This is a genomic window from Myxococcus sp. AM009, assembly GCF_013372605.1.
In the GTDB taxonomy this organism is placed as follows: domain Bacteria; phylum Myxococcota; class Myxococcia; order Myxococcales; family Myxococcaceae; genus Myxococcus; species Myxococcus vastator.
Genome location: NZ_JABXEP010000008.1, coordinates 1 through 99,677 on the forward strand (window position 1 = coordinate 1; position 99,677 = coordinate 99,677).

General features: G+C 70.8%; 89 protein-coding genes and 4 pseudogenes. 45 read left to right on the forward strand and 48 right to left on the reverse strand.

What is annotated here, in order from left to right; translation table 11 throughout:
* The coding region (locus HV824_RS03530; protein ID WP_255207733.1) for an MASE1 domain-containing protein at positions 1-315 on the reverse strand (315 nt) is incomplete at its 3' end.
* A 182-nt stretch (positions 316-497) separates the two neighbouring features.
* On the opposite strand from HV824_RS03530, the gene HV824_RS03535 reads away from it, so the two are divergent.
* Positions 498-773 carry a hypothetical protein gene (locus HV824_RS03535; RefSeq protein ID WP_176415822.1) on the forward strand — a complete coding sequence of 92 codons (276 nt, stop codon included), beginning with the start codon at positions 498-500 and terminating at the stop codon, positions 771-773.
* A 12-nt stretch (positions 774-785) separates the two neighbouring features.
* On the opposite strand, the gene HV824_RS03540 is transcribed toward HV824_RS03535, so the two are convergent.
* From HV824_RS03540 to HV824_RS03570, 7 genes are all read right to left on the reverse strand, one after another.
* Entirely contained in the window at positions 786-1,901 is a 1,116-nt protein-coding gene (locus tag HV824_RS03540; RefSeq protein ID WP_176422656.1) for a HupE/UreJ family protein, read from the reverse strand.
* On the reverse strand, positions 1,898-3,073 hold the full coding sequence (locus HV824_RS03545) for a tetratricopeptide repeat protein (RefSeq protein ID WP_368738014.1): 1,176 nt from the start codon (positions 3,071-3,073) through the stop codon (positions 1,898-1,900). Before HV824_RS03545 ends, HV824_RS03540 begins: the two co-directional genes overlap by 4 nt.
* A gap of 177 nt (positions 3,074-3,250) precedes the next feature.
* A complete protein-coding gene (locus HV824_RS03550; RefSeq protein WP_176415825.1) occupies positions 3,251-3,838 on the reverse strand; it encodes a putative glycolipid-binding domain-containing protein in 588 nt (195 codons plus the stop codon).
* 15 nt (positions 3,839-3,853) lie between these two features.
* Positions 3,854-4,513, reverse strand: a complete 660-nt coding sequence (locus HV824_RS03555; protein WP_176422658.1) for an HAD family hydrolase — start codon at positions 4,511-4,513, stop codon at positions 3,854-3,856.
* Between the two features lie 87 nt (positions 4,514-4,600).
* Complete coding sequence (locus HV824_RS03560) at positions 4,601-5,185, reverse strand: biopolymer transporter ExbD (protein WP_163783763.1); 585 nt, start codon at positions 5,183-5,185, stop codon at positions 4,601-4,603.
* Between the two features lie 25 nt (positions 5,186-5,210).
* Positions 5,211-5,699: a biopolymer transporter ExbD gene (locus tag HV824_RS03565; protein ID WP_140795752.1), complete on the reverse strand. Its 489-nt coding sequence runs from the start codon at positions 5,697-5,699 to the stop codon at positions 5,211-5,213.
* Positions 5,700-5,821: 122 nt separating this feature from the next.
* Positions 5,822-6,559, reverse strand: coding sequence for a MotA/TolQ/ExbB proton channel family protein (locus tag HV824_RS03570; protein WP_140795753.1), 738 nt, complete (start codon positions 6,557-6,559; stop codon positions 5,822-5,824).
* Positions 6,560-6,888: 329 nt separating this feature from the next.
* Between HV824_RS03570 and HV824_RS03575 the strand changes: the two genes are divergently transcribed.
* Positions 6,889-7,776 carry a general secretion pathway protein GspE gene (locus HV824_RS03575; RefSeq protein ID WP_176415827.1) on the forward strand — a complete coding sequence of 296 codons (888 nt, stop codon included), beginning with the start codon at positions 6,889-6,891 and terminating at the stop codon, positions 7,774-7,776.
* 208 nt (positions 7,777-7,984) lie between these two features.
* Positions 7,985-8,941, forward strand: a pseudogene (locus HV824_RS03580) (bifunctional methionine sulfoxide reductase B/A protein); the annotation flags it as partial.
* Positions 8,942-8,949: 8 nt separating this feature from the next.
* On the opposite strand, the gene HV824_RS03585 reads toward HV824_RS03580, so the two are convergent.
* The 3 genes and pseudogenes from HV824_RS03585 to HV824_RS03595 form a co-directional block, all read right to left on the reverse strand.
* Positions 8,950-10,866 carry an ATP-binding protein gene (locus HV824_RS03585; RefSeq protein ID WP_217917064.1) on the reverse strand — a complete coding sequence of 639 codons (1,917 nt, stop codon included), beginning with the start codon at positions 10,864-10,866 and terminating at the stop codon, positions 8,950-8,952.
* A pseudogene (locus HV824_RS03590) lies at positions 10,856-12,874 on the reverse strand (PAS domain S-box protein). The gene HV824_RS03585 and the pseudogene HV824_RS03590 overlap by 11 nt, the downstream one beginning before the upstream one ends.
* Positions 12,875-12,892: 18 nt before the next feature.
* Positions 12,893-14,657 (reverse strand): annotated as a pseudogene (locus tag HV824_RS03595) (nitrous oxide reductase family maturation protein NosD).
* A 302-nt stretch (positions 14,658-14,959) separates the two neighbouring features.
* Between HV824_RS03595 and queD the strand changes: the two are divergent.
* From queD to HV824_RS03625, 6 genes are all read left to right on the forward strand, one after another.
* On the forward strand, positions 14,960-15,322 hold the full coding sequence (gene queD, locus HV824_RS03600) for a 6-carboxytetrahydropterin synthase QueD (RefSeq protein ID WP_176415830.1): 363 nt from the start codon (positions 14,960-14,962) through the stop codon (positions 15,320-15,322).
* Between the two features lie 42 nt (positions 15,323-15,364).
* Positions 15,365-16,114: a bifunctional NADP-dependent 3-hydroxy acid dehydrogenase/3-hydroxypropionate dehydrogenase YdfG gene (gene ydfG / locus HV824_RS03605; RefSeq protein WP_176422659.1), complete on the forward strand. Its 750-nt coding sequence runs from the start codon at positions 15,365-15,367 to the stop codon at positions 16,112-16,114.
* A 138-nt stretch (positions 16,115-16,252) separates the two neighbouring features.
* On the forward strand, positions 16,253-16,816 hold the full coding sequence (locus tag HV824_RS03610; protein ID WP_255207745.1) for a Uma2 family endonuclease: 564 nt from the start codon (positions 16,253-16,255) through the stop codon (positions 16,814-16,816).
* Between the two features lie 51 nt (positions 16,817-16,867).
* A complete protein-coding gene (locus HV824_RS03615) occupies positions 16,868-17,305 on the forward strand; it encodes a hypothetical protein (RefSeq protein ID WP_176422661.1) in 438 nt (145 codons plus the stop codon).
* 1 nt (position 17,306) lies between these two features.
* Positions 17,307-18,431 carry an alpha/beta fold hydrolase gene (locus HV824_RS03620; RefSeq protein ID WP_176415834.1) on the forward strand — a complete coding sequence of 375 codons (1,125 nt, stop codon included), beginning with the start codon at positions 17,307-17,309 and terminating at the stop codon, positions 18,429-18,431.
* On the forward strand, positions 18,428-19,336 hold the full coding sequence (locus HV824_RS03625; RefSeq protein WP_176415835.1) for an alpha/beta fold hydrolase: 909 nt from the start codon (positions 18,428-18,430) through the stop codon (positions 19,334-19,336). The genes HV824_RS03620 and HV824_RS03625 overlap by 4 nt, the downstream gene beginning before the upstream one ends.
* Before the next feature lie 17 nt (positions 19,337-19,353).
* On the opposite strand, the gene HV824_RS03630 is transcribed toward HV824_RS03625, so the two are convergent.
* The 5 genes from HV824_RS03630 to HV824_RS03650 form a co-directional block, all read right to left on the reverse strand.
* Positions 19,354-20,103, reverse strand: a complete 750-nt coding sequence (locus tag HV824_RS03630; protein ID WP_176415836.1) for a queuosine precursor transporter — start codon at positions 20,101-20,103, stop codon at positions 19,354-19,356.
* Between the two features lie 40 nt (positions 20,104-20,143).
* Positions 20,144-20,923, reverse strand: a complete 780-nt coding sequence (locus HV824_RS03635; RefSeq protein ID WP_176422662.1) for an SDR family oxidoreductase — start codon at positions 20,921-20,923, stop codon at positions 20,144-20,146.
* Complete coding sequence (locus tag HV824_RS03640; protein ID WP_176422663.1) at positions 20,920-21,759, reverse strand: dihydroneopterin aldolase; 840 nt, start codon at positions 21,757-21,759, stop codon at positions 20,920-20,922. Before HV824_RS03640 ends, HV824_RS03635 begins: the two co-directional genes overlap by 4 nt.
* Entirely contained in the window at positions 21,756-22,481 is a 726-nt protein-coding gene (locus HV824_RS03645; RefSeq protein WP_176422664.1) for an SDR family oxidoreductase, read from the reverse strand. The genes HV824_RS03640 and HV824_RS03645 overlap by 4 nt, the downstream gene beginning before the upstream one ends.
* A gap of 121 nt (positions 22,482-22,602) precedes the next feature.
* A complete protein-coding gene (locus HV824_RS03650; RefSeq protein WP_255207736.1) occupies positions 22,603-23,034 on the reverse strand; it encodes a hypothetical protein in 432 nt (143 codons plus the stop codon).
* Positions 23,035-23,160: 126 nt separating this feature from the next.
* Here HV824_RS03650 and HV824_RS03655 point away from each other — a divergent pair, with 126 nt between their 5' ends.
* A complete protein-coding gene (locus HV824_RS03655; protein WP_176422665.1) occupies positions 23,161-23,877 on the forward strand; it encodes a class I SAM-dependent methyltransferase in 717 nt (238 codons plus the stop codon).
* A gap of 50 nt (positions 23,878-23,927) precedes the next feature.
* Complete coding sequence (locus HV824_RS03660; RefSeq protein ID WP_176415842.1) at positions 23,928-24,602, forward strand: dienelactone hydrolase family protein; 675 nt, start codon at positions 23,928-23,930, stop codon at positions 24,600-24,602.
* 26 nt (positions 24,603-24,628) lie between these two features.
* Here the strand turns inward: HV824_RS03660 and HV824_RS36855 are convergent, their stop codons facing one another.
* On the reverse strand, positions 24,629-25,144 hold the full coding sequence (locus HV824_RS36855) for a hypothetical protein (RefSeq protein ID WP_217917065.1): 516 nt from the start codon (positions 25,142-25,144) through the stop codon (positions 24,629-24,631).
* Positions 25,145-25,413: 269 nt separating this feature from the next.
* On the opposite strand from HV824_RS36855, the gene HV824_RS03670 reads away from it, so the two are divergent.
* Positions 25,414-25,938, forward strand: coding sequence for a hypothetical protein (locus tag HV824_RS03670; RefSeq protein ID WP_176415844.1), 525 nt, complete (start codon positions 25,414-25,416; stop codon positions 25,936-25,938).
* On the opposite strand, the gene HV824_RS03675 is transcribed toward HV824_RS03670, so the two are convergent.
* Together HV824_RS03675 and HV824_RS03680 are read right to left on the reverse strand one after the other, a co-directional pair.
* Complete coding sequence (locus HV824_RS03675) at positions 25,880-28,666, reverse strand: DUF4105 domain-containing protein (RefSeq protein WP_176422667.1); 2,787 nt, start codon at positions 28,664-28,666, stop codon at positions 25,880-25,882. The genes HV824_RS03670 and HV824_RS03675 overlap by 59 nt on opposite strands.
* On the reverse strand, positions 28,666-29,673 hold the full coding sequence (locus tag HV824_RS03680; protein WP_255207737.1) for a hypothetical protein: 1,008 nt from the start codon (positions 29,671-29,673) through the stop codon (positions 28,666-28,668). The genes HV824_RS03675 and HV824_RS03680 overlap by 1 nt, the downstream gene beginning before the upstream one ends.
* Positions 29,674-29,899: 226 nt before the next feature.
* Between HV824_RS03680 and HV824_RS03685 the strand changes: the two genes are divergently transcribed.
* The 3 genes from HV824_RS03685 (at position 29,900) to HV824_RS03695 (ending at position 32,870) form a co-directional block, all read left to right on the forward strand.
* Entirely contained in the window at positions 29,900-30,247 is a 348-nt protein-coding gene (locus tag HV824_RS03685) for a hypothetical protein (protein ID WP_176409076.1), read from the forward strand.
* Positions 30,248-30,693: 446 nt separating this feature from the next.
* Positions 30,694-31,704 (forward strand): helix-turn-helix transcriptional regulator, encoded by a 1,011-nt coding sequence (locus HV824_RS03690; protein WP_255207738.1) that lies wholly within the window; start codon positions 30,694-30,696, stop codon positions 31,702-31,704.
* On the forward strand, positions 31,701-32,870 hold the full coding sequence (locus HV824_RS03695) for a metallophosphoesterase (protein ID WP_176422669.1): 1,170 nt from the start codon (positions 31,701-31,703) through the stop codon (positions 32,868-32,870). The genes HV824_RS03690 and HV824_RS03695 overlap by 4 nt, the downstream gene beginning before the upstream one ends.
* Here the strand turns inward: HV824_RS03695 and HV824_RS03700 are convergent.
* Positions 32,842-34,197 carry a thioredoxin family protein gene (locus HV824_RS03700; protein WP_176422670.1) on the reverse strand — a complete coding sequence of 452 codons (1,356 nt, stop codon included), beginning with the start codon at positions 34,195-34,197 and terminating at the stop codon, positions 32,842-32,844. The genes HV824_RS03695 and HV824_RS03700 overlap by 29 nt on opposite strands.
* A 107-nt stretch (positions 34,198-34,304) precedes the next feature.
* Here HV824_RS03700 and HV824_RS03705 point away from each other — a divergent pair, with 107 nt between their 5' ends.
* The 4 genes from HV824_RS03705 to traB all read left to right on the forward strand — a co-directional run bounded on the left by HV824_RS03705 (position 34,305) and on the right by traB (position 41,139).
* Positions 34,305-36,047, forward strand: coding sequence for a GTPase domain-containing protein (locus HV824_RS03705; RefSeq protein WP_176422671.1), 1,743 nt, complete (start codon positions 34,305-34,307; stop codon positions 36,045-36,047).
* A 120-nt stretch (positions 36,048-36,167) separates the two neighbouring features.
* Complete coding sequence (locus HV824_RS03710; protein ID WP_255207739.1) at positions 36,168-37,238, forward strand: hypothetical protein; 1,071 nt, start codon at positions 36,168-36,170, stop codon at positions 37,236-37,238.
* Positions 37,239-37,405: 167 nt separating this feature from the next.
* Complete coding sequence (gene traA / locus HV824_RS03715; protein ID WP_368738015.1) at positions 37,406-39,508, forward strand: outer membrane exchange protein TraA; 2,103 nt, start codon at positions 37,406-37,408, stop codon at positions 39,506-39,508.
* Positions 39,505-41,139 carry an outer membrane exchange protein TraB gene (traB, locus tag HV824_RS03720; RefSeq protein ID WP_176415859.1) on the forward strand — a complete coding sequence of 545 codons (1,635 nt, stop codon included), beginning with the start codon at positions 39,505-39,507 and terminating at the stop codon, positions 41,137-41,139. Before traA ends, traB begins: the two co-directional genes overlap by 4 nt.
* Before the next feature lie 32 nt (positions 41,140-41,171).
* Here the strand turns inward: traB and HV824_RS03725 are convergent, their stop codons facing one another.
* The gene (locus tag HV824_RS03725) at positions 41,172-42,005 is read right to left on the reverse strand and encodes an Ig-like domain-containing protein (RefSeq protein WP_176415860.1); all 834 of its coding nucleotides are present in this window, start codon (positions 42,003-42,005) and stop codon (positions 41,172-41,174) included.
* A 112-nt stretch (positions 42,006-42,117) separates the two neighbouring features.
* A complete protein-coding gene (locus tag HV824_RS03730) occupies positions 42,118-44,028 on the reverse strand; it encodes a lipase maturation factor family protein (protein ID WP_217917071.1) in 1,911 nt (636 codons plus the stop codon).
* Positions 44,029-44,166: 138 nt separating this feature from the next.
* Here HV824_RS03730 and HV824_RS03735 point away from each other — a divergent pair, with 138 nt between their 5' ends.
* On the forward strand, positions 44,167-44,820 hold the full coding sequence (locus HV824_RS03735; RefSeq protein WP_176415862.1) for an MBL fold metallo-hydrolase: 654 nt from the start codon (positions 44,167-44,169) through the stop codon (positions 44,818-44,820).
* A gap of 16 nt (positions 44,821-44,836) precedes the next feature.
* Here HV824_RS03735 and HV824_RS03740 read toward each other — a convergent pair whose 3' ends face one another.
* A complete protein-coding gene (locus HV824_RS03740) occupies positions 44,837-45,643 on the reverse strand; it encodes a hypothetical protein (protein WP_176415863.1) in 807 nt (268 codons plus the stop codon).
* Positions 45,630-46,526 (reverse strand): dimethylarginine dimethylaminohydrolase family protein, encoded by an 897-nt coding sequence (locus HV824_RS03745; RefSeq protein WP_176415864.1) that lies wholly within the window; start codon positions 46,524-46,526, stop codon positions 45,630-45,632. The genes HV824_RS03740 and HV824_RS03745 overlap by 14 nt, the downstream gene beginning before the upstream one ends.
* Before the next feature lie 182 nt (positions 46,527-46,708).
* Between HV824_RS03745 and HV824_RS03750 the strand changes: the two genes are divergently transcribed.
* On the forward strand, positions 46,709-48,406 hold the full coding sequence (locus HV824_RS03750; RefSeq protein ID WP_176415865.1) for a GTPase: 1,698 nt from the start codon (positions 46,709-46,711) through the stop codon (positions 48,404-48,406).
* 180 nt (positions 48,407-48,586) lie between these two features.
* Here HV824_RS03750 and HV824_RS38035 read toward each other — a convergent pair.
* Positions 48,587-49,189 (reverse strand): annotated as a pseudogene (locus HV824_RS38035) (M23 family metallopeptidase); the annotation flags it as partial.
* Between the two features lie 190 nt (positions 49,190-49,379).
* Here HV824_RS38035 and HV824_RS03760 point away from each other — a divergent pair.
* From HV824_RS03760 to HV824_RS03780, 5 genes are all read left to right on the forward strand, one after another.
* Entirely contained in the window at positions 49,380-50,045 is a 666-nt protein-coding gene (locus HV824_RS03760; RefSeq protein ID WP_176415866.1) for a TetR/AcrR family transcriptional regulator, read from the forward strand.
* Between the two features lie 25 nt (positions 50,046-50,070).
* Entirely contained in the window at positions 50,071-50,976 is a 906-nt protein-coding gene (locus HV824_RS03765; RefSeq protein ID WP_176422674.1) for a sterol desaturase family protein, read from the forward strand.
* A gap of 129 nt (positions 50,977-51,105) precedes the next feature.
* The gene (locus tag HV824_RS03770) at positions 51,106-52,695 is read left to right on the forward strand and encodes a glucose-6-phosphate isomerase (RefSeq protein WP_176422675.1); all 1,590 of its coding nucleotides are present in this window, start codon (positions 51,106-51,108) and stop codon (positions 52,693-52,695) included.
* A gap of 91 nt (positions 52,696-52,786) precedes the next feature.
* Entirely contained in the window at positions 52,787-53,557 is a 771-nt protein-coding gene (locus HV824_RS03775) for an SDR family NAD(P)-dependent oxidoreductase (protein ID WP_176422676.1), read from the forward strand.
* A 57-nt stretch (positions 53,558-53,614) separates the two neighbouring features.
* Positions 53,615-54,127: a hypothetical protein gene (locus HV824_RS03780; RefSeq protein ID WP_176415870.1), complete on the forward strand. Its 513-nt coding sequence runs from the start codon at positions 53,615-53,617 to the stop codon at positions 54,125-54,127.
* A 39-nt stretch (positions 54,128-54,166) separates the two neighbouring features.
* Here HV824_RS03780 and HV824_RS03785 read toward each other — a convergent pair whose 3' ends face one another.
* The 14 genes from HV824_RS03785 to atpG all read right to left on the reverse strand — a co-directional run bounded on the left by HV824_RS03785 (position 54,167) and on the right by atpG (position 65,818).
* Complete coding sequence (locus HV824_RS03785) at positions 54,167-55,195, reverse strand: cytochrome d ubiquinol oxidase subunit II (RefSeq protein ID WP_176415871.1); 1,029 nt, start codon at positions 55,193-55,195, stop codon at positions 54,167-54,169.
* Positions 55,185-56,528 (reverse strand): cytochrome ubiquinol oxidase subunit I, encoded by a 1,344-nt coding sequence (locus HV824_RS03790; RefSeq protein WP_176422677.1) that lies wholly within the window; start codon positions 56,526-56,528, stop codon positions 55,185-55,187. The genes HV824_RS03785 and HV824_RS03790 overlap by 11 nt, the downstream gene beginning before the upstream one ends.
* Positions 56,529-56,558: 30 nt before the next feature.
* A complete protein-coding gene (locus HV824_RS03795; protein ID WP_176415873.1) occupies positions 56,559-57,077 on the reverse strand; it encodes a hypothetical protein in 519 nt (172 codons plus the stop codon).
* Positions 57,074-57,478, reverse strand: a complete 405-nt coding sequence (locus tag HV824_RS03800; protein WP_176415874.1) for a phage holin family protein — start codon at positions 57,476-57,478, stop codon at positions 57,074-57,076. Before HV824_RS03800 ends, HV824_RS03795 begins: the two co-directional genes overlap by 4 nt.
* A 131-nt stretch (positions 57,479-57,609) precedes the next feature.
* The gene (locus HV824_RS03805) at positions 57,610-58,638 is read right to left on the reverse strand and encodes an ADP-ribosylglycohydrolase family protein (protein WP_163779172.1); all 1,029 of its coding nucleotides are present in this window, start codon (positions 58,636-58,638) and stop codon (positions 57,610-57,612) included.
* 369 nt (positions 58,639-59,007) lie between these two features.
* Positions 59,008-59,268 (reverse strand): hypothetical protein, encoded by a 261-nt coding sequence (locus HV824_RS03810; protein ID WP_176415875.1) that lies wholly within the window; start codon positions 59,266-59,268, stop codon positions 59,008-59,010.
* The gene (locus HV824_RS03815; protein WP_176415876.1) at positions 59,265-59,711 is read right to left on the reverse strand and encodes an Rrf2 family transcriptional regulator; all 447 of its coding nucleotides are present in this window, start codon (positions 59,709-59,711) and stop codon (positions 59,265-59,267) included. Before HV824_RS03815 ends, HV824_RS03810 begins: the two co-directional genes overlap by 4 nt.
* Position 59,712: 1 nt before the next feature.
* The gene (locus HV824_RS03820) at positions 59,713-60,711 is read right to left on the reverse strand and encodes a 2Fe-2S iron-sulfur cluster-binding protein (RefSeq protein WP_176422678.1); all 999 of its coding nucleotides are present in this window, start codon (positions 60,709-60,711) and stop codon (positions 59,713-59,715) included.
* Between the two features lie 15 nt (positions 60,712-60,726).
* Entirely contained in the window at positions 60,727-61,107 is a 381-nt protein-coding gene (locus HV824_RS03825; protein WP_176415878.1) for a group 1 truncated hemoglobin, read from the reverse strand.
* A gap of 269 nt (positions 61,108-61,376) precedes the next feature.
* The gene (locus HV824_RS03830) at positions 61,377-61,787 is read right to left on the reverse strand and encodes a F0F1 ATP synthase subunit epsilon (RefSeq protein ID WP_176415879.1); all 411 of its coding nucleotides are present in this window, start codon (positions 61,785-61,787) and stop codon (positions 61,377-61,379) included.
* Between the two features lie 21 nt (positions 61,788-61,808).
* On the reverse strand, positions 61,809-62,378 hold the full coding sequence (locus HV824_RS03835; RefSeq protein ID WP_176415880.1) for a hypothetical protein: 570 nt from the start codon (positions 62,376-62,378) through the stop codon (positions 61,809-61,811).
* Positions 62,379-62,414: 36 nt separating this feature from the next.
* Entirely contained in the window at positions 62,415-63,854 is a 1,440-nt protein-coding gene (atpD, locus tag HV824_RS03840) for a F0F1 ATP synthase subunit beta (protein ID WP_176415881.1), read from the reverse strand.
* A 168-nt stretch (positions 63,855-64,022) separates the two neighbouring features.
* Positions 64,023-64,820 (reverse strand): prohibitin family protein, encoded by a 798-nt coding sequence (locus HV824_RS03845; protein ID WP_163779198.1) that lies wholly within the window; start codon positions 64,818-64,820, stop codon positions 64,023-64,025.
* Positions 64,821-64,933: 113 nt separating this feature from the next.
* On the reverse strand, positions 64,934-65,818 hold the full coding sequence (gene atpG / locus HV824_RS03850; protein WP_176415883.1) for an ATP synthase F1 subunit gamma: 885 nt from the start codon (positions 65,816-65,818) through the stop codon (positions 64,934-64,936).
* Between the two features lie 215 nt (positions 65,819-66,033).
* Between atpG and HV824_RS03855 the strand changes: the two genes are divergently transcribed.
* The 3 genes from HV824_RS03855 (at position 66,034) to HV824_RS03865 (ending at position 67,572) form a co-directional block, all read left to right on the forward strand.
* A complete protein-coding gene (locus HV824_RS03855; RefSeq protein ID WP_176415884.1) occupies positions 66,034-66,462 on the forward strand; it encodes a response regulator in 429 nt (142 codons plus the stop codon).
* A 48-nt stretch (positions 66,463-66,510) separates the two neighbouring features.
* Positions 66,511-67,188 carry a vancomycin high temperature exclusion protein gene (locus HV824_RS03860; protein ID WP_176415885.1) on the forward strand — a complete coding sequence of 226 codons (678 nt, stop codon included), beginning with the start codon at positions 66,511-66,513 and terminating at the stop codon, positions 67,186-67,188.
* Between the two features lie 111 nt (positions 67,189-67,299).
* A complete protein-coding gene (locus HV824_RS03865; protein ID WP_176415886.1) occupies positions 67,300-67,572 on the forward strand; it encodes a hypothetical protein in 273 nt (90 codons plus the stop codon).
* A gap of 62 nt (positions 67,573-67,634) precedes the next feature.
* Here the strand turns inward: HV824_RS03865 and HV824_RS03870 are convergent, their stop codons facing one another.
* Positions 67,635-69,128, reverse strand: a complete 1,494-nt coding sequence (locus HV824_RS03870; protein ID WP_176422679.1) for an SMI1/KNR4 family protein — start codon at positions 69,126-69,128, stop codon at positions 67,635-67,637.
* A 637-nt stretch (positions 69,129-69,765) separates the two neighbouring features.
* Here HV824_RS03870 and HV824_RS03875 point away from each other — a divergent pair.
* Both HV824_RS03875 and HV824_RS03880 read left to right on the forward strand, forming a co-directional pair.
* Positions 69,766-71,280: a CotH kinase family protein gene (locus HV824_RS03875; RefSeq protein WP_368738016.1), complete on the forward strand. Its 1,515-nt coding sequence runs from the start codon at positions 69,766-69,768 to the stop codon at positions 71,278-71,280.
* A 41-nt stretch (positions 71,281-71,321) separates the two neighbouring features.
* Positions 71,322-71,666, forward strand: a complete 345-nt coding sequence (locus tag HV824_RS03880) for a co-chaperone YbbN (protein ID WP_176415889.1) — start codon at positions 71,322-71,324, stop codon at positions 71,664-71,666.
* A gap of 10 nt (positions 71,667-71,676) precedes the next feature.
* Here HV824_RS03880 and HV824_RS03885 read toward each other — a convergent pair whose 3' ends face one another.
* The 3 genes from HV824_RS03885 to HV824_RS03895 all read right to left on the reverse strand — a co-directional run bounded on the left by HV824_RS03885 (position 71,677) and on the right by HV824_RS03895 (position 76,617).
* Positions 71,677-73,686 (reverse strand): ankyrin repeat domain-containing protein, encoded by a 2,010-nt coding sequence (locus HV824_RS03885; protein WP_176415890.1) that lies wholly within the window; start codon positions 73,684-73,686, stop codon positions 71,677-71,679.
* A gap of 96 nt (positions 73,687-73,782) precedes the next feature.
* Complete coding sequence (locus HV824_RS03890) at positions 73,783-75,606, reverse strand: ABC transporter ATP-binding protein (RefSeq protein ID WP_176422687.1); 1,824 nt, start codon at positions 75,604-75,606, stop codon at positions 73,783-73,785.
* A 72-nt stretch (positions 75,607-75,678) separates the two neighbouring features.
* Complete coding sequence (locus HV824_RS03895) at positions 75,679-76,617, reverse strand: universal stress protein (protein WP_176415891.1); 939 nt, start codon at positions 76,615-76,617, stop codon at positions 75,679-75,681.
* Between the two features lie 349 nt (positions 76,618-76,966).
* On the opposite strand from HV824_RS03895, the gene HV824_RS03900 reads away from it, so the two are divergent.
* Positions 76,967-77,131: a hypothetical protein gene (locus HV824_RS03900; RefSeq protein ID WP_161604945.1), complete on the forward strand. Its 165-nt coding sequence runs from the start codon at positions 76,967-76,969 to the stop codon at positions 77,129-77,131.
* A gap of 70 nt (positions 77,132-77,201) precedes the next feature.
* Here HV824_RS03900 and HV824_RS03905 read toward each other — a convergent pair whose 3' ends face one another.
* Together HV824_RS03905 and HV824_RS03910 are read right to left on the reverse strand one after the other, a co-directional pair.
* Positions 77,202-81,116 (reverse strand): hypothetical protein, encoded by a 3,915-nt coding sequence (locus tag HV824_RS03905; RefSeq protein ID WP_368738017.1) that lies wholly within the window; start codon positions 81,114-81,116, stop codon positions 77,202-77,204.
* Positions 81,117-81,396: 280 nt separating this feature from the next.
* Positions 81,397-81,588, reverse strand: coding sequence for a CsbD family protein (locus tag HV824_RS03910; protein WP_176415893.1), 192 nt, complete (start codon positions 81,586-81,588; stop codon positions 81,397-81,399).
* A 217-nt stretch (positions 81,589-81,805) separates the two neighbouring features.
* Here HV824_RS03910 and HV824_RS03915 point away from each other — a divergent pair, with 217 nt between their 5' ends.
* Complete coding sequence (locus tag HV824_RS03915) at positions 81,806-83,581, forward strand: methyl-accepting chemotaxis protein (protein WP_176415894.1); 1,776 nt, start codon at positions 81,806-81,808, stop codon at positions 83,579-83,581.
* Positions 83,582-83,616: 35 nt separating this feature from the next.
* On the opposite strand, the gene HV824_RS03920 is transcribed toward HV824_RS03915, so the two are convergent.
* Together HV824_RS03920 and HV824_RS03925 are read right to left on the reverse strand one after the other, a co-directional pair.
* A complete protein-coding gene (locus tag HV824_RS03920) occupies positions 83,617-84,471 on the reverse strand; it encodes a hypothetical protein (RefSeq protein ID WP_176415895.1) in 855 nt (284 codons plus the stop codon).
* A 98-nt stretch (positions 84,472-84,569) separates the two neighbouring features.
* Complete coding sequence (locus HV824_RS03925) at positions 84,570-86,162, reverse strand: NAD(P)/FAD-dependent oxidoreductase (protein ID WP_176415896.1); 1,593 nt, start codon at positions 86,160-86,162, stop codon at positions 84,570-84,572.
* Between the two features lie 153 nt (positions 86,163-86,315).
* On the opposite strand from HV824_RS03925, the gene HV824_RS03930 reads away from it, so the two are divergent.
* The 3 genes from HV824_RS03930 to HV824_RS03940 all read left to right on the forward strand — a co-directional run bounded on the left by HV824_RS03930 (position 86,316) and on the right by HV824_RS03940 (position 90,144).
* Positions 86,316-88,091 carry a CHASE domain-containing protein gene (locus HV824_RS03930; RefSeq protein ID WP_368738018.1) on the forward strand — a complete coding sequence of 592 codons (1,776 nt, stop codon included), beginning with the start codon at positions 86,316-86,318 and terminating at the stop codon, positions 88,089-88,091.
* Between the two features lie 142 nt (positions 88,092-88,233).
* Entirely contained in the window at positions 88,234-89,442 is a 1,209-nt protein-coding gene (locus tag HV824_RS03935; RefSeq protein WP_176422683.1) for an MxcI protein, read from the forward strand.
* Between the two features lie 78 nt (positions 89,443-89,520).
* On the forward strand, positions 89,521-90,144 hold the full coding sequence (locus tag HV824_RS03940; protein WP_176415899.1) for an MXAN_6652 family MXYO-CTERM-anchored protein: 624 nt from the start codon (positions 89,521-89,523) through the stop codon (positions 90,142-90,144).
* Positions 90,145-90,285: 141 nt separating this feature from the next.
* Here HV824_RS03940 and HV824_RS03945 read toward each other — a convergent pair whose 3' ends face one another.
* Positions 90,286-90,654, reverse strand: a complete 369-nt coding sequence (locus tag HV824_RS03945) for a helix-turn-helix domain-containing protein (RefSeq protein WP_176409041.1) — start codon at positions 90,652-90,654, stop codon at positions 90,286-90,288.
* Positions 90,655-91,201: 547 nt separating this feature from the next.
* On the opposite strand from HV824_RS03945, the gene HV824_RS03950 reads away from it, so the two are divergent.
* The 9 genes from HV824_RS03950 to HV824_RS03985 all read left to right on the forward strand — a co-directional run.
* The gene (locus HV824_RS03950) at positions 91,202-91,585 is read left to right on the forward strand and encodes a hypothetical protein (protein WP_255207741.1); all 384 of its coding nucleotides are present in this window, start codon (positions 91,202-91,204) and stop codon (positions 91,583-91,585) included.
* Positions 91,582-91,824, forward strand: coding sequence for a nucleotidyl transferase AbiEii/AbiGii toxin family protein (locus HV824_RS37155; protein ID WP_255207742.1), 243 nt, complete (start codon positions 91,582-91,584; stop codon positions 91,822-91,824). The genes HV824_RS03950 and HV824_RS37155 overlap by 4 nt, the downstream gene beginning before the upstream one ends.
* A 236-nt stretch (positions 91,825-92,060) precedes the next feature.
* Positions 92,061-92,549 carry a hypothetical protein gene (locus HV824_RS37160; RefSeq protein WP_368670843.1) on the forward strand — a complete coding sequence of 163 codons (489 nt, stop codon included), beginning with the start codon at positions 92,061-92,063 and terminating at the stop codon, positions 92,547-92,549.
* Between the two features lie 213 nt (positions 92,550-92,762).
* The gene (locus HV824_RS03960) at positions 92,763-93,242 is read left to right on the forward strand and encodes a chemotaxis protein CheW (protein WP_176415901.1); all 480 of its coding nucleotides are present in this window, start codon (positions 92,763-92,765) and stop codon (positions 93,240-93,242) included.
* Positions 93,239-94,801, forward strand: coding sequence for a CheR family methyltransferase (locus tag HV824_RS03965; RefSeq protein WP_176422684.1), 1,563 nt, complete (start codon positions 93,239-93,241; stop codon positions 94,799-94,801). Before HV824_RS03960 ends, HV824_RS03965 begins: the two co-directional genes overlap by 4 nt.
* Positions 94,801-95,412, forward strand: a complete 612-nt coding sequence (locus HV824_RS03970) for a chemotaxis protein CheW (protein ID WP_176415903.1) — start codon at positions 94,801-94,803, stop codon at positions 95,410-95,412. Before HV824_RS03965 ends, HV824_RS03970 begins: the two co-directional genes overlap by 1 nt.
* Positions 95,409-97,052, forward strand: a complete 1,644-nt coding sequence (locus HV824_RS03975) for a methyl-accepting chemotaxis protein (protein ID WP_176415904.1) — start codon at positions 95,409-95,411, stop codon at positions 97,050-97,052. The genes HV824_RS03970 and HV824_RS03975 overlap by 4 nt, the downstream gene beginning before the upstream one ends.
* Positions 97,052-99,232 carry a response regulator gene (locus HV824_RS03980; protein WP_176415905.1) on the forward strand — a complete coding sequence of 727 codons (2,181 nt, stop codon included), beginning with the start codon at positions 97,052-97,054 and terminating at the stop codon, positions 99,230-99,232. Before HV824_RS03975 ends, HV824_RS03980 begins: the two co-directional genes overlap by 1 nt.
* On the forward strand, positions 99,229-99,677 hold a 449-nt coding region (locus HV824_RS03985; protein WP_176422685.1), incomplete at its 3' end, for a response regulator. The genes HV824_RS03980 and HV824_RS03985, both read left to right, overlap by 4 nt.

Below are 99,677 nucleotides of genomic sequence, written 5' to 3' on the forward strand. Positions count from 1 at the left end.
CAGCGCGACGACGTCGCGGATCCGCTCCAGCCCCTTGTCGAACCCCACCCGCCGCAGCAGGCCCACGCCGAGCACCGCCGCCAGCGTGTTGCCCACGCCCACGCCGAGCGACGCCACGACAGGCACCTCCACCAGGACGGACATGACCGACGCGCCCACGAAGACACCGGGCCAGCGTGACACCCCCAGCACCACCAGCGCCGCCAGGGACACTCCCGCCGGAGGCCAGGCCGGGCTGATGTTGCCCACGGTGGCCACCTTCTGACCCAGGCCTCCCGCGAGGAGATACACGACGACCAGGCCCAGCATCTCCATCAGATGCCGGCCTTGAACTCCACGTGCACTGGCTCGGAGCAGCCCGAAGATGACCCTTCCCCCCGACACCCGCGCGCCGACCCGGCAGGTATCCATGAGGGCCATGCTAGCCGGGGCACCGTCGCCATTGCACCTTCCCCCCGGCTGACTGGAAGGCAACCGTCCAGGAGCCGATAGGCGAAATGCAATGGCTCCGGAACTCGCCCGTAGGGGAAGACACGGAGGTCACCCGAACCATGTCGCGTCCCGCAATCGCAGCCCTGCTGTCTTTTCTCATCCCTGGCGTGGGGCAGATCTACAACGGGGACCTGCTCCGGGGCCTGTTCTGGCTCATCATCACCCCAGGCTTCTGGATTGGCACCGGTGGGTGCCTGGGCTGGGTGTGCCACATCATCGCCGCTGTCACCGCCCACAACCGGGCGGAGGACAAGGACAAGTACAGGGTCACGGTCGTGTGACGCGCCCGCGTGTCAGGTAACCGACACGCCCAGGGCGCGCTCCGCCAACCCAAGGCACGCCAGCAGCGCGACGGCCACCGAGCCGCCCACCACGACGGCGCGGCGGTAGAGCGGCGCCTCGCGCAGGAGGAAGGCCAGGGGCAGCAGCGCGGCCACGAAGGCCACCTGTCCCAGCTCCACGCCCAGGTTGAAGCCCAGCAGCGCGGACGCGAGGCGCCCCGCGGACAGCCCCATTCCCGCCAGCACCGACGCGAAGCCGAAGCCGTGCAGCAGCCCCAGCATGAAGGCCACCATCCAGCGAGTCCCCCGCCCCAGCGGGCGGACGTTGTCGAGCGCCGCCACCAGGATGCCCAGCGTGATGGCGGCCGACACGAAGCGCGGCGGCAGCGACGCCCAGCCCAGCGTGGCGGCCACCAACGTCAGCGCGTGCGCCACGGTGAAGGCGGACACCACCTTCACCACGTCCCACAGCGCCGTGCCGAAGTCCGCGATGGCCACCCAGCGCCCGTCCGCGTCCCGGCGCAGCGCGGAGGGCAGCAGCAGCGCGAAGAGGAAGAGCAGGTGGTCCGCCCGAGTCACGACGTGCAGCGCCCCCTCCACCGTCATGCGCGCCGCGGTGCGCCAGGGAGACTCGTCCCGCAGGCGCACCCGCGCGAAGTGCTGGGACGCGGAGAAGATGAGCGGCTCACGCGCGCCCACGAGCACGATGCCCCGGTGCAGCGGGTCGCGGTCGAACAGCAGCGTGTAGTCCACGTCCAGCCGCGCGATGGGGCCAGCGCAGCGCGCGTCGAAGTCCAGCACCGCGTAGGCCCCGTCCGAGTGCCGCCGGATGCGCAGCCCGTCCCGGGAGACGAGCGCGCAGGGTCCACCTTGCACCCCGAGCACCAGCCGGCCGAGCACATAGCGCTGGATGTCCGCCTCGCGCGCCAGCACCTCCCCCCAGGTGATGGCGCCGTCTCCGCCCGCGTCCAACCCGAGCACGTCGTCCAGGTCCTGGAGCGACACGTCCCACCGGCCGGAGATGCCGCGGCCGTCCGCCTCACGCAGGTGCAAGTAGCTGTCGCTCGGCTTGTGCGCCTGGGCGGCCAGGGAGACCCACAAGAGCGCCAGCGCGGCGACGCGGCTCATGGCAGCAGACTCCGCACGCGCTCGGCCAGGTAGACGAGCCCCGGGTCCTCGCAGCCCGAAGCCTGAAGGAAGTCCAGCGCGGGCCGGGCCGCCTCCGGCCTGCCCGCGGCCAGCGCGGCTTCGAGCAACAACCGCACATCCCACGGCTCACGCCGTGACGCCCACGCGGCCTGCGCCAGTTGGAGCGCCTTCTCCGGCGCCTTCTCCACCTGGAGCGCGAAGCGGGCCTCCTCGCGCGCGAGGAGGTTGTCCCCCCGCAGGCGGCTCGCCTGGAAGCGGCGGGACAAGGCCTGGGTGACTTCGGGCGCGCGAGAAGAGCCGAGCGCGTTCTCCGCCAGCACGTGGCGCAGGAGCAACCGGTCATCCTGCGTGTGGTCCATCACCACGGCGACCGCCTCACGCGCACGGCCCGCGTCCAGCAACAGGTCCGCGAAGGCCGCGCGCGCGGCGGAGTCCTTCGGCTCCAGCGAGAGCACCCGGAGGAAGTAGCGCTCCGCCAGGCCGGAGTCCCCCGCCAGCGCGGCGGCCTCCGCCAGCATGGCCAGTGCGCGCGTCCGCGTCTCCTGACTGCGCCCGCTGTGCCTCAACGCCTCCGACAGGAGCGCGTGCGCCTTGCGCGAATGCCCCGCGAGGCTTCGCACCCGGGCCTCGCACACCGCGATCGTCAACGGAGACGTCAGCGCGGTGAGCCGCTCGCAGCTGCGGGCCGCCTCGGCATGCGCGCCTTGAATCCCCAGCACCTCCGCGCGCAGCAGCCACGCGTCGACATTGCCGGGGTCCTCCTTCACCACCGCGTCCAGGTCCTCCAAGGCCGCCCGAAGGTCGCGCCGCGCATGGTGGAGGGTGGCGCGCACCCACCGCACGCCGGGCGGCGGCGTGGCCAGGTCCCACCACGGACGCAGCGCCGCCTGCGCGCGGCCCAGGTAGCGCGGGTCGCCCAGCACGCGGCTCATCTCGATTTCCAACCGCGCCAATCGCAGCGCCATGTCCAGTTGTCCGGCGTGCCCGGCCAGGGCCTCGCGGAGCGCGGCGCGCTCGCGGGCGCGCGCATCCACCCCCACGGCCGGCACGCGCGCCAGCACCTCCTCGGTGTCCCGGGGAATGAAGGGCTCGCGTTCCCCCGAGGAAGGCGAGCGCCCACAGCCAAGCACCCACGCCGTGGCCAGGACCACGGCGCGTCTCGCGGCGGAAGGGCGGCGGCACATTGGAGCTCGCATGGGCTCCGCACTGTACGCAGCGGCTTCTCGAATGGCGGCCGTCCGGGGACATGGGTCGCCGGCGCAACACACCGCCCGGGGTCGCCGCCCTCCACTCAACAGCGAAGCGGGACTGGAGTGCGCCCTCGGGCGTCAGTCCTCCGCGACGGCGATGCGCTCCCAGCCAGGGGGATAGTTCGTCACCAACCCGTGCGCGTCGACGTCCACCTCGGCGACGAAGCTGCCGCCGTTGCTCTCGTACCGGTAGCGCGTCTGGGTGAGCCGCGTGTAGCGCTGGGGCAGCACCTCCAGCGCGAGGCTGGGGATGCGAAGCCACGCGGCGCGCACGTCCGCCGCCTGCCCCACGTCCAGCCCAATCCGGCGGATGGGCAAGGTGTTGGTCGAGGGCGTGCACGCCACGTCGATGTCCGAGCAGCCTCGGAGGTGGACCACCTCCTCGTCGCCCTTCCACCAGCACCGCTCCGCGTCCACGCGGAGCTGGAGCCGTGCCTCGCCCTCCCCGCTCCTGCGCAGGACGTGGACCGCCTGGGTCTCCCACGCCGCGTTGGTGGTGATGGTGTACTCCACGAAGTGCGGCAGCCCGTTGTCCACGAGCACCACCGAGCCCGCCAGCTCCCACCCCTCCGGGCGCGCGCGCAGCTCGAAGTACTCACTTCCGGGCGACAGCAACCGCCGCCAGACGAGCGCGCGGGGCCGGCGGTGCGAGGCATCAGCGTTCATGGGTCCTCCTCCTGTTCAAGGCCTGGCATCCCGCAGCGCCGCCAGCAGCTCCGCCGCGGTGGCGGCCACCGCGCGCGCGCCGTGGGCCCGCAGCTCGTGCACCTCGCGGAAGCCCCAGGCCACGCCCACGCCGTACATCCCCGCCGCGCGCGCCGTGTCCATGTCGATGGACGTGTCCCCCACGAAGCCGCAGGCCGCGGGCGGTACGCCCAGCTCCGAGGCCAGCGCCAGCGCCGCCGCCGGGTCCGGCTTGCGCGGCAGCTCCGGCCGCTCACCGTACACGGCCGCGAAGGGCACCCGCGGCAGCAGGCGTGTGACCAGTCGCTTCACGAAGTCGTCTGACTTGTTGCTGAGCACCGCCAGCTTCGTGCCCTGCGCGGCCAGCGCCGTCAGCAGCTCCGGGATGCCCGGGTAGTGCGCGGTGCGGTCGAAGAGGTGGTCGTCGTAGTAGGCCTTGTAGGTGGCCAGCACCGGCTCGATGAGCGCGTCCTGCCCCGAAGGCACCGCCCGGCGAATCAACTCCCGGACGCCGCTGCCCACGAAGCGCAGGTAGGCGGACTCCGGGTGGGTGGGCAGGCCGTGGTGGGCCAGCGCGTGGTTCGTCGCGTCGGCGATGTCCCCCAGCGAGTCCACCAGGGTTCCATCCAGGTCGAAGATGACGGCACGAAGCAGCATGAAGACGAGTCCTTCTTCAAAAAACGAAAACGCCCTGGCCACGAGGACCAGGGCGCCTGTTGGGCCAGCGGCCCGATTATCTCGAAGCTACGGGGTGGCCTTGGCGCTGGCTTCCTTCTCCGCGTCGCCACCACCGGCCGTAATCACCGCGAAGTTGATGTTGTTGTAGCCCGCCGTGGCGCAGCTGAACATCACCCGCTTGATGATGGAGTACTCCACGTCCTTGTGGGCCTGGATGTTGATGTCGCCCTTGAAGGTGTTGGCCGTGTCCTGCGCCATGGAGTGGAGGTCCTCGTACTGCTTCTTCATGTCGCGGAGCTTCTCTTCCAGGGACGGGATGTTGAGGTACTCGTCCTTGGTGAAGTCCTCCACGCGGCCAATGATGGTGCCGGAGACGCTGATCTGGTCACCGGAGACCATCACCACCGGGTGCATCTCCACTTCCTGGACGTTGACCGCCTCGGGAAGCTCGATGTCCTTGGTCATCATCAGCACCTCGCCCGTCGCGGAGAAGTTCGCGATGAGGAAGAGCACGATGATGATGAACATGTCGACCAGCGGGGTGATGAGGAGGTCGGAGTAACCGCTCTTCTTCGCGGCCACGCCGTGCCCGAACACCTTGGAGTGCTGGAGCCGCTTGCCGTATCGCTTGCCTGGAACCTGGATGGCCATGAGGTGTCGTGAGCTCCGTGAGCGGCTAGCCCATCGCCGCGGACACCGACACCTGGGGCAGCCCAGAGCCGATGCACTCGTCGATGATACGGACCAGGTCCTCGTAGCGGACCTTGTCTTCAGGCTGCAGGGTGATGGCGGACTGGTCCGGCAGCTGCGCCTTCAGTTCCTTGAAGCGCGCCACCAGCTTGGACAGGTCCGTCTTGCCCTTCGCATCCTTGGTGAGGGGGATCGGCTCGAAGGCGCTCTGGTCCGCGGTCAGCCGCAGCTCCGTGGGCGTGATGAGCAGGTTGAGCTGGACCGTCTTGGTCTGCTCTTCCTGCTGCTGCTCCTCCTCCGTGGAGGGGCCACCCGCCTGCGAAACCTGGAGCCGGCCAATCTGGGTCCAGACCGCCGTCATGATGAGGAAGCTGATGGTCACCGCCATCAGGTCGATGAAAGCCGTGAGGTTGATAGAGGTGTCGAGCGACTTCTTGCCGCCTTTACCTCCACCTGTGTCCATTCCGCCGGCCATGGCGTTCTTCTCCTTCGGCCGCGCTCAGTGAGCGCCGGTGAGACTGCTGGGAGCGCGCCGCGCGTCCCCACACCCGTGGGGACAGGACAGCGCGCCCGGACTCCGGGTTCCCGAAGGACTTCCTACTCCTCGTCGCGGGCCGACGTGGGGACGTTCAGGTTCTTGAACTTGTCCTTGTTGGCCACGATGAGGTTGAGGACGGAGACGCTGGTCTCGTTGATGTCGTTGATGAGGCTCTGCGTGCGGCCCGTCAGCACGGAGAAGGAGATGAGCGCCGGGATGGCCGTGAGCAGCCCGAAGCCGGTGCAGTTCATGGCTTCGGAGATACCGTTGGCCAGAATCGTCGCCTTGTCGGCCGGGTTCACGTTGGCCACGGCCTCGAAGCAGGCGATGAGACCGGACACCGTCCCGAGCAGACCGGCGAGCATCGCCGCGTTGCCGAGCATGGCGAGGTAGCCGGTGCGGGCTTCAATCTTCGGCGTCTCGCGGAGGCTGGCCTCGTCGAGCGCGGCCTGGACCTCGTCGTTGCCCTTCGGAACGTTCATCAGACCGGCCTTGATGACGTTCGTCAGCGGCGTGGACTTCTGGCCGGCCACGTAGTTGATGGCCTTGTCCAGGTCACCCGCGTAGATGTGCTTCTTCAGGCCACGCAGGAAGGCCTCCTTGTTGATGGAGGCCTTGCCGAAAAGGATGATGCTTCGCTCGACCATGATGGCGAGTGCCACGATGAGGCAGGCGGCAATGGGGTACATACCCCACTGGCCGGCCTCCCAGCGCATGGCGACTTCTTCGAAGAAGCCCCGCTGAGGGCCGCCGACATTCGCCAGCACGGTCAGGTTCGTCACAGACGCCAGGTTCATCGAGTGTTGCCTCCACAGGCAGCTTTGGCCCGCTTTAGTAGCGGACCTTCCAGACCTGACGTCCCCCCGAGCGGACGGTCCACCCGGTTGGGCGGCAGGAATGGATGTTGAAAACGGTGTACCGACTTTAGGAATGGGCGTCTGGGGTGTCAAGGCAGGCCCAGCGGCGTTAAGTGCTGAAATCTCACAGGAATTTTGCGCCCAGCCCCCTCTTGCCAGCTCGTACTCCAAGCAGCATTGCGGGCATTTTGGGGGGTATTCCCAAGTGCCTCCGGATGTGACACCGCGCTTGCTTCCTGGGTTTCGTCGCGCGTGTTAAGGCCGGAGTCATGGCGAGGAAGCGCATTGGCGAGCTCCTGTTGGAGCAGCGGGCGATCAGCGTCGCCCAGCTCGAAGCGGGGCTCGCGGCTCACCGGAAATCAGGACAGCGGCTGGGGGCCACCCTCATCGCGCAGGGTGCGATCACGGAGGCCACGCTCGCGGACGCGCTGAGCCAGGCCCTGGGGCTGCCGCGAGTGGACCTCGCGGCCACCACGCCAGAGTGGGCGGCGGTGCACATGCTGCGCGCGCGCTTCTGTGAACAGCATGACCTGTTCCCCATCGCGCTGGAGAGCGTGGGCGGGCGCAAGCAGCTCGTGGTGGCGATGAGTGATCCGCTCAACGTGACGGCGGTGGAGGAGATTGAGTTCACCACCGGGCTCAAGGTCAGCCCGCGCGTGGCGCCGCTGTCCACCGTGCGCGGCGCCATCCTCCGCTACTACCACAAGGTGCCGGTGGCCTCGCCCACCACCAGCCGCCCCGCGCCCGCGAAGCCCGCCGCGAAACCGGCGAAGGCCGCGCCGCCAGTGACACACCCCGCGGCGCCGACGTCCGAAGAGGACGACGAGGAGGTCATCATCGGCGAAGAGCTGCCGCCCGGCGAGGCGACGCAGCGCACGTCCCTGGCGGAGCTGATTCGCGCCCGCGAGGCGCAGAGCAAGCAGAAGCGCGGACAGGGCGGCGCCGCGAAGCCCAAGGCCGTCGTGGAGAACGCGGCAGGCGTGCTGGACGACCTGGACTACCTCTTCGGACAGGCGCGAGAAGACCCGGATCGCGTCGAGGAGCTGGAGCGGAAGTTCTGGGCGCTGATGCGCATCATGGCGCGCAAGGGCCTGCTCACGAACGAGGAGTTCACCCGCGAGCTGGATGACGAGGACAAGGCCCGCAGCGAGTCGTGAGGGTGGAAACCACTTCGGGGCCTCGCGCGTACCCACAAAAAGCCCGGAGACCGCGTCCATGCCCACCCCATCCTCATCCCTGGCCCGCCCGCTCATGCCGCTGGCCCTTGCCACGCTCGCCGTGCTGGCCGCGTGCACCGAGGCCCGCGGGGCCGCGCCCTCCGCGCCAGGCCCCACCATCCAGGACGCCCGCCGCTACGAGAAGCCCTCGGACGCCGAGGTGCGGCGCACCTTGTCCCCGCTCGCCTACGAGGTGACGCAGCAGGGAGCCACGGAGCCCGCCTTCCGCAACCCCCTGTGGAACCATCACGAAGAGGGGCTCTACGTCGACGTGGTGAGCGGCGAGCCCCTCTTCTCCTCGCGCGACAAGTTCGACTCCGGCACCGGCTGGCCCAGCTTCACCAGGCCGGTGGACAGCGCCCGCGTCGTCGAGAAGCGGGACAGCACGCAGGGCATGGAGCGCGTGGAGGTGCGCTCGAAGGCCGCGGGCTCACACCTGGGCCACGTCTTCGGGGACGGGCCCGCGCCCGCGAAGACGCGCTACTGCATCAACTCCGCGGCCCTGCGCTTCGTCGCGGTGAATGACTTGGCGAAGGAGGGCTATGGCGCCTGGCTGCCGCTCTTCGGCCGCCCCGTCCCGGCCGCCACCAAGCGCCAGGAGTCCTCGCCCTTCACGGAGACGGCGCTGCTGGCGGGCGGGTGCTTCTGGGGCATGGAGGACCTGCTGCGCGAGGTTCCCGGCGTCGTCCAGACGGAGGTGGGCTACACGGGCGGCTCCAGCGCCTTTCGCAAGCCCACGTATCGCGACGTGAGCTCGGGCAAGACGGGCCACGCCGAAGCCGTGCGCGTCGTGTTCGACCCCACCCGGCTCACGTACGAGACGCTGCTGGAGCAGTGGTTCTTCCGCATGCACGACCCGACGACGCTCAACCGTCAGGGCAATGACGTGGGCACGCAGTACCGCTCCGCCATCTTCTATCTGTCCGACGCCCAGAAGCGCGTGGCCGAGCAAGTGAAGGCACGGGTGGAGGCCTCCAGGAAGTGGCCCCGGCCCGTCGTCACGCAGCTTGTGCCCGCCAGCGCGTTCACCCCCGCCGAGGATTATCACCAGGACTACCTGGTGAAGAACCCGGGCGGCTACACCTGCCACTACCTGCGGGACTGAGCGCGGCCTCAGGCCTGCTGCAGCGGCAGGCGGACGATGAAGGTCGTGCCTTCGCCCAGGGTGCTCTCCACCGTCAGCCGGCCACCGTGATTCTCCACGATGCCCTGGCAGATGGAGAGGCCCAGGCCGGTGCCCCTCCCTTCCGGCTTGGTGGTGAAGAAGGGCTCGAAGATGCGCTGCAGGTGCTTGGGTTCGATGCCCGTGCCCGTGTCGCGCACCTTCACCACCGCGTCCTGCCCGTCACGGCCCGTGGCCAGGATGACGGAGCCGCCCGGCGGCATCGCGTGGCACGCGTTGGTGATGAGGTTGACGAACACCTGCACCAGGTTGGCGCGCACGGCGGACAGGGGCGGCAGCTCGGTGTACTCGCGCTGGATGCTGACGCGCGCCTGGGCCACCACGTGCTCGCAGAAGCCCACCGCCATGTCCACGACGGCGTTGAGCTGCACCCGCTCCGGCCGGTCCTGCGCCGGGCGCGCGTAGCTGACCAGATCTCGCGTGAAGCGGAGGATGCGGTGGCTGCTCTCCAGGATTTTGCGCAGCTTCTCCTGGTCCGCCGGGTTGGCCCCCGGCGTCATGCGCGAGCGCTGGAGCAGCGCGTCCGCGTACGTGGCCACCGCCGTCATCGGGTTGTTGATTTCGTGCACCACGCTGGCGGCGAGCTGCCCGATGGAGGCCAGCTTCTCCGCGTGGATGATGCGCTTCTCCAGCTCCTTCACCACCGTGATGTCCTGACCGATGGCGATGACGCCCTCCACCTCCCCGTGCTGGGAGAGCTTGGAGGAGGTCGCGAAGGAGACGCGCACCTCCGCGCCGCTGCTCGTCAGCAGCTGCGTCTCGAAGCTGTTCACCGGCTCGCCGCGAATGGCCGCGGCGATGAGCTGGTTGAGCCGCAGGTGCTCGCTCTCCGGGATGAGTGAGAAGAAGTCGCGGCCCAGCACCTCTTCCTTGCCGAAGCCGGTGAGCGCGCTGAGCGCCTGGTTGAAGACGACGACCTGCTTGTCCCGGTTCGCCACCAGGATGAGGGCGTTGGCCTTCTCCAGCAGGTCCTCCAGGTACTTGCGGACGAACGTCAGCTCGTCGATGAGCTTCGCGTTCTTCACCGCCACCGCCACCTGGTTGGCGAGCTGGAGCAGCACGCGCTCGTCGTGCGGCACGTCGGAGACGAAGTCCGCCGGGTACTCCATGTTGATGGCGCCGAAGAGCTGCCCGCTGGCCACCAGCGGCGCGCTCACGCCATGGGTGCTGTCCTGGAACAGCAGCGGGACTTCGCCCAGCACCACCACGCGGTCCACGGGCAGGGACGCGCGGTCCAGGCTCGTCTTGTCCACCGCGCGCGCCATCAGCACCAGCGGCTCGTGCGCGCCTTCCTTCAGTCGCCCCTCCGCGTAGAGCGACGTGAGGCCGCCCGTCCGCGAGTCGGTGATGCGGATGCAGAACGAGCGCCCGGGGAACAGCTCCTTCACGCCGCGCGCCACCGCGGCGACCAGCTCCTCCTCGCCGCCGGCCTCGGCCACGCTGCGGCCCAAATCCAGCAGCACGCCTTCGGTGCGCGCCTGCTCCAGCAGGGCCCGCTCCGCCACCACCAGCCGGTTGCGTGACAGCTCCGGCTCATTGCGCGCGCGGACGGCCACCACGTCGCCCCGGCGGGACAGCGTCAGCACCACGCCGGGCAGGTCGGGCAGCAGCTCCACGTCGCAGCTGGCGCCATCCGCCGGCACGCTGGCGCCGGCTAGGGTGTGCGCCACCCCTTCCACGGACGCGTGCTGTTCGGCGCAGAAGCGGCGGAAGGCGGCGTTGACGGCCACCAGCCGCAGGGCCGGGTCACACAGGGCCGCGGGGGCATCGAGCGCCTCGAACAGGGCCTGGAAGGACTCGGGGGCAGGGCCGCCGGCGATGCGCACGGCGCGGGGCTCAGTCTTCATGGGAGGTGGCCTTGTCCAGGTCGAGAATCTGTTGCGCCCCCATGTAGGACTTCGTCTCGTAGCGGGTAATCTTGCCAATCTTCCGGACGATTTCCGCCATGCGCTCCGCCTCGCGGTAGATGATGTCCACCGGCTTCCAGGCGAAGTCGTCTTCCTTCAGCTTCCGCTTCAGCAGCTCGGCATAGCCCATCACCGAGGTGAGCGGCTGGTTCAGCTCGTGCGCGGCGGTGCCGGCGAGCGCGACGATGACCGCGCTCTTCTCGCTCTCCTCCAGCCGCGTCTCCACGTCGGACAGCTTGCGCTCCAGCTGCATGCGCGCGCGCATGTCCGTGAAGATGCCCACGCTGAACACCTCGCGGCCCCCTTCGTAGACGATGGAGGCCGTCATGTTCACCGGCACCCGCTCACCGGAGCGGTGCATCAGCTCCTCCCGGATGAGGGACAGCCGGCCCTTGCCGCCGTGCTCGGGCGCCCGAATCATGGCCATCACCCGCTTCGCCACGCCCGGCGGATAGAGCTGGTGGACGGAGAAGCCGCCCCCCAGGGCCTCCTGCGCGGTGTAGCCGCACAGCGCCTCCGCGCCCTTGTTGAAGAGGATGATGCGCCCCTTGAGGTCGGCCGCGATGATGCCGTCCACCGACGAGTCGATGAGCCGCTCCAGGAAGTCCTTCGTCTGGAGCAGCTCGTCCTCCAGCCTCCGCGCGTCCGTGACGTCGCGGAAGGAGAGGATGGTGGCCGCCTCCTCGTCGCGCAGCGGCGCGGCGGACATGGACAGCGTCAGGCGGCGGCCCGTGCGCGTGCGCACCTCCACGTCCGTGCCGGAGCGGGCCTCGCCACGCGCGGCGGTGGTCACCAGCTCCATCAGCACGTTTTCATCCACCGGCTGAGTCACCTGGTGCAGGTGGCGGCCCCGCACGTCGGCGGCGTCCACGTCCAGCATGGCCGCGCCGGACGGATTCAGCGACAGCACGCAGGCCTTGTCGTCGAGGATGGCCACGCCTTCGCTGACGTGCGCGAAGAAGAGCTGGTACGGCTTGAACGAGGCCGCCTGCTCCTCCGCGGCCAGGCGGGCCGTCTTCTCCGCCTCCGTCTGCCCGCGCACCGACTGGAGCACGGACGCGTTGCGCAGGGCCACCGCGGTGGCGTGCGCCACGGTAGTGAGGAAGTCGATTTCCCGAGGCGTGAAGGTGCGCCGCCGTCCCGCCGCGCGCAGCAGCAGCACGCCGCGCACCTGCCCGCGGATGGGCAGCGGCAACGCGGCGATGGCGTGGATGCCTCGGGCGGCCACCGCGCGCCGCTCCACGTCCCCCAGCAGCGGGTGGGTGGAGGCCTCCTGCATCACCACCGGCTTGCCCGTTCGCATCACCTCGCGAATCTCAGGGTAGCGCGACAGGTCGATGCGCAGGTCCTTGAGCGCGGGGTCATCACTGGCGGCGACGATGACGCCCTCCTCCGCGCTGCGCCCCAGCATCACCAGCGTGGCGCGCGCGATGTCCAGCTTCTCCGCCAGCCGCCGGGTGACGCCGTGGAGCAGCACCTCCACGTCGGACGTCTCCGCGTAGTCCGCCGTCAGCTCCAACAGGAGCGCCAGGTCCTCCTGGCTGCGCGCCTGCTCCTCGCGCTCCACGTGGCGCTCGGCGGCGCACTGGAGCCGTCAGGCCAGCTCGTGCATGGCCACCGGCGCGGTGAGGACGTCCGCGGGCTTGAGGGACTGCGCCGTGGCGAAGTGGCCTTCGCCCGGCGCCACCAGCACCACCAACGTGAGGTGGGCGGCGAGGGCGGCGTCCAGCAGGGCCTGCCCCGCGGCGAGCCCTCCCGGCGCGGTGAGGTCCACCAGCGCCAGGGAGGCCTCTTCGAGGCCGTCCACCATGCGGAGACCCGCACGCGCGGCGGCCGCGGCGAGCAGGTCCCGCGCGGGTGAGTCCGAGGGCACCAGCGAGATGCCTGATACGAGTTCCAGCGAGGACGGCACGTGGGGAGTGGGGTCCAGGGCAGAAGGGGCCCCCACTCTACACGCCCTGATGGCTCAGGGGCAGTCCGACTCGAAGGCGCCCTGGTCCGGGCCTGGCCCGCACCAGGTCAGCCCTAGCGACAGCCCCGCGTTGAGGGCGGGCGAACCCGACCCCAGGCGGAAGTCCCCGGTGTCGATGTTGACGAAGCCAGGGGCCTTCTCCTGGGAGCGGCCGTCCAGCCCGCTCTGCGAGCGCCACTGCGAGAAGCCCATGTCCACGCCGTTGAGGCGGTAGACGGCCGCGCCCGCGGTGCGGAAGTAGAGGTTGGCGTCCACCACCGCCCCCGAGCGCCCGGGGCCGCCGCGCACCGCCACCCCGCAGCCGGAGAAGACGTTGTTGCGCACATCCAGGCTGGCGCTGGCCCCGGTGTCCCCCTGGCCGAAGGTGAGGCACGGCCCGGGCATGTTCCAGAGGGTGTTGTGGTGCACCTTCACGTTCGAGGACGTGTCCACGCGGATGCCGCTGCCTTCCTCCGCGCCGCCCAGGCCGTCCCGCACCAGGTTGCGGCGGATGACGACGTTGGTGGGCGGCGCGCCCTGGCGCACCCCGCCGATGCTGATGGCGCGGCCGTTGTTGTAGAAGACGTTGTCCTCCAGGGTGACGTCCCTCGCGGACAGGTGCACCACCACGCCCTCGCCGCGCGAGGTGGACGACATCTTGTGGCCCCAGATGATGTTGCCGCGCAGCGTGACGCGGGTGCACGTCTTCACGTCGACGCCGTTCTCCCGGTTCTCGTGCAGCTCGTTGTCCTCCACCAGCAGGTTGTCGAAGGGCGTGCCGGAGATGGTGGCGCCGCCCTCGGGGCCGATGCACTGCACCGCGTCCCCGGAGTTGTGGTGGATGTCGTTGCCACGCACCACCACGTTGCGCGCCGTCGTCTGGACGATGACGCCGTGGCTGTCGTCCCCGTTGCGGTTGAAGTGGGAGATGGTGTTGCCCTCGATGAGGACGTCGCTGGCCTTCTCGCACACGTTGACGCCCGCGCCCGCGGTGCCGTTCTTCAGCGTGGAGCCGCGCAGCACGCCGTGGTGGGCCCCCGCGCCGCGGAACATCACCGCGAAGGAGGCATGGCCCGCAGCGTCGAGGGTGAGCCCCTCGAGGCTCCAGTACGCACCGCGCACGTCCACCATGGAGGAGCCGCTGCCGGACGGCTTCAGCACCGGCTTCGCGCCCGGCGCGGCCCGCAGCGTGAGCAGGTGGGACGCGGAGCCGCCCTTCTCCTCCAGCTTGAGGCGCTCGGAGTAGGTGCCCGTCTTCAGGTAGATGGCCTCGCCCGGCCGCACCAACTCCAGCGCGCGCGTCACCGTGCGCAGCGGCGCCGTCTCCGTGGCGGAGGCGCTGTCACTGCCGTTGGGCGCCACCCAGAGGATGCGCGAGTACTGAGGCGGAGGCTCGGGCTCCGGTTGGGGCTCAGGCTCCGGCTCGGGAGGCGGCGGCTCCGGATTCGGGAAGGGGGGCGGGATGTCGATGATGACGGGCGGAGGCTCCGACGGCCCCGGGTTGTTCGTGTCGTCATCGTCGTGGGAGGGCGGTGTGCCGGGAACGGAGGGGTTGCCCGTGGACGGCGTCTCGCTGGAGCCCGGAGGTGAGCCACCTTCCTGGGTGAGCTCCGCCTTCCCATTGCAGGCCAACACGGACAGCGGAGCAGAGAGCCGTGGACCACGGCGAGCGGTTGCGCATCCTGGCGGACTCCTGGTGTGGGTCGCGGCGCGGGAGGCGCTCGCGAGGACGGCCGCCAATTCCGAGCCCCGCGCTGTTCATTCCCTCCGAGCGCGGCAACCCCTGCCTGCCGGGACGTAGAGGGAGGAGACAGGGAACGTGGTTTCGCGGGGTTGGGACGGATGCTCCGCTTCACCGACAGGTGGGCCTTCGCGGGGTGCTGAAGTGTGATGTGTGCAACGCGCGCGGGAATATTCCCGGAGATTTTTCACGCGGAGCGAAGGGTCGCGCCGGGCGTCCCCCGGGTGCGTGGGCGCGCGGCGGGGCGAGACATGCCGGTGTTTCAGGGAGGCGGGCGTACCTTGACGTCGGGAGGAGCGCGCGGGATATGAGCCGGCTTCCACCCGCTGTCAGGAGACACCTTGGACATCTTCAAGGAATTCACCTTCGAAGCCGCGCACCGGCTTCCCAACGTGCCGCCCGGGCACAAGTGCAGCCGGCTGCACGGCCACAGTTACCGGGTGGAGGTCCACGTGCGTGGCCCGGTGGGCGAGCAGTCCGGGTGGGTGATGGACTTCACGGACATCAAGGAGGCCTTCGAGCCCGTGCGGCTGAAGCTGGACCACTACTACCTCAATGAGGTGGAGGGCCTGGAGAACCCCACCAGTGAGAACCTGTCACGGTGGATCTGGAAGCGCCTGCGTCCGGGCCTGCCCCAGCTCAGCCGGGTAGTGGTCCGCGAGACGTGCACCAGCGGCTGCATCTATCAAGGCGAAGACGACTGACGAGCCGAGCCCTCGCGGGGCTGGCTCCACGAGGGGACTGCCATGAACGTTCTGATTACCGGGGCCACCGCGGGATTCGGCCTGGCCATTGCCCGCCGCTTCATCCAGGACGGCGCGCGAATCATCGCCTCCGGGCGGCGCACCGAGCGGCTGGAGGCCCTGCGCGCGGAGCTGGGCGAGCGGGTGCTCCCCCTGACGCTCGACATCACGGACCGTGAGGCCGTGGAGCGGGCCATCCGCTCGCTGCCAGCGGACTTCGCCGAGGTGGACGTGCTGGTCAACAACGCGGGCCTGGCGCTGGGGTTGGACCTGGCGCAGTCGGCGCGCGTGGAGGACTGGGACACGATGGTGGACACCAACGTGAAGGGCCTCCTGTACTGCACGCACGCGGTGCTGCCCGGCATGGTGGCGCGCAACCGGGGCCACGTCGTCAACATGGGCTCGGTGGCGGCGCAGTGGCCCTACCCGGGCGGCAACGTATACGGCGCCACCAAGGCCTTCGTGCACCAGTTCAGCCTCAACCTCCGCGCGGACCTGCATGGCACCGCCGTGCGCGTGACGGACATCGAGCCAGGGCTGGTGGGCGGCACGGAGTTCTCCAACGTCCGCTTCAAGGGTGACGACACGCGCGCCGCGTCCGTCTACGCCAACACCCAGGCGCTGACGCCCGAGGACATCGCGGACGCGGTGCACTGGGTGGCCACGCGGCCCGCGCATGTGAATATCAACGTCATGTCGCTGATGCCCGTGTCCCAGTCCTTCGGGCCCCTGCCGGTGAAGCGGCAGGGCTGAGCCGGGTGAACCTCCAGGGTCCTCTAGTATCCGGATGATGTCAGAGGTATGGCGCATGCTCGACACATGAGCGAAGCCATCCATGGGCGGGAAGAGGCGCGGCTTGCGAGGTCCCCGGTCTGGCCGCATTCTGGGGACATGGGTAACAAGTCGCCTCCGGAGCGCGTGTACGAGGCGTTGGAGCGCCTCCCTCCGAACGTCGTCGGGGAAATCATCGAAGGTGAGCTGCACGTCAGCCCCCGGCCGCGAACGATGCACGGCAGAGCCGCTTTCCGGCTCGGCAAGAAGCTCGGGCCGTTCGACCAGGAGCCTGACACAGAGGGGCCCGGAGGCTGGGTCTTCCTCCCGGAGCCGGAGCTTCACCTCGGAGGCAACGTGCTCGTGCCAGACCTCGCCGGGTGGCGGCGCGAACGCATGCCGGAACTCCCAGACGTAACGGGTGTGGAACTCGCCCCCGACTGGCTCTGTGACGTCCTGTCCCTCTCCACCGAGGCCCTGGACCGCTCCAGGAAGATGACGCTCTACGCCCGCGAGGGCGTGAACCATCTGTGGCTCGTGGACCCGCGCATCCAGCTCCTCGAAATCTACCGGCGGGAGGGCGAGCGCTGGCAGCGGCTGGGCGCCTACACCGGCGACGCCACTGTCCATGCCGAACCTTTCGAGGCACAAAAGTTGAATCTCGGTTCACTTTGGCAGCGCTGAGCCCTGGCCGCGGCGTCCCCAACGCCGCGTGTTGGGCTAACCTGTCCGCCCATGAGTCATCCGGAACGACCGCCGCCGTCCCAGGGGCTCCTGGCCCGCGGCCTGAAGCTGCTGGGCCACCTCACCCACCCGGACACGCGCACCGGCAAGGTGTTCACCCGCGCCGAGCAGGGCCTCACCCGCGCGGCCGCCAGGCTCACCGAGAGCCCCTCGTACCTGCGCGTGAGCGGCTCCCTCATGCGGCAGGGCTTCAACGCCCGCGTCCGCCGCAATGGCCTGGTGGAAGGCGCGCTGCGCACCCTGCGCCTGCCCACCACCTCCGAGGTGGAGACCCTGCGCGACCAGCTCCGCCGGATGAATGACCAGGTGGAGGCGCTCGGCACCCAGTTGGAGCTGGTGGTGGACCTGCTCCACCGTCAGGAAGGCGCGGAGCCCGAGTCCCCCGCGCCCACGCCCAAGGAGCGCGCGCCCTCCAAGCGCCGCCGCTGACATGACCGCGTCCACGCCCCAGCGTCTTCGCTCCTTCGTCACCGGCCAGGTCGAATTGACTCGCGCCGTCGCGCACGCGCTCAAGTCGCGGCCCTTCAATCCGTATCCGTACCTCAAGCCCTTCATCGAGAGGGCCTCGGGCGTGCGCGAGCCGCCCATCAGCGCCACGCCGCACACCGTCGTGTACACGCGCGGCAGCATGCGGCTGCTGCGCTACGCGGCCCCGCGCCGGCGCCACCGCACGCCCATCCTCATTGTCTATTCGCTCATCAACCGCTGGTACATCCTCGACTTCCTGCCGGGGCGCAGCCTCATCGAGCACCTCACCCGCGAAGGCTACGACGTCTACGCCATCGACTGGGGGGTGCCGGGCCAGGACGAGGAGCGGCTCACCTGGGATGACCTGCTCGGCGGGCTCATCCAGACGGCGGTGCGGTGGACGCTGCGCGTGAGCAAGAGCCGGGATTTGACGCTCTACGGCTACTGCATGGGCGGCACCATGGCCCTGGCGTACACGGCCCTGTACCCCCAGGGCGTTCGCAACCTGGTGGCGCAGGCCACGCCGGTGGACTTCAGCAAGGGCGGCCTCTACACGCTGTGGACGTCCGCCAGCCACTTCGACGTGGACTCGCTGGTGGACGCCTACGGCAACGTGCCCACGCCGGTGCTGGAGAGCGGCTTCCTCATGGCCGCGCCGGTGCAGCGCCTCACCCGCTGGCTGGAGGTGTGCCGCCGCATCGACGACCCGGAGTTCGTCACCACGTTCCTGGCCATGGAGCGCTGGGGCGCGGACCCCGTGCCCTTCCCGGGCGAGGTGTACCGGCAGTACATCAAGGACTGCTACCAGCAGAACCTCTTCGCCCAGGGCCTCATGGAAGTGGGCGGCGAGCGCGTGGACCTGCGCCGCATCCAGTGCGCCATCCTCAACGTCATCGCCGAGCACGACACCATCGCGCCGCCCGCGATGAGCGAGCCGCTGCCCTCCCTGGTCAGCTCGCAGGACTGTGAGACGCGGCGCTACCCCGTGGGCCACATCGGCCTGTCCGCCTCCAGCAAGGGCGCGACGAAGGTGTGGCCCTCCATTTCCGCGTGGATTGGCGCGCGCTCGAAGCCGATGGAGCCATGAACGTCTCGTCCGAAACCGAAGCCGTGGGCGTGCAGGTCCGCGAAGGCACCGTCCACCTGCGGGACGGCCGGCGGCTCGCGTACGTCGAGTCTGGAGACTTGAGCGGCCTCCCCGTCCTCTTCATCCACGGCAACCCGGGCTCGCGCCACATGCGCCACCCGGATGACCGGCTCACCCACGCGCTGGGCGTGCGCCTCATCACTCCGGACCGGCCGGGCTATGGCCTGTCGGACTACCAGCCCGGGCGCACGCTGCTCGACTTCCCCGATGATTTGGAGCAGCTGGCCAACACGCTGAGGATTGGCCGCTTCGCCCTCTTCGGCGTGTCCGCGGGCGGGCCCTACGTCGCCGCGTCCGCCTGGAAGCTGGGCGAGCGCATCACCCGCGCGGCGGTGGTCTCTGGCGCGGCGCCGCTGGCTCGGCCGGGCGCCATGGCGGGGGTGAACCGGGACTATCGCAACGCGTACACCATGGCCGCGTGGCCGGAGTGGCTGCTGCATCCGCTGATGGCCATGCATGACCGGCAGGTGCGCGCCAATCCCGCGCGGGCGCTGGCGGGCCTGCGCGCCCAGGCGTCGGCGGATGACCGCGCGGTGCTCGCGGACCCGCGCATCGCCGCGCAGGTGCAGGGCTGGCGGTACGAGGCCACGCGCAACGGGGTGGCGGGCATGCGGCGCGAGGCCCACATCCTCGCGCAGCCGTGGAACGTCCCCCTGGAGGAGATTCGGACGGAGGTGGACCTCTGGTACTGGGAAGGAGACAGCATCGTCCCGCCGCAGATGGGACGGTACCTGGCGAACCGGCTTCCGCGCGCGGTGCCCCGCTTCTTCCCGGGCGGCGGGCACTTCTCCCTCTTCTCCCACTGGACGGACATCCTCACGCCGCTGGCGCGGCAGGGAAGCTGAGCCGCTGAGCCCCGCGCTCAGGCGGCGCGGGGCTGCTCCTCCGGAGTGACAGGCTGCGCGGGCGGCACAATGGGTTCGCCATTCTCACCCAGGACCACGGGGGCGATGCCCAGCTTGCGCTCGACGAAGGCGTGGCCCAGGTAGATGAAGGGCGTCAGGCCCACCGCGACCAGCAGCTTCACCACGTAGGACGTGTAGATGATGTCGACGATGGTGGAGTTGGGCAGCACGCCCGTCCACGCCACGTACTGCACCACCACCGTGTCGATGAGCTGCGACACCAGCGTGGAGCCCGTCGCCCGCACCCACAAGAGCCGGTTGCGCGTCAGGCGCTTGAGCCCGTTGAAGATGGCGATGTCGCAGAACTGGCCCACCAGGTACGCAATCATCGACGCGACGAGGATGCGCTGCGAGCCGGCGAAGACGTTGTTGAACGAGCCCTCCACCGCGCCCGTGAAGTCCGGCGCACGCGTCAGCGGCGCCCACGGAACCTGCACGGCGATGGCAATCACCACGAACGCGAAGATGGCCATGAAGAAGCCCACCCACGTCACGAAGCGGGCCGCCCTCTTCCCGTAGAACTCGTTGAGGATGTCCGTGAGGAGGAACGTCACCGGGAAGGGCAGCATGCCGATGGACATCACCGCCACCACCGGCCCCACCTTCGCCTCGAACAGCTTCACGCCGATGATGTCGCCCACCACCAGCGAGGTGACGAACACCCCCGCCAACACCACGAAGAGCTGAAGCCGTCTGTCGATGAGCATTCCATCGTCCTTGTGAGCCGAGGCCGCGTCTTACCGCGCCTCACTCCCGCAGCAGTAGCCCCCCATCCAGCACCAATTCGGTACCGGAAATCCACGTCGCGCCCAGCAGGTAGCGCACCGCCTCGGCCACGTCCTCGGGGCGCCCCAGCCGTCCGAGTGGATGCAGCGCCCGCAGCCCCGCGAGCTGGGCCTCCTGCCGCCGCGCGTACTCGGGCTCGGACAGCGGCCCCTCGCCAGGCGCCAGGCGCACCTCGCGCACCATGTCCGTCTCCACCACGCCCGGCAGCACCGCGCTGGCCCGCACGCCTCGCGCCGCGCCCGCCAACGCCAGCACCTTCATCACCTGAAGGAGCCCCGCCTTCGCCGCGCTGTACACCGCACTGGTGACGACGGGCCGCGTGGCCAGCGTGGACGCGATGAACACCTGCGCTCCACCCTCCTCCAACACCTCCAGCGCCTGCTCTCCCAGCCGCAGCGGCGCGATGAGATTCACCTCGAGCTGCGCGCGCAGCGCGTCCTCGCCGATGTGGCCCGGCGGCTGGTGCACCACCTGCCCCGCGCTGTGGACGAAGCCGTCCAGCCCCCCCAGCAGTCCTGCGGCACGGCGCAGCAGCCCCTCGCGGGCTTCCGACGAGGCCAAATCACACGGCAGCGCGAAGGCCTGTCCCGGCCACGCCCGCGTCAGCGACTCCAGCACCTCCGCGCGCCGGCCCGACACCACCACCTGGCCCCCCGCGCGAAGCAGGGCCTCCGCCACCGCGCGGCCAATGCCTGTCCCGCCGCCCGTGACGAGCACCTTGCGCGTGCCCACCTCACTCACGGCTGGTGCTCCGCGGGAGAGCCCGGCGCCGCGGGCTCATCCAGCGGGTAATAGGAGTGGCCGGTGATGGGCAGCAGCCCCTCCGGCGGCGGCTCGGTCTCCACCTCGTCCGACGGGATGAAGCCCGGCCTGTCCACACAGAGCACCGTCTGCTCCGTGGATGATGGATTGTCGTAGCGGTGCAGGAAGCCGCGCGGCCAGTTGAAGGCCATGCCCCGGACCACCGGCTTGAACTGGAGCAGCAGCCCCGAGCCCAGCACCAGCTCGCTCTCCTCCATCTGCTGGTGCACGTGCGTGGGGATGCAGCCTCCCGGCTTCACCCGCAGCCGGTAGACGCCATAGCCCGCGCCCTCGTGGATGATGTCCACGCGGCCAAAGCCCTTCTCCTCCCGGCCGTACACCATCTCCGCGGCCGTGCGGTGAATCTGGAGCGACGGCACCGCCAGCCCCCCCAGCGCCAGCGGCTTCGTCACCCGCACCGTGGCCGCGTGGACCTGCGCGCGCGGGACATCGTCGGTGGGCGGCGCCAGCACGTAGCGGCACACCGTCTCGACGGCGGACTCCAGCAGCTCGAAGCGACAGGCCTCTAGAAGGAAGCGCAGCTCCCCCGCGAGCCGGCCGTAGTTCACCGTGTGCGCCAGCCTGCCGCCCACCGCGGCGGCGCGGGTGTCCAGGAACAGGGCCACGTCCAGCCGCAGCGGCTGGGCCGCGAGGCGCTCCCGGTTGAAGATGCCCACGATGCAGTCCACCGTGAGTCCCCGCATCTCGATGACGTCCAGCGGCCGGCCGTCCGGCGTCGTGACGACGGGAGGGTGGAATGCGTGCTCCGCGCTCATAGCTGTGCGCTCCTGCCGCCATCGACGGCGATGACCTGCCCGGTGATGTACGGCGCCTCGCGGGCGAGGAAGACGACGGTGCGGGCGATGTCCTCGACGGTGCCCTCGCGCCCCATGGGGATGCGGCGCAGCACCGCGTCGCGGGCCTCGGCGTCGAAGTCCTCGGGGAAGGCCACCGTGCCGGGTGACACGGCGTTGACGCGGATGTGCGGGGCCAGCTCCACCGCCAGCGCGCGGGTGAGCATGATGAGGCCCGCCTTGCTCACCGAATAGTGCGCGTAGTGGCTCACCGGCCGCTCCCCACCGACGTCGGTGAGGTGCACCACCAACGGGTCCTTGCCAGCGCGCAGCGCGGGGAGCAGGGCCTGGGTGAGGAAGAAGGGCGCGTCCAGGTTCACCGCCATCATGGCGCGGTACTGGTCACGGGAGATGGCGGCGAAGTCGGTGCGCTCGAAGAGGCCCGCGTTGTGGACCACCACGTCCAGCGCGGGCCACGCATCACGCACTTGCGCGGCCAGGGAGTCCACGGCCTCCGGGCGGCTCAGGTCGGCGGCGTGCAGGGTGACGCGGCGGCCGAGGCCTCGGAGTTCATCCGCCAGTGTTTCCAGCGGCTCAAGGGAGCGGTTCGCATGGAGCGCCAGGTCATAGCCCGCGCACCCAAGCGCCCGAGCCACCGCGCCGCCGATGCGGATACCAGCCCCGGTGATGAATGCGGTCGCCATGCGGCGCATTCACTAACAGGCCCTGCGAGGAAAGGCACTGCGGACCTGCTGCCGCGAAGCGCGCCGGGCTACCCCCGTATCCCGGCGCGCCCGCGGCGCGGTCCCCCGATACTCGAAGCGTCTAGCGGCGGCCGGCGCTGGCCATGTGCACCCGGCCCGGCGCGTAGGCCACCCACACCCACTCCTGGACCGGCTCGTAGCGGGCCGGCACCCAGCGCTGCTCGTAGAAGCCACCGGTGCACCGGGTCACCCGCGAGCGGCGGTTGTTGCGCTCGCGGCACACCTGGGGGACCCACACGCGCTCGTTGCGGCCCTGCACCCAGCGGTTCACCGTCTGCAGTTCGTAGCGGCCCCGAGCGTGCGGCGGCGGCAGCGGCGCCGGCCCCGGGTGGCGGCGGACGTCGACGTGGACACCGAAGTTGCCGCCGCGGCCGTCATGCCGGTGCTGCTGGGAGAACCGCGACTTCTCGTGGTCGTCCTTCGCATGCGCGGCCGTGGAGCCGAGGAACATCATTCCGAAAGCCAGCACCGCGAGACCCGTCTTGAGCGCCATTGTCGTCCTCCTCCGTCGTCCTGCTTGAACCTTCTGACGGGGCACCCGGCGGAACATTCAATGCCCGATACCAGCCGCATTTTCAGAGGGAGGGGCCGGTGTGGGTGCGATACACCCCCAGACACCATGTTCCACCGCAAGGGCCCCACCCTCCGGGAGCTGGCCGCGCAGGCCCTCACGTCCATCGAGCACGGCTACGACCTGCTCGCGCCCAAGTTCGAGTACACGCCCTTTCGAACGCCAGATGCGGTGCTCGAGGCCGCCATGGCCCAGCTGGGCGCGCCCGGCAGCGTCGGCAGCGCGCTGGACGTGTGCTGCGGCACCGGCGCGGCCATGCGCTTCTTGCGCCCGCTCGCGCGGGAGCGCGTGGTGGGCTTCGACCTCAGCCAGGGCATGCTCGACGAGGCCCGCCTGCAGCTCGCGCGGGCGCCGGGCACCGCTGCGTTGGAGTTCATCCAGGGCGACGCGCTGGCGCTTCCCTTCGACGGCGTGTTCGACGTCGTCACCAGCTTCGGCGCCTTCGGGCACATCCTCGAAGAGGACGAGCCCAGGCTCGTGCGTGGCATCGCCCGCGCGCTGCGTCCCGGAGGCCGCTTCCTCTTCGTCACCGCGCACCCGCCGTCGAAGCTCCGCCCGGGCTACTGGATGGCCAAGGGCTTCAACGCCGCCATGCGCGCGCGCAACGCGCTGTGGAAGCCGCCCTTCGTCATGTACTACCTGACGTTCCTGGTGCCCCGGGCCCGCGCGCTGCTCGAAGCGGAGGGCTTCACCGTCGAGGTGCGCGACGGCCTGATGCCAGAGCCCTTCTCCGTGCTGAGCACCGTCATCGCCACCAAACGCTGAATCGGCCGTTAAGCTGCGCCCCCCTTCCACTCTCTCGCGAGGATGAAGCCATGACAGGACAGACGCAGCTCACCGGCAAGCAGGGCCAGTCACTGGCGGGCTATCTGAGTGAAGCCCCGAAGGGCGACGCGCCCGGAGCGGTGGTGCTCATCCACGAGTACTGGGGCCTCAACGGGCACACGCGCGACGTGGCGGACCGGCTGGCGCGCGAAGGGTTCACCGTCTTCGCGGTGGACCTCTACGAAGGCCGCGTGACGAAGGACGCCAACGAGGCGAATGCGATGCTGAAGTCCCTGGACTGGGGCAAGGCCACGGCGGACCTGCGCGCCGCGGTGGAGGCGCTGCGCGCGCGAAAGCCCGGGACCAAGGTGGCCATCATGGGCTTCTGCATGGGCGGCGCGCTGACGTTGCTGGCCGCCGCGAATGAGCCGGGGCTCGACGCCGCCGTGCCCTTCTACGGCATTCCACCGGAGGAGGCAGCGGACGTGTCGCGCATCCGCGCGCCCGTGCTGGGGCACTTCGCGACGAATGACGACTGGTGCTCGCCGGAGCGGGTGGACGCGCTGGAGAAGAAGCTGAAGAGCGGCGGCGTCCCCGTGGAGCTTCACCGCTACGACGCCCAGCACGCCTTCTTCAATGACACGCGTCCGGAGGTCTACTCACCGGACAACGCCGCGAAGGCGTGGCAGCGCACCGTGGACTTCCTCCACGCGAAGCTCGGCTGAGCCTCGCGCGGAAGGAGGGAACGGACTCAGTTGCCGGCTTCAGGCGCCGCGGCGGGAGCCTCCGTCGCCGGCGTCTCCGGCACGGCGGGAGCCTCGGGAGCGACAGGGGCCGCGGGAGCAGCAGGGGCCGCGGGAGCGACAGGGGCCGCGGGAGCAGCAGGGGCCTCCGGCGCCTCGGGCGCGGCGGCATCCACCGCCGGTACCACCTGCAGGCGGTAGCCCTGAACGCCCTTGGGCAGCACCACCTCCACCAGCGGGTTCTCCTTCAGGAGCTCCGGCGTCACGTCGAAGGACACCCGGCCCTCCTCGTCCGTGACGTAGGACTCGCGCGAACGGTAGTCCTCGCCCCAGAGCACCTTGGCGCCCTTCACGGGCTGGTTGGTGTCCGAGTCCAGGACGATGAGGTCCACCGGGGTACCGGCCGTCACCGAGGAGCCCGCGGGCTGGACGACGTCGCGATAGAACGGACGCTGCACGACGCAGGCGGCCAGCAGGGAGGAAGAGGCAAGGGCGAGGGTCAGCAGTTTGCGGCGAAAGCTCATGGGAAATTCCGTACGGGCAGGGATGGGGGTGCAGCCGGGCGCGGCAGCATAGCCGGAGGCCACCGTCCGCCAAGTCCGGCGCGCATCTTCGGCTCCCCCTGGCTCCGGTATCCAGGGACTCCGCGAGTATTCCGGAGGGGGGGGATTCCAGCGCCCGGCAGGTGGCCCGCCCCTCGATGCGGCCAGCGGCCCTTCCGCATCCCCGCTGGCGTCACAACCTCATGACCATCAGGCACACGTTGATTCGCCCCCGAGGAAGGGAGCCAGACATGCCCGAGCGCATCCTGACACAGGACCCGGAGAAGGCCCTCGCCGGTCCCAAGCCGCGCTACGAATACATCTACCGGGAGATACCGGCGGACCTGACCTTCAAGCCAGACACCATCAATCCGGTCCACAACCGGTTCATCGTGAGCACGCTGGTGATGGCGCTCACCAGCCTGGCCCTGTTCTTCCTGCCCCTGTTCAACGGGCTCATGGCCGGCACCTTCGGCGGCTTCCACGCGCGCAGGCTGCCGCGCGCGCTCGGCGCGGCCGCCCTCTCCGCCGTCGCGGTGCCCACCGCCCTCGCCTTCTTGATCTTCATCGGTATGGCGACCCAGAGCCACCTCTTCTATGGCCTGGGCTTCTGGGGGTACACGGCGCTCTACGTCATCGGACTCTTCATCGGCGCGGTGACGGGGGCCATCAGCCACCCGTTCTGGACGCGCTACAGCATCGGCGAGCCCGCCTCCGTCAGCGCACCTCGAACCCGAGCGCCAGACGCCGCTCCGCCGAGCCGGCCAACCACGTAGAAGGCGACAGGGCTTCCCAGTGGGGCGTGGGCGCAATCGCCCCCTCCCACCGGACCTGCGCGCGGGGCGTGAGGAGCACGCCGAAGGGCCCCGCGCGGCCCAACCACACCTCCAATTGAAGCGCCGCGCCCGCCTCATGGGTGAAGTGTGTGTCCCCCACCCGCCAGGTGGGCGCGTAGGCCGCCTCCAGCCGCACCGCGTTGGCGCCCGAGCCGAACAGCCCCATCCGATGCGCCAGGGACAGGCGCGGCCCCGCGGCCGGCGTCAGCCCCTCCCGGTTCCAGTGCACCGCGGCCAGGCCGCCCACGCCCACCGTGGTGAAGCGAGAGAAGCGCGCGTCCTCGTCCAGCACCATCAACGCCTCCGCCTGCACCGATGCGCGATAGCGCAGCAGGCGCGCGTCGCTCGACGCCACGCGGGCCTCGGCACCCCAGCCGAGCGAATCCCAGACGGAGTCACGGAACTGGGGGAGCTCGCGCAGCAGCGTGCGGTAGCCCAACAGCGTCAGGTCCGAGGCCACCACCTTCGGCAGCCCCCACCGCGGGAGGAGGAACAGCTCGCCATCGAGCACCCGCAGCTCACTGCTCGGCTGGAAGCCGTGGAGCCGCGCATCGCCCAGGGCCTCGGCCATGCCCGCCGTGCGCAGCCCCACCAGGGGCCGGGCCGCGGCCCCTTCGGGAAAGTCCACGCCCAGGGCCACCATCATCCGCCCCGCCCCGGACTCCCTCAGCGCGCCTTCCGCCCACGCCGCCTCCGCCGCCACCTTGCGGCGCCGGTCCTCGTGCAGGAAGGCCACCGGGTCCACGGTCGCCAGCACGCCATCATTGAGCGTGCCCTGCACCTCCGTGGCCCGGTGGAAGGTGGCCTCGGTGCGCTCGGCCCACACCAGCGTCCGCAGCTCCTCGGGCGTGGGTGGACGGCGCTCCGCGGAGGCCAGCGCGTCCTTCAGCAGGGTGACGCGGTCCAGCACCGCGAGCCGCCGCTGGAGCGCGTCCTCGGTCTCGAAGACGCGCTGGCGCTCGGCGATACCGGCCCGCGCGGAGCCCGCCACCGGCACCTTCACCGCGAGCAGCCGCTCGCGCTCGATACGCAGCCGCTCGCCGTCGGCCCGGTCCACCGCGGCACGATCCACCCGCACCGCGTGCGCCACGAAGGCATGCAGGTGCGCGCGGACCGTGTCGCGAGACGCCGTCTTCGCCGAGTGCATCAGCGCGGCCACCACGCCGGGCAGGTCGTCATAGGCCCGGGCGCGAACCTGTGGCTCCGGCGACGCCAGCCGGGCATGCACGCCCCCAAGACGCGCGAGTTCATCGGCGCCGACATGCCCGGCCAGCGCGTCCAGGGCCTCCTGCTGCGCCGAGTGCGCGCGCACCGCGCGGTCCCCCGTGGACTCGAACGCATCCGGGATGTGCTCCAGGAGGGAGGACGTCTCGCCCCCTGGTCCCTCCACCTGCACCCGGGCCAGGGTGTCCAGCGTCGCGGTGGGCAGGACCCAGAGCGTGCCGGGAGGACGAAGCTGCCGCCCGCCCTCCAGCGCGCCGTTGAGCAGGAAGACGAGCGCGCTCGCGCAGTTGTCCGTGAAGAAGTAGTAGCCCATGTACCCACGGCGCTCGAGCTCCCACACCCGCTCCAGCATCCGCGCGTCCTCGCCGGGCTTCAGGCGCAGGCGGAAGCGGCGGATGGAGCGCTGCTCCAGCTCCAGCGCCTCGTGGGACAGGTCGCCCATCGTCCCCGTGAGGAAGACGGTGTCGTAGGCCCCCGTCATTCCCTTCACCACGTAGCCCAGGCCCTTGGACTCCATGCCGGTCAGCGCCACCAGCTGAACCACCCGCTCGAAGGTGGGCCCGCGTGGCACCTCGCCCTCGCGCCACACGGGGCGCAGCAGCAGGTGTCCGAAGAGGGACTCCGGCTGGCGGCCGGTGGAGGCCACCAGCAGCACCTCGAAGTGCGACAGGGACTCCAGCTCCGCCCAGGCGTCGAAGGCGGGGCAGTCACCGCGCGGGGGCAGCGTGCCCAGGCCCGACGCCTCCAACTGCTCCGTCAGCGCGCGGGCCTTGGAGAACTCCTGGCAGCGGACGTGGTCATCCACCGGCAGCGCGTCCGCGCGCAGGGACTCCACGGGCACGAGCAGCTCCTCCGCGAACGTCACCCAATCCAACGAGGCGCTGCGCTGGCCCATGGCGCGGCTGAAGGCGCCGGCGTAGCGCAGGCGGACCTCCTCCTTCCACACCAGGGGCCGCTCGAAGGGCTTCAGCCAACCCGACAGCCGGCGCCAGGCCGGGGTGCCGCTCCAGCCCTTCGCGTCATCCCAGCGCTGCATCACCGCGTGCACCACCGCGCGCCGGCGCCACAGCCGCGCTGACTCCGCGTCCGTCAGCCGAGACAGGCGCAGCGTGGCCCGGCGCTCGTCCGACGGGGCGTACTGGTAGAGGTGGAACCGCGCGCGGCCCTCCGTCCAGTCCGGGCGCGCGGGGGAGCCATCGCCCAGGCCCAGCGGCGCGGCCTCCGCGTGCAGCACCAGCTCCAGGGGGCCACCGGGTGGACGCCGCATCGCCGGAGGCAGGGCCGCCAGCCCCGCCTCCACCTCCGTCACCAGGTCCGCGCTGGTCGCGGCGGCGCCCCGCAGCACCACGCCCGCTTGGTTCAGCGCATGGACGCGCGCGGACAGGGCCTCTTCGGCGTGCACCGGCAGCGCGAAGACGAGCGCCAGCAGCCCCAGCCAGCGCATCAGTGCGCCACCGTCGCGGTGCCCTCCAGGGCCGGTGCCGCGAGGAACGCGCGGCGATCTTCCTCCAACCGAGGCTCGGCCCGAGCCAGCTCGCCCACCCGCTCCAGCCACGCGAGCGCGCGGTCCGGAGTGAGGGTGCTCGCCTCGGCCATCTCCAGCAGCTCCTTCCGGTTCGCGCGCAGCACGCGCCCGAAGAGCCCCAGGTGCTCACGGCGGATGCGCGCCGCCGCCGCCAGGTCCTCCACCGTCGGCCCCGCGCCCAGCGCGAGGTCCTCACGGAGCTGGTGCGTGCGCGCCCGCAGGTACACCTGGGCCGCGCGACCCGCCTCTTTCGGAGACACCCCTCGGCGCCGCCGCTCCGCCGCGGCATACGCCTGCCAGATGATGATGCCGAGCCCCACCACCAACGCGGCCACCGTCACCGCGGACGCCACGTCGTTGTTGTTCGACTGGCTGCTGTTGTCGCTGCGGGAGCGCGACGCCTCGCCGTCCGCCTTCTCCGTTCCAGCCGAGCCCTCGCTCGTTCCACCTTCCTCGGAGCTTCGGGAGGCGACCTCCGTGGACTCGTTGTCGCTCGACTCGGAGTGGCTCGCGCCTTCCTCGCTGGAGCCGCTCGACTCGGAGTGACTGGAGCCCTCTTCGCTGGAACCGCTCGACTCCGACTGGCTGGAGCCTTCCTCACCACTGGAGCCACTCGACTCCGACTGGCTGGAGCCCTCCTCACCACTGGAGCCACTCGACTCCGACTGGCTGGAGTCGCCCGAGCCCTCCGACGACGCACCCGAGTCCGACTGGCTCGATTCACCCGAGCCCTCGGACGATGCGCCGGAGTCGGAGCCCTCGGACGAAGCGCCGGAGTTGGAGCCCTCGGACGAAGCGCCGGAGTCGGAGCCCTCCGAAGCGCTCATGCCGCCCCCGGGCCCCAACGCAGCGGGCGCCCTGCAACCGGAGACGGTCATCACCACCGCCATGCACAACGCGCGCTTCACGGACTTCTTCGTCGTCATTGAACGCATTTCCAGGTGTCCATCCGTTCTCCACGTGGGCCGGCCGTCGCACGGTGGTACAACCGACTGGCAGCCTAGCCAGCAGCGTGCCGAGCGGAAGAATGGTGCGATTTCGCGCCTTTGAGCACGACACCATGCGGCATACCGCGAAGCCCACGAACCGAAGGTGCGTTACGCGCTACGCGCCCGGTGAGCACCTTTCCCAGGAACGGCCACGGAGTAAGCCATGACCCTGGGACTCGCGATTCTCGGACTCTTCACGGCGCTGCTATCCATGGCGGCCATCTTCCCCGTCCAGGAGCCGAAGTGGTTCGGCTTTGGCGTCATGGCGGCCGCCTTCTGCGCGCTGGGCGGTGCCTTCAGCGGCCCCCACCTGCGCACCGCCATGCCCTGGGGCGTGGGCTCGGCGCTCTCCATCTGGGCCCTGGTGGGCCTGGGAACGGGCGCCGTCAGCGCCTGGCTGGGCTGGGCGGCGCTGGCCCTGGGCATGGCCTACCTGGGCCTGGGCATGCTTCATTTCCTGCGCAGGGTGGTGCCCGCCGGGCGGCTGCCTCGCATCCTGCATGCCCCATGAGGTCTGGTGGGCCCACAAAGGCAGCCATCCTCGTGGGTTGGCGTGCGGGCGACAGGCGTGAGGGAAAGGAGCGGCGCACCGGGCACCCGAAACCGAGCGCCCGGCGCGCGCTCACAGTCCACCGCGGCGGCCCTCCCCCCCGGGGGCCGACATGAGAGTGTTCCGCCACTGCCCCGTGTCCGGCTATGGGGGAAATCCCCGGGTCAGAAAAACCCAGAACATCTGAAAGCCAGGAAGTTTCTGTCGGGACAATTCTGGACGTTCGAGATGTGCGTGAAGGGTGACCAAGTACTGGGCGCAATCCCTGACGGGCGTATACTTCACACACCGTGATTCGTTTGAATTCCGAGGAGCAAGGCCTGCTGACGGACCTTGAGGCAATGCTCGTGGAGGCCGAGCCCGGGACGGAATCCCTACCCCCGGTGCTAGGTGCTTTACGAGAGGCTTTGCGGGCCGAACGCGCCGTGGCCTATGGCGTGGACGTGGGCCCCGAGCGCTACCACGCGAGCTACTCCTATTGCGCGGGCTTCCCACTCCCTACCGCGACAGTGAATGCGGCCATCGAAAGCCAGGTGTCTGCCTGGGGAGACCCTTGGGGTTGGTTCAATCCCGCCCGGCCCGAGCCCGCGCAGCGCAACCGCGCGCTGCACTTCCGCTCGCTGACGGAGACCGAGGCGGCCCGCCAGCTGCCGCTGCATGACTTGTCGGCCAGCGAGGTGGGGCGCCGGCTGGGCATGAGCGAGGAGTCGCTGGAGAGCACCCGGGAGCGCATCAGCGTCCGCTCCGCGGCGATGTTCCGGCAGCTCGGCGTGGAGAACATGCAATGGCTGCGCACGCTCGTCTGTGATGGGCCGGTGCTCCTGGGCTGGGTGGGCCTGGCCCGCGCCGAGCCCTTCACCGAGCGCGAGCAGCGCCTGCTCCAGGCCCTGACGCCCGCGCTCCAGCGGCGGCTGACCATGGAGACGCGGCTGCGCGAGTCGGGCCTGATGTCCTCGGCGCTCCAGGTCGCCATGGAAGCGCTGGGGCGCGCCGCCTGGGTCGTCAGCTCCAGCGGCCGCGTGGTGCACGCCAACAACGCCGGCCGCGCGCGGCTGGAGCGGCATGACCCGGAGCTGATGGAGTCCCTGCGCCGCGGCGCCCAGGGCATCCCCTGCTCCGGCCCGCTGACCATGACGCCGCTGCTCACCACCGGCCTGCCACCCCACTACCTGGCCATCGACACCGGCACCGCGTCCAGCGCCGCCGCGCGCGTGCAGGCGCTGTCGGCGCGCTGGTCGCTCACCGCGCGCGAGTCCGAGGTGCTGACGCACATCATCCAGGGCGAGACGAACAAGTCCATCGCCGGCCGGCTGGGCTGCGCCGAGCGCACGGTGGAAGTCCACGTCACGCACCTGCTGAGCAAGGCACAGGTGGAGAGCCGCTCGGCGCTCATCGCCCGCTTCTTCCAGAGCTCGTGAGCAAGACGTCATCCATCCAGGCCGCGCTCGCGCGGGCCGCCGAGGCCGCGGCGGAGGCACCACGCTCCGTCCCGGCGGAGGACCAGGTCTGGCGGCGGCGGCTCGTCATGGGGGACCCGCAGGCCGACCTGGACCAGGTCCTGGCCATCCTGGCGCACCACGAGCTGCTGGCCGGCGATGGTTGGCTTCGCTCCGACGTGCAGCTCATCTCGGTGGGCGACCACTTCGACTGGGGCAAGCCCCCTGAGCGCGCGCCCGTCGCCGCCAGTGGGTTGGCGCTGGTGGCGTGGCTGGCCGCCCACCCGGCGAACCAGGCGGTGATGCTGCTGGGCAACCACGACCTGGGACGGGTGGGCGAGCTGGCCGGCTTCTCGGATGCGCGCTTCGCCGAGGCCCAGGCCGAAGCGGACCGCATCTACCAGGGCGGGGAGACGGACGAAGCCGCGGAGCAGGCGTTCCTCGCGCGCTGGCCGCAGGTCCCCTCCGCGGAGCTGGTGGCGCGCGACTTCGGCAACTTCCGCGAGGTGCAGCGCACCTGGGTGGAGCACCTGCTGCGGGTGAAGCGCTTCCGCGTGGCCCACGCCGCGGCCCCCGACCTGCTGGTGCTGCACGCGGGCGTCACGCGGGAGGACCTGGACGTGACGCCCCTGCCTCCCTCCCAGCGAGGGGACGCGAACCAGGTGGCGGCGGCGCTGAACGCGGCCCTGGACGCGGCGGTGGCGGGATGGACTCGAGGCCCGCTCGTCATTCCGGGACTGCACCACCCGGGCAACGCGGCCCAGGGCGAGGGCACGGGCATCTTCTACCAGCGCCCCAGCCTGCTGCCCGAGGACGCGGAGCGGGTGCGCGGCACGCCCCGGCGCCGCTTCGACCCGAGGCGCCTGCCCACGGGCCTGACGCAGGTGGTGGGCCATACGCGCGACAAGCGGAGCCGCGCGATGCTGGGGCTGGCTCCCACCGGTGCCCGCGACGGCGTGCTGCGGCACCTCGTCACGGAGGGAGCGCGCGTGCCCTACGCCCACGGCGCGCCGCCTCCGCCAGCCCCCGGCGCCGCGATGATGGTGTTCACCGACGGCGCCATGCGCGAATGCCAGGCCCCGGACTACGCGCTGTTCGACCTGGACACCCGCGCGGCGGCTACCGCGCCGAGGCCTGAAGGCCGCTGAGCTTCTTCTCCAGCCCGGCCACCATGCGCGGCGACACCTGCGAGGCGGGCAGCGACTTCGCGAAGGTGATGGCCTCCTCCAGCGTCTTCACGGCGGACGCCGTGTCCTCGCGCGCCACGAGGATGTCCGCGCGGCCCGACAGCACCGACAGCCGCCGCGCGCCTTGAACACGCGCCAGGGCACGGTCGCTGGCGGCGAGCGCGTCATCCAGCCGGCCGACGAGCCGGTACAGCGTCGAAAGCCGCGCGGGCGGGTTGTAGTCCTGGGGCAGGTCCTGCTCGCTCTGCTCGAGCGCGGGAATCGCCCGGGCGGGCGTCTCCAGCTTCATGGCCGCGAGCATGCGGTGCGAGTCGAACACCGTGCGCGCCTGGGGATTGGGCGCCTTCGCGGCCTCCGCCTCCAGGAACGCCAGCCACTCCTCCGACAGGGCCTTCACGGCCGCCGTGTCCTTCGCCACCTCGCGCGCCTGCACGCGCACTTCGTACAGGCCGGAGCGGTCATCCGCGGACATCTCGATGGCCGGGGGCCCCAGGGCCTCGGCCACCTTGGCCTCCACGCCGCCGCGCAGCTCCGCCCCCGCCGCGTGGTCCTCTGGCAGCGACAGCACGCAGTACATGCCCAGCAGGGCGCCGTTGGCCCAGGACAGCGAGCGGGGCGTCTTCGGGAGCTCCTCCAGCGCCTTGCGCGCGCACGCCTCGTGCTGCTTCGCGCCGTACATCGCCGTCAGCAGCGACTCCACCGCGCGGCCCCGGCGGGACCAGTCCGCGGGCGCCGCGGCCAGGGCCTCCGCCAGCGTCTCCGCGGCTTCGGCTGAGCGGCCCTCCGCGTAGAGCGCGTCCCCGCGAGCCAGCAGGGCCTGGGCGCCGGTGACGCCGCCCTGGTACGCGCGCTCACCGTCCTCGAAGAGCTTCTCCAACTGCGCCACGGTGGCGCTGCCCGCGAAGCGCAGCAGGGCCTTCTCCTGGCGCGGGTCGATGACGTACAGCGTGGGCCAGAACTCCACCGGATACTTCTCCTGGAACGCCGCGTTCGACGTCAGGTCGGTGTTCACCTCCAGCCACACGAAGCGGCCCGCGTGCCGGGCCAGCGCCGCGTCGGACAGGACGTAGGCCTTCATCGACCGGCACGTGTGACACCAGGGCGCCCAGACGTCGACGAAGAGCGGGAGCCCCTTCGCCTGGGCCTCGGCGAGCGCGCGGGCGTAGTCATCCTCGATGAAGGGCAACGGGCCCTTGGCGTGAGCCGCGCCGGACGCGGGGGCGTTCGTGTTCGCGGCGGTGCAGGCGACGAGCCCCGACAGGAGCAGGCAGGCGGCGAGAAGGCGCATGGAGCCACCCTACCGCGCTCCCCCCGCTCTGTCCCCGGCCGACACCTGGCGGGACAAGTGCCTGGGCACGGGGCGCTCCGCGTGCTGTGGTGCGTGGACTTCTGGTGATGAGAGACCCGTACGCCCTGCGCACCTCCCTCGCGTCCGCCCTGGACGCCCTGCCCGCTCCCGAGCGCTTCCCGGACGCCTCGGACGCCGAGCTCGCGCGCCGTCTGGCCGAGCGCCTGCGCCGCGACCTGCTCCCCCGCCTGGGCTCCGCCGACGCGCCCCTGCTGCTGGTGGCCATCGCCGGCCCCAACAACGTGGGCAAGTCCACGCTCTTCAACGCGCTGGTGGGCGCGGCGCTTTCCCCTGCGAGGCCCGAGGGCGGGCTCACCAAGCAGTGCCTGGCGGCGGCCCACCCGGAGACCTGGACCGGGCCGCTGAAGGACTTCCTGACGCGGCGCTATGACATCGTGCCCGTGGCCGTCGGCGACGCGGCGCCCGTGGACCAGGCGGGGCCTCCGGGCCGGCTGTACCTGACGCTGTCGGACGCGGTGCCGCGCGGGCTGCTCGTCATGGACACGCCGGACTTCGACAGCGTGTACCGCGACAACCGCGAGCGCGCGGAGGCGCTGCTCGTCACCGTGGACGTGCTGGCGTTCGTCGTGAGCCGGCAGACGTACCAGAACGCCGCGCTGGTGGACTTCCTGCGCGCGGCCGTGGGGCACGGGCGGCCCTACCTGCTCGTCTATAACGAGGCCACGCGGGAGGAGGTGGCCCGCGGGCACCTGGACAAGCTCGCCGAGGACGTGGGCCACCCGGCGCTGGCGCGTTACCTGGCGCCGCACCAGCCCGACGTGGAGGCGGGCCTGAAGCCCCTGGCCACGGAGCCGCTGGACGGGAAGCCCGCGCTGGGCGCGCTGCTGGGACAGGCCGAGCACGCGCGCGAGCTGAAGGCCCGGGCGCTGGAGGCCTCGCTCGCGGATGCACGCGCGGAGCTGGAGGCCGTGTCGCGCGCGGCCTCGGAGGCGGCGAGGGAACCCGACCGGCTCCGCAAGCGGCTGCGCCACGAGCTGGACGTGGTGGGGGCGCACGCGGCGCTGAAGGCCGTCCCGGCGGACGTTTTGATTGATGCCTTTCGAGACGAGTTGGACGCGCGCAGCCAGTTCCACAAGTGGGTGCGACTGCCCTTCCGGGGGCTGGCCACGGCGCTCACCTTCGTCACGCGCAAGGTGCGCGAGTCCTTCACCGCGCCCGAGGCTCCGGGCGCGGACACGCCGACCCACGCGGTGGACGAGTCGCTGAAGGACGGGGTGCGGCGGCTGGTGGAGGCCTTCGCTCCGGAAGTGGCCGCGTGGCGCGCGGACGCTCAGACGCGAGCGAAGCTGGAGGAAGCCTTCGGTCCGGTGACGCTGACGAAGCTGGAGGAGCCGCTGGGCTTCGAGCCCCTGCACGCGCACGCGGCGGACCGGGCCACGCTGTATGCGTACTGCCGGGAGCTGGTCTCCGCGGAGCTGCAGGGTGGCATGCGAGAGGAGCTGCTCCAGACACTGACGACGCTGGTGTACTCCGTGCCGTCAGGCGCGGCGGCGGCGGTGACGGTGGCCACGGGCGGCATGGGCCATGACGCGGTGGTGTGGGCGGGCACGCTGCTGTCCACGCCGCTGATGGAGCGCTTCGTGGACCTGCTGGGCGCCCAGGTGCGGGCCCGTGTCACGAAGAAGTGGGCGGAGGCCCACGGCGCCACCCTGTCGAAGGCCCTGGAGGCGCGGTACTTCTCCGACCTCCTGAAGCAGCTCGACGGGCTGGCCAGTGACTGGAACCAGACGGCGACCCGGCTGGATGAGGCCCGGGCAGGCTTGTCCTGACGGGCTGTGCGCCCTGAGTGGACGCGGCGGCGCTGACACCCTGGTGAAGGGACGAGCTTCCGGGCTCGCTGTTACTCCGTCCGTGCGTGCCCGACGGCAATGCGCCATGCTGCGCACCTCATGAACGGCTCGGACCCAGCCGGACTGGGCTCGCCCCCTCTCGTCCTCTCCTTCCGCCACCTGCTGACCGAGGCCGTCAGCGCGTTCCTGGACGAAGCTCGGATGTCGTGCGAGCTGACAGCGGACGCCATTGGCGAGCTCATCGTCACCTTGTCGCGTTATCGCGAGGAGGGCGCTCCGCTGTTTCCCATGGCCTTCGTGGGAGACGACCTGGGGCAGATGCTCGAACACCTGGGCGGACATGACCCGATTGCCATCGGCATCGGGCCGCGTTCGCGGGCCACCATCCAGCGCGCGCTCAAGCAGTGCGCGCCGCTGGGCCAGGGGCGCTGGTGGGCGCTGTACCTGCTGCGCGTCCCGGAGGGCTTCGCCTACGGCGTCTTCCGGACGGACCCCTTCCCTCTCGCGGAGACGCCGCTGGAGCGGCTGCGTCGTGTCGAGGACAGGGGCGCGGGCGTCGTGGGGGTGCTTCAGCTCGCCGACAACATCCTGGAGCTGCGCTCGGGCGGTGGGCTGTGCCGGCATGTGTACCTGTCCGGCGCGAGGGTGGAGTCGGCCTCACCGCCGGAGGTGATGGATGAGCTGGCGGACGTCGTCACGGCCGGCGTCACCACGCACAGTCGCGAGCGTGCGCGCGGGTTCTTCCGCCGGGTGCTCTTCGAGGTGATGCAGGGCTCCCACGGCGCGCTCGTGGCGGTGCTGCCCCGGGAGCGCGCGGGCTCCACGCTGTTCGTGGACGGCATCATCCTGCCTCGTCCGTTGGACATCGTGGCGTTGCTGGAGCGCTACCACGTGGACCCCACCGACAGCTCGGGCACCGCCGTGCGCGCCGCCGCGCAGTTGCTGCGGGGGATGATGGCCACCGATGGCATCACCGTGCTCCGCGCGGATGGCTGCATCGTGGGCTACAACATCTTCGTGCGACATCCGGAGACGCTGGCCAGCCAGCCGTCCGTCGTGGGCGGCGCCCGGCGGCGGACCTTCGAAGTGCTGTGCGCGGCGCTGGGCACGGAGCTCACCGCCGCGTTCATCCGCTCCCAGGATGGGGACGTGAGCTGCAAGCGGGTTTGAGCCGGAGCGACCTGCATTTCGAATTATTCCGGGTAGCAGCGGCGCATTGAATCTCCGCTGTTGAGCGAGCTCAGGAGGACCTGGGACGTCGTAGCGGAAAGCCGCACGTTGCCGGAATTGCGGTTGTGGGAGATATCCCGCATTGTTGCGGGGCTTTGAAATCGCCCGTGTCCCGCATCGCGCGTACCGCGCTCACTGTCCTGGCGGTGTGCCTCGCGGCCTCGACCGCCTGGGGCCAGAAGTTGCCCGATGTCGTCGTCCAAGGGCCCCCCATTGCCCCCGCACTCGCTGGTGATGGGCAGGGCCTGTGCGTGGCGTCCAATGTATGGACGCGTTCGCTGAACGAGTTCCCGCAGACTCGAGGCACCTACCTTGATGCGATCAATGGGTATCTCGAGGAGCCCACCAGCCGGCAGACTCGCGTCACGACCGTGCTACGGACGCAGTTCGACTTGTCGAACAACCTCAACGACGGCCGCACGCTGAGCTACGGCGACTTCGTTGGACAAGAGACCTCGACGGGCTGCTCCACGGGCGGCTGTAGCTTCAACATCATCGCCGACAACGATGCGTTCACTCCCGCCGTATCTCGGTTTCGCGGCTACCTGAATGTCACCGCGGAATTGGCTGGGCAGCCGCTGCACTTCGGTTTCTATGCGGACGATGCCATCAGCATGGTCGTTTATGACCGAAGCCAGTCATACACCGTCATCAACCGGCCGCCACAGCTAGGAGCGCCCACCTGGCGGACGACCAACAGTGTCACGTTCTCCCAACCCGGCATCTACGCCGTGGAGATGCTCTACGCGCAGGTCACGGAGCACGCGGCCCTCGAGATGTCGATGGGAACGGGCGCCTTCACTGACTTCGAGCGCGCCGCGAACCAGCCGCCCGTCGTCAACCTGTTCAGCTCCGGCTTCCAGCTCCTCCGCCCCGCCCAGTTCTTCCAGACGGAGAACGGCCTCCCCTCCTTCGAGGGCCAGCCCGACCGCTGCGAGCAGTGCAACCGCGGCAACGCGAACGCGCCCGGCAACGGAGGCTGCGGCTCCTTCTTCCACTGCAACGCGGCGGCCCTCTGCGCCCCCTGCGACTCCTCGCTCTTCTGCGGCGACTCCTGCTCCCCGTGTGGCGAGTCCACGCCCCACTGCGCCAACATCAACGGGAACACCCAGTGCGTGCAGTGCACCGAGGACGGACAGTGCCCCAACGGCCGCTGCGACCTCGAAACGAACCAGTGCACCGGCTGCAACGAAGACAGCGACTGCGCCACCGGCGCCTGTGACGCCGAGACGTTCACCTGCGTCGAGTGCAACGACGACAGCCAGTGCCCGAGCGGCGAGTTCTGCGCCACCGACCTCCACGAGTGCCGCGAATGCACCCTGGACTCCCACTGCCCTCAAGGCGAGTCCTGCACCAACAACGTGTGCTCGCCCTGCGCCACCGATGATTCGTGCGCCGGCAACTCCTGCAACTGCTGCCCCAACGGCACCCAGTGCACCGCGCTGACGCCCGGTGCCACGCCGACCTGCGTGGAGTGCACCACCAGCAGCCAGTGCGCCGCCGGCCAGCAGTGCGACACCGCCAACGGCCGCTGCGTGGACAGCGTGCCTTCCTGCAACACGGCCGACAGCTGCGGCCCCGGCTGCGTGAAGTGCCCCGGCGAGCGCCCCTACTGCCTCGACGGAGAGGTCTGCGTCCAGTGCCGCAACGACCTGGAGTGCGGCGACGGCCAGTTCTGCCTCAGTGGCGAGTGCGCGTCCTGCACCACGGACCGGCACTGCGGCCCCCGCTGCGGCGCCTGCGGCGGCGACACCCCCTTCTGCCTCTCCAATGGCACCGCGCAGGGCAGCACCTGCGTGGGCTGCACGGATGACGGGGACTGCGGCAGCGGCGTGTGCAACCCCACCACGCGCACGTGTGAGAACTCGGGCGCGTGCGCGGTGACGTGCGAGCCGGGAACGGTCTGTGATGGCACCTCCTGCGTGGAGTGCTTCGCGGATGCCCACTGCCCCTGCGGCGGCACCTGCGACGTCGCGACGAACACCTGCTCCACCGCCTGCTCCGACAGCGGAGACTGCCTCGGCGTGGAGCACTGCTCCGCGAAGACGATGGAGTGCGAGCGAGGCCGCCGCAAGCCGGGCACCGAGCCTCAAGGCGGCGCCTTCTGCTGCGGCACCACCGCCGACGCCACGCCCGCCGGGAGCACCACCTTCCTGCTGCTGCTCGCCGCGGGCCTCATGCTCCTCCGCCCCCGACGCACGACGCGATGAAGCCCTCCCACCTGCTCCTCCTCGTGGCGCTGGGGTTGTCCACCGCCGCCACCGCCCAGCCGGATGCGCGCTTCAACGTGCAGCTCTTCCGTCCGTCCGGCGCGCCCCAGGACCTGGTGGTGGTGCAGCAGTCGCGTCCGCTGTCACACCTGTCCGTCTCCGCCGGTCCGTACCTCAGCTACTCGCTCAACCCCCTGTCGCTGGTTCCCGAAGGCGGCGACCTGAGCAAAATCAACCTGGTCGGCAACCGCCTCCAGTTGGACGTCATGGCCACCGTCGGCCTCTTCGACTGGGCCGAAATCGGCGTGGACATGCCGCTCATCCTGGCCCAGGGCGGCGACAACCTGGAGGTCATCGGCACCGAGGGGAGCGTGGAGAGCTTCGTCTTCGGCGACCTCCGGCTTTCGGGCAAGGTGGCCATCCCCGGCCTGCGCCGGCCCGCCGAGGGCAAGGGCTGGGGCGGCGCGGTGACGCTCAACGTGAGCTTCCCCACCGGCGCCCAGGAAGCGTTCGCCGGAGACGGCGAGCTGACGTGGGCCCCCGGACTGGTGCTGGACTACCGCTTCGAGAACGGCATCCTCCTGGCGCTCAACGGCGGCTTCTGGCAGCGCCCGGACCGCGTCTTCAGCGGCGTCTCCGTGGGCGACATGATGCCCTTCGGCGTCGGCGCGGAGGTCCCCATCCTTCGCGGCAGCGGCGTCACCGCCGTGGGCATGGTGCACGGCGCGGTGGGGTTGCAGAAGCAGCCCGATGAGCCCCGGCAGGTCCCCGCGGAGGCGCTCTTCGGCCTGCGCTGGTACAGCTCCACCGGCCTCACCTTCACGTTCGGCGGCGGCATGGGCTGCGGTTGCTCCATCGCCTCGCCCACGCTGAGCTTCTTCACCTCCATCCTGTGGATTCCGGCGAAGACGCGCGAGTGGGAGGCGCTGGAGCGCTTCAAGGAGCCGCCCGAGCCGCTGCCGCCGCCCGTCGACCCGGATGGCGACGGCGTGATTGGCGAGTCGGACGCGTGCCCCGACGTGGCCGGCCCCGTGGCCAACATGGGCTGCCCGGACACGGACAAGGACGGTGACGGCGTGGTCGACCGGCTCGACCGCTGCCCGGACCAGCCCGCCGGCAGCCGCGGCAAGGACGGGTGCCCGCTGGCCCGCCGCGACGGCAATCGGATTGTCATCCTGGAGCAGCTCAACTTCGCCACCGACCAGGACATCATCCTCTCCGAGTCCTTCCCCATCCTGGAGGAGGTCGCGCGGGTGATGAACGAGAGCCCGGAGATTGACCGGATGCACGTGGAGGGTCACACCGACTCGCGCGCCAGCGATGCGTACAACCTGGACCTGTCGCGCCGCCGCGCGGCCAGCGTCATGCGCTTCCTGGTGGAGAGCGGCGTGGCGGCGGAGCGACTGTGCTCGCAGGGCTTCGGCCGCTCGCGGCCAGTCGCGGACAACGCGACGGAAGAAGGCATGGCGCTCAACCGCCGCGTCGACTTCACCATCCAGCCGCCGAGCGACGGCCCGCGCCCCCCCTGCCCGGAGGACGCGGAAGCCAAGAAGCGCAAGCGCCCCACCAAGAAGGCCACGCCCAAGGCGAAGCTGAAGTCGAAGGCTCCCGCGGCGGCGCCGAAGCCGTGACTCGCGCGGCGTCCATGCGCCCAGGAACGACGCTACGGGACGACGAACTCCGCCGCCGACCGCCGCCGTCCGGCGACCACGGACACCACCGCGCGCCCGGAGCCCACCGCCGTCACGCGGCCTTCGGGTGACACCGACACCACGGAGGCGTCCGACGTGAAGAACTCCAGCGGCACCGTGTCCAGCACGACGCCGCTGCGATTGAAGGCGCGCGCCTGAAGCTGCACGGACTGCCCCCTGCGCTGGAAGGCGTGGTGCGTGAGGTTGAGGCCCAGCCGCGCGAAGTCCGCCGGCACCACCTGCACCGCGATGTGCCGGCTGAGGTGCCCCAAGGTCGCGCTCAACACCGTCTTGCCCGGGCGCACGGCCACCAACTGCCCTTCCTCCACTCGCGCCACCGTCTCATCCGAGACGCGGAAGCTGGGCGTGGCGTCCTGCAACGAGGAGCCCTGCTCGTTCCTCGCCACCACGCGCAGCTTGATGACGCGCCCCACCTCCAGGAAGTCCGAGCCCGGGGCCCGCACGTCCAGCGAGTTGAGGATGGTCAGCTCCAGCGGCAACGCCGCGCGGACCTTGCCCCCCGTCGCGCCGATGGTCGTCCTCCCGGACTTGCGCACCGTCAGCAAGCCCTCCTGGACCTGCGCCACGTCCGGCGCGGAGCTGGTCCACCGCAGCTTCGGGTCGGACATGGGCTGGCCTTCCGCGTCGAAGACCTCGTACGCCAGCTTCACGGTCTGCCCAGGCGTGCGGAGGTACTTCGTCTCCAGCGGCTCCAGCTTCATGGTGGTGGGCGTGGGCCCGCAGGCGCTCAGCAGCCCGATGACGGCGACAAGATGGAGGCAAAAAGAAATACGCGGCGTCTTCACGGCGTCACGACGGCGGAGATGGGTGGGAAGCCCCCATTGTAGCCCCACCCCGTCGTCGGCGTATGAAAAGGGGCCCTCGACCTTCAGGGCCGCACGCCTGCTCCCAGCCGCCTCACGCCCCGGCCTGCCATTGCAGCGCGGGGAGGCGTCCACGAGGCCGAGGCCCTGGCGCCAGCGACAGGGGCGGCACGTAGAGGCCCAGCAGTTCGCGCCGCCACCAGATGCCCGTGCGCCGCCGCTCGGCCACGTCCGTCATCCGGTAGTCGTACAGCACCGCGCGCACCATCCGAGGCGGCCGGTCCGGGAAGGGGTTGCCCGCCAGCAGGCCCAGGACCTCCGGCGAGCCCTCCAGCAGCCGGGCCAGGAACGCGACGAACCAGCCAGGGGGCGAGCCGAGCGCGGCGAACCACATCTGCCAGTCCAGCCTCGGCTGGTGGGGCGCCACCTGCCGGGGAGGCCGGGCCGGGTCCCCCGCCTTGTAGCGGAAGGAATATTCCTTCCACTGCTCGCCGTCGTCGGAGCCCTCCACGAGGATTTCCGGCCGCTGCACCGTCATCATGCTGAACAGGCCGTAGGGGTTCACCGAGCGCAGGGGCCGCGCCTGGGACTCCAGCCACGTCATCACCGCGCCGACACGCTCGGGCCGGTGCCGCTGCCACCCCTCGAACCGGCGCAGCACCTCCGACGCCCCCAGCACCAGCAGCGGCGACACCCCCAGCGCGGACACGCCGGTGCGCCACCAGGGCCGCGGCTGAGCGGCGGGCCCGTCCTTCAACGGCAGCACCCGCCGCAGCGCCGCGTCGTCCAGGAGCCACACGCCCAGCACCCCGGCCTGGACATTGAAGAAGCCGTAGTTCCCCGTGGCGGCGATGGCGGCCTGCAAGCCGCTCAGGCTCCAGAAGGCGAACTGCCGCAAGCGCCGGGGCCCGAAGGCCAGGAAGGGCACCACCGTCTCCAGCCAGAGCACCGCCCCGGTCGAGGCCCGCTGGAGCCGGCGAGGCAGATGATGCGCGTACCACCCCACCCGCGTGGGCAACGGCGCCGTCTCGTAATAGTGCTCGCACGCGGTCAGCTCGCGCCAGGTCCGGTCTCCCGACTTGAGCTTGCTCAGCCCCGAGCCGAAGTAGAGCCGGAACACGAGCAGCCGGAAGAGGAACACCTCCAGCGCGGAGGGCTCGTCACGGCCCAGGCCCGGCCGCGAGCCCCCGGGCGCGGTGAGCGCCGCCAGCAGCCCCATCTCCAGCAGCAGCACGTCCCACTGGAAGGAGAGGAACTCACGCCCCACGGCCACATAGGAGAGGTACAGCGCCCACAGCGACGACGCGCTGAGCCGGGGCGCCACGTTGAAGAGCAACGCCAGGGACAGCGCCTGCCCCGCCCAGCACCCACGCACCAGCGCGGCGTCCGACGCGTCCCACCAGAACAGCGACGGGATGCGCCGCCACCGCGCGAGCGCCGAGTCCTCCTCGCGGCGCTCCGCGGCCAGACGCTCCGCCACGGGCCGGAGGCCTCGCGCCCCATACAGGCCCCGCACCTGCCGCCCCAGCGACGTGAAGGCGATGAGGAACGTCCCTCCCAGCAGCCGCAGGAAGACCCAGCGCACCCACCGGTACTCGTGTGGCACCACCGCGCGCCCGAAGAGCCAGCGGTCCACGCCCGCCGCCTGGCGGCGATGCCGGGCCACCACCGCGTAGACGCCCTGGGCCAGTTGCAACACCCCCGGCAGCAAGCCCAGCCTCGCGGCCACCCGGGTCCCCCGGCGAGGTGACGCGGCGAGCGCGCGGAAGAGGGCCTCCGCGCCCTGGGACACCCGGCCGGAGGGCTCCACCAACTGCAGGGCCCTGCGCATGTCCGCCTTCGGGATGCCCAGCAGCCAGCGGCGCCACCCGCTGCCTGGCCGGTAGCGGACGCGGTCCCCGGTGCGCCACCGCCAGCGCGCGGCCCAGCGCCGGCAGAACGCGCAGTCGCCGTCGAAGAGCACCAGGGGCCGGGCCAGCACACCGCGAGAGATTCGCGCCATCATCATGCGGGAACGATGTGCCGTCCCGCGGACGACGTCCCCGGGTCCTCGGGCGCCCGCCGTGGAAGCAGCGGAGCATCCAGGCCGTGGCCTCCCTCCCCACCCCGGTGTCACCGCCCGCGGGTGCCTAGCTTTGTCCGCATGAGCGAGCCCAAGGGGAAGGCGAAGCGGACAAGCGAGCTGGTGCCCGGCGTCCACCACTGGACCCTCTCCGATGACCGCATCGGCGGCGCGCGCAGTGACGCGTATGCCGTGGTGGACATCGACGGGGCCGTCGTCCTCATCGACCCGCTGCCCATCGACGAGGCGGCGCTGCGCGAGCTGGGGAACATCTCCGCCATTGTCCTGACGGCGGGAAACCACCAGCGCTCCGCGTGGCGGCTGCGCAGGGCCTTCAAGGTGCCCGTCTGGGCGCCCGAGGGCGCACAGACGCTGGAGGAGCAGCCCGACTTCTTCTACGTCGCGGGAGACACGCTGCCCGCGGGGCTCATCTCGTTCCACACGCCCGGGCCCACCGAGGCGATGTACACGCTGTGGATGCAGCAACACCCGCGCGCCGTCGCGTTCCTCTCCGACCTGCTCACGCATGAGGAGGGGGAGACGCCGGAGTTCGTCCCCAGCGAGTATCAGGACGAACCGCTGCGCACCCGGCACAGCGTCCAGCGCATCCTGGACCACCTCCCCGTGGAGACGCTGTGCTTCTCCCACGGGGCGCCCATCCTCCGCGACGGCTCCCGCGCGTTGCGGCTCGCGCTGGAAGAGGACATGGAGTCGCCCGCCGCGCCAGCGCCCTGAGCGGGCCCCACCCGCGTCAGTCGAGCGGGCCTTCGCGCACCAGCACCTGTCCCGCCTCCAGCCCCGGAGGCACCAGGTGCAACACCTCGCCGGCCTCCGCGCGGTCGAGCAGCGCGCTCAGCGCCGGGAGGTCGCTTGCGGGCACACGCAGCGACGGCGTCAGCGAGAGGCGCCGCGCCATCGCGTCGCCCAGCCGCGCCCCGTCCGTCAGCTCCGACTCGTAGACGAAGGAGCGCGCTCCGTACTCATGCCCGCCGGGCACGCGCCCCACGAGGCGCAGCGGGCCCAGCCTGGAATGGACTCGGACGCTGGGGTTGTCCCACTGGGCCACGCCTCGCAGCCGCCGCGCGCGCAGCATCCGCAACGTGAGCAGCTTCACCCACGGCGACGCTCCCGTTCCAGGAAGCACGCTCAGCAGCGACACGCCGATGAACAGCCCCGGCGTCACCGAAGGCGCCGCGTAGTAGGCCGCGCCAATGGCCGGGTCCTCGTCGGCCAGGCCCAGCCGCTCGCGCACGGGGGCCGCCAGCATCCGGGCCGGACAGCGCAGCAGCCCGATGGCGCCCGGTAGCAGATACAAGTCCGACAGCACCCAACGCGGCACGCCGATGCCACTGAAGGCGAGCTGGTTCAGCGTCAGGTACTGCTGCGCCAGGTCCGCGTTCCGCTCGGCGGGCAGGAACGTCACCGGCACGCCCAGGGGCGACAGGTCCAACGCGCCCGCGTGCTCACCCGAGCCCAGCGCCACCAGCGACGCGCCAGGGTGCGCCGCGAGGAAGGCCTCCGCCTGCCGTGGCAGCGTGTCCGCGTCACCCATCGGCATCGATGTCCCCGGCGATGGCCGACAGCCGGAACGCGTCTGGGATGTGCAGCGTCGCCGCGTCCACCTCCGCGCGCGACACGAGGCAGCGCGACGAGCCGCCGCCCTTCTCACACAGCTCGCGCATGGTGTGCGACACCACGCGCAGCCCCAGCGCCTCCAAGCGCTCACGCACCGGGCCCGGCACCACCGACGGCGCCAGCACGTCGCGCCCCACCGGCAGCCCGTTGGTCGCGTAGCGGCGTATCTCCGCCTCCGTCACGAGGAGCAGCCGGTGCTCGCCGAAGCGCTCGCGCAGCAGCGCATGGGACTGGGGCGTCATCACGTCTGGACACACCATCAGCCGGTCCACCGCGGGCAGCGGCAGCACCGCCATGTTGCCGTGGAAGGCGGGCTCGCGGACCTGGATGCGCAGCACCTCTCCGGGGAAGTAGCGCGCCGCGGCCTCCAGGCCGTCCAGCGTCGTGCGGCCACCCCAGAACAGCAGCGTGACACCGTCGAAGGTGGCCACGTCGCCGTGGGCCTCCCAGACGCCCACGCCCGGGTCCACCACCTCCATGCCCAACGACTGGGCCAGGGGCGCCCAGTGCTCGCGCTCCGTCTGCCGGTGCGCGCTCATCATCCGCGGCAGCACGAACAGCGGCGCGGCGCCCTGCCGCGCCACCACCTGTCCACATTCGGCGGCGTACGGCATGCCCGTCAGGAGCTCGGAGGGAGACGGCAACGCGACCACCGTGCCGCCGCGCGCTTCGATGTCCCGGGCCAGCGCCAGCCATTCCCGCCGGGCCTGAAGCGCGTCCACGGGCGGCGCCTCGCGGCTGCGGAAGTTGCTCCGGCCGCGCAGGGCCCACGTGCGTCCCGGCGGCGACATGAGGAAGAGGTCCATGGTGGTACTGCTTCTACTCCTCCCGGCCTCCCCGCTGCCATCCGGTCCCCCGCCTCCCTTGGCGCCCGGCGTCCCCGGGAGGGCACCCCGCGAGGGGCCGCCGCCGGAAACTGCACGCTGGCGCACCCTCCGCGCATCTTCTTCGTAGTCACCCGGGCGAAGCCGGGACAGGCTCTCCCCACGTGGACGAGACGAGCCTGCCTGAACCCGATGCCCTGCGTTCCCTGCTGAAGACGGCCCTGGAGCTGCCCGCGCTCCGGCCGCATGCCGCGCGCCTGGAGCGGCTCGTGGACGACTATGCGCGCGGCGTGGCGCGCAAGGACGCCCCCCTGAGCGTGGCGCTGGTGGGTGCCACCGGCGCGGGCAAGTCCACCCTCCTCAACGCGCTGGCGGGGCAGGCCCTGTCGCGTGAGGGCGTCAACCGGCCCACCAGCACGGCCGCCACCGTGTTCGCGCCAGAAGGCACCCCCACGGACGCGCTGGCGGGCTCCGGCGCGCGCGTCATGACGTATGCCCCCGGCCCCCAGGGCCTGTGGGGCGGACAAATCTTCATCGACACGCCGGACCTCAACAGCGTGGCCACCACGCACCGCGAAGTGGCCCGCGCGGCGCTGGAGCGCGCGGATGTGGCGCTCGTCGTCATGCACCGCGGCAGCGTGGCGGAGGCCTCGCAGGTGGAGTTCCTCACGGAGTTCGCCCGCCGCCGCGCGCTCGTCTTCATCCTCAACTTCGCGGACGAGCTGTCCCCGGAGTCGCGCGACACGCTCAAGGCCCAGGTGCGCCGCGTGGCCTCCGAGCAGTACGGCCTGGCCCAGGAGGACGTGCCCGTCTTCGCCATCAGCGCCCTGTCAGCGAAGGACGGCCGGGACGTGTCCGGCGAGTTCGGCGCCCTGCTCTTCCACCTGCGCGGACTGGCCACGCAGGCGGTGGCCGCGCGCGTGCGCAAGACGAACGCGATGGGCGCGCTGGAAGAGGTGCACACGCGCGTGGAGGCCGCGTTGAAGGAGACGGACGAGACGCTGTCACGCACGCGCGCCGCGCTGGACTCGGGGCTGGAGAAGGCGGCGGAGGGCCTGCGCGCGGACTTCGACGCGCGGCTGCGGCTGGCGCACGGCCACCTGGCGGCGGAGGTGCGGCGTCAGGCGGGAGGCCGCTTCTGGGGGCCCGCGGCCTGGGGCCTGCGGCTGTCCCTCTGGGGCGCCAGCGGCTTGGGCGCCGCGGCGCTGGTGGGGCGGAGCAGCCTGCCCGCGGGGCTGGCGGTGGCCGCGGCCTCCACCGTGGTGGACGTGGTGCGCGGACACACACGCGCCAGGGCCGCGGAGTCCGCGGTGGTGGAGCCCTTCGAGGACGACTTCAGCGCCCAGTCCGCGGCGCGCACCGCGCTGGCGGAGGCGCGCAGCGTGGCACGCGCGAGCGGGCTGGAGCCGGCGCTGCTGGGCGTCCCCGACGTGGACACGCTGTTGGAGGAGGTGCGGGTGGCCCGGGCGGGCGCCTGGCGCTACACCGCCACCACCGGCGTGGCGGAGGCGGTGGCCGGCTGGTGGCGCACCGCGCGCTGGCTGGTGCTGCCGCTCATCAACCTGCCGCTGCTGGCCCTGCTGGGCCATGTGGGCTACCGCGTGGTGCGGGCCTACGTGGAAGGCCCCCTGCTGCCGTTGGACTACTTCGTCAACGCGGGGGCCCTCTTCATGCTGCTCGCCGGAGCGGGCGCGCTGCTGGCCTCAGCGAGTCTCGCTGGGGCCGCTCGCCGTGCGGGGACCACCGGCCGGGCGCGCTTCGTCGAGGCCCTGGCCGCCCTGGGCGGGAGGCTGGGAGAGGCCGTCGAGGATGCGCTGCGCCCCGGGCGGGAGGCCGCGAAGGGCCTGCTGGCGCTCCGGTGACATGGACACCACCGGCTGGCCCGGGGAGTGCGCGCCGCCGTTGCTCGCCATGAGCGACTGCGTGCCGTTGTCCTTGCAGATGGGCGCGGCCACGCGGGTGTCGCGCACCGGGTCCCCGTAGCCAGCGATGCGCGCCGGAACGGACGGGTTGTTCCAACCCTTGCCGCTCTCACGCGCCACCTTGAAGTGCAGGTGCGCGCCGCAGGCCCAGCCCGTGGAGCCGGAGAAGCCGATGAGCTGGCCTTCCTTCACCACGTCACCCGGCTTCACCACCACCGCGCTGAAGTGGAGGTACTGCGTCTCCAGTCCGTCGCCGTGGGAGATGACGACGTAGTTGGCGTAGGGCGCGAACTTCTCGTCACAGCCACCCTTGGTGCTGTCACCGCGAGACAGGCGCACCGTGCCGTCGCGCGCGGCGACGATGGGCGTGCCATCCGGCATGCGGAAATCCCATGCATGCGTGTCGTTGTGCTGGTGGCTTCCCGTGTCATGTCCCTGGCTCACCGTGTGGATGCGACCACAGGCGAATGGAACGCCTACTTCAGGCATTTCACCCACATCCGTGGGGGCAGAGGAAGGAACCGCGGGGGCCGAAGCCAGGAGAGAACCAAGGAGGAGGGCTGAGAGGTTCATATCGGGGCGCGGCGGAAACGGGGGCAAGGGGCGCGGGTATTTCCCTGCGGATTTTCGCCGCGCCTGTCTGCTGGACGACGCGGAGGGCCTCGGCACGCCCACCCTCCTGAAGAGCGTCATACCCGAGTCCCGAGCGAACGCCGCGCGCATGACAGCCAGGCCCCTGCCCGCCCGGCCGCTGGGGAAGCGGGCCTGACGCGCGTCGCGAGCGGCCACTTCCCTTTCGACGGGCCCATGTACGGGGACAGGCGGTGGCACACGCCACTGTGAGGGGCGCTCACCCCCCAGTCACAGAAAGTGACTGGTCACTCATTAAGTTCGGCATTATCCTGCGAGTCGAATGGCCGCGAAGAACCTTCCATCGGACGCGCCGGCCCGGCCTGTCCGCCGCACGCAGCAGGAGCGCCGTGAGACGACGCGGCGCAAGCTGCTGGACGCCACCATCGAGACGCTGGTGGAGCAGGGCTACGCCCGCCTGACGACGGTGGAGGTGTCCAAGCGGGCGGGCCTGTCACAGGGCGCGCTCTTCACCCACTTCGATACGAAGGAGGAGCTGCTCGCCGCGGCGGTGGAGCACCTCTTCCCTCGGCTCATCCAGGACTACCTGGCGGGCGTGGGCGCCCGGCCGTCAGGCAGGGACCGCATCGCGGCGGCGGTGGACATGTTGTGGGCCGCCTTCCAGCGCCCGGAGCTACAGGCCGCCATCGAGCTGTACGTCGCGGCGCGCACGGACGCGGAGCTGCGCGTGGCGCTGGCGGCGGTGGACGGGCCGCACCGGGAGAACCTGCACCGCGTGGCGCGCGAGCTGTTCCCCGAGGCCTCCGCGCACCCGGACTTCGACTCCATCGTGGAGCTGGCGCTGGACGCGGTGCAGGGCGCCGCGGTGGGAGGCAGCGCCCGGCCGGACGACCCGGCGCACCGGCGCATGCTGGATGCGCTCACCCACTTCATGCGCAACGCCTTCCTCCCCTCATTGGCGCGGCCTCGCCGCCGCGCCCGCTCCTGAGCTCGCCGACACCGAGGGTCCCACCATGGACGCACCACACATCCCCGACCTCATCGCCCTGGCCATCCCGGTGTTCGCCCTCACGGTGATTGCCGAGGCCTTCTGGGTGAAGAAGCTGCGGGACGAAGGCCGTCCCATGGTGGGCCACACCTGGAAGGACACCGCCGCCAGCCTCTCCATGGGGCTGGGCAACGTGGCCATCAACGTCCTGTGGAAGGGCGTGGCCTTCGCCGGCTACCTGGCGCTCTACCACCTGACGCCGCTGCGCATGGGCTTCGGCGCGCTGGCGTGGGTGCTCCTCTTCTTCGCGGACGACCTCTGCTACTACGCCTTCCACCGCGTCCATCATGAGAGCCGCTTCTTCTGGGCCTCCCACGTGGTGCACCACTCCAGCCAGCACTACAACCTCTCCACGGCGCTGCGGCAGACGTGGACGCCGCCCACCAGCTTCGTCTTCTGGGCACCGCTGGCGCTGCTCGGGTTCCACCCGGTGATGATTGTCGCGCAGCAGTCCATCAGCCTGCTCTACCAGTACTGGATTCACACCGAGGCCATTGGCCGGCTGCCGCGCCCGCTGGAGTGGGTGCTCAACACGCCGTCGCACCACCGCGTGCACCATGCGTCCAACCCGCGCTACCTGGACAAGAACTACGCGGGCATCCTCATCATCTGGGACCGGCTCTTCGGGACGTTCGAGCCGGAGGGCGAGAAGCCCGTGTACGGCCTGACGAAGAACCTGGAGACGTTCAATCCCGTGCGCATCGCCTTCCACGAGTTCGCGGCGATTACCCGCGACGCGGCGAAGCCCGGCTCCCTGAAGCAGCGCCTGAGCTACGTCTTCCGCAACCCGGCCTGGAAGCCCGACGCCCCGGAGGCGCCCCAGCCGTCCGGAGTCCATCCCCCGCCCGAAGCGGCCCGCCCCTCCGTGTGAGGTGTTGAGCACCCGGCCGTCATTGGCCCCATGGACGCGCATCGACACCGCCGTCCGGCTTCCCACCCGCGCACGGAGGCGCTAAGCCACCGGGCACTTTTCGCGACGCGAGAACTGCCAGGAGGAGCCATGACCGAGCGAGAACTGTGGGAGCGGTACCAGCGTTATCTGTGCGTCGTCCCGGCCTTGGACTTCACGCTCGACGTTTCGCGGATGCGCTTCCCGGCGGACTACCTGGAGCGGATGCGCCCCCGCGTGGAGGAGGCCTTCGACGCGATGGCGGCCCTGGAGAAGGGCGCCGTCTCCAACCCGGATGAGCAGCGCAAGGTGGGCCACTACTGGCTGCGCGCGCCGGAGCTGGCGCCCGAGCCCGCGCTCCAGAAGGAAATCACCGACACGGTGGCCGCCATCCACGCCTTCGCGAAGGACGTGCATGAGGGCCGGGTGAAGCCGCAGAAGGCGCAGCGCTTCACGCAGATGCTGATTGTCGGCATTGGCGGCTCGGCGCTGGGGCCGCAGCTGGTGGCGGACGCGCTGGGCACGGCGAAGGACCCGATGCAGGTGTCCTTCTTCGACAACACGGACCCGGACGGCTTCGACCGCGTGCTGGCGCAGCTGGGCGAGCGGATGGCGGAGACGCTCACCCTGGTCATCAGCAAGTCGGGTGGCACCAAGGAGACGCGCAACGGCATGCTGGAGGCCGAGCGCGGCTACTCGGCGCGGGGCCTGGACTTCAGCAAGCACGCGGTGGCCGTCACCGGCGCCGGCAGCGAGTTGGACCGCCACGCGGAGAAGCAGGGCTGGCTGCGCACCTTCCCCATGTGGGACTGGGTTGGCGGGCGCACGTCGGTGACGTCCGCGGTGGGCCTGCTGCCCGCGCGGCTGCAGGGGCTGGACATCGACGCGCTGCTGAAGGGCGCTCGAGACATGGACGCGGCGACGCGGGAGCGGGACGCGCTGAAGAACCCGGCCGCGCTGCTGGCGCTCATGTGGCACTACGCCGGTGACGGCCGGGGCCACAAGGACATGGTCATCCTGCCGTACAAGGACCGGCTGCTGCTGATGTCGCGCTACCTGCAGCAGCTCGTCATGGAGTCGCTGGGCAAGGAGACGGACCTGGATGGCCAGGTGGTGAACCAGGGCATCGCCGTCTACGGCAACAAGGGCTCCACGGACCAGCACGCCTACGTGCAGCAACTTCGCGAGGGGGTGCTCAACTTCTTCGCCACCTTCATCGAGGTGCTCAAGGACCGCGACGGCGGCTCGCAGGAAGTGGAGCCCGGCGTCACCAGCGGCGACTACCTGCTGGGCTTCCTGCTGGGCACGCGGCGCGCGCTCTACGAGAAGGACCGCGAGTCGCTCACCCTCACCGTTCCGGACGTGAGCGCTCGCACGCTGGGCGCGCTGATTGCGCTGTATGAGCGCGCCGTGGGCTTCTACGCCACGCTGGTGCACATCAACGCGTACCACCAGCCGGGCGTGGAAGCGGGCAAGAAGGCCGCGGGCGTGGTGCTGGCGCTCCAGCGGAAGCTGACGACGCGCCTGCGCGAGGCCCGCGCGGAGGCCCGCACCGCCGAGCAGCTCGCGGCGGACATCGGCATGCCGGACGAGGTGGAGACGGTGTTCAAGGTGCTCCAGCACCTGGCCGCCAACCCGGACCGCGGCGTCACGCGCACCCCGGGGGCCACGCCGGCACAGGCGCGCTTCCAGGCGAAGTAGCGCGCGGCGCCGTCAGTCCCTCCGCACAGGACTCAACGCCCCGGCACCATGACGTCCCCATGAGCGGGCGGGCGAAGTAGAACGCCCGCCCATGGATTTGGAGCTCAGAGGAAAGACGGCCCTCATCACCGGCAGCAGCCGAGGCATTGGCCGGGCCATCGCGTCGGCGCTGGCCCGCGAGGGCGTGCGGGTGTGCCTCAGCGCACGCGGCGCGGAGGCGCTGGAGGCCACGGCGGCGCAGCTTCGCGCCGAGGGCGCGGACGTGGCCACCGTGGTAGCGGACGTGGCCGCCCAGTCCGGCGCCGTGGAAGCGGTGGACGCGGCGGTGCGCGCCTTCGGCCGGCTGGACATCCTGGTCAACAACGTGGGCGGCAGCGGCGGCGCGGGCGCCTTTCATTCGGCCACCGCCGAGCAGTGGACCTCCGTCCTGGACCGGAACCTCCTGTCCGCCGTGTGGTGCAGCCAGCGCGCCGTGGAGGCCATGCGCCAGCAGGGCGGCGGCTGCATCGTCCACATCAACTCCATCTTCGGCCGCGAGTACGCCACCAGCGCGCCCTACACCACCGCCAAGGCCGGCATCACCGCGCTCACCAAGGAGATGGCGGTGGACCTGGCGCAGTACCGCATCCGCGTCAACGGCGTGGCCCCAGGCTCCATCCTCTTCCCCGGGGGAAGCTGGGACAAACGCCAGAAGGCGGACCCGGAGAAGGTGGCGAAGCTGGTGCGTGACGAGCTGCCCTGGGGCCGCTTCGGGGCCCCCGAGGAGGTGGCCGACGTGGTGGCCTTCCTCTGCTCGGAGCGCGCACGCTGGGTCACAGGCGCCACGCTGCCCGTGGATGGAGGCCAGGGCCGTGCCTTCTGAGCGAAAAGCCCCCCGTGCTCCGTGCTATGCAGGGGCCCTCCGAATGAGACTCGAAGCGTGCTGAAGCTCTACAAGAAGGAAGGCAACCGGCTCCGCTACTGGGAGGCCTGGGTGCATGACGGCGCACTCACCGTGCACCAAGGCCTCGTGGGCGAGACGGGCGAGGACCACCAGCTCCCCCTCCCCCCGGATGACGACCCGGACCTGGTCATCGCCGAGGCCGCGGGGCCCCTGGTGGACCAGGGCTATGACGAGCCGGATGCCACGACGATGATGACCCTCATCGTCCAGTACACCGTCGAGGGCAAGGGCACCGGCCACGACGTGGAGAAGCGCGTCGCCGTGGAGGAGCTGCTCACGGACGCGCTCGGCTGGACGGGCAATGGCGAGGTCGAAGGCGGCGAGCTCCAGGAACAGCAGCTCCGAGTCTACTGCCGGGTGATGGACGCCGACGCGGGCGTGCGCACGGCCCTGGAGGCCCTGGACGCCGAGGACCTGCTCGAAGGCGCCACCCTGCTCATCGCCAGGGACGACGAAGAGCCGCGGGCCGTCTGGCCCACGCAAGCCTGACGCACACCTCGCGGGCACCTCCGCGCCGAAGGCGGGCTTCTACGGCTGGTGTAGAAGATTCCGCCTTCCGCGCGTGGGCACGGGCCGGAAGACGCGGAACAGCAGCACCAGCGAGGGCACCACGACGGCCGTGCCCACGCCCAGCGCCACCAACAGCAAGCGCTGCGCGCCGGGGCTCGCCGCAGCGCCGTGCAGCGTGACGTCCGGCACCACCAGGAACGGGTGCTGCGAGGCGGCCCACCCCAGCACGATGAGCCCCGCCTGCACGGCCGCCGCGACACGGGCCCACTGGAAGCGACGCGTCCACAACAGCGCGAAGGACGCCACCGCCGCCACCGCCGTGCCCGCATGCAGCGCCAGGGCGAAGGGCGCGCGCAAGAGCCCCTCCCAGACGCGCGGCGCCCCCTCGCGCGCCAGCAGCAGCACCGCCAGCGCCGCGACGAAGACGGCCACGCCCGCGCCCAGCGCCCGGCGACGGAAGTCCTCGCGCAGCGCGGACTCGGGCGCTTCGTGCGTGAGGTACACCGCCGCCAGGAAGGCGAAGAGGCACAGCGCCAGCACACCCACCGACCACGAGAAGGGCGTGAGCCACGACGCGAAGAAGCCGCTCACCACCACCCGCCCCTCCACGCGGATGGTGCCGCCCACCACGGCCCCCACGCACAGGCCCAGCAGCACCGGCGCGATGACGCTGGCGCCACTGAAGACGAGCCCCCACTGCCGCTGCACCATGTCTCCGCGCGTGTCGTACGTCCGGAACGTGAAGGCCGCGCCCCGGAAGACGATGCCCAGGAGCAGCAACGTCAGCGGCACGTGCAGCGCCACGCTCAGCACCGCGAAGGCGCGTGGGAAGCCGGCGAACAGCAGCACCATGCCCACGATGAGCCAGATGTGATTCACCTCCCACACCGGGCCAATGGCGCGGGCGATGAGCGCGCGCTGCTCCGCCTTGCGCGGCCCCGAGGCCAACAGGTCCCACACACCTCCGCCGAAGTCCGCCCCACCGAAGAGCGCGTAGAGGACGAAGGTCCCGGCCACCGCGAAACCCAGCAACGCGTCAGTGGACATGGGCCTCACCTCCCAGCGGACCGCTGTCCCGCGAGGGCAGCGTGCCCGCCACCTGCCGCACCAGCAGGAGCACCACCGTCACCCCCAGGAACAGGTACACGGCGGTGAAGGTCCAGAAGGGCGCGGCCAGGTGTGGCACCGGCGTCACCGCGTCCGCCGTGCGCATGACGCCGCGAAGAATCCACGGCTGTCGGCCCCACTCCGTGACGAGCCATCCCGCCTCCATGGCCACCACGCCCAGCGGCCCCGACAACAGCCACGCCCACATCAGCCTCCACCCGTGAGGCCACGCCTTCTTCCGCCACCGCCAGCCCAGCGTCACCAGCGCCAGCAGCGCCATGGCGCTCCCGGTGCCCACCATGACCTGGAAGGCCACGTGGACCTTCGCCACCGGCGGCCACTCGTCGCGCGGGAAGGCGTTGAGGCCCTTCACCTCCGCGTCCGGGTCCGCGAAGGCGAGAATCGACAGGCCCTTGGGGATGTCCACCGCGTAGGGCACCTCGCCCGTCTCCATGTTGGGGAGCCCACCCAGCCGCAGCGGCGCGCCGCGCTCCGTTTCGAACTGCCCCTCCATGGCGGCCAGCTTCACCGGCTGCGCCTTCGCCACGTGCTTCGCGGACAGGTCCCCCACCACGGGCTGGAGCAGCGCGGTGACACACGCCAGCGGCAGCGCCACCGACAGGGCCTTGCGGTGGAAGGCCGCGCCCGGGTAGCGCAGCAGCACGAAGGCGTGGATGCCCGCCATGGCGAAGGCGCTCGCCTGGTAGCAGGAGAGCAGCACGTGCGCCGTCTGGTACTGCCAGCCCGGGCTGAACATGGCCACCAGCGGCTGCACGTCCATGGGCCCCGACGCCGACGGCGTGAAGCCCGACGGGTGGTTCATGAACGTGTTCACCAGCGTGACGAAGAAGGCGCTGGCCGCGCCGCTCACCGCCACCATGACGCCGGAGAACAGGTGCATCCCTGGCGACACCCGCTCCCGCCCGTACAGATAGATGCCCAGGAAGATGGCCTCGGTGAAGAAGGCGACGCCCTCCAGGCTGAAGGGCAGCCCAATCACCTCGCCGTACTGCCCCATGAACTCCGGCCACAGCAGGCCCAGCTCGAAGGACAGCACCGTGCCACTCACCGCGCCCACCGCGAAGAGGATGGCCGTCCCCTTCGCCAGCTTCTGACTCAGCTTCTGGTAGTCCGCGTCCCCGGTGCGCCGGCCCTTCCAGTCACTGAGCACCATGAGGACGGGGAGCGCGACCCCCGCCGCCGCGAAGATGATGTGGAACGCGAGCGACATGCCCATTTGAGCCCGCGCATAGAGCAGGTCCGTCATGGGCATCAGAATGGTTTATGTCTGATTTTGTCGCAATTATGAGTTCTTATCAGCCCCCTGAGCAGAAGCGGGGACGCGGCGCGCGGGAACCAACGTCACCACGGCGTTTCGTGCGACAGCGGTGGCGAGCGCACTGGCGAAGATGAGAACGAGCTTTCGCCCCAGCTCCGCGCCCAGCGGACGCTGCTCCGCGCTGGAGGCCACACGGTCCGGATGCTCCCAGGCGCGCGACAGGGCCTTGCGGCGCTTGCGGCGCAGAATCTCGTCGCGGTGCCTCGCGCGGTAGATGGCGTACCCCACCCCCAGGCCCACCACCGTCAGCAGCGCGGCGCCCGCGGTCATCAACTCCGTGCGGTGTTGCCGCGCGTGGTAGCGCACGTCGAGCGCGCGCTCGCGTCGCCGGTCCAACTCCGCCAGCGTGAGCATCAGCTCGTCGCGGATGCGGTCCGCGGTCTCCTCCACCTGCTTGCGGCCCCCCATGCCCCGGGTGATGTGGTGGTCCTCGTGCCGCTCGATTGCCGAGGGCCCGCCTGCGTCGCGGCCGTTGCCATTCATTGCAGCGTCTCCCGCGTGAGCTGGTAGTCCGTCTTCAAGCGCTCCTGGGTGTGCGGCAGCGGCTTCTTGGGCACGCGCTTGCTACCCAGGAAGAGCAGGCCACCGGCGACCGCTAGCAGCACCACGCCCACCACCAGCACGCCCAGCGCCTGGGCCATGGGCAAGGCCAGCCCCAGCGCGACGAAGAGGACGGCCAGCGCGGTGAGCGCCAGCACCGCGCCCGCCCCCAGGAGGATGCCCGCGGTGCGCGCGGCCTTCAGCTCCTCACGCAGCTCCTTCTTGGCGTGCATCACCTCGGCGCGCACCAGCAGGCGCGTCTCCGCCAAGGCGTGCCGGATGAGCTCCGCCGTGGAGAGCGTCTCCAGTTGACTTCGCTCCAGGCGTTCCGATTCGAGATCCACGACGTGCGCCTCCCATGCCTGCCTGGCATCCTTGCGGCCCGCTCCTTCGCACAAGGTGGGCAGGACGCTCCCTCCAGTGAAGCCCCGGGGGAATGCACGCCGACGGCTGCCCGCCTGCCCAGCCCTCGCGCTCAGCGGCGGCGGCGGTGCGACAGGGCGGTGGCCAGCGTCTCGCGGACCTGATGGGCGCGGAAGAGGCGGTCCGCCGTATCCACCAGGTTTTCGGAGTACAGCACCTGCTTGCGCAGCCGGGCGGGGATGGCGCGCGTCCCCAGGTGGGCGCCCAGCAGCGCGCCCGTCAGCGCGGCGGCCACGTCCGCCTCGCCGCCGCAGCGCAGCGTGAGGGCCACCGCCTCCCGGAAGTCGTGTGGCACCTTGAGGATGGCGTACAGCGACGTCAGCAGCACCGGCACCACGTGCGGCGGCAGCCCGTCCACGCCCTTCAGCTCGCTGGGGGGCACGCCCACCTTGCGCAGCTGCGTCAGCGCGCGCGCGGTGTCCCAGGTGAGCAGGCGCGGCAGGTGGCGCACCTCTTCGGCCAGCCCCTTGTCGTGCACGGCCGCCGCCAGCGCCAGCTCCTCGCAGAAGGCCGCGGGCGTCAGCGGCTCCTCTTCCATGCCCAGCGCCGCGGCCTGCGCGAACGCGGCCGCCGCCGCCGCGCACACCGGGTCCTTGTGCGTGATGATGGTGAGCACCCCGGCGTCATGCGGCAGGCGCGCGCGGTGGCCGCTCTCCAGCAGGCCCACCACCAGCGCGCGGCTGAGCACCGAATGGCAGCGCGTGCCCAAAGACGCGCCCGCGCTCATCCACGGCACGCCGCTGGCCAGCCGCTGCAGCGCGTCCGACAGGCTCTTGGGCGGCTGGAGGATGATGCCCTCCTGCCACAGCCACGCCAGGTGCGCCGCCGCGCTGCGGCCCTCCACCTTGCCCTCGCGGATGACGCTCTCCGCCGCCGCGAGCAGCAGCTGCGTGTCGTCACTGAACTGGCCCTTGGCGAACTTGCCGCGCGGACGAGGCGCGAAGTCCTCGGCGAGGCCGGGGAGCCGCGCGAGGCTCGCCGGTGGGATGCCGCGCAGCGGAAAGCCGAGCGCATCACCGATGGCGAGGCCCACGAACGCCGCATGGAACCTGTCCTGGCGCTCGGCGGGAGTCAGCGGCATGGGGTCGTGGAGATTAACCGAGGCTCAGGCCAGGACGGCCAGCGAGAAAGGAGAGAAACCCATGAAACATGCGCGAGCCGGAGCGGGAAGAATCATGCCGGGGCTTGACGAGCGCGCTACAGCCGTCCTCGAAACTCCGCCGCTCGGATTCTTCACCGTCCACGCTCCATCCCTGGCGCCTGGTGGATCGCAGCGCGGGGTGGGGTGACTACCGCAACCAACACACGCGCGGCAAGCCTCGGCGGGTGCACGCATGCGCGCACCTGTACACGTGTCCAACTCTCGAAGCTTCGCGCACGGTGGGAATGGCGCACGAGGGACGCGCAAGTGGCACGAGCACGCGGGTATCAGCACACGCGCGCCGTCACATCACGCGTCGTCACGTCCCAGGTTGACGACGGCCTGCAAGCGCGCCATCACCGCCTGCGCGCCCTGATGCAGGTGCGTGCCGTCCCAGAGCGAGGGCGTGGTGTGTCCGCCGTGCTCGCGCCAGTCCGCCTCCGCCTCGTCGAAGGCCACGTTGCGAAAGCGCACGCGGTCCTCCAGCGCGTAATCCACGATGTAGCGCCGGGCCTGCGCGGAAGGCGCATCCGCGATGCGATGAAACAGCTCCAGCGTGCCGGACATCATGGCGCGGCGGCGGGGAGGAAGTAGTCTTGCAGGTTCGGGCGCGAGCGGCGGAGCAGGTCCGCCAGCGTGTACCGGTCCAGCACCGCGAGGAACGCCTCGCGCGCTTCGTCCAGCACGCCCTTGAGCCCACAAGCGGGGGCGATGGGGCAGGCGTTGCGCTCCCGGTCGAAGCACTCCACCAGGTGGAAGTCCGGCTCCGCGGCGCGCAGCACGCTCCCCACCTGGATGTCCTCTGGCGCGCGCGCCAGCACCACGCCGCCGGAGCGGCCCGCTCGCGCGTCCACCACCCCCTGCCCCGCCAGCGTCTGCACCACGCGCACCAGGTGGTGCTTGGAGATGCCGTACGCATCCGCCATCTCCTGCGTGGAGACGGGCCGCCCGGTGCGCGTGGCCAGGTAGAGCAGCACCCGCAGCGAGTAGTCGGCATGGAGGGTGAGGTGCACGTCAGCGGGCTCCGGCGTCGGAAGTACGCTGGCCCTGGGGAGCGCTCGGCAGGAAGGCATCCGTGTGGAGGTCTTTCAGCGAGAGCCCGGCCAGGAACAGCTTCTTGCGAAGGGATAGCACCAATGGCCCGTCTCCGCAGAGCCATGCGCGCCAGCCCAGCGGCTTGGGGCAGTCGGCGCGGATGAGCGCATCGAGCGCACCCTCGGCGATGTCCCGGGTGCCGCCCTCCAGCACGCCCGGACGGTAGCGGAACCCAGGATGCTGCTCGGCCAGCGCCCGCAGCTCGGAGGTGAGGTAGAGCCCCTCGGGCGTCCGAGCGCCGTGGAAGAGAAAGATGGGCCCCGAGTGGCCCGCCGCCAGCGCGTCGCGGACGATGCCGTACAGCGGCGCCAGCCCCGTGCCCGTGCCCGCCAGCAGCAAGGGCTGCTCGGGCCGGCCGGGCACATAGAAGCAGCTCCCCGCCGGGCCCTGCACCTGGAGCCTGTCTCCCGGCCGTGCGTCACGCGCCAGCCAGCCGCTCATCGCCCCGCCGGGCTGGAGCCGCACATGGAGCTCCAGGGTGTCTTCATGCGGCAGGCTGGCCAGCGAATAGCTGCGTGTCAGCCCGTCCTCGCGCATCAGGGAGAGGTATTGCCCCGCGTGGTACGCCAGCGGGCTGTCCGTCACCAGCCGCACGCGAAGGACGCTGGTGGACAGCCACGACAGCGCCTGGATGCGCGCGGGGAGGCGCAGCGCCTCCGCGCCTGTGACTTCCAGCAGCGTGCCCTCCGGAGGCCGGCAGGCACAGGCGAGGAAGTAGCCCTGTGCCCGGAGCGTGTCCTTCAGCCCCACCTGCGCGGCCTCTGGAACCGTCCCCGCCACGGCCCGCATCAGGCAGGACTGGCAGGCCCCCGCGCGGCACGCATTCGGAATGGACACGCCCTGGCGCAGCAGCGCGTCCAGCACACTCTCTCCTGACTCCAGCGGATACCAGTCGGACTCGTGCTTTACCTTGGCCATGGCGTGCTCCTCCGGTCAGCGGCCCAGGACGTCCGCGCGGGCGCTCTCCGCGATGGCCAGCACCTTCGCCACCAGCGGCGCGGCCACGCCCAGCTCCTCCAGCGTCGCCTTCAGGTGGCCCGCCACCGCGTCGAAGTGCGAGTCGTTCAGCCCCCGCTTCACCAGGGGCGCGTGGCCCGCGCGCATGTCCCTGCCCGAGTAGTGGACCGGCCCGCCCGTCACCATCGTCAGGAACGCCTTCTGCTTGGCGGCCTGGCGCTCCATGTCCACGTCCTCGAAGAAGTGGCTGATGTGCTCGTCCGCCAGCACCTTCCGGTAGAAGACCTCCACCGCCGCCGCCATCGCCGGCTCTCCCCCCAGCTGCTCGTAGACACTCTTCTCCGCCGCAACGCTCATGGTGTCGCTCCTCTCGCCCGGCATGGGCGTTAAGATGCATCCTAAATGCACCTTAAAGCCCGCACCGTCAAATGGAAGCATCACTGTCAGTGGAGCTACTGCGACCGAGGACCGCCGCTGACGGGGGCCTGCTCCGGAGGCGCCACCCCAGCGGGGCACCGTCACGGAAGACAGCAGCGGACACCGGCTCCGCGCGAGGGGAGCCCGGGTGTCACGCCAGAGCCGCCAGGAGCGCGGGGCGCTCCTGGACGGTGAACCGCGGGAGCAGCCTACGCGCGCGCGGTGTTGGCGGCGCCGATACGGGCGGCCTCACGGCGCACCGTGGCCTGCTCCAGCTCGAAGCGCGCGTCCTCGGAGGACATGCCCTTCATGCGCTCCTGCGCCTCGGTCATGCGGCGGCGGGCGCCGTCCACGTCGATGCCCGTGACGGGCTCGGCCGCGTCGGCGAGCACCAGCACCTTGTCGTTGCCCACCTCCACGAAGCCGCCCGCGACGAAGTAGGACTCGCGCCGGCCACCCTCAATCAGCGTCAGCGCGCCCGGCTCCATCAGCGACAGGAACGGGGTGTGCCCCGGGCGCACGCCGAACAGGCCCCGGCCGCCAGGAACAATCGCCTCGTCGGCCTGCACCGACAGGATGCGCTTCTCGGGGGTGACAATCTCCACAGTCAGCTTGGCCATGAGGCTCCTCGCACAACCGAATCAGAACGTGAGCTGGCGGGTGGTTCCACCCACCGGCTCCAACTCCACCACCCCGGCGTCCGTCAGCCGGGGCCCCTTGCCGGGGATGCCGAGCGTGCCCTCCAGCCACTTGAAGTGGTGGGTGAGCTGGCGCACCTCGGAGAGCTGCCGCGTCGTGAGCCACTCGGTCAGCCGCTTCTCCTGAAGCCGCTGGCCATCCCGCCCGTACTGCGCCGCCACCACCACGCGCGCCCAGGCGGGAGGCCCCTTGGGCTTCTTCGCCTTCGACTTCTTCTTCGGCCGCGGCGCCGCCACGGCCTTGCCCTTCTCCACCAGCGGCCACACCACCCAGACGCGCTCGCCGTCGTTGGAGACGAAGTAGAGGTCGTCCACCGTGCCCAGACACTCGTTCAGCGTCCAGACGGGGCCGCTCTCCTGCGTCACCTCCAGCCGGCACTGGTCCTGCGCCGCCTCCACCATGCGGACGCTGTAGAGCCCGTTGGCGCTCACCCGGGCCCGTCCCCTGCGCTCCTCCGCCAGGGCGGAGGAGGACAGGCACATCAGGACCAGGGCGAGCGCTGCACTGCGCATGGTGACCTCAGCGGGAGGAGAAGCGTCCAGCTTAGCTCACACCATCTTCCGGGCGTTCTCGACCACCTCGTCGATGCTGCCCGTCATGTAGAAGGCGCCCTCGGGAATTTCGTCGTGCTTGCCCTCGGCGATCTCCTTGAAGCCCTGGATGGTGTCCTGGAGCTTCACGTAGCGGCCGTCCTTGCCCGTGAAGACCTTGGCCACGAAGAAGGGCTGCGACAGGAACTTCTGGATCTTCCGGGCGCGGGCCACCACCTGCTTGTCGTCCTCGGAGAGCTCGTCCATGCCGAGGATGGCGATGATGTCCTGCAGCTCCTTGTACCGCTGGAGGATGCCCTGGACCTTGCGGGCCACGCCGTAGTGCTCCGCGCCGATGACGGCCGGGTCCAGGATGCGGCTGGTGGAGTCCAGCGGGTCCACGGCGGGGAAGATGGCCAGCTCGGCGATGGAGCGGTTGAGCACCGTCGTCGCGTCGAGGTGGGCGAAGGCCGTCGCGGGCGCCGGGTCCGTGAGGTCGTCGGCGGGGACGTAGATGGCCTGCACGGAGGTGATGGAGCCCTTCGTGGTGGAGGTGATGCGCTCCTGCAGACTGCCCATCTCCGTGGCCAGCGTGGGCTGGTAACCCACGGCGCTGGGGATGCGGCCCAGGAGGGCGGACACTTCCGAGCCGGCCTGGGTGAAGCGGAAGATGTTGTCCACGAAGAGGAGCACGTCGCGGCCCTCCACGTCGCGGAAGTACTCGGCCATGGTCAGCGCGGACAGGGCCACGCGGGCGCGGGCGCCGGGCGGCTCGTTCATCTGGCCGTACACCAGCACGGCCTGGCTGGCCTCCAGGTTGTCCGTCTGGATGACCTTCGTGTCCTGCATCTCGTGGTAGAGGTCGTTGCCCTCGCGGGTGCGCTCACCGACGCCGGCGAACACCGAGAAGCCGCCGCGCTCCACGGCCACGTTGCGGATGAGCTCCTGCAGGAGCACCGTCTTGCCCACGCCGGCGCCGCCGAAGAGGCCAATCTTGCCGCCGCGGGTGTACGGGGCGAGCAGGTCGATGACCTTGATGCCCGTCTCGAACATCTGCACGCGCACGTCCTGCTCCGTGAAGGGCGGAGGCGCGCGGTGGATGGACCAGTACTCCTGCGCCTTCACGGGGCCCATCTCGTCCACCGGGTCGCCGGTGACGTTCAGGATGCGGCCCAGGGTGGCCTTGCCCACCGGCACCTGGATGGGGGCGCCCGTGTTCCTCACGGCCACGCCGCGCGCCAGGCCCTCCGTGGAGTCCATGGCGATGGTGCGGACGGTGTTCTCGCCCAGGTGCTGCGCGACCTCAAGGGTGAGGTTGTCCGCGTCGGCGCTCAGGTTCGCGTTGGTGACCTTGAGGGCCGTGTAGACCTCGGGGAGACCGCCGGGCGGGAACTCGACGTCGACCACGGGGCCGAGGACCTGGATGATTCTGCCTGCCGTCGGAACTTGAGCGCTCATGGAATCGTCTGCCTCGCACGGGGAGCGGACGGGCGCCGCCACCCTTGAAATTTCGGCCCGGCTGTGAGGGCGGGCCCCCTTTACCGGGGCCCCCCCCGGGGGTCAAGCCTCCCGGGCACCTGACTGGTAAGTCCCGCTTAGCGCATGCCACAGGCCGCGCGCCACCCCTTACCGCCCATCCGGCTGGTACACCAGGGGCAGCCCGCTGTTCGGGCTACCGACCAGGACGACCTTGGCGTTCTGGCTCTGGGCAATCCGCTCCGTGGCCTCGATGCCCTTGAAGCGCAGGTACTCCTCGGTGAGCCCCTTGCGGACGATGTCCTGGTACCGGGCGATGCCCTCCGCTTCGATCTGCTTGCGCTCCGCCTCCTGGCGCTCCTTGTCCAGGGTGAAGCGCATCTTCTGGCTGCGCTGCTCCTCCGCCAGCTTGTCGGCGATGGCGTCGCGGATGGCCGAGGGCAGCGTCACGTCCCGCACCAGGATGGCCTCCACCACCACGTGCTTGCCTTCGAGCGAGCGCATCACCTCCTCGAAAATCTCCTGCTCAATCTGCTCGCGCTTCGAGGAGTAGATCTCCTCCGGCGCGTAGCGGCCGAACACCTTGCGCGCCTCCGAGCGGACCACCGGGGCGATCAGGATGTCGGCGTACTTGGGCCCCGTCTGGGTGTGCAGCTCGAAGAGCTTCGCGGGGTCCACCCGGTAGCGCACGCTGGCGTCCACCTTGAGGTCCAGGCCGTTGTTGGACAGGACGCTCAGCCCGTCCTTCATCTCCTGCACGCGCAAGTCGTAGACGATGAGCGACTTGCCCGGCCGCAGGAGGTGGAACCCTTCGCCATACGGCTCACGCTGCGTGCCGCTGCCGAACGAGTCGAAGCCGATGCCTCCATACCCGCTGGAGACGGTTTCAAAGCCACACCCCGTGACGCAGCACACCAGCCCCAGGAACAACCACAGCCGCTGCCTCATGTACCCCCTCCTCGAGCGCGGACTCGCGCGCTCGGCCAGGGCCTTAAACACGAAGGGCCCACCCCGATAGACGGGGCGGGCCCAGGAGACGGGGGCGCGGCGGCGCGAAGGTTCTACTTCAGGGCCTCGGCGCCGGAGACGATCTCCATCAGCTCCTTGGTGATGACCGCCTGACGCGTGCGGTTGTAGGTGAGCGTCAGGCTGCCAATCATGTCGGTCGCGTTGGAGGTGGCGTTCTCCATGGCGCTCATGCGGGCGCCATGCTCACTGGCCACGCTCTCCAGCAGGGCGCGGTAGAGCTTGATGTTGACGGCCTGGGGCACCAGGCGGTCCAGCACGGCCTGGCGGTCCGGCTCGTACTTGAAGTCCACCAGCGCGGTGGAGCCCTCCGTCGGGGCCTGGCCCGGCGTGCCCAGCGTCTGCAGCGGCAGCAACTGAGCGACCTTCACCGTCTGGGCGATGGCGGAGACGAACTCGTTGTAGACGATGTGGACCGCGTCCACCTCGCCGTTGATGTAGCTGGCCACCAGCTCCTCGGCCACATCCGCGGCGGCGCGGTAGTTCAGGCGCTGGTACAGGCCGCCGAAGTCCTTGCGGATGTTCTGGCCGCGGTTGCGGAAGAAGTCGTTGCCCTTCCGACCCACGGTGGAGAGGCGGATGCTCTCCAGGTTCGTGTTCTCGTAGAGGAACCGGTTGGCGCGGCGGATGACGTTGGAGTTGAAGCCGCCGGCGAGGCCACGGTCCGACGTGAGGAGCACCAGCTCCACGCGCTTCACCGGGCGGGCCGTGAGCAGCGGGTGGCTGAGGCTCTCGGCCCCGGCGCGGGCGGACAGGTCCGCGATGATCTGGTCCAGCATCGTCGCGTAGGGACGCGCCGCCAGGATGCCGTCCTGCGCCTTGCGGAGCTTCGCGGCGGAGACCATCTTCATCGCCTTGGTGATTTGACGCGTGTTCTTCACCGAGCGGATGCGCTTGCGAATGTCGCGAAGGGACGCCATGGACCGGGGAGCTCCTGTGGGGCGTTCGACCCGCTTTGTCCAGAAGGAAGGCGGGGCAGGGTAAGACGGGGCCCCCTATATAGGCGGGGCGGGAGCCGGTCAACGGATGCCTGCCGCCGCCGGGCAGACGATCGCCCGCCCCACCGGACACGGCAGGCGGCCGAGCCTCCCTGACAGCCCCTCCCCGCAGTCGTACACGGACTTACCTTGCGGGCATGGTGGCTCAAACGTCATCCGGTCCGCTGCTCATCGTCGAAGACGACGTCGACATCTGTGAGGCCCTGCAGGACTACCTGGAGATGCACGGCCACACGGTGCGGGTGGCGCGCAACGGCCGGGAGGCCCTGGAGCAGCTGGCCCAACCTCCCCGCCCCGCCCTCATGGTGCTGGACATGGCCCTGCCCATCTTGGACGGCCACCGGGTGTTGACGACCCGCAAGGCGAGTGAAGCACTGGCCCAGGTGCCGGTCATCATCCTGTCCGCGGGCATGGCGGCGATGAATCCGCGCGACCGGGCCGTCTACGCGTCCACGTACAACGTGGCGGCATTCCTGAAGAAACCCGTGGAGCCCCGGCAGTTGCTGGAGGCCATCGAGCGGTACGCGCCCAAGCCGGCAGGTGCCCAGGCGGGCATGTCCCCCTGAGACAAGGGCGTCGCTCTGGGCTTTCCGGTGAAGGGCGCCCGGAACACAATGGCCCCTCTACCGGTGTTCGTGGGGTCCATGAAGCCAGGCGGTGCGAGACGGGTGTGGTTGCGTAGAGGCCTCGCGGTCCTGGCCGCGGGTGGGCTGGGGCTGCTCGCCCTCTCCCATCTCGTCCGGGTCAGCTACGAGGACCGCATCGTCCCCCTGGAGCAGGCGCCCCAGGCCCCCGTGGCGCTGGTGTTCGGAGCGGGCCTGGCGCGGGGCGCGGTGCCCTCTCCCGTGCTCGCCCAGCGGCTGGATGCGGCCGTCGCGCTGTGGCAGCAGGGCAAGGTGCGGACGGTGCTCGTCAGCGGGGACCAGACGAAGCCCTTCCACCATGAGACGCGCGCCATGCGGCGCTACCTGGTGGAGCACGGCGTCCCCGAGAGCGCGGTCCAGGGCGACGAAGCGGGGCTGTCCACCTATGACAGCTGCCTGCGGGCCGCCACGGTGTTCGGCGCGAAGCGAGCGGTGCTCGTCACCCAGCGCTTCCACCTGACGCGGGCGCTGTTCATCGCCAACTCGGTGGGCATCGACGCGTGGGGCGTGGCCGCGGACGAAGGACGGTCGACGCCGTGGCGCTACCAGGTGCGTGAGACACTGTCGCGCGTGCTGGCCCTGGCCATGGTGATGCTGGAGGTGGAGCCCGCCTACCCCTCCGGCCGCACCGTGCTCCCGGAGCGCTGAGGCACGGGCAGGCATGGCAGGCGGGCGGGCGGCGAGAATTGCCGCGGCCCCCGCGGGTTCTCATTCTTGAGACGAGGGCAGCCGACTCACCGCGCTTTCCGAGGAGAGGCCATGCGATTCAAGAAGCTGGGGTCAGACGACGTGGGCGAGTCCACCTCTCGGCGTCACATGAACCCGGACACCGGTGAGGATGAAATCAACATCTCCGACCAGGACCTGGCGGCGACCCCACCGCTGGAGGAGGAGCCGGAGTTCCGCGACATCCTCCCGGACGAGATTCATGAGTTCCGCCGGGGTGACGAGGAGGAGGAGCCGCTGGAGCTGACGGCGCAGCCGGGCTACCGCATCCGCCCCATCGACTTCGACAAGCTGCCGCAGGGATAAGACGTGCGGTGAGGCGACGTCGAGGCAAGGCGCTCAAGCGCGCCTTGCCTCCGAGCCCGTGACTACCGGCCGCGAGCGGACTTCTTCGCCGCTTGCTTCCTGGCTGAGCCCTTCTTCGAGGCGGGGGGCTTCTTCGAGGCGGGGGGCTTCTTCGCCCCGGCCCTCTGAGCAGCGGCCTTCTTCACGGAGGACTTCTTGGCCGCGCTCTTGTGAGCAGCCGCCTTCTTGGCCGCGCCCTTCTGAGCAGCCGCCTTCTTGGCTGCGCCCGTCGGGGCACCGACCCGCTTCGCACCGCCCTTTTGAGCGGGGCCCTTCTTCGCCGCGCCCTTCTGGACAGGGGCCTTTGCGGTGACGGCCTTCTTCGCCGCGCCCTTCTGCACAGCGGTCTTCTTCGCGGCCTTCGAGGTAGCGGTCTTCTTCGCTGCGACCTTCTGGGCAGGGACCTTCGAGGTAGCGGACTTCTTCGCCGCGCCCTTCTGCACAGGGGCCTTCGTCGCCGACTTCGAGGTGGCCGGCTTCTTCGTTGCGGCCTGCTGGGCTGCCTTCGCCGTACCGGACTTCTTCGTCGCGACCTTCTTGGGCGCAGCCTCCGGTCCCGCAGCGGCCTCACCCGTTCCAGCAGGGAGGTCCGCCGAGGCCACTCCCGTCGCGGCCTTCTTCGAGGGGCGCGTCTTCGCGGAAGCCGGCTCCCCGGCGGCCTTCTTCACCCCCTGCACCTTGCTCGACGCGCTCTTCGGGAACAGCACGCCAGCTCCACCGATGGCGAGCGGTATCTGCTGGGCCTGCGCGCGCGCCTTTCTCGGGCCGGCTCCGTCCTCGTGCCGGGAAGATGAGCGGACGTCGTCGTACTCGTACGCGAGTTCGCGAACCTCCGTCTCTTCCGCCTCGGCGGCCTCTTCATCGGCCAGCTCCGCCTTCTCGAGCTGCTCCGCCTCGTCGACCGCTTCAGCCTCAGCCGCCGCACCGGGGGGGGCCTCGCCGGCCTCCGCCGCTTCCTCCTCCTCGTCGACCTGGACGCCGGACAGCGCTCCCTGGAGGACGGCATTCATCGCCCGGGCAAAGGTGCGCTCACCGAAGCTCTCCACCTCCGCGGGGGGCACGAGCACGTCGAGCATGTCCTTCAGCGAGCGGTACAGCCGCATCTGCCGCTTCTCGCCCTCCCAGGTGCCATAGAGCCAGTCGTCGCCCTCCAGTGCCTCGACCCAGGCCGGCAACGGACCGCCACCGTCGCCCTGCTCCACCATGGCCGACTTGCGCGAGGCGAAGAGGTGCCGGTGCTGCCCCTTCAAGCCGATGCGCCACAGCCCCGCCGCGGGAAGCCCTTCCAGCTTGAGGCGGGTCTTCTCCATGACGCTCGGGTCTGCCTCCGCGCCGTGCAGCCGGAAGAGGAGCACCTCACCGTTGAGCTCGCCTCCATTGAACGCCTGATACAGGTCGGTGAGCTCGTCGGGGAATGGAACGCCGCACTCCGTTTCGGCCCGGCGAATCTCCTCCGGAGAGACGCCAGCTGACGATGCCTTTACCGACTTGCGAAGTGCCTCCAACCACTCGTGCATGACCCCTCCACGACATCCAGTCGCACAACCTTACGGCGGCTGAGCGCTCCTGCGCAGTGCGGGCTTTGGCTTTTGATGACACCGCGCCAGAGCTGATCCAGTTCGCTCCGGCTGACATGGCGGCCACCACCGCGCGCAGGCATACCTTGAAAACCCGCCCCCACGGTCCAACCCATCCCCTCCTCCGGAAAAACAGGGCGCACGCGCGAAGGTGATGCCCCTGGAGCCTGCTCCAGCCGCCCGCGCTTCGGGACGGTCCAGGCGTTCCGCTGATCCATCCTCCGCCGAGGAGAGCGTCCCATCGCGGCAACAACCCACTCGCCTGGCCGCCCAGGGCCCGGCCAGAGCGCGCAATGGGGTGCGTCGCCCGGCCACGCGAGCGGAATTTCCGACCGTGCTTAGCCTCCGCCAGACCGTGCCGGGAGCACCGCGCTGGCGGCTCCCGAGACGTAGCAGGCTGGGAGGACGACGAATGGGACGCGGAGCGGGATGGTGGGTGGCATGTTGGGTCGGACTGGCCGCCTGTGGTCCAGGCGGTGGGCCACGACGGGAGACTCCGCTCCAGGATGGAGCCCCTTCGACACCTCGGGGCGCATATCCCCAGGTTCAGCAGGACGTCCCCACCTTCGCCCTGGACGTGGCGCCGGAAGACCTCGCGAAGCTGGAGGCGGACCCGTCGTCGGACGACACCGTGCCCTGCGCGGTGACCCTGGGAGGCGTGCGCGCGACGGGGCAGCTTCGCTTCCGAGGCGCCAGCACGCGGGAGCTGCCGCAGAAGAGCTACAAAATCGAACTGGACTCCGGTCAGGCGCTGGAGGACCGCGACCACTTCCATCTGCTCGCGAGCTGGTTCGACGGCGGGAAGCTGACGGAGAAGTTCGCGGTGGACCTGTACACCGCGATGGGGCTGCCCGTGCCCAGCGCGCGCTACGCCCGCGTGAGCGTGAATGGCGAACACCAGGGGCTCTACCTGGACATGGAGCACGTCGGAAAGGACTGGCTGAGGCACCACGGACACGAACGGGGCGCGGCCATCTATCGCTGTGGCCATCGCAACTGTGAGCTGACGCTGGAGCCCGGCCCCCACCAGGGCGACTTCGAGAAGCGCATCCCCAACGACGCACCGGACCGCGAGGCGCTCGACACGCTCCTGGCATGGGTGAACCGGGGTGACGACGCCACCTTCGACGCCATGCTGGAGCGGCATGTGGATGTGGAGGCGTACCTCGGCAACCTGGTGGCGGATGCGCTCATCTCCAACAGCCTCGTCGAAGACTCGGGCAGCTTCTGGATTCACGAGCCCCAGACGGACCGGTGGACGTACGTGCCGTGGGACTTGAACAACGCACGGATGCTCTACTGGCGCACGAAGAACGCCGAGACGCCGCTCCCCGTCGACGCCTCGCCGCAAGCCTTCACGCTGTATGACGCCGCGGTGCAGGACGTGTTCGACCAGCGGGTGCGGACCCGGCCGGAACAGCGGCCCACCTGGAGCGTGCTGGCCACGCGCGTGTGGGACCGTCCCGCGCTCCGAGCACGCGTGCTGGAGAAACTGGAGGCCGCGCTCGCGGGCCCCTTCTCCGAGGAGCAGGCCCTGGCGCACCTCGATGCGCTGTGGAAGGTCGTGGAGCCCGAGCTGCGCGAAGACCCGTCCGTCTCCGGAGCACACGCGCGTCGCGCACGGGAGGTCCTCCGAGACTACGTGCGTGGACGGCGCGCGTGGTTGCTCGAAACCCTGAGCGCCCTGCGCGCACACGGAGCAGGCCCGCTGGTCATCCGCGCGGTCGCCTCGGGGAGCGCGGGCTTCGTGGAGCTCCACAACCGCGGCACCGCCCCACTGCGCTTGGAGGCATACGAGGTCACCTCGGACTTGCGCGCACCGGTGCGCTACCGACTTCCAGCCGGCGTCCTGGAGCCCGCCGCGGCCCTCCGGTTGGAGGCGAGCGGCGACGTGGCCCGAGGACCGCGGCACCTCCCGTTCATCCTGCCTTCGGAGGGGGGCGAGGTGGGGGTGTTCAACGCAACGAGCGGGGCGCGTCCGCTGCTCCACAGCCCCGAGGATGCCGTCTGGTACGGCCCACTGCCCGCTGGCACGGTGTACGAGCGCCGGGGCGGCGGCGCCGGCGAGGACTTCGAGCCGCGAGCCCCGTGAGCGGATTGAACACGACGCTCGAGCCCGTTAGGCAGGAGGCCATGGCACATCCCGTGAGCTACGAGGGGACGGCGGAGAACTTCGACCAGCTGGTCCTGGAACCCAAGGGCGAGCTGGTCGTCGTGGACTTCTGGGGTGACGGCTGCCCGAACTGCGACATCTACGCGGCGGCCGAGCCCGCGCTGCTGGCGGAGCTGGATGGCGCACCCATGCGCGTCGTCAAGGTGAACGCGTACCAGTACGAGGACCTGGCCAGGCGCTTCGGACTCTTCGGCATCCCCACGTTCCTGCTGTTCCGTGAGGGCAAGCTCATCGGGAAGATGAGCCAGTACTACGGCAAGGAGTACTGGCTCGGCGTGGTGCGGGACCACCTGCCCAGGGCCTGAGGGAGCCCGCCTACACCTGCACGGCCCCGTCCTTGCGCAGCACATTGAACAGCTTGTCCCGGTCCAGCTCCGACCTGGCGAAGGCCTTGGCGACAAAGAGCTTCTTGAGCGCCGCGTCCGAGGCGTCGAACTCGCCGTTCTCGTAGTGGTGCTTCGCCTTCACCTTGGCCTGGATGTCGTGGTCGTCCGCGATGACCACGTCCGCCTTCAGCACGCCGCCGACCCGGAGCGAGGCGTCGTTGCCGTGGCCCCACACCACCCGCGCCTCCAGGTCCTTGCCCACGACGACCTCGCCGTCCGTGTCCACACCGGTGGCGCGCAGCGTGCCGCCCACCACGAGCATCCCTTCCATCCCCGCGTTGCGCACCACGCCTTCCACCGTGAGGTCTCCCGTCACGAGCAGCGGCCCATCGACGTGCACGTCGCCCTTCACCACGAGGTCCCCTCGCACGAAGCGCGGCAGCTTGGACAGGCGAGGCGTCTTCTCCTCGGCCGGAAGCACGTCCCGCGCGAGCTGCACCACCGCCATGGCCGTCCACGGGAGCCCGCCCTGGAGCGAGGCCGCGAGCTGGTCCCAGGACGTGGCACCTTGCAGCGCGAGCCCCTGCAGGACCTGGTCGACGCCGTCCACGTCCTTGTCCTCGAAGTACCAGGCCTTGAGCAGCGCCTTGCGCTGACGCTTCAGCGCCTCCAGCAGCGGCTGCACGTCCAACGCGCCGGCCTTGCCCGGGGAAGCCTTGGCCCCCATGAGCTGGGCGAGGGACGCGTTCTGGTGCTCCAGCGCCTCCTGCACGGGCGTCTGGCCGCTGCCATTCTTCAGCGAGACCTCCGCCCCCGCCTTGAGCAGGACCTCGATGACGGGGCCTCGCTCCTTGAAGCGTGCGTGCTGATGCAGCGGCGTCCAGCCCTTGCCCGCGTTGGGGTTCGCTCCCGCCTCGATGAGCGCCTGAGCCACGTCGGCCTGACGCGCTTCGAAGAGCGCCGTCCGCCCTGACGCATCGAGCGCATCCACGGGCACGCCCCCCTTCGCCAGCGGGGCGATGCAGGACACGCCGCCATACTCGGCCGCGACGTGCAGCGGCGTGGACTTCTTCGAATCGACGACATCGGCGGCGACGCCCAGGCGGAGCAGCTCCTTCACCAGCGCCGCGTCATCCACCATCGCGGCCAGGTGGAGCACGCTGTGCTTGCTGGAGTCCTTCACCTCCACGTCCGCCCCCAGCGCGACCAGGGCCAGCACCCGGCCCGTGCGGCTGTTTCCTTCGAAGCCGGGACCGAAGAACGGCTTCGCGTCCAACCCCGCCGCGAGCAGGAGCCCGGCATCCAGGTCCTTGGCCTGCTTTCCCTTGGGGCGCGCCGCGGGCTTCTGCTTCCGCAGCCACGCGTGGAAGCCCTCATCGGAGAATGCGCCCTCCAGGCCCTGGAAGTTGAGCGGGTCGTCGTCCCCCGTCACGCCCTGGGCGCACATGCCGGGGACCTCCTCCACCTTGGCGAGCAGCTCGCGGTAGCCCTGCTCCTTCTTGCCTTGCGTCAGCGCACGCCAGGCTTCAAGTCCACGACGGCCACGTTGATGGTCCGGGAGTGGCCGCATGCTGTCGGCCTCATCCAGCGCGGCCTCCACCTCGTCGAGCTGCGCCACGGTCGGCTTGCGCCGCACCAGGTCCTCCGCCCACTGACTCAGGGCCAGCGAGCGCGCGCGATGCGCGAGCGTCAGCGCGCCGCCGGGCTTCGTGCCTCGCGTCAGCTCGAGGATGCGGTCGCGAAGCCGCCAGTGCTCGGCCTTCAGCTCCCGCTCCCAGCGGTGCGGCTCCAGGCGGCGCGTCGGGTCCAGACACCAGCTCAGGGAGTGGAGTCCCAGCAGATGCCCGGGCTCCGTCGCCACGACTTCGCGCAGCAACGGAATCGCCCGGTCCAGCTGCGGCGGCACCTCGTCCAGCAGCGTGTCCGCCTTCTTCATCAACGCAGCGACATCAACCTTCTTCGGAGCCTGAGCACGCGACATGGCGAGAGAACCTGCCATGGGTCAGTGACATGCGCGCGCGAAATTCACGGGCCGCGGGGACATTCACGGTCCGAGAATTCTCACGCGCCAAGCCGTGGCATGACCGCTGCCTGCTCAGTCCCGATACCCGCGCGCCTGCAGCCGGAACAAGTGCGCGTAGCGGCCGTCCTTCGCCATCAGCTCGTCGTGGCTTCCCAGCTCGTCCACCTGCCCGTTGTGGAGCACGGCAATCTGGTCCGCCATGCGCACCGTGGAGAAGCGGTGCGAAATCACAATCGCGATGCGGTCCGCCGCCAGCGCCTGGAAGCGCTCGAACAGCGCGTGCTCCGCCTCCGCGTCGATGCTGGCCGTGGGCTCGTCCAGAATCAGCACCTCCGCGTCGTCGCGCATGAAGGCCCGCGCCACCGCCAGCTTCTGCCACTGCCCCGCCGACAGCTCCTGTCCCTTCTCGAACCAGCCGCCCAGCATCGTGTCGAACTGCTGCGGCAGCGCCGTAATCACCCCGCTGGCCCCGCCCTCCTCGGCCGCCTTCTCGATGCGGCTCCGGTCCTCCAGCGCCGGCACATGCCCCAGGCCAATGTTCTCCGCCACGTTGAACTGGTAGCGCACGAAGTCCTGGAACACCGCCCCGAAGCGGCTGCGCAGGTCCTCCACGTCCATGTCCTTCAGGTTGACGCCGCCATAGAAGATGTCGCCATCCACCGGCTCGTACAGGCGCAGGAGCAACTTCACCAACGTGCTCTTCCCCGCCCCGTTCTCTCCCACCAGCGCCAGCTTCTGTCCCGGCTTCAGCGTCAGCGACACGTTCCTCAGCGCCCACGCCTCCTTCCCCGGATAGCGGAAGGACACGTCACGCAACTCGATGGCACTGTCCTGTCCTCGCGGCGGCGACAGGGGCGGCAGCACCCGCGTCGCCTCGCCGCCCGTGGGGATGTCCAGGTACGCGAACAGGTTGCTCATGAAGAGCGCGTCCTCGTACATCGAGCCCACGCTGGTCAGGATGCCCTGGAACGCCGCCTGCCCCTGACGGAACACGCTCAGGTACAGCACCATGTCGCCCACGCTGATGCTCCCGCTCGCCGCGCGGCCCGCCACCAACAGGTAGCAGCCATAGAAGGCCCCCAGTGAGAACACGCCCAGCCCCAGGCCCCAGGCCATCCGCCGGAAGGCCAGCGCCCGGTCCTCCGCGAAGAACTTCTGGAAGAGCGTGCGGTAGCGCCCCAGCACCAGCGGCCCCAACCCGAAGAGCTTCACCTCCTTCACGTGGCTGTCCCGCGTGAGAATCCACTCCAGGTAGTTCAGCTTGCGTCCCTCGGGCGCGCGCCACGAATAGAGCCGGAAGCCCGCCATGGCCAGCCGCGCCTCGGCGATGAAGGCCGGCACCGACGCGGCCACCAGCACCACCACGCTCCACGGCGACAGCGCCACCAACAACGCGGCGAAGGTGCCCAGGGTGATGGCGTTGCGGACAATGGAGAACGCCTGCGTCACCAGCGACAGCGGCCGGCTGTTCGCCTCGCGCCGCGCGTTCTGCATCTTGTCGTAGGTGGCCGAGTCCTCGAAGTGCTGCAGCTCCAACGCCAGCGCCTTCTGGAGGATGCGCTCGTTGAGCAGGTTCCCCAGGTTGGCGCGAAGCAGCTCGCGCGTCAGCGTCAGCCCACGCTCCACCACCGCCGAGCCCAACATCAACCCGAACTCCAACCCCACCAGCCCGTACACCCGCGAGCGGGCCTCCACCGAGCCCTGCGCCGCCGCCACCACCGAGTCCACGATGAGCTTGCCCACCCAGGCGATGGCCGCCGGCAGCAGCGCCGCCACCAGCGTCAACGCGCCCAGCACCACCGCGCCGCGCGGGCTGGCCTGCCAGAAGAGCCGGAAGGTCCCCGGCAGCTGCTTGAAGAGACTGCCCGCGTTCTGGAAGCGGGCCTTGAGCGACACCGGGGCGGCAGGGGCTGTTGTAGGACGAGGAGACACGGTCCGCGTTCATAACGCGGAGCGCGCCCGCCTGCTTCAGGATGCGGACGGAAGGTGACGCGACACCAACACGTCGCAGCTCGCGCGCGCCAGCACCTGCTCCGTCAGCGGCGTACGCGCCTCCTGGGCGGACATGGCCAGCGCCAGCAGGTCCGAGCCCCGCTCCAGCGCCTCCGCCAGGATGCCCTCCTCGGCCGGCTCACCGCAGCGCACCCGCACCTCCAGCTCGCGGCCCGCCTCCCGGTAGGGCGCGAGGAAGCGGCCAAGCGCCACTCGCGCCTGATGCTCCCGCTCCTGCCGCAGCAGCAGCCACCGCTCGGCCGGCGCGTGGGCGCGGCGCAGCTCCGCCTCCTGCGCTTCCGTGTCCACCACGTGCAGCACGTCCACCAGCGCGGGCGCCGGGCACAGGCGCAAGGTCAGCTCCAGCGCCCTGCGCGACTCGCGCGAGAAGTCCACCGCCACCAGCGGCCTGCCGTAGGGCCGGCCCGGGTGCGGCACCACCACCAGCACGGAGACGCCCAGCCAGCGCACCATGTGCCGCACCGTCGAATCCTCGGCCAGCGCACGCGCCGGGTACGTCACGTGCGGACGCCCCAGCACCACCAGCTCCGCGCCCGACGTCCGCGCCACCTCGGACGCCACCTCTACCGGGGCTCCCCGCCCCAGCTCCTCGCGCACGTCGATGTCCACGCGGTTGCGCAGCCGCCTGCACACGGCGGTCACCGCCTTGCGCAGGCAGCGCTCCCCCGACAGCGTCCCACCGGGCCCCTGCTGCCCGTCCAGGGCGGGGGCCACGTGCAGCACGCAGAAGACGCTCCCGTGCGCCAGCGGGAGGCGCAGCGCGCGCGCCAGCGCGAACTCGGAGCGCAGCGAGAAATCCGTCCCCACCACCAGGCGCGACACGCCCCGCTGCCCTCGGGCGAGCCCTGGAGGGAGCAGCGGCACTGCTGTCCTCGAAAGCTGTGACGACCTCATCTCCATCCCTCCTTCCCTTCCACCCGAAGACTCACCTTCACACCCTGAAGATTCAGGCGCCGCGCGCCAGGCGCCACCGGGCTCGGCGTGTCGCAAAGTCCGCGACCGGGCAAGCCTCCGGAACAGGTCCACTCCGCCCAGGCGGCTCCCTGAAAAATCTCCAGCAACCCGGGGGCCGTACCCGCCGAGAAGAAGGGAGGGCAGGCGTCCTCCACGAGGCTTGGCCTGCTTGGCACGTCCGAAGCCCGACAGAAGGTCCAAGCGGAGCACGGCCGCTGCTTTGCAGAAGGGTCCGGGCGGGCAGCGCCGGGCGGGGTCGGTGGCGGGCGGAACGCTGAAGAAGGGGGAAGTGCCAATGCGCGGGGTCATCACCGGACGAGAGGTGGTCGCCAACCTGGGGCTCATCTACCGGGAGTTCGGGACGGGCTGCGTGCTGCGCTGCCTGTGGGTCATGCTGAGCGGGAAGACGACGACGTTCCTCGAGGTCGCGTGCCCGCCGGTGGCGAAGCGGTAGCAACGGCACGGGCCGCGGAGGAACGTCCCCCGCGGCCCGCGCCACCTCACGTCAGCTCACCGCGTGCGCGTCACTGCGGGACGCTGAGCCGCAAGCGAAGCAGCGTCGGCTCCACCCAGGCGCTCGCCTCGGGGCCACCTGCTTCGGCTTGAGCATCCAGGGACGCGTCGATGGCGAGCTTGAGCCGGTCGGCGCGCGACGTCACCGCCGGGTGCAGGTCCTGGAGGATGTTGTAGGCCGGGAGCTCGGCGGCGGTGCTGAACAGCGCGTACATGTCCATCACGTCGTTCATCACCGGCGTGACCTCCACGTCCTGCAGGGTGTCGTAACCCGACAGCACGGCGTCCTCGCCGTACAGCAGGCCGCGCAGGTGCTCGTCGTGCTCCAGGGACAGCGGCAGCGCGAGCGCAGCGTAGGCCTGCCACACCAGGCGCGTGCCCGTCATCCGCTTCGCCTGGACCTGCAACGCGTCACCGGCCTGGTTCATCCGCGCCGCGATGGAGGCGTAGAACTGGCGCTGCTGGGACTTCAACACGTCCACCATCCGGGCGCGGACGGCGGCGCGGAGGTCGTTGGCCATGACGTAGTCGTAGGACGCGATGTGCTGCGAGACATGGTCCCACCGCTTCGCCATCCACTCCTGGGGGTTCTGCGCGTTGTTCGGGTTGTAGGTGGGCCGGTCGGCGCCTCGCACCAGGGCGACGAACTCATGGCCTCCGGTGAAGCGGTGCGCGAACACCCGCTCGGACTTCACCGAGCTGGTCGCGGCGTCCCATGCGGTGTAGCGGACGTACACCGTGGACACCAGCCGGTACGTGCGCTCGTACAGTCCGCCCAGGCCCGTGAAGACCTCCGAGTAGAGCTGCCAGCTCCCCTCACCGCACAGGTCGATGGTGGCGTCGTCCACCTCCATGTTGGCCGCGATGAGCAGCGGGCGCAGCACGTCGTGGTTCCAGCGGCCCGGGTCCACGCCCAGGTAATCCGCCGCGTTGTCGCCGTTGTAGTCGCCCCACTGGCCTCCACCGCAGGGGACAATGGGCTTCTCTCCCTGCTTCAGGAAGTGCGTCGCCGGCTCCTGCTCCGGAGGCCCCCACAGGTCGATGCCGTACATGCCCCGGCCGGGGTCCGTCCGCCACTCGCCCTCCGCGTGCTCGATGAGCGTCTTCATCCACGCCCAGTCGGCCGTGTAGCGGGTGTGAACCCCGGCGAACAGCGGCTTGCCGATGTTCTTCAGCGCCGTTTCGAGCGTCGTGCCCTGGGTGACGAGGTCGTTGTGGCGGGTCGCCTCCATCTGCCCGCCGAGCGCGGGCTGCTCCTCGAAGAGCTGCGCGTAGGCCTCCGCGCCCGCCATCCAGTCCTTCGGGCTGGAGATGCGGCTGCTGTCCAGCATGGAGAACCCCGCCCCCAACTGCACGGGGAACTCGCGCAGGTAGTTGATGTTGTAGGAGAGCTTGTGCGTGGACAGCTCGTCCGCGGGGCTGATGTCCGGGTTGGAGCCGCGCCCGTCGATGCCCGCGAGCGCCGTGGAGTCATGCGCGTGCAGCGCGCCCCAGATGGAGAACTCCGTCTCCGCGGGGACGAACTCCTCCTCGTAGCGCATGGGCATGGGGTGGCGTGAGTCCCAGCCCAGGTAGTTCCACGCCGCCCGCTGGAACGCGTCGTTCTTCGCGTCGGCGAAGTACTCGTACATGTTCTGGTCCACGCGGTTCAGCCCCGCGTGCAGCGCGTACAGCGACTCCTGGACCTCCGTCACGTTCTGGTTCACCCGGCCCAGCTCCCAGTCCACCAGGGCGAACCGGGAATGCATGTCACGGTGGATGGCATTGAGCTTCCGGTCCACCCGGTCGAAGCGGCTGAGCATCCGCCCCTGCAGCTCCACGACGAGCTGGTGGAGGTTGCGCAGCTCCTTGAGGATGACCTGCTCGATGGGCGGCTCGGCCGGCTTGCGCAGGATGGAGAAGAGCTGGATGACCGCGCCGACAATCTGGCCGGTGAACACGGCGGCGCTGATGATTTGGAAGCCCTTCACGCCCGCGTCGAGGAAACCGGCGACCTTCTCCGCGACCTTGATGGAGCTCTCCGCGTACTTCGCCACCGACTCCAGGGTGGTGCCCAGCGCCTTGCTGAACCGCACGATGTCCGCGGCGAGCTGCGTCTGGCCGTCAATCTTGAGGATTTCCGACACCAGCCCCAGACCGACCGACACGCCCTCCTTCACGCCGCCGAGCGTCTCCTTCAACGACGTCCCGCGCGTCTTCGCCGCCGCGATGGCCGCCGCGAGCGCCGTCTCCTCCGGCGAGGCCAGCGCGCTCACCGACGCCGCCTCGGGCTCGCCGCCGTTGTCCAGGGACTGCCCCTGCTGGGCGGGCTTCTTCAGCGCGACGGAGGCGCGGTACGCCTGCTCGGCGGTGTTCAAGTCATGGAGCATGTCCGAGTACTGCTTCACGGCGGACAGCCCCACGGTGGACGCGGTCGTGACGAAGCCCCGCGCGTCCTCCGGCGTCACCGACAGACGTCCATCGGACCCCAGGCGCGGCAGGACGAAGGCCGCCAGGGGGCCCAGGGGCTTCGCGGTGAGCATCTGCGAGGCGGTGTGGTGGGTCTGGAAGCCCACGCCCGCGCCAATCCCCCCGCCGTTCACCGCCGCCGCCAACGCGGCGTTGCCCTGGGCCAGGTCATGCAAGCGGGACCAGGTGTCCTCGGTGAAGGCCTCCGCCTCGCCGTAGCGGTCCACGAAGGACTGCGCGTTGGCGAGCCCCCGCTTCAGGTCCAGGCCATTGTGCATGCTGGCCAGCAGCGCGCGCGCATGGGCCCGCAGCGCGCGGCCCGGCGCCGTCGTGGTGGGCAGGTGCGGCTCCGCCCGCGCGAGCATGCGAATCATCGTCCGCACCCGGGGGCCGGAGCCGTCCTTCGCCGGGTCGAAGGGGTAGACGTCCAGCGCGGTGGAGATGGCGTTGAGCCCCGCCGTCAGCTCCGCCTGGGAGAGCGCCGGGTTGTCGCGGGCCAGGAAGTACGCCGCGCCCGCCAGCAGGTGCAGCCGCGGGTGCTCGTTGGCCATGGCCGCCGCCGCATAGACGCGCCGGTTCACCTCCTGCGGGGACAGCGAGAAGATGCTGTGGCACTCCGAGCACAGGATGGGCGCGTCATACACGGGCGCGCCCAGGCTCCCCGAGGCCGCCCACTCCGCCGCTGCCTGCGCCTGCACCTGCGCCTGGGTGGCGGTGGCGGGCGCCTGGCCCTCCACGAAGCCCGCGCCGCACTCCGCGTCCGGCGCCGCGCCATGGCTGACGTCGCGGCAGGTGCCGTAGAGCGGCGGCCCACTGCCAGGGCCGCAGGGCCCCGTCATCGTTCCGCACTGCGCGGCGTCGGTGACCCAGGCGCCATTCACCTGGCACGTCTGCGGATTGAGGCAGGCTACCGTGCAGGGCGCCTCCACCGTGCCGCACTGCGGTCCCGTGCCCGTATTCACCACCGGGTAGTTGTAGAAGGTGATGTAGCAGAACTCCTCGCCCACCCCCGCGGTGGCGCCCTTGCGGGTCCCGCCCCCCGCGCGCGCGGACTCCTCTCCACCACCGGGCTTGCCGCCGATGTACCAGAGCCAGGTGATGCCGCCCCACGTCGACGACGGCGCGTTCGCCGACACGTAGTTCTGGGCGTGCCTTTCGCACGAGGCGTCGGGCCGCGTGCCCAGTGGGACGACCGCCTCGTGCCCGCCCAACGTGAAGCCGAAGTCCGAGTGCTGGCACGTGCCGTACGACGTACACGTCTTCGGGCTGGTGTCCGCGCCACAGGCCGCGGTTGACTGCTGCGCGTAACACTCCAGGCTGTAGGTGAAGCCGCCGGTACACGTCCAGTCACCGGTCGCGATGTCCTCCGGCGTGCAGGTGAGGCCGTCCTCGACGGTGCGCGCGGCGACGGGCCCATCGGACGGCTCGGCCCCCATGGGCATGGGCTCACCGCAGCCCCAGAGCGCCAGCGCGGCCACGACCCCTTGGAGCCAGCGCGGACGCCGGCTCCTGGCGGGCGCGCGTGCCCCGGGCGGACACACGTCTCCCCTCAACGACGAACTTCGCGACACCTGCATGGAGGACTCCCCCTCGTTCGGGCCTGCGACGGCGCGAAAGGGCCGTCCAACACCGGATACGAAGGGAGCGGGGAGTCCTGGTCCTCACGCTGAAATGAAACGAGCCGCGAGGAAGGCTTCCCCCGCGGCCCGAATCATTCAAATGCACCTGCATGCGCCCGGCAGGCGCCGGGAGGGGAGGCTAGGGCTCGTCCCGGCGCGGCTTGTCGGAGTCGACCGCGTCCTTGATGGCGCGCTTGGCGTCCTCAACCTTCCCCTTGATGGCGCCCTTGGCGGAGTCACGCTTGCCCTCGGCCTCCAGCTCACGGTCGCCGCTCGCGGTGCCGGCCACTTCCTTGACCTTGCCCTTGGCTTTGTCGGTCCACTCGCCCATGACGGGTCTCCTTTCACAGCACACAGCGTGTTGGAGCCAGAGTGTGGGCATGCCGAAGAGGTCGCGCAGGCGCCCCAGGGCCGCTCGTCTGGCCAGCAACCAGGGGAGCCCCGCATTTCCATACACGCTGGATGAGGCGGAACAAGACTGGACATTGACGGCGAGCCATTCGCGCCCCACGCTGGGGTCACCGTTACCCAGGAGCACCGCTTCCCCGATGGCCACCTCCTCGCTACCGACCCCTGGCGCCCTGCTACGCCGGCTCTACCTGCTGCGGTCCGTCATCACCACGGTGGCCTTCACGCCCGCGGTCTACGTCGACATGCAGTTGCTCGACCTGTCGGGTGCGCGGGAGTTCAAGATTTTCCTGGGCATCATCACCCCGGTGGTGCTCGGCCTGTGCGCGGTGGTGCAACCCCTGGTGGTGATGCCGTGGCTGATGAAGCGCGCCCTGAGCGCCCAGGGGACGACGCGGGTGGAGCGGCTCATCCGCATCCCCTCCAACATCGCCTTCGTGGAGATGATGGTGTCGTGGACGCTGGGCGGCATCCTCTTCAACGGCGGCGCGGTGCTGCTCTTGGACCGGCCGGCGTCGGTGGTGATGGTGGGCGTGGCGGTGGCGGTGAGCGCGGGCCTCTTCAGCAGCCCGCTGGCGTACATGCTGTTCGAACGGGTGATGATGCCCACGGTGCTGGACGCCTATCAGCGCGCGCCCAGCACGAAGCCCGCGGGTGAGGGCTTCGCCACGCGCCAGTCGTGGCTGCTGCCCGCGATGGTCGTCTCCGCGCTGCTCATCACCTGCCTGGCCAGCATCGTCACGCTGCACCTGCGCCTGGAGCGCGGCATGGGCGCGCTGGCGGCGGACCTGGCGGCGCGGGGCGACACCGCGGCGGCCGAGCGCGTCCAGGCCACGGTGCGGCCGCTGGAGGCGGAGCTGGTGCAGCCGGTGGTGGTGCTCGGCGGGTATGCCGCGCTGGGCTCCATCCTCACCGCGGCCTGGGCGGCCCGCCGGCTGGCCCGGGGGGCACGCGCGGTGGGGGCGTCCCTGGAGGCCCTGGTGGAGGGCCGCGCCACGCCGCCCCAGTGGGTCTCCTCGGATGAAGTGGGCGACCTGGCGGCCTCGACGTGGCAGCTCTACCAGCGGCTCCAGGAGCTGCCGCGCTCGCTGCGCGCCTCCGCGGGGGACCTGGCCGACGCGGGCCAGCGGCTGTCACACGCCAGCTCCCAGCAGAACCAGACGCTGTCGCGGCAGGCCGCGGCGCTGCACCAGGCGCGCGCCACCGCGCAGGAAATCCAGCGGGCGTCTCACGTCACGCACTCGCGCGCCACCAGCATCCTCCAGGTGGCAGAGCGCGCCGCCGCCGTGGGCAAGCTGGGCGAGGAGTCCCTGGCCGGCACGGAGAAGGGGCTCACCGTCATCCGCGACATCGCGGCCGGGCTGCACGAGCAGATGCTGGATTTGGAGCAGCGCGCCCGCGAGGTGGGCCGCGTGTCGGAGGTGGTGAAGTCGCTGGCGGACCAGTCCCACATGCTGGCCATCAACGCGGCGATTGAAGCCACGCGCGCGGGCGAGCACGGCAAGGGCTTTGGCGTGGTGGCGCGGCAGATGCGCGACCTGGCGGACCAGTCCGTCCGGGCCACCAACCAGGTGCGCGGGCTGCTGGAGAGCATGGCCTCCGCCACGCAGCAGGCCACGGCGATGTCGGACCAGGGCGCGGAGGGCGTGGCCGAGGCGCTGGAGCCGCTGCGGCACAGCGGCGAACGGCTGCGCGAGCTGGCGGGCCTGTCCCAGGAGTCCGCGGTGGCGGTGCGGCAGATTACGGAGGCCGTGTCGCAGCAGCACGCGGGCGTGGACCAGCTCTTCGCGGCGGTGCGCGAGCTGGACGAGCTGACGACGGACACGCTGCGGCACCTGGACACCACGCAGCAGGCGGCCTCGGCCGTGAGCCACGCGACGGGGCAGGTGTCGCAGATGGCTGAGCGCTACGTCTGATGCGGCGGCTCGCCCGTGCTCGAGCGCGGGCCGCTTCAGTCGCTCGAAGGGACGTCGTCCTCCGCGCGCGCGGCGAGCAGGGGCGTCAGGCGCCCCTCCGCGCTCAGCACGGGCGTGCGCAGCAGCATGGCGAGCTGGCCCACGAGCACCGCCAGTCGCGTCAGCCGCTCCCGGGGCTCCTCGCCGCCCTCCTCGAAGCTGGCCGCGTCCAGGTAGGCGAGCTGCGCCGAAGCCCGCCCATGCAGCCCCGCCACCCGCTCCTCCAGCGCCGTCAGCCGCGTGCGCAGCGCGCCCAGGAACGCCGCCGTCCGGCCCAGCAGCCCGGAGGCTTCATCGAGCGCCCGCGCGCCCTCCTCCGGAGCGCTCCCCGCGAGGATGCCGCGGGCCGAGAGGGCCGCGTACAACGACGTCCCATCCAGCACCACCGGCGGCGACTCCTCGTCCAGCCAGCCCCGGTCCAACCACGCCAGCACGGGCTCCAGCGCGGCGGGCACCTCGACACCCGCGCCCAACAAGGGCCAACCGCGCCGCGTCGCGCGGGATGGCGCTTCGCGCGGGAGCGCGCGCAGCGCCTCCAGCGCCTCGGCGCCCAGCAGCTCGGCTTCCCGGACGTACCCCCAGCGCTCCAGCCGCTCCAGCAGCGCGCCGAAGGGCACCACCACCTCCGCGTGCACCCGCGCCTGGAGCGCGCCGTAGGTGGCCACGCCGTCGCGGACCTGGAGGCGGTCCGCCCGGAGCGCGGCCACGGCCGCGCGGTGCCCCTCACGCGCCTGGGCCAGCCGGGCATCTTCTGGCGGGGTGACGCCCGTCTCCGTCAGCACCTTCCGCACACCCAGGCCCAGCGCCGTCAGCACCAGGCCACCCACCGCGAATGGGATGAAGAAGGGCATGCCTCTCGACTATGCCAGCTTCGCCCCCGTCCCGCCCGGCGGATGCGGGCGGCCCTTCCCCGCCTGCCGGGTGGGCGCGCCACCGCATGGCGCGGCGCTCACCCCGCGCGAGCTTGAACGGGAGCCTCTGGCTCCAGCGGCGGCACATACGGCCAGCCCGGCAGCGGTCCCTTGCCCGCCTCGCGCGTCAGGTAGTCCGCGGCGATGTTCGCGCTCTCCATGATGGTCAGCAGGCCGCTGCCCGGGTGCGTGCCGCCGCCCACGAAGTACAGCCCTTCGATGTCGCGGTTCTTCACCTTCGGCCGCAGCGGCCCCAGCTGCCGCCACGTATGCGACAGGTTGAACACCGCGCCCCGGAACACGTTGAAGTCGTCCCGCCACGTCTCCGCCGTGAAGTAGCGCTCCTCGCGAAGGTGCTCGCGCACGCCCTTCAGCCCCACCTTCTCCAGCATGGCGGGGATGCGCTCGCGCAGCGCCTGCTCCGTCTTCGCCCAGTCCACCGGACGGCCCGTGTTCGGCGTGGGCACCAGCACGTACAACGTCGAATGGCCCGCGGGCGCGCCGGATGGGTCCGTCACGCCCGGGTTGCACACGTAGAAGGGCGGGTCCTCCAGGTCGACGTGCCGGTCCTCCAGCGCGTCGCGGTCCGTGCGCCGCGCGGACTCCGACAGGTAGATGAGGTGGTGCGGCAGGTCGGCGTACACCGTGTCCAGGCCGTAGTACGCCATGAACGTGCTGCACGAATACTTCGCCCGCTCCAGCGCCGCGTCCGTCAGCCGCGAGCCTTCCCGCGCCTGGGCCGGAATCAATGACTGCGCCGCGTAGGCCAGGTCCGCGTTCACCACCACCGCGTCCGCCTCCAGCACCTCGCCACCCACCAGCTTCACGCCCACCGCGCGGCCCGCGTCCACGCGCACCTGCTCCACCGGCGCGCCCATGCGGAAGGTGGCGCCCAGGTCTTGCGCGCAGCGCATCATGCCGCGCGCCAGCTCGCGGAAGCCGCCCTCCACGTGCCAGACGCCGAAGGCCAGCTCCAGGAAGGGAATCACGCTGAACACCGACGAGCACGTCGCGGGGTGCAGGCCCAGGTACTTGGACGGGTACGCCAGGGCGTACGTCACCCGGTCATCGTGGAAGAAGCCGTCCAGTTGCCGGTACAGCGTCTGCCAGGGCTTGAAGCGCAGCGTGGGCGCCAGCCGCCACGGCGCGTAGTAGCCCAGGTTGTCCGCGGAGGTGCAGATGAACTTCTCGTAGGCGATGCCGTACTTCTCCCGCCCGTCCGTCATCCACTGGCGCAGCGCGGACGCCTGCCGCGGGCCGAACTTCGCCAGCTCCGCCTCCATGCGGTCCAGGTGTCGGGTGGTGTCCAGGTGCGTACCGTCCCAGAAGTGCACCCGCGTGTTGACGTCCAGCGGGAGCAGCTTGACGTAGTCCTCCAGCCGCCGGCCCGCGCGCCGGAATATCTGCTCCAGCACGCCCGGCAGCTGGAGGATGGAGGGCCCGGTGTCCACCGAGTACTCGCCCGACGCGCCCAGCGTCAGCCCCTTCATCCGCCCGCCGGGCACCGCGTCCTTCTCCACCACGGTGACCCGGAAGCCCTGCCCCGCCAGGTTGATGGCGGCCGACAAGCCACCCGGTCCCGCACCCACGACGATGACGTGCCGCACGCTGCCTCCCTCGTTCGCCGACATGACCTACCGGATGCCAAGCCCCCCCGGTACCCGGGTGAACGAAATCCTGCCTTCTCATTCACGTAGCGAACGTCCGAACCGGCCAGGACGTTACAAGAGCACCGTCCGGCACTGGCTCCCGGGCAGATGCCATTCCAGCCTTCTTGCCCCACCGTGCCACCGCGCTCCTCCTCCCATCTGCGCCGCAACACCGCCGCCTACTGCGTGGTCCTGGTGGGACTGCTCATCACCGCCGCGGCGACGGCCTATGTGCAGCAGAGCATCAACGAGCGCCGCCTGCGCCGCTTCGACGACGCGGTCCAACACGGGGTGCTGGGCCTCCAGCAGCGCCTGGAGCTGAACCAGTCCCTGTTCCTGGGGGTGCATGGACTGTTCACCGGCAGCCGCTACGTGGACCAGGAGGAGCTCGGCGCCTACATGGAGAGCCTGGCGTTGAATCGCACCTTCCCGGAGCTGGAGGGCATCGGCTTCGCGCGGTGGCTTCGGCCGGAGGACGTGGCCCGGTATGACGCGGAGGTCCGCGCCATGCGGCCGCCAGGCCCCCCCGTGTGGCCCCCGGGCCCGCGCGCGGCCTACACCGCCATCGTCATGATGGACCCCCTGGACGCGCGCACGCGGCGGGGCCTGGGATTCGACATGCTCACCGAACCCAGCCGCCGGGCCGCGATGCTGCGCGCAATAGACACGGGGCGCGTGGCCGCCACCCAAAAGGTGCGGCTCATCCAAGGCTGGGAGGACGCCGCGGGCCGCGTGGGCTTCGTGCTCTTCATCCCCGTGTACACCCCTCCGCGGGACGCCCGGCCCCCTGGAGCCCCCACCGGGCCTCCGCGCGGCTTCGTCTACCTCCCCATCGCCATGGAGGACCTGACGAGCGAGCTGCGCTTCATCGGCTTCAAGGAGACCATCGACCTGGAGGTGTATGACGGGACGGCGGTCCGCGACGACGCGCTCCTCTACGCGTCCGGCCGCCCGGCGTCACGCGGGGCCCCCGTCTTCCAGCAGGACGTGAGGATACCCGTGGCCGGCCAGACCTGGACGCTGCGGTTCAGCGCGAGCCAGGCCTTCCTCGCCACCGGCACCACCGGGCAGCGTGGCACCGTCATCGGCGCCGGGCTGCTGGTGACGCTGCTGCTGTTCTTCATCACCCGCTCGCAGGTCCGCGCTCGGACCTCGGCCGAGGCCGCCAACACGGAACAACAGCGGCTGACCGGCGAGGCACGCGACGCCGTCCAGGTGCGCGACGACTTCCTCAGCATCGCCGCGCACGAGCTGCGCACGCCCCTCACCAACCTCAAGCTCCAGCTCCAGCTGCTGTACCGCCAGCTTCGCGGCGAGGGCCCCCTGGACGTGGAGAAGCTGGCGCAGCGGGTGCACTCCAGTGAGCGGCAGACCACGCGCCTGGCGACCCTGGTGGACAGCCTGCTCGACGTGTCCCGGCTGGCCCGTGGCCGGATGGAGCTGAACCTGGAGCCCGTGGACCTGGACGAACTGGTGCACGAGGCCGTCCGCCGGTTCGAGACGGAAGCCAGGACAGCGGGGGTCCAGGTGACGGTGGACTCGCCCGTGGCCGTGACGGGCCAGTGGGACCGGATGCGGCTGGAGCAGGTGCTCACCAACCTGCTGTCCAACGCGCTCAAGTACGGCCACGGCGCCCCCGTGGACGTGCGCGTGCGCTCGGACGAAGCGCACGCGACGCTGGAGGTGGAGGACCACGGCATCGGCCTTTCGCCCGAGGACGCGCAGCGCATCTTCGGCCGCTTCGAGCGCGCCGTCTCCAGCCGCCACTACGGCGGACTGGGCCTGGGCCTCTTCATCACCCGCCAGCTCGTGGAGGCCCTGGGAGGCCGCATCAGCGTGGCCAGCACCCCGGGCCAGGGCGCCACCTTCACCGTCGTGCTGCCCTTGAGCGGCCCCAGCCCCGTGGCTTGACGCGCCCATCTGATTCTTGACTTTTCACGAATTCCGCCTAAACAGCTCCTGAAATTGAGAATGCGTATCGTTTTCACCTTGAATCTACAGCTCCGCTCCGGGTGAAACGGCGCCTCGCTCCACTTCCAGGAAGGCCGTCTTCATGAAGCAGCTGTTTGCCCGCTCGGGTTTCCGACTCTCCGCCGCCGCGCTCGCGCTGTCCCTGATGGGCGGCTGTGACGACTCCGGCGACGACGCCACCGGCCCGCTGTACGCCATCACCACGCAGGACCTCAACGCCGACCCGGCGGAGAGCTACGTGGTGGTGACGCGGGAGGCGGAGCAGACCGCGCAGCTGTCGCTGGACGGCGCCATCAAGGTGTCCGGCCGAGCGCTGGGCGTGGGCATCCGCAAGTCGGGCCAGGTCTACGTGGTGTCGGACGACAGCCCCGTCGTGACGCGCTACTCGCTCACCGAGGACGGCCGCCTGGAGCAGTCGGGCACGGTGAGCTTCGCCAGCCTGGGCGTGATGTCGCTGGGCGAGTACCAGGCGAACTTCCAGTTCGTGTCGGCGACGAAGGCGTACTTCTTCGACGGCATCACCGCGCAGGCGGTCATCTGGAACCCCACGGAGATGACCGTCACCGGCAACATCGCGCTGGACGCGCTGGAGGTGCCCGACACCGAGATGGCCTTCTCGGGCTCGGTCGTCTCGGACAACGGGCAGCTCATCATCCCCGTGGGCTGGCGTCCCGTGGCCGGCGTGGGCATCACTCCGCGGACGGGCGTGGTGGCCGTCGACACGGCGACGGACACGGCCACCGTCGTCACGGATGAGCGGTGTGGCTACGCGCACGACGCCGTGCTCGGCCCGGACCGCAAGGTCTACGTCGCGACGGAGGCCTACGGCGCGGCGGTGCACCGGGTGTCGGCCGACGCGGCGCCGGAGCCGTGCCTGCTGCGGTTCGACCCGCAGACGCGCACCTTCGACACCGGCTTCCACCGCTCGCTGTCGGAGCTCGTGGGCGGCGGCACCGCGGGCTCGCTCGTCCCCGGCCCTTCGGGCACGGCGTACCTGCGCGTGCTGGATGAGCGCGTCGCCCCTGTGCAGGAGGGCGCGCACCCCCGCGGCATCGCGAGCGGCGCCGGCTGGCAGTGGTGGGCGCTGAATCTCAACACGCTGACGGCGACGCGGAACACCGAGTTCCCGGCCACCTCGGGCAGCAGCTTCCTCTTCCACACCGAGAACCAGACGCTCTACACCGAGTTCGGCGCGGGCTCCGCGTCCACGACGCTGCACGTGCTGGGCGACAACGGCCGGCCCACGCTGACGACGCAGGGCCTGTCCTTCTCCCTGCTCCAGCTTCGTTAGGCGGAAGTCTCCGGGGCTCCGCGCACGCGGAGCCCCGGCTGTAGCACCACCGGGCTTCACCCATCTTTTGGAGTGTCCATGCGTCTTCCGTTCCGCATCGCGGGCGTCGTCGTCGTGTCATCGCTGTGGTCCATCCCCGCCTCCGCCACCAGCACGGGTGTCACCGGCCAGACGGGCAAGGAGGGTCCCACGTGCAGCACCTGCCACCAGGGCGGGGAGCTCCCCACCGTCGCGCTCGAAGGGCCTGCCACGCTCGCGCCGGGCGCCACCGGCCAGTACACCTTCATCATCCGGGGCGGTCCCGCCAGGACGGGCGGCGTGGGCATCGCCGTGGACAGCACGGCGGCCACGCTCCAGCCCGGTGAGGGCATGAAGAAGCTCGGCGCCGAGCTGACCCACGCACAGCCCCAGCCCTTCGCGAGCAACGAGCTGCGCTTCAACTTCAGCCTCGTCGCCCCCGCGACAGACGTCACCCTCACGCTCTTCGGCGCTGGCAACTCCTCCAACGCGGACCTCCACACCGACGGAGACCGGGCCGCCGCCACGAAGCTGAGCGTGAAGGTGGGCCAGGGCACGCCGGACGTGGAGCCGGATGCGCCGGAAGAAGAGAGCGGAGGCTGCGCCGCCGCGGGCAGCGCGCCGCTGTGGGCCCTGCTGATGGCCGCCTCGCCGCTGGCCCTGCGGCGCCGCCGCCGGGGCTGAGGCGCCGTTCGCGCGGGTGGATGAGGCCCACGCCTCATCCACCGTGGAGGTGAAGGCGCGCCTCTTCACCTGGCGCCAATCACACAGTAAACTTTTCAGGTTTATAGCCTGAATTCGTGGGTCTCCGAGCCCTGACGCCTCCTATCGGGCCAGCGCGCGCGCCATCGTGACGAGCGCCTCCAGCTTCGGCTCGTCCAGCTCACGCGCCAGCGTTACCAGCCGACGCAGCAGCGGCGGCTCCTTCTCCAAATCACGCCGCTCGTCCTTGCCGGGCCGGGCCAGCCCCAGCAGCTCATCCGTGGAGACGCGGAGGACCATGCTCAGACGGCGCAGCATGCCCGCGCTGGGAACCATCTTTCCCCGCTCCACGCGGCTGTAGACCATGGGGTGCATGTCCACCAAGGCCGCCACCTCCACCTGGGTCAACCCCAGGCGCGCACGCGCCTCACGCGCTGCCTTTCCCACCATCGAACCCAGTTGTTCGTCCATACGCGGGAGAACGTAGCGCATCCGGAGTGGATGACTGGGGTGGAAGTCACGGCCTGGCGAAGCAGGAGGGAAGACTCTACCTTTGAAGTTCTGGAGACGATAAACTCTCGCCTTCGTCCATCTGGCCACACCCAGTCCCTCCAGAGACAAGCCCCATGCGACAGGGAAGCGATGACCTTGACAGGAGGGGCTCGCGGCGGAGCGGGACCCCAGGGGTGGGCGCATGAAGGCGCAGGTCCTCCGTAGAGTTCGGTGATTCGACCGAATGAGAGCAGGGTGGCGGGCAGGCGCCCCTTTGACTTCAGCCCTTAGGAGTTCGCCTTGCCGATTCCGCCTAACGCCTGTACTTTTTCTGCGGAGAATCAATACAATGGCTTCCATGGCACTACCACCGCTAGAGGCAGGGCGCGTCTATCGCACACGGGACTTTGAGCCCTGGAGCACGAATCCACCGCGCTTCGCCAAGCAGCTGGTTGAGAAGGGCGTGCTGGTGCCGGTAGCGCACGGACTGTTTGCCTACCCCAAGCGAAGCAAGTTTGGGTTGGTGCCACCTGGGGACGATGCGCTCATGCGAGCGTTCCTGGGGGAGAGTCCCTTCGTCTTTACCGGCCCCGAACACTGGAACGCGCTGGGGCTCGGCACGACAGCCGTGTTCGCGGCGACTCTCGTCTACAACACGAAGCGTTCCGGGCACGTTGAACTGGGTGACCGCCGCTTCGAACTACGCCGCGTGGCATTCCCGCTGACACCATCGCCGGAATGGTTCGTGGTTGATCTCTTCGAGAACGCGGAGCGCGCTGGCACGTCGCGCATGGAACTGGCCAAGGCGCTGACGCGCGCACTCGCGCGCACTGCCTTCGACCGCGAACGCCTGACGGAAATGACGCAGCGGTATGGGACCAAAGCGACGCGAGTGCTGATCTCTTCGGCGCTCCAGGCCTCCTCCACTTGAGCTTCATTCACGACGATTCGGCGTTCGACGATCTGCTGCAGATCGTCGCCGCCCACAACAAGATGTCGCTGGCGCTCGTGGAGAAAGACTATTGGGTCACTCACACGCTCTGGGCGCTTCACGCAACAGGCTTCGACGTCTGGTTCAAGGGAGGAACCTCCCTTTCCAAGGGATTTTCCCTCATCCACCGGTTCTCCGAGGACCTGGACCTCAAAATCGAGCCCGGAAACGTTCGCTAGCCCAAGGTCTCCAACTGGAAGAGTGATGGAACAAAGGCGACGAACGAGCGCCGCACCTACTTCCAGGCCCTTCCGTCGTTCATCAATGTTCCTGGCACAAGGACTGAGTTGGCTCCTGATGACACGGATGCAAGCTGGCGCAGCGGCAACGTGCGTGTCAGTTACCCCGCACGTCACATCGGAACCTCGCTGAGGTTCTGAGGCCCTTTGTATTGCTTGAGGTCGGCAATGCGCGCGTGACGCCCTTCGTTCCGCGCGACATGTCGTCCTTCGTGCATGACCATCTTGCGCGCATAGGACACCTGGACGACTACGACGACAACCGTCCCAAGGGCGTACGTTGCGTGCACCCGCTTGTCACGCTCCTTGAGAAGCTTGATGCGATTCAGAGACGAGTGCCGCGAGTCGACAGCGCACCTGCTTCTTTCGTGCGCCATTACGAGGATGCGGCACGCATCATCGCCGCCGAGCCCGAACTTCCCCCGCTTCCAGACTTCGTCGATGTGAAGGCACTCGCAAAGGAGATGCTCGCCCAGAAGCAGATTGCCCCGCCGCCAGGGCCCGACTCCCCTGCCTTCACGTTACCTCTGGGGGCTCGCACCGAAGCCATTCACAAAGCCTACGAGGCCAGCGGGCAGATGTTCTGGAAACCGAGACAGACGTTGGAGGAAACGGCGTCTGTCATCCGTGCATGGCTGGCGCGCACCCCTCTTTCTACCTCGTAGGCGCCGTCCTCGGCCGCCTCCTGGGGGAGTGAACGACCGTTCTCCCGTCCCCCCGAGAGCCGCCCTCCAGGCCAGGGCACGGCGGGAGCGTGTCCTGTTCCCCCTGAAGCATGGGCCCGCCCCCCTGTCCCCACTGAGGACTGGTGGACACCGTGACCGGGGGCCGACATCAATGTTCGACAGTGGCCACGTCCACGTCTTATGTCCCAGGACATGACCCCCGCACCCACGGAGGTGCTGCTGTTCACCCTGAACGGTCAGCGCTACGGACTACCCGCACCCGACGTGCGAGAGCTCGTACGCGCCGCGCGCCTGACGCCGCTGCCTCGCGCGCCCGCCGTGGTGGAGGGCCTGCTGGACCTTCGGGGTGAGCTGTTGCCGGTGCTGGACCTGCGCCTGCGCTTCCGCCACCCGGCCCGCGCGCTGTCCCCCATGGACCACTTCATCGTGGCCTCCGCGGGCGCCCGCGGCGTCGTGCTGCGCGTGGACCGGGTCGAGGGCCTGCGCGTCCTCACGCCGGAGGAGTGGGACGCTACGCCGCGCCAGCTTCCGGGCGTGGGCTATGTGGCGGGCGCCGTGAAGCTCAAGGACGGGCTCGTCCTGGTCCACGACCTGCGCACCTTCCTGTCCGAGGCCGAGTCCCTGGAGCTGGATGCCGCCCTGGCGGCTCCGCAGGAGTCGGAGCCCGCGTGAATTGGGGCCCCTGGAGCCACCCGGGTTATGCGGAGGTGCTCGCGCTGGTGGAGGAGCGCGCCGGGCTGGTGCCGCCCAGCTGCCCCGCGTCCGCCGAGGAAGGCATCGCTCGCGCCATGGAGCGGGCCGGGCTGAAGGACTTCGACGCCTACCGCGTGCGGCTCACGGAAGAGCCGGCCGCGATGGATGACCTGCTCATCGAGCTCACCGTCGGGGAGACGTACTTCTTCCGCACGCCCGAGCACTTCGAGCACATGCGGAGCGTCGTGCTCCCGGAGCTGCGCGAGCGCCATGGCCCGGACCACACCGCGCGGCTGTGGAGCGCCGCGTGCTCGTCGGGCGAGGAGCCCTATTCCATCGCCGCGCTGCTGCTGGGCGAAGGCTGGGATGCGCGCATGACCGTGTACGCCACGGACGTGTCGCGCGGCGCGCTCGCCCGGGCCCGGAAGGCCCACTACGGCGACTGGTCCCTGCGGGGCGGCTGGGCGGACCGGATGCGCGCCCACCTGCGCGCCGACGGACGCCGGTACATCCTGTCCCCGGAAGTGCAGAAGCGCGTGCGCTTCAGCTACCTCAACCTCGCGCTCGACACCTGGCCGTCCGCGGACAGCGGCATCTGGAAGCTGGACGTCATCTTCTGCCGCAACGTCCTCATCTACTTCAACCGGCCCACCATCGAGGCGGTCGCGCGCCGGCTCCATGACGCGCTGGATGAGGGCGGCTACCTCTACACCGGCCCGTCGGACCCGCCGCTCGGTGGACTGGCGCCGCTGGAGTCCATCCTCACCGAGTGGGGCGTGCTGTACCGCCGGCCCCTGCACGGGGCCACCCTCTCCCTGCCCGTCCCGGCCGCGTGGACCGAGCCGCCGGCGGTCACCGCCCCCGCCGCGACGACCGCGCCCGCCTGGAGCCCGTCTTCCACCGGCGTACCCGGGGCCGCGACGGGCGCCACGCCCCTGGGCACCACCGCGCCGGGCCTGCCGGGCGACTCCGAAGCCTCCTCGGGGACCGCGCTCCCGGGCGCCGGAAAACCGGCGCGCGCCCCCAGCGCGACGGCCCTGCACGCGGCCCGGCAGGCCCTGGCGCGAGGCCACTGGCGCGAGGCGGCCCAGCACCTGGGAGCGCTGGACTCCGACGCGGACACCGCCGAACTGGCGGTTCGCGCGCTGGCGAACCTGGACGCCGCCGCCGCCGTCTACGCCTGCACCGAAGCAGCCGCCCGGCACCCATTGGTGCCAGGACTGCGCTACCTGGAAGCCCTGCTGCTGCTGGGACAGGGACGCGCGGCGGACGCGGAGCGCGCCGTCCGGCAGGCGCTGTATCTGGAGCCCACACTCATCGTGGCGTGGCTCATCCTCGGGCGCGTGCTACGCAGGCACGGCGACACGTCCGGCGCCATGAAGGCCTGGCGCGAAGCGGAGCAACTGTGCGACGCCCTGCCTCCAGGCGCGCCCGTCCCCCACGCGGACGGCGAGAGCGCCAGCAGGCTGGCGGAGGTGGCGCGTGGAGAGCGGTCCCGCATGGAGGCAGCCCTGGCTGCCGGTGAGGAGCTGAGCTGATGCCGGGTTCCGGCAAAATCGACTGGGACGCCACACGCGCGCGGCTGGCGCGGCTGGCCGACCTGGAGAAGGAACAGGGCACCTTGTCCCCCGAGGAGGCCGCGGCGCTGCTGGAGAAGCGCGCCCGGGCGCTCTCGCGCGAGCCCCGTCCCCAGGTCGACCCTGGCACCCTGCGCGAGGTGGTCCGCTTCAAGGCCGCCGGCCAGCGCTACGCCCTGGAGTCGCGCTTCGTGCTGGAGGTGGTGCGCGCGCCGGAGCTGGTCACGTTGCCAGGCGCGCCCCCCGTGCTGCGCGGCCTCACCCTGATGCATGGCGAGGTGCTGCCCGTGGTGGAGCTGGCGCCGCTCTTCGGACGCGCGCCTTCGGACATCGCCGGCCCGCTGCTCGTGGTGGGCGTGGGGCGGGCGGAGCTGGGCGTGCGCACCGAGGAAGTGGAGGAAGTCACCGTGCTGGCGAGCAGCGAGCTGCTGGCGCCGCCCACGTCCCTGGACGACGCGGCCGGACACCTCGTGTCCGCGGCCGACAGGGACGGCACCCTGGTACTGGAGGGAGAGGCGCTCCTGGGTGACAGTCGCCTCATGTTCGATTTGTCCGGAGAAGGAGCAGCATGAGCATCGGGAACCGCATCGCGTTCGGCTTCGGACTGTCGCTACTGATGTTGCTCATCGTGGCGGGAGTGTCCTTCCAGGGCGCCAATCAGCTCACGACGAGCACCGCGGGCCTGCTGACGGCCCATGAGAACTTCCGCGTCATCCGCGAGGTCCGCGCGCTGCTGATGGACGCCGAGTCCGGCCAGCGCGGCTTCATCCTCACGGGGGACGAGGCCTACCTGGGGCCCTACCGGGAGGCGACGGCGGCGCTCCAGGAAGACCTGGCCCGCCTGCGCGACGCCATGGCGGACCACGTCGCCCAGCGGGCGCGCCTGAACCGGCTGGAGCCCATCGTCACCCAGCGGCTCAACCAATTGGAGGAAGGCGTCCGTCTGCGCCGCGCGGAGGGGCTGGATGCCGGAGCGAAGTTCGTCCAGGCCGGCCAGGGCCGGGCGGCCATGCTCCAGGTCAAGCAGGTCATCGCCGAGATGCTGGTGGCGGAGCAGGAGCGCTGGGACGAGCACGCCACCGCGGCCCGGGACATGGCCCAGCGCATCCTCTGGGTGCTGGGCATCGGCACGCTGCTGGGCGTGCTCATCGTCGGCGGCGGCAGCTACCTCATCACCCGCGGCATCACCACGCCGCTGCGCGCGCTCATGGTGGGCGCCGAGCAACTGGGGCGCGGGAAGCTGGAGCACCGCATCGAGGTGAAGGGCCAGGACGAGACGGCCCAGCTGGCGCGCGCGTTCAACGACATGGCGGAGAAGCGCCAGCAGAACGAGGTCCAGCTGGAGAAGGAATCCGAGCAGCGCGAGCACACGCTCCGCACCGTGGCGGAGTTCGTCAACCAGCTCGCCGGCGCCAGCGCGGAAATCCTCTCCAGCACCACCGAGCAGGTGGCCGGCGCCCAGGAGCAGGGCAGCGCGGTGACGGAGACGGTGAGCACCATCGAGGAAATCACCAAGACGTCCGAGGAGGCCGCGGGCCGCGCTCGCGCGGTGAGCGACTCCGCCCGCCACGCCGAGGACGTGGGCCGCAGCGGCCGCCGCGCCGTGGAGGAGGCCGTGGGCGCCATGGGCGCGGTGCGCGAGCAGGTGGAGTCCATCGCCTCGCGCATCCTCGCCCTGGCCGAGCAGGCCCAGGCCATTGGCGACATCATCACCACCGTCAACGACATCTCCGAGCAGACGCACATGCTGGCGCTCAACGCCTCCATCGAAGCCAGCCGCGCCGGCGAGCACGGCCGCGGCTTCGCGGTGGTGGCCTCCGAGGTGAAGGCCCTGGCGGACCAGTCCAAGAAGGCCACCGGCCAGGTGCGCCAGATTCTGGGCCAGATTCAGAAGGCCACCCACGGCGCGGTGATGACCACCGAGGAAGGCACCAAGAGCGTGGCCACCGCCACCCGCGTGGTGTCCGAGGCGGGCTCCAACATCCAGACGCTGTCGGACCTGCTGGCCCAGGCCTCGCTGACGGCGGCGCAGATCGCCGCCTCCGCCAACCAGCAGGCCACCGGCATCGGCCAGATTCGCCAGGCCATGCATGACGTGAATCAGGCCACGCAGCAGGCCCTCATCTCGTCGCGGCAGACCGAGCGCGCCATGCAGGACCTCAACGGCATGGGCCAGAAGCTCAAGGGGCTGCTGGGAGAGTACGGGCGCTGATGGACCGCGACCGGTTGGCCCAGGCGCTGCTGGCCACGTTCCTTGAGGAGCTCGAGGGGCACGTCGTCTCGCTCAACCGCGAGCTGCTGGCCCTGGAGCGCGAGACAGCGCCCGCGCGCATGGCGGGGCTCGTGGCGTCCCTGCTGCGCACGCTGCACAGCGTGAAGGGAGCGGCGCGCGCGGCCAGCGCCACGCTGGTGGAGACGGCCTGCCACCGCATGGAGGAGCTGCTGGAGCAGGTGCGTGACGCGGGCGCCGGCATGCCCGACGTGTACGAGCTGTGCTTCACCACCGTGGACGCGCTCGACGACGCGGGCCGGCGCCTGGCCGCGCGGGAGGACCTGGCGGGCTCGCCCCTGGAGACGCTGCTGCCCCAGCTGGAGCGCGCCGCCGGACGCCGGGCCGGCGCGCACGCCCCCACGCGCGGCGCGCCGCCACCATCGCCTCCGCCCATGCTGGAGGACGCGGTGCCGTCACCCAAGGCCGCCCCGCCCAGCGTGGAGCCGCCCCCGGGCGGCGGGGCCTCCCACGGGGCCGAGGCGCTGCCCGTGCGCGTCTCCGCGCAGAAGCTGGACGCCTTGCTGGCACGCAGCGGTGAGCTGCGCGTGGCGACGCTCCGGCTGGAGGGCCGCGCGGACGCGCTGGATTCGGTGCGCGAGGCGTTGGCGCAGGCCCGCGAGGCGGTGCTCGGAACGCCCGGCGAACAGGCGCTGCTGCGCGCGGAGACGGAGCTGGCGCGGGTGACGCTGGAGCTGGCCGCGGACCGCCGGGCGCTGGGCGGCGTGGCCACGGGGCTGGACGACGAGGTCCGCCGCGCCCGCACCCTGTCCTTCGAGGAAGGCTGCGAGGGCCTGGAGCGCGCCGCGCGCGACGTGGCGCGCAGCATGGGCCGGCAGGTGCGGCTGGAGATTCAGGGCGGCGCGCTGGAGCTGGACCGCTCCCTGCTGCAGGGCCTGCGAGAGCCGCTGCTGCACCTGGTGCGCAACGCGGTGGCCCACGGGCTGGAGCGCCCCGAGGAGCGCCAGCGGCTGGGCAAGCCCGCTGAAGGGCGCCTCCTCCTCACCGCGCGCCTCAAGGGCAGCCGCGTCGAGGTGACGGTGGATGACGACGGGCGCGGCCTGGACCTGGACGCGCTGAGGGGGCAGGCGCGCGCCCGGGGCCTGCGCGTGCCCGAAAGCGACGAGGAGGCCGCGCGGCTGGTGTTCCTGGCCGGCCTGTCCACCGCGGCGCAGGTGACGCAGGTGGCCGGCCGCGGCGTGGGCCTGGACGTGGTGCGCATGCACGTGGAGGGGCTGCGCGGCAGCGTGGAGGTGACGACCCGGCCGGGCCTGGGCAGTGGCTTCACCCTGGACGTGCCCCTCACGCTGAGCACGCTGCGGGTGCTGCTGGTGTCGGCGGGCGGGCAGACGCTGGCGCTGGCCAGTGAGAGCGTGGCGCGGCTGGTGCGCCTGGCGCCCGACGAGGTGCGCGACGTGGAGGGCCGCCCCGCCTGGGCCTCTGGTGACGCGCTGGTGCCGTTGGCCTCGCTGGCGGAGGTGCTGGGCCTGCCGCCCGGCCCACCGCGCGCGCGCCGGGGCGCGGTGGTGCTGGCCGCGGGCAGCGCGCGCGCCGTGGTGGTGGTGGACGAGGTGCTCGCCGAACAGGAGGCGCTGGTGCGCTCCCTGGGCCACCGCGTGCGCCGGGCCCGGCACGTGTCCGCGGCGGCGGTGTTGCCGGACGGACGGCTGTCGCTCTTGCTCAACCCCCTTTCCCTGGTCCGCGCGGCGGGTGGCCGCGCGGCGGCCTCGCTCTTCCCCGCCCCCGCCACCCAGCGGACGCGGCGGCGGGTGGTGCTGGCGGACGACTCGCCCACCACGCGCGCGCTGGAGCAGAGCATCCTGGAGAGCGCGGGCTATGAAGTGGTGGCCTGCGTGGACGGCGCGGACGCCTGGGAGCGGCTCCAGGCGGGCGGCGCGGACGCCCTGGTGCTGGACGTGGAGATGCCGCGCATGGACGGCTTCACCCTCACCGAGGCGGTGCGGGGCTCGCCGCGCTTCTCCCGGTTGCCGGTGGTGCTCGTCACCGCCCGAGGCAAGCCGGAGGACAAGGCGCGGGGCTTGCGAGCCGGCGCCAGTGCCTATCTGGTGAAGAGCGCGTTCGACCCGACGAGCCTGTTGGAGACGCTGAGACGACTGCTATGAAGAACGACCCGTTACGCATCCTGGTGGCCGAGGACTCGCCCACCGCCCGACGCCTGCTGGTGGAAATCGTCCGCGCCGACCCCGCCCTGACGGTGGTGGGCGAGGCCAAGGACGGCGTGGAAGCGGTGGAGCTGGCCCAGCGCCTGCGGCCCAGCCTGGTGACCATGGACATCCAGATGCCGAGGATGGACGGCCTGGAGGCCACCCGCCGCATCATGACGGAGGTGCCCACGCCGGTGGTGGTGGTGTCCACCCTGGTGGAGCGCGACATCCAGACCTCCATGGCCGCGCTGCGCGCGGGCGCGCTCGCGGTGCTCCAGAAGCCCCTGGGGCCGGAGTCCCCGGACTTCGACGCGGACAGCCGCCGCCTGCGCGACACCCTCAAGGCCATGGCCGAGGTGAAGGTGGTGCGCCGCTGGCCGGACCGCGCCGCCCCCCCCACGCC

What these genes read in the sequence shown, in the direction of transcription:
- HV824_RS03585 (WP_217917064.1), bottom strand. Translation starts at nt 10,866, where the DNA reads ATGAAGACTGAGCCCCGCGCCGTGCGCATCGCCGGCGGCCCTGCCCCC.
- HV824_RS03945 (WP_176409041.1), bottom strand. Translation starts at nt 90,654, where the DNA reads ATGCGCTACGTTCTCCCGCGTATGGACGAACAACTGGGTTCGATGGTG.
- HV824_RS03885 (WP_176415890.1), bottom strand. Translation starts at nt 73,686, where the DNA reads ATGGCAGGTTCTCTCGCCATGTCGCGTGCTCAGGCTCCGAAGAAGGTT.
- HV824_RS03915 (WP_176415894.1), top strand. Translation starts at nt 81,806, where the DNA reads ATGGCCACCTCCTCGCTACCGACCCCTGGCGCCCTGCTACGCCGGCTC.
- HV824_RS03860 (WP_176415885.1), top strand. Translation starts at nt 66,511, where the DNA reads ATGGCCCCTCTACCGGTGTTCGTGGGGTCCATGAAGCCAGGCGGTGCG.
- HV824_RS03560 (WP_163783763.1), bottom strand. Translation starts at nt 5,185, where the DNA reads ATGGCCATCCAGGTTCCAGGCAAGCGATACGGCAAGCGGCTCCAGCAC.
- HV824_RS03645 (WP_176422664.1), bottom strand. Translation starts at nt 22,481, where the DNA reads ATGGCGACCGCATTCATCACCGGGGCTGGTATCCGCATCGGCGGCGCG.
- HV824_RS03540 (WP_176422656.1), bottom strand. Translation starts at nt 1,901, where the DNA reads ATGAGCCGCGTCGCCGCGCTGGCGCTCTTGTGGGTCTCCCTGGCCGCC.
- HV824_RS03670 (WP_176415844.1), top strand. Translation starts at nt 25,414, where the DNA reads ATGCCCGAGCGCATCCTGACACAGGACCCGGAGAAGGCCCTCGCCGGT.
- HV824_RS03535 (WP_176415822.1), top strand. Translation starts at nt 498, where the DNA reads ATGCAATGGCTCCGGAACTCGCCCGTAGGGGAAGACACGGAGGTCACC.
- HV824_RS03880 (WP_176415889.1), top strand. Translation starts at nt 71,322, where the DNA reads ATGGCACATCCCGTGAGCTACGAGGGGACGGCGGAGAACTTCGACCAG.
- HV824_RS03700 (WP_176422670.1), bottom strand. Translation starts at nt 34,197, where the DNA reads ATGCGCCTTCTCGCCGCCTGCCTGCTCCTGTCGGGGCTCGTCGCCTGC.
- HV824_RS03925 (WP_176415896.1), bottom strand. Translation starts at nt 86,162, where the DNA reads ATGTCGGCGAACGAGGGAGGCAGCGTGCGGCACGTCATCGTCGTGGGT.
- HV824_RS03950 (WP_255207741.1), top strand. Translation starts at nt 91,202, where the DNA reads ATGCGAGCGTTCCTGGGGGAGAGTCCCTTCGTCTTTACCGGCCCCGAA.
- HV824_RS03640 (WP_176422663.1), bottom strand. Translation starts at nt 21,759, where the DNA reads ATGAGCGCGGAGCACGCATTCCACCCTCCCGTCGTCACGACGCCGGAC.
- HV824_RS03865 (WP_176415886.1), top strand. Translation starts at nt 67,300, where the DNA reads ATGCGATTCAAGAAGCTGGGGTCAGACGACGTGGGCGAGTCCACCTCT.
- HV824_RS03825 (WP_176415878.1), bottom strand. Translation starts at nt 61,107, where the DNA reads ATGAGCGTTGCGGCGGAGAAGAGTGTCTACGAGCAGCTGGGGGGAGAG.
- HV824_RS03570 (WP_140795753.1), bottom strand. Translation starts at nt 6,559, where the DNA reads ATGAACCTGGCGTCTGTGACGAACCTGACCGTGCTGGCGAATGTCGGC.
- HV824_RS03895 (WP_176415891.1), bottom strand. Translation starts at nt 76,617, where the DNA reads ATGAGGTCGTCACAGCTTTCGAGGACAGCAGTGCCGCTGCTCCCTCCA.
- HV824_RS03615 (WP_176422661.1), top strand. Translation starts at nt 16,868, where the DNA reads ATGAGTCATCCGGAACGACCGCCGCCGTCCCAGGGGCTCCTGGCCCGC.
- HV824_RS03960 (WP_176415901.1), top strand. Translation starts at nt 92,763, where the DNA reads ATGACCCCCGCACCCACGGAGGTGCTGCTGTTCACCCTGAACGGTCAG.
- HV824_RS03730 (WP_217917071.1), bottom strand. Translation starts at nt 44,028, where the DNA reads ATGATGGCGCGAATCTCTCGCGGTGTGCTGGCCCGGCCCCTGGTGCTC.
- HV824_RS03735 (WP_176415862.1), top strand. Translation starts at nt 44,167, where the DNA reads ATGAGCGAGCCCAAGGGGAAGGCGAAGCGGACAAGCGAGCTGGTGCCC.
- HV824_RS36855 (WP_217917065.1), bottom strand. Translation starts at nt 25,144, where the DNA reads ATGAGCTTTCGCCGCAAACTGCTGACCCTCGCCCTTGCCTCTTCCTCC.
- HV824_RS03940 (WP_176415899.1), top strand. Translation starts at nt 89,521, where the DNA reads ATGCGTCTTCCGTTCCGCATCGCGGGCGTCGTCGTCGTGTCATCGCTG.
- HV824_RS03835 (WP_176415880.1), bottom strand. Translation starts at nt 62,378, where the DNA reads ATGCGCAGTGCAGCGCTCGCCCTGGTCCTGATGTGCCTGTCCTCCTCC.
- HV824_RS03935 (WP_176422683.1), top strand. Translation starts at nt 88,234, where the DNA reads ATGAAGCAGCTGTTTGCCCGCTCGGGTTTCCGACTCTCCGCCGCCGCG.
- HV824_RS03975 (WP_176415904.1), top strand. Translation starts at nt 95,409, where the DNA reads ATGAGCATCGGGAACCGCATCGCGTTCGGCTTCGGACTGTCGCTACTG.
- HV824_RS03620 (WP_176415834.1), top strand. Translation starts at nt 17,307, where the DNA reads ATGACCGCGTCCACGCCCCAGCGTCTTCGCTCCTTCGTCACCGGCCAG.
- atpD (WP_176415881.1), bottom strand. Translation starts at nt 63,854, where the DNA reads ATGAGCGCTCAAGTTCCGACGGCAGGCAGAATCATCCAGGTCCTCGGC.
- HV824_RS03650 (WP_255207736.1), bottom strand. Translation starts at nt 23,034, where the DNA reads ATGGCGCTCAAGACGGGTCTCGCGGTGCTGGCTTTCGGAATGATGTTC.
- HV824_RS03820 (WP_176422678.1), bottom strand. Translation starts at nt 60,711, where the DNA reads ATGGCCAAGGTAAAGCACGAGTCCGACTGGTATCCGCTGGAGTCAGGA.
- HV824_RS03710 (WP_255207739.1), top strand. Translation starts at nt 36,168, where the DNA reads ATGAACGGCTCGGACCCAGCCGGACTGGGCTCGCCCCCTCTCGTCCTC.
- HV824_RS03870 (WP_176422679.1), bottom strand. Translation starts at nt 69,128, where the DNA reads ATGCACGAGTGGTTGGAGGCACTTCGCAAGTCGGTAAAGGCATCGTCA.
- HV824_RS03770 (WP_176422675.1), top strand. Translation starts at nt 51,106, where the DNA reads ATGACCGAGCGAGAACTGTGGGAGCGGTACCAGCGTTATCTGTGCGTC.
- HV824_RS03745 (WP_176415864.1), bottom strand. Translation starts at nt 46,526, where the DNA reads ATGGACCTCTTCCTCATGTCGCCGCCGGGACGCACGTGGGCCCTGCGC.
- HV824_RS03555 (WP_176422658.1), bottom strand. Translation starts at nt 4,513, where the DNA reads ATGCTGCTTCGTGCCGTCATCTTCGACCTGGATGGAACCCTGGTGGAC.
- HV824_RS03675 (WP_176422667.1), bottom strand. Translation starts at nt 28,666, where the DNA reads ATGCGCTGGCTGGGGCTGCTGGCGCTCGTCTTCGCGCTGCCGGTGCAC.
- HV824_RS03785 (WP_176415871.1), bottom strand. Translation starts at nt 55,195, where the DNA reads ATGTCCACTGACGCGTTGCTGGGTTTCGCGGTGGCCGGGACCTTCGTC.
- HV824_RS03795 (WP_176415873.1), bottom strand. Translation starts at nt 57,077, where the DNA reads ATGAATGGCAACGGCCGCGACGCAGGCGGGCCCTCGGCAATCGAGCGG.
- HV824_RS03565 (WP_140795752.1), bottom strand. Translation starts at nt 5,699, where the DNA reads ATGGCCGGCGGAATGGACACAGGTGGAGGTAAAGGCGGCAAGAAGTCG.
- HV824_RS03790 (WP_176422677.1), bottom strand. Translation starts at nt 56,528, where the DNA reads ATGCCCATGACGGACCTGCTCTATGCGCGGGCTCAAATGGGCATGTCG.
- ydfG (WP_176422659.1), top strand. Translation starts at nt 15,365, where the DNA reads ATGAACGTTCTGATTACCGGGGCCACCGCGGGATTCGGCCTGGCCATT.
- HV824_RS03625 (WP_176415835.1), top strand. Translation starts at nt 18,428, where the DNA reads ATGAACGTCTCGTCCGAAACCGAAGCCGTGGGCGTGCAGGTCCGCGAA.
- HV824_RS03920 (WP_176415895.1), bottom strand. Translation starts at nt 84,471, where the DNA reads ATGCCCTTCTTCATCCCATTCGCGGTGGGTGGCCTGGTGCTGACGGCG.
- HV824_RS03740 (WP_176415863.1), bottom strand. Translation starts at nt 45,643, where the DNA reads ATGCCGATGGGTGACGCGGACACGCTGCCACGGCAGGCGGAGGCCTTC.
- HV824_RS03680 (WP_255207737.1), bottom strand. Translation starts at nt 29,673, where the DNA reads ATGACGACGAAGAAGTCCGTGAAGCGCGCGTTGTGCATGGCGGTGGTG.
- HV824_RS03575 (WP_176415827.1), top strand. Translation starts at nt 6,889, where the DNA reads ATGGCGAGGAAGCGCATTGGCGAGCTCCTGTTGGAGCAGCGGGCGATC.
- traB (WP_176415859.1), top strand. Translation starts at nt 39,505, where the DNA reads ATGAAGCCCTCCCACCTGCTCCTCCTCGTGGCGCTGGGGTTGTCCACC.
- HV824_RS03805 (WP_163779172.1), bottom strand. Translation starts at nt 58,638, where the DNA reads ATGCCGCTGACTCCCGCCGAGCGCCAGGACAGGTTCCATGCGGCGTTC.
- HV824_RS03760 (WP_176415866.1), top strand. Translation starts at nt 49,380, where the DNA reads ATGGCCGCGAAGAACCTTCCATCGGACGCGCCGGCCCGGCCTGTCCGC.
- HV824_RS03970 (WP_176415903.1), top strand. Translation starts at nt 94,801, where the DNA reads ATGCCGGGTTCCGGCAAAATCGACTGGGACGCCACACGCGCGCGGCTG.
- HV824_RS03705 (WP_176422671.1), top strand. Translation starts at nt 34,305, where the DNA reads ATGAGAGACCCGTACGCCCTGCGCACCTCCCTCGCGTCCGCCCTGGAC.
- HV824_RS03855 (WP_176415884.1), top strand. Translation starts at nt 66,034, where the DNA reads ATGGTGGCTCAAACGTCATCCGGTCCGCTGCTCATCGTCGAAGACGAC.
- HV824_RS03655 (WP_176422665.1), top strand. Translation starts at nt 23,161, where the DNA reads ATGTTCCACCGCAAGGGCCCCACCCTCCGGGAGCTGGCCGCGCAGGCC.
- HV824_RS03765 (WP_176422674.1), top strand. Translation starts at nt 50,071, where the DNA reads ATGGACGCACCACACATCCCCGACCTCATCGCCCTGGCCATCCCGGTG.
- HV824_RS03910 (WP_176415893.1), bottom strand. Translation starts at nt 81,588, where the DNA reads ATGGGCGAGTGGACCGACAAAGCCAAGGGCAAGGTCAAGGAAGTGGCC.
- HV824_RS03660 (WP_176415842.1), top strand. Translation starts at nt 23,928, where the DNA reads ATGACAGGACAGACGCAGCTCACCGGCAAGCAGGGCCAGTCACTGGCG.
- HV824_RS03550 (WP_176415825.1), bottom strand. Translation starts at nt 3,838, where the DNA reads ATGAACGCTGATGCCTCGCACCGCCGGCCCCGCGCGCTCGTCTGGCGG.
- HV824_RS03610 (WP_255207745.1), top strand. Translation starts at nt 16,253, where the DNA reads ATGGGTAACAAGTCGCCTCCGGAGCGCGTGTACGAGGCGTTGGAGCGC.
- HV824_RS03775 (WP_176422676.1), top strand. Translation starts at nt 52,787, where the DNA reads ATGGATTTGGAGCTCAGAGGAAAGACGGCCCTCATCACCGGCAGCAGC.
- HV824_RS03630 (WP_176415836.1), bottom strand. Translation starts at nt 20,103, where the DNA reads ATGCTCATCGACAGACGGCTTCAGCTCTTCGTGGTGTTGGCGGGGGTG.
- HV824_RS03810 (WP_176415875.1), bottom strand. Translation starts at nt 59,268, where the DNA reads ATGATGTCCGGCACGCTGGAGCTGTTTCATCGCATCGCGGATGCGCCT.
- HV824_RS03845 (WP_163779198.1), bottom strand. Translation starts at nt 64,820, where the DNA reads ATGAGGCAGCGGCTGTGGTTGTTCCTGGGGCTGGTGTGCTGCGTCACG.
- atpG (WP_176415883.1), bottom strand. Translation starts at nt 65,818, where the DNA reads ATGGCGTCCCTTCGCGACATTCGCAAGCGCATCCGCTCGGTGAAGAAC.
- HV824_RS03685 (WP_176409076.1), top strand. Translation starts at nt 29,900, where the DNA reads ATGACCCTGGGACTCGCGATTCTCGGACTCTTCACGGCGCTGCTATCC.
- HV824_RS03830 (WP_176415879.1), bottom strand. Translation starts at nt 61,787, where the DNA reads ATGGCCAAGCTGACTGTGGAGATTGTCACCCCCGAGAAGCGCATCCTG.
- HV824_RS03980 (WP_176415905.1), top strand. Translation starts at nt 97,052, where the DNA reads ATGGACCGCGACCGGTTGGCCCAGGCGCTGCTGGCCACGTTCCTTGAG.